Below are 114697 nucleotides of genomic sequence, written 5' to 3' on the forward strand. Positions count from 1 at the left end.
AAAAGGCGAAAATGAACTTGCGTTAGAAGCCGAAGTGAGCCGTTTAAAAGCAGAGAACCGCAGTTATCGTAAGCGTTTAAGTAATTTGCTACAAAGCGCAGATAACCAAGGTGGCAGCTATTTAAAAGTACATTTTGTTGGGCGCATTTTTGTCCATGCGCTTAAATCAAGCTTTGCCGATTGGCAGCAAACCGAAAAAGGCAAAGCGTTTCAAAATAAAGATTTTTACAGCTTATTTCCACGCGTATTGTATCGCGGATTATTGAAAGAATTAGAGTTGCTTATTGGTCAAAGCGACTATTCTCGGATCAACCAAACTCTTTCTAATTATGTATATCAAACCAAAGGCGTACCTGTAGAAAACTGGCCTGATGAAGACCCAATTTATAACACACGACTCATAAACCAAAAGCAAAATGAACTATTGTTTACGCTTCGCACTCATCACGATAAGCGAAAGAACTTTGCTAATTACCTTGAGAAAAAGCTCGAAAAAACCGGTTTTACCCCAATGCATGGTCGGTTATTGGTTAATTTAATTCAGCATGCCACCGACAAACAGGCACTTGACCAAAGGCAATGATACTCAAAACCAAACGTACACTGATTGACGTGCCAAACAGTGATGATACTGAATCACTGCTCTCGTTTATTACCGAGAACAAAGCACACTTAGCACCGTGGGAGCCAACGCGCGATAAGCACTATTACACTAAAGTGAATGTGCAGAATCTAACTAATGGTTATCAAACGCACCTTAATAATCAAAGTGCGTATCATTTTGCCGCTTTTGATTTTGAGCGCCGCGAAATAATGGCAATGTGTAATTTTACTAATGTGGTGCGTGGGCCATTTCAAGCGTGCTATCTAGGTTATTGTGTTGCTGAAAAATATCAAGGGCAGGGCATTATGACTGAGGTAGTAGAGGCTGGGCTCGATTATGTCTTTAACGAGTTAAAGTTGCACCGTGTGATGGCAAATTATATGCCACATAATACAAAAAGTGCCCAGTTATTAACGCGTTTAGGTTTTGAAAAAGAAGGGCTGGCTAAACGCTATCTAAAAATAAGCGGCACATGGCAAGATCACGTTCTGACCGCCAAAATTAATCCTCACTTTATTGATGACTAAAGTTTACTTCCAAGGTGTTGCGGGGGCTTTTAGGTAATGGGTTATTAAATAACCCCATGGCAGAACGAGTGGTGTAAGAATCACCCCCATAGCACACGCAAGTACAAGCTCTTGTGCGTATTCATCTAGAGAGTGATTTAAATACATAGGTAAGGCATAAACTAAAAGCCAAAATACTTTCCAAACAAGCTCCAGTAAAAGTACTGGTAACATTTTAAGTGGGTACTTTACGCCGATCAGTGAGAGAAGACAAAACCCCATTAATATGGCATTTATAACAGTGTCTGAATCGGCAGATTGACCTGAACCAGAAACTATATCGGGCAAAGTGGTGACACCTAAACCAAACGCAATAAATGCATACATTACCCTTAACAGGAAAATTCTAACTTTACCGACTTCATCCATAATTTTAGTTTCCTAGTTTTTTATGCCGAATTTAGGTTACTTAATATCGTTATCTCAGTTTTATTTGTAACAGATATTTTATAATAGAACCATTACAGTTCTTGTGTAATTGGTTTAATTATAACAACAACGAAAATAGTAAAATTAACGCCTTGTTCCTTAAACTTACAAACCAGATAAAACATTCACCCACCTTAAAGCACTATGATTTTAAAAGTGTTTATGATTAAGATGGGGCAACAATCAAAAAAGGGACAAATCATGTTGAAACAAATTATAGGCGGTACTTTATTGTTATCAGCCGCGCAACTTTGGGCTAACACCTTTACACTTACCAGTAATGATATTGCGAACGGTGAAATGCTTTCAACTAAGCATGTTTTTAATGGCTTTGGTTGTGAAGGGGAAAATATCTCGCCGCATTTAGCGTGGAGCGGTGCACCTAAAGAAACCAAAGCGTTTGCTGTTTTTGCCTATGATCCTGATGCGCCAACTGGCAGCGGCTGGTGGCATTGGCAGGTTACAGATCTACCCGCGAACACTTCTGAACTAGCTGCTGGTGCGGGCAATAGTTCAAGTTCAAAACTGCCAGAAGGTGCAGTACAAATTAATAACGATTTTGGGGTAAATGGCTTTGGTGGCGCGTGTCCACCAAAAGGGCATGGTATTCATCGTTATCAATTTACGGTGTTTGCGTTAGCAAAGCCGCTTGGTTTAAAAGAAAATACCAAAAGCGCGGTGGCAGGGTATATGGTAAATGCCAATACACTAGCAAAAGCAACAATTGAGGCGGTGTATAAACGCGAATAACTTTGTTAAGTTGTTAAGTAAAAAGCCAGCATGTGAATGCTGGCTATTTTTGTTTTGACTGTAAAAAACAAAGATGCTTACGCTGTTTTAGCCGTTTGTTCAGTTGCAAGCTGCTCTGTAATAAATGCTGGGCGTTTTAATTTATCCATAATGAGGTAAAGTAAAAATACCACAACAGCAATGGCGCTACACACTAAAAACAAGGTGCGACCGTCAAACATATCAAGCAGTAAACCACCGCCAATAGGCGCAAAGGCATAGCCTAAATCGTAAAATGCGGTTGCGCCAAAATATGCACCGCGCAGGTTAGTTGGTGCAATGCGGTCAACATGTACGCTCATAGTTGGAAATAAAATGGCCTCAGCAAGGCTCATAATTACTACCGCACCTAACCAACCTGCAAAAAAGGTAAGTGGATTAAAAGCAAACCAGATCTGCGAGATGATAAGTAGTACCAAGCCAAAGCGAATACGTACTAAAATTGGCCGCGACGCCATTAGTTTAAGCAGTAAAAATTGGCAGGTAATGATCACTAACGCGTTGGTAAAGATCATTGATGAAATAAGTTCGAGCAAGTTATTTGCGCCTGCACGGGTGAGGTATTGCACCAGTGAACTATCCATTTGACCATAAATAAAAAAGCACAAAATGTTTGCCAAAATAAGGCACTGTAATAGCTTATCTTGGACTAATACGCTAAAGGTTTGTTTAAAGCCTGTTTTTGTTTCGGGTGATTTAGGCGTTTCGGAGTTTGGCGCACTTTGTGCGTTATCTATATCCACTTTTGATTGGATTTTATCATGATGTTTAAACCCCCAGGTTAGTAACACAAGTAAAAAGGCAAAGGCGTAAACAGTAATAAAAAAGCTCGATTGCTCGCCAGTTAAGCCAAGCCAAACCCCTAGCATTGGGCCTACCGCACAACCAACATTAACTGCAAAATAGAGCGATTGCATCGCAAGTTCGCGAGTTGCTTTTTCTGGAATAATATCGCCGATTAAAGCCGATGCCAGCGGCCGCCAAAGTGAAGTGGCAATAGAGCAGAGCGTTATCACAATGGTAAACATTAAGATTGTGTCGGCGATGGCAAGTAAACTAAACGAGACAATATAAAGCACACCTGTGGCGTACATCATAGGCTTGCGACCAAGTTTATCTGAAAGGGTGCTGCCAACAAAACTGACAAACACCGAAATAACCGCAGCGAGCGACAATACCGAGCCGACTTCGGTTGCTGAAAGGGCAAACTTTTTATACAGAATCACTGCCAAAAATGGCCACACCATATAAAAGCTACCGCGCGTTATAAATGAGCCAAATAACATAATCCACATTAATGGCGGAAACTGCTTTAAGCGAGAAGTTGAAATATCACTGTTCATTATTTTGTTCTTATTGCTGTGAAAAATGGCATGCTAAAACCTCAAGTTTGGTTTAGGTCAAGCCGGTTTTTAATAAACCTTGCATTATTGTGCTGGTTATATTTAACGCGCAGGCTTATTGTTTCGCTCGAGCTCAGTGGATAACGTAAAATTACATGGGCAATGCGCAATACTTAATAATACGTGTTTAGCGGTTGTATCGCATTGGCTTTTTTTGAATAAAAAAACGTCAGCGGGTTAGTAGTAATACGTAGCGTAATTTACTGTGCTTGTTCCTTATTTTCTTGTAAGGTAGAAATTGAAAAATGCTTGTAAAGTGAGCATTTAATCTTGGTTAGTTACAAAAATGGTGTTTATTTTTGGATGTTAAACATCTGCCCATGCTGGCTTTTCGTAATCAAGGTTTGCTGTGTGAGTGCTTTTAAGAAACAAATTCAACTTATACTTCAATAATCTACAAGGAGAAGTAATGAAATTACCATTAGTCAGTGTGTTAGCTGGGCTACTTTCGTTGTCAGCCCATGCGAAAGACCCAAACGTTCTCGCCATTATGGTGGATGATGTGGCGCAGGTTTCTTTAAGTGCCTATTCACATGGCATGACCTACAACACCCCCAATATCGACCGAATTGCCAACGAAGGTGCCTTATTTACCGACCATTATGCCCAGCCAAGTTGTACCGCAGGGCGTGCTGCGTTTTTAATGGGGCAGTTACCAGTGCGCACAGGGCTGACAACTGTGGGTCAGCCCGGCAACCCTTTGGGCATTAAAGAAGCCGACCCAACGATTGCTGAGTTTTTAAAAGACAAAGGCTACATGACAGCGCAATTTGGTAAAAACCATTTAGGCGACCTTGATGAACACTTGCCAACGCGCCATGGTTTTGATGAGTTTTATGGCAATTTGTATCATCTGAATGTGTCAGAAGAGCCAGAGCAGGAAGATTACCCAAAAACTAAAGAGTTTAAGAAAAAATTTGGCCCGCGCGGTGTGATTGAAGCCTATGCAGATGGCCGCATCATTGATACAGGCCCGCTAACGCGTAAACGCATGGAAACATTTGATGAAGAAGTGTTGGCGCGTAGCCTAGATTTTATGGAGCGCGCGGTTAAAGCAGATAAACCTTTCTTTATTTGGCATGCGCCAAGCCGTATGCATGTTTACACCCGCTTGAAACCAGAGAGCCGTCATCTTGCGACTCATATTAGTTCTGAAGAAGATGTCTTTGGTAGTGGTTTATTAGAGCACGATGGTCATGTAGGGCAGCTTCTCGATAAACTCGATGAGCTAAAAATTGCCGACAATACGATTGTAATCTACACCACAGACAATGGACCTGAGCAAAGTTCATGGCCTGATGCGGGTACAACCAAATTCCGCGGCGAAAAAATGACGACATGGGAAGGCGGTGTGCGTGTGCCGTTTATGGTGCGTTGGCCGAAAAAAATTCCAGCAGGGTTAAAGCTGAATGGTATTTCTTCACATGAAGATGTATTTCCAACTATTGCTGCAGCAGTGGGTGAGAAAAACTTACGTAAAGCAATGGAAAAAGAGTTTAAAGTATATATCGATGGTGAAAACAACCTTGATTATTGGCGTGGCAAAAGCAAGAAATCTGCACGTAATCACTTCTTTTATTATTACGAGTCGCAGTTAACTGCAATTCGTGTTGGCCCTTGGAAAATGCACTTTGCATCAAAACCAGGTGGTCGTTATTACCAAGATTTGGTTACCCATACCATGCCTAAATTGTTTAACTTACGTAAAGACCCAATGGAACATTACGATGGCGTAACAGGCTTTCATCAAATCATGAAAAAGAGTTGGGTATTTCAACCTGCAATTGCGATGCTAACGGAGCATATTAAAACATTTGAAAAGTTCCCACCGCGCCAAGAAGCAGCGTCGCTAAATATTAATGAAGCGATTAAAAAAGCAAAATCGGTATCGACAACACGATAATTAAATAAACCCACTTGGCGTTTGCTAAGTGGGTTTACCTTTTCGATATAATCGGAATGCGTAAGTCTAGCGTGCCGTAAAAGTGACGGTTAGCAGTTATTGTTACGCCTTTTCATAACCGGCAATAATTGTGGTATGCGCAACAGAAGAATCAAAATATTCGGCTTTTACCGCTAAGTACGAGTCGTCCGAGAAGAACCTATCAGCGCTTTGTTTTGTTGGAAACACAATGGTAAACACGCGGTTAATCGGCACATCTACTGCGGACTTTAAAACCTCAGATACCACAAAGTCGTAACCAAACCCGCCGCCATACTGCTTAAGTATGGGCGTCATCGCATTTCGATACTGCGTATATATTTGGTTGTTAGTTACTTCTAATCCAACTAAATACTCGAACATCTAATAACTCCTTTTGCTATGGGCTGATAAAAAATACGCGAATATCAAAGTTGATGTTGGATAGTTACAATGCGTATGTGTACGGGTTCCATCGCAGGTACTGTGTATTTTTCACGTTTCATTAAGGTAAGTGCACTTTGCCAGTCTGCAATATTATTATTGTGAATACCGCTAATCAGCTTTGCTGTAATTTCTGTTGGTGTTGTGAACGGTGGGTTACTTTCAACTGTGGCAATAAAGCTGTCGAGATCGCTTTTGTCTTGGCTGTTCACCGTAATTTTAATGGCTTTTTCGTCGTTTGATTCGTAATACTCAAACCCCGATTTACTGCGAATAATCACTGCATTGCGATTTTTAATTTTTATCGCACCAATCACATCTTCTGGCATCATAAACGACTTAATTGTCAGTAATGTTGACCATGAAACTTGTTCATTTAAGTTTTTACGTAAGTCCTTTGGAGAGCTAGTGTCATAGTTGCATTTAATGCTTTCTGGTGACAAATCGAGCGATTCTTTTAACACAGTCACTATATCTGGCTGTTTAGTCACGTCGGTATGTTGTTGGTGGGTTTTGTGGGCGTATAGGTCGACTTTTTGCCATGTGTTTGCTTTTTCTTCCTCAGCGTAGTTGAACACTAACAATGGATGCACCCCCAATAGGTCAACGGTAACTTGTTTATCATTTTTAAGCACAACGGGCGCGCCAAAACCGTTTGCGTTTATTTGCTTAAAGGGAGTTGCCGAGCCAGCTGAGTAGTTTTGCCACGTTGTTGCAGTGTGAGGTTGCTTGTTGAAGATTTCTTTCACTTTTAAGCATTTGGTGGTTAAATCAAAGGCTAAGCTAGTGTGAGTAGTCGTCAATAACGCTAGTGCTAAGATGTAATTTCGTTTCATAAGATCCCTCTTTTGTTTGAAATGTAAGGTGATACGGCACATTTATATGTGCCGTACTAGAATTGTTTTATTTAATACGAATGTCGTTACAGACACGTGGCAAAATGTCTTCTGTTAACCCTGCAGGCAACTGCTTCAACTTGGCTTCTGAAAGCGCGTCTATATTCGTACCATTTATAATCTTGTTTATCCAAGGCGCAAAAAATGATGTTCGGCTGTAAACCTCGCTAACACCGTATTTGCCAATATTTCCGCCCTCGACGCGTGAACTAATACCATAAATAACGCCTGTATTATTCTGAAATGTGTATGCGGGGCCGCCGCTGTCACCACCACCGGATACGCCCTCAAGGGGCAGTGCGTTATCGCCTTTATCGAAGGTGAATTTTAACAGCGGACCTTGTGCCAATGTCACTGTGTTTTGTGCTTTGCGCATTTGACCTTTGTTTTCAAAATTATCAACTGTTTGACCCGTTAGCCCATTTCCTGTGCCACCGATACCAATAAACCACAGGTTTTTGTTTAACTCGTCAGATTTTGTGTTGAATGAGAAAGGCGTTACGCCTAAAACGGGTTGTTGTAATTCAATTAAGGCAATATCGTGGCTTCGCCCAGGAGTGTAATCTTTATGAACATAAACACGTTTAACCGTGTGGTTTTTTCCATTAAGGCGTATTGAGGAGTTAGGCTTCACGCAAAATGTAGCATGGGCTGCTGTTAATACCCAAGTTGGCGCTATAAGCGTGCCGTGAGCGCCGTCAAAATAAAATGTTGCTAATTGAGGTAACTCAGTGCTTGGTACTTTGTATTGTGCATCAGCAACATCGTGCCTAATGATTATTGCTTGAGCGGAAACGGATATGCTTAAAAGTAAGGTTAACAGGTATTTCATTCGCGCTCCTTGCAAGTATTGCGTTACAAACAATGATTCAAATGCCATTGTGCTTTTTACATTGTGTAAATTGCAGCAATCCCTGTGAAATTAGCTAGCTTTAATAATTTATAGTTGTACCAGATATTACAACGTACTGCTACCGCTCAACTTTATCGCTTTTGTAAGAGATTGTAAGGGTGCGTTAAAGAGCATTTTATACTTAGCAAATTCTTGCATTCGTTTACCCCTAGGGGTCTATTAAATTAAAGGCTAAGTGTTTAATTTCGGTACTTTGTTTACTGTGTTTTTATTGATCTAGAATAATCACGTAAATGTGCTCAACGGTTAAACTTGCTTCGAATTGATGATTATTGCGTCAACATTATTTGGCGTTGTAATAGACGTAAGTGAGACTAAGTATGAAGCCAACCGCACTAAGCGAGCCGTATAGTGACAAAAAAGAGCCCTTATCTAAGTTTAAATCGTTAAAATTCAAAACCTACCTTCGTTTAGAAAACAATCCTCTCGTCGAGCTTATTTCATCGCATTCCCATTCAACTGATTTTACGCATAAACGGTCGGATTATATTCGTAGACGTTTATGGATTATGTGTTTGTTTTTCGCGTTTTCGGTGCCCTTATTTGGCTTTTTTGATTTTCTAACACTCCCGCAAGCACATGCACAAACCTTACTTGTGGCGCGTATTTCGCTCTCGGTGGCACTGTTTATTATGGCTTATCGCGTAAAACGCTCGTCTTCGGTGAGTTTAATAAAACATGTGATTGCACTGTCGTTTTTGTGTCCGTCGTTGTTTTATTTGTACATTATGCTGACGTTTAACAGCCTTGATAGTGTGCCGTTAATTTTTACCATGATGCCGTATTTAACATTGGCAATGATCGGGTTATTTCCACTGACTATTCGCGGTGGTGTGATTTTAATTAGCCTGATTTTTATTCCATTTATGCTCGTACAAGCGCACTTTTTTAACGGTGATTATTGGCATTTGTTTAATGGCGTTTGGCTATTTGGTTTGTTTGCCGGTATTAGCCTGTGGCTGCAAATTGCACAGCTTTCAATGTTGATGAATTTGTATCGTGAATCAACGGTTGATCCGCTAACAAAACTGATTAATCGGCGTGTCATGTTGCGTCGTATTGAACAACTTAAACAACAAAATATCGGCTTTAGTGTGGTGATGTTTGACCTCGATCGCTTTAAACGAATTAACGATACCTATGGGCATCTTGCAGGCGATAATGTGTTAAAGGTGGCGTCGCACATTATTAAAAGCAAATTAACACGTAATGATATTGTTGCACGTTATGGCGGCGAAGAGTTTGTAGCAATTTTACCGAATACACAAACCACACAAGCAATTAGATGTGCTGAGCAAATTGCATTGGCGCTAAAAGCAGAGCCGATAAAAATGAGTGATGAAAACAGCATTACAATCACATCGAGTATTGGTGTTACCCAATACCAACGTGGTGAAGCAATTGAAATGATGTTTAAACGTGTTGACGATTTGCTTTACGACGCCAAAGAACTTGGACGTGACAGAGTAGTATCGGACATAACGTAACCCCAATTTTAATTGAGGGGTTACGTTACTAAGCAATTTAAGCATGTTGCGCTTTAATTACTTTGGCAAGGCTCAATAAATCGAACCCTTTACCTATATCTAGCTGCATAAACGCCAATATTGCATGCATCACAACTAATATTTGTTGGTTTGCTTTTGGGTTATTTTCGATATCTGCTTTTGCTGCGGCTAAGCCATTTTGTTGATAGGTTTTTAACAGCCTAGTTCAGCAACAGTAATGACAGCTATTGTAATGACTAATTTTTTAATCATAGTTTCAGTTCGTGTTGCGTTGTTTGTCGTTACACTAACGTGCCAGATGTGAAAAAAGCGTGAAGGAAGATCGATTCAGAATTTTAAATTCTCTATACTGGCGGCAGTTTAAAGCCAAATAAGCAAGAACTATGTATACAATTGAAATTGGGCAACTTGAGCAAATGGTGCAAATCGAGCAGGCGATTCCTGAATTTTCATCGCCAAAAAAACTCGCCGATATTAAATTACGCCTTGCTGATAAACGCCATTTATTGCTTATCGCCTATCACAATAGCGAACCGATAGGTTATAAACTCGGTTATGCATTAAACGATACAACGTTTTACAGCTGGTTAGGTGCTGTGGTGCCAAATCATCGCGGTCAAGGTCTTGCTCAAAAAATGCTATTGCAGCAAGAGAGTTGGCTACAACAACATGGGTTTACTGCTGTTCAGGTAAAAACCATGAATCGTTTTCGTGCGATGCTGGCAATGCTTGTCAAAAACAATTATGTAATAATTGATCTTGAAAAAGCGCCAAGTTTTCAAGATCATAAAATTCGATTTGAAAAATCACTTGGCTAAATAAAAAATATGCACGGAGGCAAAGATGTATAAAATCGTAATCGGGTTGGTAATAGCGCTTTCTTTAGTAGTTGGGGTGATTGCTGCAGCGGCGTTTACGCCAGCGCTTGGTTTTACCTTTTTGTTTTTGATATTTGCCGGTGTAATTGGCTATCAAGGCTATTTGCTCTCAGCGTTGATGTTAGTATTTATTAACACATTAGCCATTTTGGCAAGTCCGGGCATCGCTAACGCCACGCTATCGTCGTTGGCAATGCTGGCAGGCATTTTTAGCGTGGCATTTGGTGGTGTGATGCTAGGTGTTAAAAAGCAGTTAGCACTTGGTTCATCGTAACTAAAATACGACTTGGTAAATGACTTGTGGAATGCGCAAACGATCAATTTCGCGTTCTAAATCACGAATATCATGGCGAATTTCGCGCTTAATATCATCGTTTGTTTCATTGCGATATTGCTCTTTGAGGCGGTATAAGCGGTCTTCTAGCTGTTTGATTTCCTCGTCGATATCATATTGTCGTTTACCTTTGTTGTAGTTTTTAACGAACGACTCGCTTAAACACACTCCGTTGTATGTTTGTCCGGCGCGACCAATGCGATAACCGTTTTCTGGCGTGCAGTACACTTGGTTGCCTTGTTCGTACCCTTGTTGCCATTTTTTGGTATTTACATCTATGTTTACTTCCGCGCAGGCTTGGCGGTATTCATTGACCCGGCTGCGCTTATAGCCGCTCTGACCGTCACTGTACCCGAGGTTATACCAATCAGCGGTTTTACATTTTTCTGGTGAAATAGCTGCGCAAGCGCTAAGTGATAAATAAATAACGGCGAGACTCGCTGTTTTATAAAGTGTTGATAAGGTCATAATCTTTCACAGTTTTGGGTAATTGTTTCAAACATAGAAAATACGCCATGAATATTAACTGAATACGCTGTCACGCGTACGACATATTTTGCAATACTTTATGGCTTTCACTTAGGTACGTTGCGGCGTAACATAAAGATATTGTGTCAGGTTATAATGACCTGAATGCCTGATGATACCCATTTTTATTGATTATGCGGCTCTGATAGCCAACCTAATAACCACGATAAAAATTTATGTATTCAGCTCTTTATAACTTTTAAAGGGCACAATTATGATTAACACACATCCTAATATCGTTATTATTGGCGGTGGCGCAGGCGGTCTTGAGCTTGCAAGTAAGTTAGGACAAAAATTAGGAAAGTCACAACGCGCAAACATTACGTTAATTGATAAAAACCGCACACACATATGGAAACCCTTGCTACACGAAGTAGCAACAGGCTCGCTCGACACCAGTTTAGATGGCGTGTCGTATTCAGCTCACGCAGCAACTCATGGTTTTCAATTCATTTTGGGCGAGTTTATAAAACTCGATACCAACGACCAAGCTATCAGTTTAAAACAACACAATGATGATAACGGCAAAGTATTATTGCCTGAACGCGCACTTCACTACGATAAACTCATTATTGCAATTGGCAGCATTAGTAATGATTTTAATACCCCAGGTGTTGCCGAACATTGCTACTTTCTGGACTCTCAACAGCAAGCAGAACGTTTTCAGCATGCGCTGCTAAATAGCTTTACGCGCGTTCATCAAAACTCAAGTGGTGAACAAAGCTCCCAGTCAAACTCACTTTCAATTGCTATTGTCGGTGGTGGCGCAACTGGAGTTGAGTTGAGCGCTGAACTTATTCATGTTTCTGGTTTGTTAAAGCACTATGGCTTAAGCGAATTTAAAAGTACGCAGTTACGCATTCATCTAATCGAAGCTGGGCCAACTATTTTACCCGCGCTGCCAAAACGCATCAGTGATGCAGCGAGGCGTGAACTACTCAATTTAGGCATTCAGGTGCTTGAAAATACACGTATTAGCGAAGCCAATCAGCATGGTTTTGTCACCGCTGAGGGCGAGGAGATTGCGGCTGATCTAATGCTGTGGGCAGCGGGTGTAAAAGTGGCTGATTTTATAAAAAGCATCGACGGACTAGAATTTAATCGCAGCAACCAAGTGCTGGTTGACCCGTATTTGCAAGCCAAAGGAGTAGAGCATGTTTATGTACTTGGGGATGCGTCGGCATGTGAGCAATCTGATGGTAGTTTTGTGCCGCCGCGTGCACAAGCAGCACATCAAATGGCAAGTAATTTAGCGGTTAATATTCTTGCAGAGCTTAATGGCAAAGCCAAAACACCGTTTAAGTACAAAGATCATGGCTCGCTAGTGAATTTATCGCGCTTTAGTGCGGTAGGCAGTTTAATGGGTAATTTAACCAATAACAGTATGTTTATTGAGGGCAAATTAGCACGCTTAATGTACGTGTCTTTGTATCGCATGCATCAAAATGCCATTCACGGACCTTTAAAAACTATGGCGCTTTGGCTGTGTGAAAAGCTAATGCGTAGCGTCAGGCCAAAAATGAAACTACATTAGAACAACAGCGCCGAGTCTATTAGATTTTTAGCTTGGTGATTAACAGCATGTTAATCACCTGCTACACTGCAACACAAATAATGTTATTCAAGGTAGTAGAATGAATCCAATTATTGCACTGTTAAAAGAAAACAACATTAGCGATGAGCGTATTAATGAAATTTTTCAGGTGCTTACTGAAAACCCAATGGCTGCAATGCTAACCATTAGTCAACTAGGCTTACCGCAAGATAAACTGCAACTAGTGATGGGGCAGGTGATGCAAAACCCTGCACTTATTAAAGAAGCGGTCGCAGAACTAGGCCTTGATTTTTCAAAGGTTGAAGCCGCAAAAGCGCAGCTTAACAAGTAACAGAACAGTACTTATCAGTGGTTTCATCGCTGAGTTAATAGCTATGCCCAATAGCAAACGAATAAAAGGCCAGAGTAATCTGGCCTTTTTAATTTATCTTGTATTTTGCTAAGACAAACTCAGTTTGAGAGTTGATGATTCTGGCGAATTAAATACCCAGTTAATGGGAATAATATTTATTATTTTAGAACAACACGTTAAAAAGTATTTCTTGGCAATGCTTAATATATCTAGCACTATGATTGCCAATAGACTGATTAAAATTGGGATTGTTTGATGGCGACCAGTTGGTTGTTGTTAAACGTAAATGTCGCAAACTCAGTGGTAATGGTATTGTCACTTTCGCTAATCAACATATTGGACTCGGCTTGCCTGAGCAAATGAAGTATATCGCTTTTACTGTATTGCGCGCTGCCTTTCACGATTAACTTGCTTAAGTGGTCAATAGTGTGGTTTGCATCTTGATATGATTGACTTAAATAGGTGTAGCTTACACCTTGATCAATCACCACATAGAGCCAAAACAGGTTGCTTGTAAATAGCACGAACAAGGTTGTAAAAAACAGCACTTTCCATTTTTTCATAAACACGTCCTTATGGTGAAGTTTGTGGTTTATTGTGAGTTGGGTTTTACGGCCTCTGCATACCAAGTGAACTGGGTTGAATGCGTGATCACTTTACCGACCAGCCGATCATTGATGAGCTTTACCTTGTGCACTGGCATCCAAGAGTTGGCATGTTTAGTTACACCACAACCAATTAATAACAGCTCATTCCCAGCATTGATTAATTCGATTAAGGAAAAGTCGCACTCATAGCCATATTGGTCGTGATATTGCCCGCTAAGTTGTCCGTTTTGCTGAGTTAACTCAAAGTGTTTAGGGTATTTAATTTCACCAAAGTAAGTGTTTGGTGTTTCAACTTTAGTAACATGCCATTTGCCTATAAATGGGTTTGCATAAAGAGGGCTTGCAGCGAGTAATAGTGATGTAACGAGAAAGAAAAAACGCATGATTGTCCTTATTCAGCATTGTTTGTAATACAAAAACCTCACCTAAGTGAAGTTTTTGTATGTTACATCAATATGATGCGGCGTTATAGCAATAAGCCACACGGCCTTTAAAAACGCGTCGTTGGCTTTGATTATTGTGCGTGTTTTTGTAACACCAGTTCATTTAAGCAATGTACCACATTGCCACTTGCAACTTCCGCTTGCTCGAAATGATGTATGATGCCGTCAAAAATACCATCGTCTCTAAGCCAGTCTTGCTGCACCAGTTCTATCGCTTGGCGTACATGCTGATGCACTGTTTTATGGTGTTTATCAAGCGCTTTAAATGAAGCTAGACGCGAGAATACAGCGTTGCCTTCTCCGTGATGATACCACTGACCAAGACGGCACTCAGTGTGAGATTCTTGCACGGCATCAGATTCTGCACCAAGCCCGCCTTTTTCGGCGCCAATGTAGCCATTTTGCATGTAGATGATGTGATCAATTTTAACCAGTGAGGCGAATGCACGATCTTTGGTTTGGCCCACAACATTGATAGTGCGCTCGGCCGATGTGGCTATAGTGTCAAATTCGGCCGAGAAGATCGTCATTTCATCGCCAATTTGTTTCGCGCTGTTGCTCACTTCATAGGTCTGTTGCACCATGCTTTCTACGCGTGACGTTAGCCCTGAAATAATTGCTGTAATTTCGTCGGTTGATTCACGTGTTTTTACCGCTAAATGACGCACTTCGTCGGCAACTACGGCAAACCCGCGGCCTGATTCACCAGCACGTGCGGCTTCAATTGCTGCGTTTAACGCCAATAAGTTGGTTTGTTCAGAAATATCGCTAATTAATCGTATGGTTTGCTCGATACGGTTACTGTCGTTCGCTAATACATTGGCGGTTTCTTCTACCGTATGCATGCGCTCGTTAACTTGCTCAATGGCATGCTTTAATTCGGCTACGGTTTTATGGCTAAAATCAGCGCCTTGCTTACTTTCCATAGCCATCGCCGCAACATCGTCCATATCGGTTGATAATGCCGCCATTTGGTGTTGCGTATCTTTTAAGTTATCAAGTAAATTGCTGGTGTTAAGGTGGTGCATTTCGCTTAGCAGGCGATTTTGTCGAGCAAAGTTATCGGCTTGTTCCATTGCTTCAATCGCCACATTAACGTTATTCATGATGTAAGCGAATTCTCCGGGCAAGCCTTGCACTAATCCCTTGCGATGAAATTCGCGTTTTCCGGCGCGCGAAAAACTGTTCGAAAACTCTTTAAAATTGGTCTCTACGATATCGAGAAAATCATTTAGCTGCCATGCAACTTGACCAATTTCACCAAGCCCTTTGGTGCGGGTTACTCGCACATGTGTTTTGCCTGCAATTGCTTCAGTGAGAGTAAGGTGTATTGCTTTTAGCGCGTTAAGTGGGCGTTTTTGGTCTTGGTAAGCAAAAAAGGCAAACACCATGGCCAGTAGCGGCGATAAGATATTTATTAAGCTGATGCCACTGGTGACTATGCTATTAATGGCAACCAGTAAATTTAAGGCGACAAAGGTTACGCAGGCAATAAATAGTTTTTGGCTTAAAAAAGGGATGTTTTTGCTTACATTGCTTGTATGATTTGGCATAAAAATCTCCTTATTCTGCAGCGTAAAGATCTAATACAAAGGCTTCATAACTGGTGTTGTGATGGGTTTGCAAATACTCATTTAACCAACACCATGCGCCGTTTGCCCCATCACGTTTGCCGTGTTGTGCTTCTACTTGCTGCATTTTTTGATACACCTCGCTAATTGTTTTTATTGCGGCGTCAGGCGGAGAACGCCTTACAGAAAAGAAGCCTTGTATTTCGCCGTTAACCAGATCAGGTGTGACATTTGCAAATACCCAATAATAATCGCCATCGGCGGTGAGGTTTTTAACAAAACCAAAGAACTCTTGCTTGGCTTTTAGGGTTTTCCACATGCCGTAATACACACCTCTTGGCATATGTGGGTGACGAATAATGTTATGTGGTTGGCCAATGAGTTTTGATTCAGGAAAGTTACTTACCCGCATAAAGGTGCGATTGGCGTAAGTAATATTTCCACGTATATCGGTTTTGCTAATGATAAGTTCGTCTTCAGCAAAATGAATTTGCTGTGAAGCGCTTGCTAATTTGGTCACGACGGATGTTCCAACAAATTGATTTAATGACAATATTTTATGTTTTTTGGCAGGCGCTAAAACTGCACTAAATCAAAAAATCAGTGCATTTATAAAACTTTGATGGTGAAAAGCGTATTTTTTATGTGTTCGATCAAGTTATTCCCACATAATTATTTTAACTATATGTCTAAATGAGAATTATTCTTCTAAATTGGATTGGTATTAGCTAAAAAAAACTTAAATGTTAATTAAAAGCCCCTCGCTTAATAGGGTTAAATCAATTAAAATATTGCAAATTTTTTCGCTGTAGTGAGTTGTTATGTCGTTACCTCCATGTCCTAGTTGTAAATCAGAATATGTATATCAAGATCAAGATAATCTTGTTTGTCCAGAATGCGCGTTTGAGTGGAACCCTGAGGAGCAAGCAAAAGAGGATCTTATCGAGGTAAAAGATGCGAACGGCGCATTATTGGTTGAAGGTGATAAAGTTACCGTAATTAAAGACCTAAAAATCAAAGGTAGTTCGCAAGTGATTAAAATTGGCACCAAAGCGCAAGTTCGTCGCGTGTTTGATAAAAAGGATCACGAGCTTGACTGTAAAGTTGATGGTGTTGGCGAAATGATGGTAACCGCGAAGTTCGTTAAAAAAGCATAATCGCGTTTCACAATATTCATAAAAAACGGCAGGCGTAACAGCTTGCCGTTTTTTATAGCGTTTCAATTCAGTTTGAGCAATTTTTCTCTAGCCTCTTAAACGGTACTCTTCCATTCGCCTTTGCTTGAGCTCAAAAGTTAATTAACTCCTTGCATCATTCTTAGCTGATTAACCATTTGCGCTATTTGCCGGTCGTTCGGCAATAAACGCGCAAGATTTTCGGCATAAAATAACGCTTGCTTAAACTGGTTTAATGCAATGTAACTTTGCGTCAGGCTATAACTAATATCCGGATTTGTCGGGGTAATCGCATAGGCCTTTTCAAAATAACGAATTGCTTGGTGAATATTCTTTTGGTCTTGTAGCAATAACGCGTAAGTGTATAAGTAACTTGCATTTTCAGGAGCAAACAGAGTGGCATTTTCTAGGCTTTTGAGTGCATTTTGCTTTTTGCTACTACGTATTTGGCTCATTGCTAATGCGTAGTACACATCGCTTGCCTCATGATTGACACTGAGTGCCTGCTTAAGAATATTTTGCGCTTTTGATTCATCACCTTGCTGGCGATATAAATCCGCAAGGTTAACATACGCTGGCATAAAAATAGGCTCAATTTTTATCGCATCGACATAGTGCATTTCTGCGGCTTTAGGCTCGGCCATCTCAAGCGCTAGCAAAGCTAGGTTAGTGTGTGAAAATCCACGTTCCGCGTTAAATTCTTGGCTCTTTTTGTAATCGTTTAGTGCTGCGTGTAAACGTGTCTTATCTTGCTTTGACAACTCATTTGGAAAGGGCGCGTTCAACATGCCGGCTAGTGAGCGAGCAGCCTCAATTCGCACACTATGGTGAGTTGAATCTAATAAAACATTAAAAAGACGCCAGCGGTCGGTCACTGGATAGGGCGTCGCAGCATTAATTGCGGCGATGTGTTTGAGTGGCGATGGGTCTTTTATTGCCCGCGCAATCGCAACTAACGCGTTATTGCCGGGGGTATTGCGCATACGTGCAAGTGCTGAAGCACTGACGATAGTCGAATACTGTTTATCTTGCGCGATACGGGTCAGTAATTCAGCTGCGTTTGGCGCACGCTCATCGGCGCGGTGAAAGCTGGTGGCAAAGTGTGCTTTGCCAATATGTTTACTATTTGGGTGCCACGTTTTAATTTGCGAAACCGCCCAGCTTGCCGTTTGATCTTGGTGACATTGGTTACACGCATTACTGACACCCGTTTTAATCGTTAAATCGGGTCTTGGCACTTTAAAACTATGGTCGCGACGGGCATCAACTTGCATGTAAGTTGTGGTGGGCATATGGCAATCTACACATTGGCTGCCAATTTCATTTGTTGTGTGGCCATGATGTTTTGGTGTATCAAAAGTGGTGTTTGCATGGCATTGGGTACAGGTTAAATTACCTTGCAGTTTTAACTTACCACTGTGCGGGTTATGACAGTTCGCGCAGGTGACACCTGCTTGGTACATTTTACTTTGCACAAATGAGCCCCAAACATAATTTTCATCCCATACTTGACCATCTACTTGATAGAGTTCAGGGGTTAATAATGCAGGTTGAAATGCATTGAAAAAGTCATGAGGTCCTTGACGGTCAGCCAAATTTGAACGTCGGCCGTGGCAGGTGGCACACATAGTAACTTGTTTGGATTCTTTTAAAGGCGACACGCTTTTCATCGTACCATCAGCCTGGCTTTGAAATAGCGGTGTTTTTTGCCCAATAGCATGGGTAAAGCCTTTGTTTTTGATTTTGTTATTACCACTCGCCCACTTTAAGTGTTGCTCACTGTCGCCGTGACATGCGTTGCAGCTAACATTAATAGCGGAAAACGTTGAGTTAAAGGTGTTACTTTTAAAATCGAAGTTCTTTTGAAAGTCAGTGGAGTGACAATCGGCGCACATATGGTTCCAATTTTGCCCTTTTTGGCTCCAGTGAAAGGCGTCGGTTTTAGTTTGCTCTGGGTGAAGCACAAACCAGCGTTGACCCCCTTGTTGTTTATTTCGGCTGTCCCACGCAAATGGAAAAAACTGGTAATGACCGTTACCAAAATCAAACATATATTGTTGCAAAGGGTGATAGCCAAAGGTATATGCCACGGCGTAAGTTGTTAATTCGCCAGTAAGGTTTGGCATTTCAATATAAAAACCACTGTCTTTTTTGAAAAAGCGCGCTGTTTGGTTTTGATACGCTAAGCTTGCGTTGTCAAAGTTACCTAAAATTGACGAGTCGTTGGCGACTTCCATGGCGTGAAAGTGGTGTGAAGTCTGCCAATCTGCAACTTGGCTTTGGTGGCACGTTGCACATACCTGTTCGGGCTTTTGCGTTGGTAACGCATGAGTAAAGGTACAAAATACGCTGTAACTTAGAATAAAAAAAGCGAGCCAAGCCTTAGACATAATCCATTATCTTTTTATTGTTTTTCAACCTTATAACAAGTTGTAGGTTTAAACGCAAAGGCTTAGGCTGCTGTGAGCAGCTGGTTTTTAGAACAATTTAACCTGCACCCGGGTTAAGGTGTTACGCCCACAGGCACCTATGAGCTATGTTGTTTTATAGCTCTCGCTTGATAGTTTTTATTAGCAAAAGGCAAATTTGTGCGTCAAAAGCGAGTCTATTGCATCAAGTTTAATGCAGTAATATGTAAAAAGTGCTGCTAGAGAGTAATTTGTGATTTCGAGCTTAGGACTTAATGTTTCAAACAACATTGTTTGCTTTTAAAGCGTGAGAGTAATGGAGCAAGTGTGAATTTAAGTGTTGTTTTTTTTAATAGCGATTGTTTGCGTCGCGCGGCGTAAAAGTCGACTACTTTACTATCAAAGTAAATCGCTAAAACCAGTGCAACTATCGTTAAAAAGGGGGCATACACAAGTGATGCAATCACATCACCTTTAATGGTTAAGTTGATCATTAATGGCGTTAAAACGACCAATGTAGCAAGTAAACGATAGAAAATTAGAAATATTTGAAACATGGTAATGGCTCTGTGTATAGCTGTTTGCGTAATTGCTACTTTAGAGCCAAAAAATGGTCATGACAAAAGGATAATATTCACTCTATAGGTGAATACCATTCATCTATTTTCGGCGTAGAGCTCAGGTGATGTAGTTAGCCAATTTATAAAGCACTGAATATCATGACGACCTTCGTCTTCTTCTCGGTACACGGCGTAAAGACCACGTTCAAAAGGAACAAATTCATTAAACGGTGCAATCAATGATTGGTTTTCCAGTCGTTGATTTTCAAGTGGGAAAATCGCCAACGCCATACCTAATCCCTGAGTTGCCGCATTAATTGAAGAGTCGTAATCATTAAAGGTAAGCACGCGTTTTGTGTTGGATAAAGTAACGCCTACAGCGCGAGACCATTGCTGCCATACATCGTCCATGTAGGCTAAATCAATTAACGGCAACTGGTTAACATGCGCTAATTTATTGATTTTATGTTGAGCAAAAAATGGCGCCGAGCAAACCGCAGATACTGATAGGTCAAGTAGCTTCTGGTGTGTGGTGTTGGGCCAATTACCTTGGCCAATGCGAATTGCTAAATCAATATCGTCGTAGCGTAAATCAGCGACGTGGTTACCGGTTTCTATTCTCAGTTCAATGTCTGGGTGTTTTGCTTGAAATGCGCCTAATTTTGGAATAATGATGCTACTTGCTAGGGTTGTAAAACACGAGATTTTTAATGCTTGCGATGAAAACCGGTTGCGGGTTTTACGCGTACCAAGTTCAAAGCAATCAAGCCCTTGTTGCACATAATTTAAGTACATTTCTCCTGCAGCGTTTAATTCAACACCACGGCTTTTACGTTGAAATAAACTAAACCCTAATTGCTGCTCAAGCGCTTTTATTTGATGACTTACTGCAGAGGGCGTAATGCAAAGCTCATTACTGGCCGCTTTAAAGTTTTGGTGACGTGCCGCTGCTTCAAAAATACTCAGTAGATGAAGCGGCGGGTATTTATGTTTCATCGAAAACACCATGTGAACGTATTGATTAGCACAATTAATTTACGCTTAAGGTGAATTGTATTCAACCTTTTAATTACAGTCTCTATTTCTTGCCTGAGCAAAGTCATGGCTTTAGTTTAAAAACTCGGTACAATAAAAACATGATAAATTTTAATGAGTTGTAAAATGAGCGCTGTGAGAAAAATAATAAGTAAGGTGGCGTTTGAGTTAATTGTGATCACCTTAGGTGTATTGGTCGCACTTGGCATTAACGCTTGGTACAACACTTATCAACAACGACAACAAGCTGAAGTGTTATTGGGTAAAATTGCTTATGAACTAACGCAAAACATAGAGCGACTAGAAAGTGCAGCAAGTGCTTATAACGATAACATTATTAAGTCGCAGCGTTATGTCGCTGAGCTCGAAGAAACTGGTGAATCGCCAAGGTTTGAGTTTGTATTAAAAATGCTCAACGTTGATCAAGGGGCATGGCGTTTTTCACAAAGTCGTGAGGAGTTAAATACCTTACCTGTTGAGCTGTTAATCGCACTTGATCTTGCCAATCGTAGTAATACCGAAGCTAAACATATGGTGAACACCTTTATTTTTGAAGGCCATGACGATTTGAGTGAATTCTCAGATAGCGATTTAAATGAACGTTACTTAGACGGTGTGGAGCGCGAATTTAAACAAATTAAGTTTTATGTGGATTATGCGTTAATGAGTTCACAGCAAGCGCTTTCACGTTTAAAAGAATACCGCGCTACTGGCAAATTAGTCGCTCGTAAAGAGAATGTAACCCTCTCGACAGAATTGTAATACGTGAAAGTACTTTTCGATATTGATAAGGATATCACTTTGAAAAATTGGGTATGTGCATTGGCTGTCACTATGTTAGCTGGATGTGGTTATTTCGGAGCACCCGTGCACGAATTTGATTCTACGGTTAAACAACTTAATTTAGCCAATGTCGTTGAAGGGTCGTGGCAGCGGGTTTGTTTTATTACGCCATACACTGATAATCAACGAGCTCGCAAGGTGTTAGGGTTTAGGTTTGATGTTGAAAAACGAACCCGTATCAAAACTAATGACGGCGTGACACTGTTAGTTTTTATTAAGGACAACCAAGTAGAACACTATTTTGAAACACCACGCGGCAATATTGATTTTACGAGCGTTATGCCTACCTGTATTGATCGTGAAAATGCCTATTTAAAATTAGAAAGTAACAGCAACTGGACTCGAGCGGTTCATAGCGGCAAAAGAGAGTAAAGCCCAATGGTTTCAATCGAAACGTTAAATCAAACCCATCTTAATCGACTTGCTAACGTAACATTGGCAAGTGAGCAATTAAAGTTTGCTTGCAGTGCTAAGGAGTTTATTCAAGAAGTAGACCCAGCGGTGCATTTACATGTAATTAAACAAGATGATGAGATCATTGGCTTTTTTAAACTCGATACCCATTACGGTAAGCATTACGATTTTTGCCCAACTGACGGTTTAGGGCTGCGATCGTTTGTAATAGATGAAAAGCAACAAGGAAATGGCTTAGGTAAGCAGGCGATTGCTGCATTACTTAAATATTTAACACAGTACTATGGCGATTATAATTGGCTTTACCTAACCGTTAATTGTAAAAATGCCATTGCACAACGTTGCTATCAAAAAAGCGGTTTTACTGAGGCTGAATCCCTTTATTTAGGTGGTCCTGCTGGCCCGCAACACATTATGTATAAAGCGCTATAAGCAACCAAAAATCAGTTTCACGTTAACGCATTACAATAATTTTTACAGATTAATCTGTAAAAATCGCTTTCTATTTTAACTGGTCAGATATACAGTGAAAAATAAAAGGAATGTGATTATGAAATATACAGGTAGTTGTCACTGCAAAGCGGTGCAATTTGAATTTGAAAGTCCACCTATTACAGATGCGTTGCAATGCAATTGCTCAATTTGCATTCGTAAAAATGCGATAATGTCTAAACATTGCGTTAGCGCGCAGCAGTTTACATTGATTTCTGGCAAGGATGATTTGAACACCTATCATTGGGGTGATCACGATGTAAATCATCATTTTTGTAAACACTGCGGCATTTATCCGTTCCACGACACCCTATACCAACCGGGCGAGTATCGTTTGAACTTGGGTTGTGTTGATAATCTTGAACCGCGTGAATTAACAATTACCTATTTTGATGGTCGCAATGAATTGTAGCGAGACGGGTTGTTGAGTTTTATTTTTGATTGATAAAAGTGAACGTAAAGTTCGTATTAATTAATTTTATTGCTAGCGGCGAATTGCTCATAATAGCCTTGTTACTTAGATAACAGTGGAGAACAAAATGAGTACATTAATCAATTCGTTAAAACAAGCACTGACGCAACCAGCGACGGCACCAAAGCAGGTATGCAATTACCCGAACAATTACTATGGCGACCAATGTTGTAAATAATCGCTTAACTGAAAATTGCGACAATATAATGCACTGCTTACTCTGGCAGCCAGCTGCAAAGCAGTGTATTTTACCCTTTTATTCTAGATCGTTAGGGATGTTGTCATTGTGACGCAAAAAAATTTATTAAAAGCTGAACGTGTCGCGTTTATTTTAGATGAACTTGAAAAGCGTTACCCAAATCCTCCCATCCCACTTGATCACAGCGATCCTTATACCTTATTAGTTGCAGTTCTTTTGTCGGCACAATGTACTGATGAACGAGTTAATCAAGTTACGCCAAAACTATGGCAACTAGCCGATAACCCGTTTGATATGGCAATGCAAACGGTTGAGGATATTCAAGCAATTATAAGGCCTTGTGGGCTATCGCCGCAAAAGTCCAAAGCCATTAAAGTGCTGTCTGAAATGCTTGTCGCAAATCATAATGGGCAAGTGCCACAAGATATGGCTATTTTAGAAACGCTGCCAGGTGTGGGCCATAAAACAGCGGGGGTTGTAATGGCGCAGGCGTTTGGTGTTCCATCGTTTCCAGTCGACACACATATTCACCGCCTTGCACAACGTTGGGGGCTAACCAATGGTAAAAATGTGGCGCAAACCGAAAAAGATTTAAAACGACTTTTCCCGAAAGAGCGCTGGAACGATTTGCATCTGCAAATTATTTATTATGGACGTGAGTTTTGCACAGCCCGTGGGTGCCACGGTTTAGTATGCCCGATCTGCACAACTTGTTATCCTAATCGAAAGCACGCGAAAGCGATTAAAAAACCTTAAGGTCTGTTTAATAGTGTAGCTTTACCCCCATGGGCAATGGTGACTTCCTCCGTTGCCTGTATTGGAATTTCATTGATTTGGAGCAGCAAACCATACTCATTCTATTTTGTTAATGAAATAAATCATCAATGCTTAAAATATCAATAAAGATAAGCAGTTCCCCAGTACTTCATATCAATTCGTTTGCTGCATTGCTAATACATAAATCGTAATGCAATCGTTTGCTCTAATATTTATTTATTGAATGTTATGTTCAGGTGTAAATATCGTTAACATTTTGAGTGTTAATACCGATACCAAATAGGTATATTAAATTTGTAACCTGTTATACAAAACAATAATAAAGGCAGTATTATGAAAATGCGCACCAAGTTAATTGCGGGATTTGCCATCACCGTAATTGTGCCTATTCTGGCAATCGCTATGCTTGCACTCTCGCAGGCGAAAAGTGATGGTTTCACTCGGTTTTTAGCAACCACCCATGCAGAGATCCGTCAAGTAGAAAAAGGCTTTAATCTATTTTTTCAACAAGTTAAACATAATGCTGACTTTTTAGCGCAGGCCAATGTTGTAAAAAATGTGCCAACAGATGTCACCACATATATGGGCGCTGAAAAGTCGATGGATCCGCTGGCAGCGGTGGCCGGCGAGGCGGATATTTTTACTCTGTATGAAACCTTTGGCAAAACCCATCAAGAGTTGCTGTTTGTTTATTTGGGCACAGAGCAAGGCGGGTTTATTCAATACCCAGCAGAGCCACTTGGAAATTACGATCCGCGCCAGCGCCCGTGGTATAAATTAGCGCAAAGTGCCAGAGGCAAAACCGTTATTACCGAACCTTATCAAGGTGTAACAGGGCAAGCCATGGTGTCAGTAGCTAAAGCGATTAGTAACGACAATGGACAATTTGTTGGTGTGCAATCCCTTGATGTGACCTTAGCCACACTGACCGATATTGTATCGAGTATTAATATTGGGGAAACAGGCTATTTAATTTTGGTTGATGGCTCGGGCACTGTGCTTGCTGATCCTAAAAATGCTGATAACAACTTTAAAGCCATTTCTGAACTATCGTCACCGATTTATACATCGCTCGCGGATAACCTATCAAGCAAATCATTTACCATCGAAACTAGTAATAACACGTTAGAAGCAACCACTTATTTTTCAGATGATCTAAATTGGCGTTTTGTGGCTGTCATAGAGCAAGATGAAATTCTGCAATCTGCATCAGAAATGAAAGTATTTATTGGCATTATTGCATTGATAATGATTGCACTATTTGTGGTGGTTGGCGTTATTTTAGCTAATCGCATTGTTTACCCAATCGAAAAAGTATCCGAAGGTCTTAAAGAAATAGCGCAAGGTGAAGGGGATTTATCGAAACGCCTTGATGTGATTGGCAATGATGAAATTAGCCAGTTAGCAAAGTGGTTTAATCAATTCCTATCTACAATTAACGATCTTGTTAAAGATATAAATCATAAATCACAAATTCTAAATGATGCGGCCACTGTGTCGGGCGCAAAAGTCACGGAGATTATGAACGCAAGTCACGAACAAGAAGGCAGCAGTGAAGAAGCTGCAAAAGGCACGGCGACACTTGCTGACGTAGCAAAACAAGTCTCTGATGATTGCACTATTGCTATGAGTGATATTGTGCAAGCAGAAAACTTTGCTGATGAAGGTAATAATGATGTTAGGCTCGCGGTGAATGAAGTCACTAGTTTAAACGACTCGTTAAGCGAATCATCACAGGCCATGACCCAGCTTGAAAAAGAAAGTGAAAACATCACCAAGATACTTGATGTGATCCGAGGAATTGCAGAACAAACCAACTTGTTGGCACTGAATGCGGCGATTGAAGCGGCGCGTGCAGGTGAACAAGGCCGTGGCTTTGCGGTGGTCGCTGATGAAGTCCGTACACTGGCAAAACGTTCACACGAATCAACCGAAGAAATCGATAAAGTTCTCAACAGCTTAATTGAGCAAACCCGCTTGATGTCAGATAAAATGGCAAGCAGTGTTACGCGCTCACAAGACGCAATCGAAAAGGCAGAAAAAGCACATAATTCGTTTGATGACATTAGTAGTGCGGTGAGCAAAGTTAAGCAATTGATTTCACAAATTTCAGATGCTGCGCAGTCTCAATATGATGCCGCCGATGAGATTAACCGAGACATCACGGGCATTAGCGATTCGGTAAAATACACCGCAGGCTCTGCCGATGAATTAGCGGAAGGCTCTCAGCAACTCGTTGCATTGTCGGAAGATTTACGCAGCCTAGTAAATCGCTTTCATGTGAAGTAATACGGCTATTGGGCTTGGCAAATACACAGTTGCCAAGCCTTTATCTCCCTTTTAAAAAACCGTCAATCTACCTCTATACTTTACTTTTGTGCACATCATAGGGCGAAAAAGTGGTCTACACTTTAGATGAATCAGCCGTAGGTTAATGCTATGTCACGTTGTGTATTAGGGTTTTTTGTTATGTGTTGCTTAGCGTTTTTTGTGCATGCCAACGAGGTTTCGCTGCCAAAAAATAACGCTGATATTTCTGAAGTGATCCATTTTCTTAAAAAGAATTCCATCAACAGTCCCAAAATCGTCATAAGTTATATAGAAGACAACAAGCTAACGCAAAAAGCGCTTAGCCATGAAGAGAAAGTTAAAGTATTAAGCTATTACGCTCAGGCGAATCAATTTATAGGCGAAATTGAAAAAGCCAATGCCCTGCTAGCAGAAGCATTTACCATAATCAGTAATGGCTCAGTGTCAGCTGACACACAGGCAATTGCCTTGTTTGTGCGCGCTGTTATTAGCAGTGAAACGACACAATACACACAAGCTCTCAATGATTTAAATGCAGTTATTGCACTTTATCCCAAAGACAGTAATAACAAAAATATTGGTAAGGCTTATCAAACCCTCGCAGATACGTATCTACTGATAAATGACTACAAAAATACCTTTGATGCGCTATACAAAAGTCAATTTGTTTTTAAGGCAATGAAAGATCAAACCATGCTCGCTGTGAGCTATGGTCGCCTTGGTTCGGTGTATCGTTCAATTGGGGATTTCGATAAAGCCCTTGAAAATATGCTTAAATCACTTAAAGCATTAGAGGGTACTCAGGCTGAAAGACGAGTTGCAATTACCTATAACAATACCGCAATTATCTATAAAGACTTAGGCCGCTATGATGAAGCGATTAACTTACACAAACGATCGCTCAATCTTAAAGAAAAAATTGGATATCAGCGTGGCATGGTGTATTCCTACAACAACTTGGGCGAAACGTATCGACTAAAAGGCGATAAAGTACAAGCGCAGCGCTACTTAGATGAAGCACAAGCCCTTGCGGTAAAGCTTAATAATACCATGTTACTTGGTTCTACTTATTTATATCGAGCACGCATAGCTAAACAAAACAACCAGTTAGAGCAAGCGTTAACGCATCTAGACAATGCCATGACGATTTACCAAAAACGAAATTCAAAAGCACGTATATCGGAAGCATGGGTTGAATATGGCGATATTTACTTCGCGCAAGGTGATTTTGTAAAAGCTGAAAATAGTTATCAACACGCAATTGAACTGAGTCAGGCTGTGCAAAAAAATGTCGTGACCTTTGCTGCCTATGAAGGCTTAGTGAACGCGTTAAAACAACAGCAAAATTACCAAAAAGCACTTAATGCATTAATCGTCTATCAAGGGTTGAAATCGGCCTTATTTGATAAACAAAGCCAACAGCGACTTGAATCATTAATTGTAGAAAATCAATTGTTTAATGCGCAACAAAAATTAAAATTGGCTCAGCAAGAGTCGAAGCTAAAGCAGGCCGAGTTAGAGCGGGTAGAAACGCACCGAAACTGGAGCGCTTTTACCCTAGTTGTTATTTTTATTATTAGCTGGTTAATTTATCGAAAAGTGCAGCAGCATAATCGTATAAAAGTAGAGATCAAAGCGCGTAAAGCATTAGAAGAAAGCGAGCGAAGACTCAACCTCGCTCTTTGGGGCAGCGGCGATACGCTCTGGGACTGGGACTTAACTAGTGGCGAAATTACGCGCGAAAATTTACCGACACACTCGCGCTTTTCATCAAATGCATCCGGGCTTGATGCAAAAGCACTGAAAGAGTTTGTGCACCCCGACGACTATTCATCACTTACCGATGCGTTTGACGCCCATATTCGCAATAAAACGCCGTTTTTTGAAGCGAGTTATCGGGTGCTAGACAAACAAGGTGAATGGTGCTGGTTGCTTGATAGGGGCAAAGTAGTTGATACCGATGAGCATGGTAAAGCATTGCGCATTACCGGAACGCAACGAGATATTACCAAACTAAAGCAACAAGAAGTTGCGCTATTAGAGTTAAACAGTGAGCTTGAGCAGCGCGTTGCACAAAGAACGACTGAACTTGCAACAATGAACCAGCAACTGATGCATACAATTGAAAAATTAGAAGTTGCTCAAGAGTATATTATTGAAGCCGAAAAACACGCAGCGTTAGGCAGCATGGTTGCGGGGCTTGCCCATGAAATAAATACCCCGCTCGGCACTGCGATCACTGCCGTAAGCCATCTTAAAATGCAAACAGTGACTACAGAGTCGCAATTTAAAAGTAAAACCTTATCAAGCCAAGCGTTTGAGAGTTTCTTAAATGATGTAAATAATAGTAGCGAATTGATTGAAAGTGGGGTTGGTAAGGCGGGTGAACTGGTAGAGCGCTTTAAACTACTTGCCGGTAAAAATAGCGCACAAAAGCCGACTGTGATAAACCTTGCGACCCTATTATTAGAAAGCTTTAAAGTGGCGTTAAACACGCTGCAACGTGACCCCGAAACCGCCAACTTAACCATCAGTGGTGATGCGGAGTTAGTTAGCTTTGCGGCAACATTAGCACAGGTATTTAATATTCTTGTAGAAAATGCGTTACTGCATGCCGATGTACCGTATGTAGAAATAACCTGTGAACTATCTAAAGTAGGCTCAGGTGCTGAAATAAATTTTTATGATAACGGTAAAAACATTCAGGTTGGCGATGAAAAACGGATATTTGAACCTTTCTATACACGAAAACGGCAGCGCGGATATGCAGGGCTTGGTTTGCACATTGCGTATAATAACGTAACCCAAGACCTTAATGGCAGTATTGAGTGTTACCGCGATGCAAGTAAAGGGCTCGGTTATAAAATAAAGTTACCCTCTATTGAAAGTTAAAAATTTAGCTGGCCAGATGTTAAGAATTAATGATATCTAGACGTCTTGATTGCCTGCCTCAAGTACAAAATAAAACGCGAGAATACAAGTAACCTAAACAAAGAGTAAATAGTTAAGTTCTAATTTATCAAATGCTTACACCAAAGTTAACGAGGTGCTTTTATCATTTTTAAGCGTGATTAAATACGTTTAAATATCGACAATTTACAACTAACGTTTAATTGCGTTTTATGCCTTACGCTTTTCTAGTATAAAGTTGTTAATTTACTTCAATATGAAAAGAATTTTAGTACCCGTTTTAATTACATATTGTTATAACTTATTGTTTTACTTGCTGTGTAAAATCACATAATCTGGATATGGCATTCTTATGACAATTAACTAAAGGACGTTATAAGTGACAAGGACGAAATCTCAAGTTTACTTACAAGTTGCCGCTAATGCGCAACAACAAAACACAACGGAAATTCTACTTAAAGTACTCGAAACATTGTGCTTAAACGTAAAGGTAGAGTCGCTGTTCCCAGCATCAATCGATTCATCGGACAGTGCAGAACTGTATTTAATTTGCGCTAAAGATGCGCCGTGGAATGATATGTTGCCCAGCGCGCTTATTAATCTGGCGCGTCATCATAAAGTAGTGATTTATGACGCGCATAAAGATAATATTTGCGAGCAATTACTGCTGCTAGCTAATGTTAAAGGTGTTTTTTACCAAAACGATACACCTGATGTATTGTTTAAAGGCATACAAAAAGTACTGAATAGCGAGTTGTGGTTTCAACGTGGTGCAATTTGTGATGCATTTTCAAATCTATTGGCGCTACAGTTGCAACGGCAAGATAGTAGCGGGCACAACGAAGCGTTAGATAAGCTTACTAACCGCGAACGCACAATTATTCGCTTGGTGTCGCAAGGCGCACAAAATAAAGACGTTGCTGAGCAGCTGCATATTAGTGATCATACGGTCAAAACCCACCTTTACAGTGCGTTTCGCAAAACTAAAGCGCGAAACCGCATTGAATTGGTTAACTGGGCACAGCAGTTTTTGCCTTCGCTGGTTAAAAGCGGCATTGATATTAGTCACCAAAGTTAAATCCAAGAAATAGCGCTTTTGGATAGTTATGGCAATCGCTTAAGTGATTGACATTTAGCATAAAACGAGCAAAATCCGATGAACTAACAGCATCGGATTTTTTATGCATATTTCTAGGGCAATACACCAACTTTATGATGTTAAGATTATTACTTGGAAACAAAAAAGGTGTTTAACGGGGGGGGGATGAGGTTATTTACACTCGCGATGACCGTTACAGGTGTTTTGGTACTGTCATCTATGCTTTTTTACAATAAGCATGGGATTGCATGCGAGGCCGTGCCGCTGCTTGGATTTGAGCAAATTGATGCGGAAATTTATGTTGATGCAACAGTAAGTCAAACAGAACGAGACGCCCTGATAACCTTTGTTGATAAAGCGAAAGAAAGAGTGAGTGCAGCTTTTGGTGATATGAGTTCAACACCTCGTTATATAGTGACAAAAAAGAGTGCTCAATTTGGCTTTAACCCAACAGGCATGGCCAGAAGCTCATTAACACGAGAGTGTGTTTTTATTGGACCTAAAGGCCTCAATGTCGATGTTATTGCCCACGAAACGTCTCATGCAGAAGTGTTTTATCGCGCAAATTTTATAACTCAAACCTTCAAAATAAAACCATGGTTGTTGGAAGGGGCTGGCACATACGTTGATTACAGAGCCGCCCTAAAATTAGAAAATATTGCGCTTGATAATACGATAGTAGAAAAAGTAACAATGTTATCCGATTTTTCGCCAAGTGACACAAGGGCTTATCAAGCATCACGAGTTGCATTTGAGAGCATAGACCCTAAAACGTTTTATAAAGGCATCGAGCGGTTAAACGAAGGTGAAAGTTTCGAATCGGTTTTTGGTTATTCCAACTAGCGCGTATTTAGGTTAAGTCAAAAAGTAATCATGCCAACTTTTTACCGTGTTTAAGTCGGCATGATGCGTGTTAATTTTCACCTCGCGTAATTAGCTTGACTTTAAATTGATAATCACACGTCTGTCGAAAAACAAGCCTTCGTTATCTGCTGTGTCGTAATGCGCATCATCATCACCACGGGCCATAATGCTTACGCGCTCTTTGGCTATGCCGTTAGTAATGAGGTAGTTGGCGATGGCATTTGAGCGAGCAAGCGAGAGCGCATGATTGCTTTGGTCGTCACCACGTTTGTCGGCGTAACCAAACAATTCAACGTGAGCTGATTTTTGCTGTGATAATAACGCTAATACCTGTTCTAATTGGGTATTATACAGCGGCTCGATTTCAGCGGTTGCCGTTCTAAATTGCACCATAAATGAAATGCTTGGTGCGACGTTACGTTTTACACTTTGTGCTTTTTGCTGTTTTGCTTTTAACGCAGCAAGTTGCAGCTGTTTTTGCTGACGGGCTTTAGCAAGTGCAATGCTTTGCTGTTTAGTTGTCCACACCCCTTTATCAATACCTTTATGCACCAATTCAGAGAGTGCTTTTTCAATCGCCTGTTTGACACAAATATGCATTGGCTCGTTTTCACTAAAGCCAGCCTCCGCTTCGGCTAAACGCTTGTAGCTTACATAACGGAAAAAGCCTGCACGCATTTCTACGCTGAGTACTTTTTTGGTGGTCGCAACGGAAAGCAACACTTGCCCGGTACGTACATCAACTGCGCGCAGGTAAATTGAAATAATGTCTTCGCGGTATAACTCAGATGCACCAATACCAAAATATTCGGCACCTAAACCACCGGTTTTTACGTTTGAGTCATAGCTAATCACACCGCCTTCAAGAATAATTTTTGCTGTGGTAAGTGGCGGTAATTGTGCTGCTTCATCTTCTTTGTTTGATAGCGCTGCACGCACAATTTTTCGTTCGGTGAGAATGTTTTGCAGGCCCTCACGCTCAACCGGAATAAACCAGTCTGACTCATGCAGTGCTTGCACTAAAATCGAGTTCGCCCCTTGCGTTACTGCAGTAGAAAATGAACTGACATTGGTTTGCGGTTTGTATTGTCCGGTTTGGTCGCGAAAAGAATAAACCGATACGGGAATGCTGCCCGCAGGCGCGGGAAGACCGCTTAGATCACTGAAAGTTTTTGTTTGAGCAAGCTGCTGTGCCACCTCAAGCTCGGGTGGTAAAGTTTTTTTGATGGTGCTGCAACCTGCTAATAACACCAACGCAATACTAATAAATACACGCCAAATCATTCGCCAAACCTCGGTACTTCAACAATCACAACTTCGCCCGTAACCATATTGGTAATTTGCACCGTGATGGTGTCGCTACCACTGGTTAAGATTTGAATTTCATAGTCACCGCTGGTGAAAATGGAGTCTTGATTGAACATGCTGTCTTCTACACCTTCACCAAACGCGAGATCGGTGATTTCACGTACCATGCGGTTAATATAAGAACGCTCTAATGATTCTTGAAATTTTTCGGCGTAGGTTTTTTCGTTGATGGGCGCACGGTGTTTGTTTTGTGATTGTGCTTTATTTAGCAGCATTGCGCCATTGAGCGGACTGCCACCAAAACTTGGATTAACCGGCGTATACACCAACTCGGTGCTGACAGCACAGCTTGAAAATACCAATAAAACGCTGCTTACTATTATTTTATTTATCATTTTTATGGTTACCATCCACTGCTTGCTAAGTCTTCACTTTGCTCAGAAAACTTAGATTTAGCGATTGCGTCAATTGTCGCGAAAATCGCTTGTTCTACTTTATCTTTAACTGGCTCGATACGACGACCCATGTAAGTGGCATAAATTGCTTTGCTATTAACTTCAACAAACAATTTAGTACCAGCTCGCGGTACAACCGCTTCTTTTATTACGACATTAATGCCAGTGGTGCTTGGCATGTCTTGCCATAACAAACTGTACGAGTGGTAAAACTCTTTACCCGAGCGACTTAATGTTCTGTCGAGTAACAGGCCACTAATTTCAATATCTTCGCCATTTGCTTGCGGGCTAAAAGAGGCGCCTAAAAGCGTTAGCGTTATGATTAGTTTTATAATTGAATGCATTAGAAAAGGGCCGCGAACGGCCCTACCATTTTGTTACTGCTGAATAATCGTTGCAGTGTTGTAATCACCCGTTTGCGTTACAGTTACGCTACCTGATGCACTGTAAATACCACCATCCACTAAGTTGCCGTCGCCAACTTGTGAAATTGATAGTTCAACATCAGAGCCTTGCACTACAAATCCGCCAGTACCCATACCGCCAATCATGTTGTAGTTACCTGTTTGCGCGATATTAAGCGTGTTGCCACTGCCTTCAATTAGTAGATCAAGCGAGTTGATTTCGCCGTTTTGGGCAATATCAAGCGTGTTGTCATTGCTGTCTACCGCTGTGCTAAATGTCACTGCTGATTCGTTTTGATTACCTAGCTGCTGCACGTTAATGTCGTTGTTGTAGCTAGTAAGTGATTGATCAGGGTAAGACGATTGAACATAGCTGCTATTTTCGTTACCCACTTGCGTGATGTTAACGTCGTTATCGCTACCATTGAAATGTGCTAGATGACTTGCGTTAGCGTCACCGTCTTGGTGTACGATTAGTTCGTTGTTATCGCCAATTGCGCCAACATACGAGCTATTGTCATTGCCAAGTTGTGTTACTTGGAAATCATTGTTGTCACCAACAATATCACTGCTTGATTCGTTGCCGTCACCATTTTGTTCAATGATTAATTCGTTATCAGAACCAATAATGTAAGTGCTATCAAACTTGTTGCCTGTGCCTTCTTGGTCGATTGAAACAGTGTTATCTGAACCTTCAACAATGGCTGCTGTGAAATCATTCTCAGCACCTTCTTGTACAATGCTGATGTCGTTATCGTCGCCAGTAACTGAACCAATTACAACGCGCTGAACATCGCCTTGTTGATTTACGCTTAGCTCGTTATTGTGGCCAACCAATTCTTGAACGCCAAGCACGTTCCAAAAACCAGACTGTTCAACTTCAATATCGTTTACATCGCCTTGCACGCTCTCTAGATTTGTTTCATTCCAAACGCCCGACTGATTAATGTAAACCGTATTGTCGTTGCCTTCCATTGCTTGGTTATAAGCCCAATGACCGCCGTCACCTTGCTCAATTGTGATATCGTTATTATCGCCTGTCACAACGTTTACCGCTTCATTAGAAATACCAAAAAAGCCTGCGCCAGACTGATTTACCGTAATTTGGTTTGCGTCGCCTGTTAGCTCAGTTAGCGCAATGTGTGATGAACCATTTTGGTCGTACGATTCAAGGTTGTCGTTACCTTGTGTGTTTAACAGCAAGATATTAGAAGTGCCCACTTGCGTGGTTTGCGTGCTGTTCGCGCTACCTTGCGTTTCAGTTTTAAGGTAGTTTAAATCGCCTTCTTGCAGTGCAACTAAATCGTTACCAAAAGCAGCACCGGTTTCAGATGTTTGGCTTACAACCATAGTGTTTGCGACATTTTGCACAGTGTTATTTGCTTTAACCGATTTACTGTCGTCTTTTGTACTTGCCATTGCCGAAGTAGAGCCAACAGCCAGTGCTACAGCTAAGGCTAGTAAAGATTTATTCTTATTCACGGAGTTTCTCCTGTAAAATTATTGCTTGTAAAACGTCACATTCACTTCAATACCGTTACCTATTTGCTGAACTGTAAAGGTTTGTTCGCCAGCTTGAGAGATATTGGCGGTATTGCCGTCGCCTTGTTGCAGTATGTGTGCTTGGTTGTTATTTCCTTGTTGTAAAAGGTTTACAACGTTATTTGCGCCATACTGAAACAACGCAGCTTCGTTGTTAGTACCGTATTGGGTAACATGCGCTTGATTGGACGTTTCGTTTATTTGATTAACTGTTGCTTTGTTTAAAATCCCGTACTGAGTGATAACCACTTGATGCTGTTGCGCACCTACTCGGTATTGCAGGGAAGTATTTAGACTGAGAGAAAGAGGAGATTCTTGTAGGTCCTTCGCTAATGCTAAGTGAGAATTACTAAGCGCCGCTAAGTAAAATACAGAGGTGCGCAAAATCGTACCTAACGATTTGCATATACCAGATTGAGTTTTACAGAGTTTTGCTTTCATCACAGAATTTTAGAGTAAGAACACGACAGCGATTAAATTACTATTTTTACGAAAGCGAGCGCTATCAGCCAAATTTGTGCTTCTTGAATTTAAGCTAATAAACAATAGCTTATGTTGTTTTTTACGGTGGCGTTAAATATTTGTGAAAGGCCAGCTACCAAAAAAGTGCTAGTCATAAAACAGTCATATTTAATTGATCAAAAACACCCAAATGAAATTAATTCCAATAAAAATCAGCTTGTTAAAGGTTTTGTTAATTTTTATTTATATTAACGCTTGCGCCTTTGTTGGGAACTGTGTTTGATAAAAAGGTTGCTTAAAAATTTAGATTGAAGAGTTGTTGAGATAGGTGCTCGATTGTCGAGCGTACATTTTATAAAAAATGGAATTTCAATAATGAAAGCGAAACTTTCTGCAATTTCACTTGCTTTGCTTCCTTTGGTGGCAAGCGCATCAGCAACAGCGACACCAGCGGTTAAAAGCGCTGACGGTTACAAAAATAACTCAGTTATTGTTGTGTACAAACAACATGCTCGCGCAGCAGATAAAGCAGCTGCACGTAAGCTTGTAGCTGCGACTATTTCAGATGCAAACCTTGATGAAATAGATGATCGTTATAACCACATTCTTAAAGGTCGTATGGCGCAATACACGTTGAACGATAACGATGTAAAAGGCGCAATATCAAAACTGCAAAATCACCCAGCAGTAGAATATGTAGAGCCTGATCATATTGTGTCGATTAATGCACAACCTGATGATCCACAGTTCAGTGATTTATGGGGCCTTCACAACACAGGTCAAACCGGTGGCACCAATGATGCCGATATTGATGCGCCAGAAGCGTGGGATATCTCAACCGGTAGTCGCGACGTTGTCGTAGGTATTATCGATACGGGTGTTGACCATACACACGAAGACATTCAAGCCAATGCGTGGGTTAACCCAAATGAAATCGCAGGCGATGGCATCGATAACGATGGCAATGGCTACATTGACGATATTCACGGTATAAATGCAATTACCGATGTGGGCGACCCAATGGATGACCAAGGTCACGGTACCCACGTTGCGGGCACAATTGGTGCAACGGGTAACAATAGCCAAGGTGTAGTGGGTGTTAACCACTCTGTATCTATGGTTGGTTGTAAGTTCTTATCAGCACAAGGCACGGGTTCAACTTCAGATGCAATTAAATGTATCAACTACATGGTTGGCTTAAAAAATGCTGGTGTCGATATCAAGGTACTAAACAACAGCTGGGGTGGCGGTGGCTTTAGCCAAGCGCTATCTGACGCGATCACTGCATCTGAACAAGCTGATATCTTATTTGTTGCCGCGGCAGGTAACGACGCGGTAGATAACGACGCAAACCCTCATTACCCTTCAAGTTACGAGCATGACAGCGTATTAGCTGTAGCAAGTACTGATCACACAGATAATATGTCGAGTTTCTCACAATGGGGTTTAGCAAGCGTTGATATGGGCGCACCAGGTTCAAGTATTTTGTCTACTGTGCCAGGTAATGGCTATGCAACTTACTCCGGTACGTCAATGGCAACACCACATGTTGCAGGTGCTGCAGCATTAGTATTATCGTTAAACCCAACGCTTAGTGCATTAGAGTTAAAAGAGTTATTAATGAACTCAGGTGATGCAAACGCGGCACTGCAAGGTAAAACGGTTGCTGGTACACGACTAAACGTATACAGCGCACTTGAACAGTCTAATCCAGAGCCTGGATTTAGATTGATCACAAGCCCAACATCACAAACAGTAACAGCAGGTCAAACAGCAACGTATGAGTTTGAAATTGCGTCTGTTGCGAATTGGGATGACGTAGTAACACTTACTTTAGACTCATCAATTGCTGATGCTGCACTGTCAACTAACACTGCTACACCGGGTCAGATTGTTACGCTAACTGTGCCTACTGCCGCTGATACGCAGTGGGGTGATTATAGTTTCACGGTAACAGGTCAAAGTGGCGCGTTAGAGAAATCAAGTACTGTTGGATTATATGTTAACCCACAAGGGCTCGCTGATTTCACTTACGACAATAACGACGCAGTATCAATTCCAGACAATGACCCAGCGGGTGCATCGTCTGTCATTACTGTGCCAGATGAAATCACTATCTTTAACACACTCGCGACGGTTAATATTACTCACACCTACATTGGTGATTTAATTGTTACCCTTACTTCACCGACAGGCACTGTGACAACACTGCACAATAAATCGGGCGGTTCGAGTGACAATATTAACCAAACGTATGAAGCAGTTATTTTCAATGGTGAAAATGCAGCTGGCGATTGGACCTTACATGTTGAAGATACCTACAGCGCAGACACAGGCTCATTAGACAGCTGGTCATTAACCTTCAGTGCAATTGGCGATGTTGCGCCAGTAGCACCGGTTGCTGATTTTACCTTTGAGCGTGATGGCTACAATGTGATGTTCACTAACGCAAGTAGTGATCGCAACAATGATATTGTGTCGTATCTGTGGGACTTCGGTGATGGCAATACATCAACTGAAGCAAACCCAGTTCATGCGTATGCGGCGGCGGGCAATTACAGCGTGTCGTTAACCACAACTGATGCAGAAGGGTTAAGTGATACTGCGAGTAAAGATGTTCAGATCTCAGATGCCAACATTGTAGTTGATGTGAAACGTGCAAACTTATCGCGCACAGGCTTTATGCGTGTTGAGTTATTAATCGATGGCGCAACAGAAGGTACTGTTGATGTTTACCGTAATGGTGAATTGTATGAAACAGTAGAAAATGTGGGTGTTTATCGTGACTTCAGCCGTGGCGTAACTGAAACAAACTTTACCTATAAAGTTTGTCAGGCTGGCGATGTTTGCTCAAATGAAGTAACGGTTAATTTCAATTAATCAATTGTGATTTAATAACCTAACCGATAAGAGTTATCGTACGCTTTATGTTAAAACAAGTGCGGTAACTCTTTTTTATTTGAAGTTTAGGGTCTTATTAAAAGTTAATGCGTTTTGCCTGCCAAAAAGCGCTTCGCCAATAGCTATTTTTTAACGACGACACAATAACGCCTTGACTGGTCGAGGCATGTAAAAACTGATTATCTTCAATGTAAATACCAACATGATAAGTACGAAAACCTGTTTTAAAAAACACTAAATCGCCCGCTTGTAAGCCTGTTTTACTCACTTTGTTGCCAAATTCAGCTTGTTTGAGGGTAGTGCGCGGTAATAAAAAGCCAAAATGGTCAATATAGGTGGTTTGCACGAACGCCGAACAATCAATGCCTTTTTTTGATGTACCACCCAGTTTGTATGGCACGCCCCGCCAAGCATCTAGCTGTTGATAAAGCGCATTCGCCACAGAGTTATTACTTGATACGTTTACTTTGTTATTAGGCACAGGTGTTGTAGCGTTTGAGGGGGATTTTGCACAGGCAGCGAGTCCTAAACAAAGTGTTAGGTAAAGTAATGGGGCGGTATTTTGGCGTAACAGCATACTGATGCAATATCCTTTTGTAATGCGCTGATTTACTCTAATTGCTTTGGCTTTATGTTGTTACATGATTTACGTTGATAATCAATAGCGCGACCAAAAGTATCAAATTCGAAATGGCAACATTCGTCAAACAGTTCTCTAAGGGCTTTTCGACTTGTTTGTACACGCGATTTTAACGTGGAGTAGTGAATCCCCATATGTTCAGCTAATACTTTTTGTTGGGCATTTTCTAAATCAACCGCGATTAGCAACGCGCGCTGTGGTTCAGGTAAGTGTTGAATAAATGGCGTTAAACAATCGATTAAATCTTGCTGTACAGACTCTTCGTTATCAGAGGTAATAAGCGATTCTGGTATTTCATGTTGTTTTCCACGGGCACGATAAAAATCAATAATCGTGTTGTTAGCGATTTGAAAAAGCCACGACTTGAGTTTGCTAATATCATTTAGCAAATGCAGGTTTTTATGGGTTTTAATAAAAATTTCTTGCATTAAATCTTCTACATCAGCGCTGTTCGCCACCTTCTTTTTTAAAAAGCGCGTTAATGCGTGCTGATATTCAAGCCATACTTCTTCAATATTCACGACAGTTACTACCATTTTTATCATTACTACAAAGTGTGACAAATAAGACGTTATTTTTCATATAAAGACGAAGTTTATTTCGTCTTTTTTAACAGCCAAGCGTCTTACTGTGTGTAAATTAATTGAATTAGGTAGTAATTATGTCTTTTTTACAAAACGAAACATTCACCTTTACACCTGAAAATAAAGAGATGAGCAGACATAAACCAAAGGTTTTAATGCTTTACGGTTCGTTAAGAGAAAATTCGTACAGTAAGTTCGCTACACTAGAAGCGGCTCGTATACTTGAATATATGGGGGCTGATGTCAGAGTGTTTGACCCCGCCGGCTTACCGGTATTTGATAACAACGCGTCGGCCGAACATGCGAAAGTGCAAGAACTGCGAGAACTCGCATTATGGTCTGAAGCTCAGGTTTGGTGTTCTCCAGAAATTCACGGCAATATGTCTGCGGTATTTAAAAACCAGATTGATTGGTTACCTTTGTCATCTGGTGCACGTAGGCCAACACAGGGAAAAACACTTGCACTAATGCAAGTGACAGGCGGTTCGCAAAGCTTTAATGCCCTCAATAATATGCGCGTGTTAGGGCGCTGGATGCGCATGTTTACAATAGCTAATCAATCGTCGATTGCAAAAGCTTACCAAGAATTTGATAGTCATGGCGTGATGAACGCCTCAAGCTTTCGCGACCGCATTGTTGATGTAATGGAAGAGCTAATGCGATTTACATTTTTACTGCGTGACCATGATGGATTATTGCTAGACCGTTACAGTGAACGAAAGGCGAGCCAACAAAATATCGATGAGTTAAATCAACAACTAAAAACGCATATTCTCTCACCAAGGTGATAGGGCGTTCGGTAACTATTCATTCGATCAGTGCAAAGCTCACAACATAGTGAGCTTTGCATTTATTGTTTAGAAAAAATTTAATGAAATTTTCAATAAAATTAACCACTTTATATTGGTTTAACCTATTGACTCTAAAAGTGCCGCTTTTAGAATGCTCGCAGCTTAATAATATGGAAAAATTTGATGAAAAAATTCGCATGGTTTTTCGCACTCGTTGCGTTAATGTTTTCTTTTTCGTTTGATGCTGAAGCACGTAAAAAGTTTGGCAGCAAAAGCAAAGGTAAAACGAAACAAACCACAACAACACAACAAAAACAGCAAGTTGATACAAATAACCCAACGCTTCCGGCAAAAAAGTCTTCTAAAAAAGGCTTAATGGGTGGCATTTTAGGTGGTTTACTTGCCGGTGGGTTAATTGCAGCAATGCTAGGTGGCGATTTTGAAGGTTTCCAATTTATGGACTTCATTATTATTGCGCTGGTTGCGTTTGTATTATTTAAGTTGTTTAAAACATTTATGATGAAAAAGGCGCAAAGCCAACCGCAGTTTGCAGGCGTACCGCCAATGCAACAAGCTCCTTCGTCACAGACTGCGCCGCAACATTTTAGCAATCAAGGCTTTGCACAACAAAGCCAATCGGTACCTATGAATTTACCGATTAATTTTGACTTAAACGGCTTCTTGCAAGGAGCTCGTGAGCACTACCATACGTTACAAAAAGCATGGAATGATAACGACTTTACGGTGATTTCTGAGTACGTAAGTGAGCAACTGTTAGCTGAACTAAAACAAGAGCGAGCAGAGGTTGAAGAGGTAGCGACTGAAGTTATGTTTATCGATGCAGAACTGGCACGTGCTGATACATCACCTATGTTATGGGAAATCAGTGTACGTTTTCGTGGTAAATACCGCGATTTAGGCGATAAGCAAGAAGAGCCAATTGATGAAATTTGGCACCTAGAGCGCAGCTTGTCACAGCAAGATGCACCTTGGGTTATCGTAGGCATTGAAGATAACGCCGCGTAATTTGCTGAACAATTTAAGACCAAAAAGCAGCCAAATGGCTGCTTTTTTACGTTTATTAAGACTGATTTTTTAACAGTATAGATAAATGTTGTTGTAGCTCTGTTGGGCTATCTGGGGTATGTAAAAACCCACCTAACTTTGCGCCAGATAATTCTTGCCTAATATCGTATTTTAGCGCGTTTAAGCGAGGCACCACGTTGTCGCCTTCGACAAAGTACATGTCCAAATCCATTAAAAATGGTACGCGTAGCGACATAGTAATGCGCGCCATTAAATTGGGGTAAAGTGCCATTAAATCCGAAAAGGTGAGTTGAATTTTCTGTTTACCGATTATTTTAAAGCCCGCGGCTTTAATTTTATTGCGAATAAAGTGGTGTTTACCAAACAGGTAGGTTTCGGGTTTTAGTAAGTAAAACGAGACACATTTATTCTTAATGAGTTTTCTCATACGCACACTCCCTTACTTCAAATTATTGGCCACGTCGAGGTTTTAAATTATTTGGCCAATATGCTTACTATAGAAGCAAAAGCACATTGCTAACAAATTGTTTTGTGTAAATGATTATTACCGCACCGCTTTTTTAATTCTCGATTAATTTAGTGCTTTGCTATTGAGCGTATACGGTCAATTTTCTACAATGGCGAAAATTAAATACGTAATAAAGAAATAATTATGAACGATAAAACAGATTTACCAGCATTACCGGATCGTCTTTCAATTAACCCGCGCAGCAAATTCTACTCTGAAGAAGTGTTAAAGCTGGATATTGGTATTCGTTTCAACGGTAAAGAGCGCTCTGACGTTGAAGAGTATTGTATCAGTGAAGGTTGGATTAAAACTGCTGCGCCAAAAGCGTTAGATCGTTACGGCCAACCTATGCTTATTAAATCAAAAGGCACGGTTGAAGCGTTCTACCGTTAAGCTAAAAAGTGCACCTTTTTAGGTGCACTTTTTCAGCAGCTATCTATCGCTCAGTGATTTTGATTTATTGGGCTGTTCAACAAAGCTTAAACTCAGGTTGTTTAGTAAGCGCAATGCTTACAGCCATTACCACAGCAATAACCGCGTTTTAAATGCGCCCATTTTGTCATCACACGATAACCGTCTTCATTTAAATAATAATCTAACTTTTCAACGGGAAACTGGTTTTGATATTGCGCAGCAAGCGTAACTAATTCGCTATTTGATTTCGTTTCGTAAAGACGTGCTAGTTCATCGTTAATTTTATCAATTAAACATGCTTTACATAAACAATTGGCGTCTTTAGTGACTGGTAAAATATTGGGAAGCGAAAAACACCAACAACTGCCTTGTTGGCTTTCGCATTTGAATGGGGCTTGGCAAGAAATACAGTTCATAATTTGGCGCAAAAAAGCGTTAGCATAAGTAAAATACTACACTAACGCAAATTTCAATTAGCGGCGTTTGCACCGTTTACTTTGCTAAATAGTGCTTAACGCTAATCCGCCTAGCATAAAGCTAACAACTAACCAGATAATGGGTAGTTTTAATTGCTTCATAATAAAAAAGCCAATCAATACAAGAGCAATATCTTTTGGCGCAGTTACCGCACTTGTGAAAATCGGCGTATAAAGCGCCGCTATCAGCAACCCTACAACCGCGGCGTTAACGCCTGCAAGCGCACCACTTACGCTTGGTTTGTTAGCAAGTACTTGCCAGTCTTTTAGCACCGTTAATAACAGTAAAAAGCCTGGTAAAAATACCGCTAAAGTAGCGATTAGCGCACCAATAACTGGCGCATTATCAAATAGTTCATAGCCAATATAGGTGGCAAAGGTAAACATAGGGCCAGGTACCGCTTGCGCCGCCGCATAGCCTGTTATAAAAGCGTCTTGTGATAATTGATCGCCAACAATATTTTGCAGTAAAGGCAGTACCACATGACCACCGCCAAATACCAAACTACCGGCCTGATAAAAGTCATTAAATAGGCTTATTTCAGGTGCAAAAGGTGCAGTTAAAGGCAGCCCAAGCAACAAGGTTATAAACAACAGCAATGGTATTAGGCTAGGTTTAAATGTGTGCTGATGTGTCGTCGGTATTTTACCTTTTAATGCAACCGCGCCAATAAGTGCCGCGCCAATTAACACGGCAAATTGCGCGCTAAGGGTAGGGCTTACAAGCAATACGCACGCTGTGGCGATACACAAAAATACGGTTTTAGTGTCTTTACAGAAGTTTTTAAACATACCCCATGTGGCGTCGGCCACTACTAAAACGGCGAGTAGCTTTAACCCGTGAACAATGCTTTCAAAAATACTGTTATTAACCAGTGCACTTGAGGTGATAGCAAGCGCCAGCATAATAATCACTGATGGCAGAGTAAAGCCAACAAATGCCGCGATCGCACCTTGTAAACCGGCACGTTTGTACCCTAGTGCAAATCCTACTTGGCTCGAACCAGGGCCGGGTAAAAACTGACTAAGCGCAATCAGTTGACCGTACTCTTCATCACTTAACCACTTATATTTAGTGACGAAGGTTTGGCGAAAGTAGCCAATATGGGCCGCAGGCCCACCAAAACTGACCCAGCCGAGTAAAAAGAACGTTTTAAAAATACTGAACATACGCGCATAAATATCTGTGTTATCAAACCTGCGCAAAGCTTAAAAAAAGCGATACAATTAATCCAATTAATATTATTTGTAATAAATATGAATTAAATAGGATTGGTTAATGGTTTCGATTGAAGAAACGAAATGGCGCAATGTCGATTTAAACCTGCTGGTGGCTTTTTCGTATTTGTATCGCTTTGAAAGCGTTAGCTTAGCGGCAGAAAAGAACTTTGTTAGTCAATCGGCAATGAGTCACAGTTTATCGCGCTTACGGATATTACTTGATGACGAACTGTTTGTGCGAGAGGGCCATAAGATGGTGGCAACAGACTTTGCTCATGCGGTTTATCCGAGTATTGAGTCGATGCTGCAATTAGTGCAACAGCAGGTATTAAAGCGTGACACTTTCAATGCCAACACCTATCAAGGGGTTTGTCGAATCGGCTTAACCGATTACGCAGAGTATATTTTTGCGCCGGCTATTTTCGATTTAATTAGAACGCAAGCGCCTAATGCGCAAATTAGTTTCGTTAACGTAAATAGGGTGAATTACCGTGAGCTTAGTGAGCAAGAATCACTTGATTTGGTGGTTGGCAGCATTCCTAACTTACATAATGCGTTTGAAAGCGAGTTACTGTATTGCGAGCAACACATGTGTTTGCTAAATAAAGAGTTTGCCAAACGCATTATGCCAATCACAAAGCATACTCTTGCTAATATTGAACATGCGATTGTTAGCCCTGACGGTAGTTTAACCACTCAAGTAGATAATTTGCTGAGTGAAGATGGTTTAACACGCAGGGTGACTGTGGCTAGTCGTAACTTTTTAACCGTACAACGTTTGCTGTTGGAGCGAGAGCTTATCGCGATTGTGCCAAAGCGAATGGCCGAAATCTCATTACCTAACGATGCGCTACAAAGCGTCTCGCCGCCTATTAAGGTACCTGATTTTGATATCTCTATGTTGTGGTTAAAACGTTCACGGGCCAATGAAAAGCACATTTGGCTGCGTTCAATTATGAAACAAGTCGTAAGTTAGCGCCCGTTGACGGTTGAAGTTCGTTTTTGCAGTAATTTGATTTGGTTTTATACAAGGAAAGGCTAGGTGGAAACGCTACTTTATGTGATTTTTCCGATAACGTCTTTGGGCCCAGCAAAGTCACTTTCCTACATCAATGTGGGGCAACACAATAGGAAATTAATTAGGCGCCATAGTTAAATTTTACTCAAATAGCACAAAAATAAAACAGCGGCTGAATATTAAGCTTGGATTAAGGGAAATAATTGAACAATACACACTCCACAGAAGGAAAAAGTTATGAGCAATTTAATTTTTCAAAATAAGCTATCTTTTACATTAACACTGTTAGCCGCTATTGGGCTTGGCGTATTTTTATTGCCTGTAGTGTTATTTTTATGGCTAACCATGATGATGTTTATTGGCCTTAACGTGTTAATTGCAAAATTACGTGGCGGTACGCTAACGGGGAAAGGCTTTAAAAAGCCAAAATACGCATTTTATAAAGGCAAAATCGAAAAAGTGATTAACTAGTTTTAATTGTTTAGTTAACCCGAATCCACATAAACCTTAATCGCCTGCTAAAAAGGGCGATGTTTGTATTGATTTAACGTGCTGCTTTTTTGCGTAACATGCCATTTGTGCAGCACAGTTATATACGCGCTCAGTTACAAAGATAATTAAACATGTAAAAGGAGAGAGAATATGGGAAAGTTTCTTACACCAATACTGTCACTACTACTTGTTAGCATCAGTGCGTTTGCCAGTGCCGATGAATATCAAACTACGTTACAAAATTTTAAACAATCTCACGAAACCAAGCGCTTTTTTAATAGTGCCTATGGCTATGTGGTATTTCCAACCATTGGTAAAGGTGGCTTAGGGTTAGGCGCGGCCTTTGGTAAAGGTCAGGTTTACAAGCAAGGCAAAGCGGTGGGTAAAACAAGTGTTAGTCAATTATCGGTTGGCTTTCAAGCAGGCGGGCAAGCCTACAGCCAAATCATTTTCTTAAAAGACAAACGCGCGTTTGATGAATTTACTTCGGGTAATTTTGAATTTGGTGCAGGGGCGTCAGCGGTTGCTATTACCGCCGCGGTACAAGCGCAGGCAGGCTCTACGGGCGTAAGTTCAAGTGTCGGCACCGATGCAAATTCCACTAAGCAAAATAAAGCAAAATACCGTAAAGGCATGGCGGTGATGACGTTGGCAAAAGGCGGCTTTATGTACGAAGCCGCACTTGCTGGGCAAAAATATAATTACACGCCGTATAAGCAATAACACTCAAAAAAACCAGAGGCGACTCTGGTTTTTTAGTTGATGCTCTAGCTAATCAGCTTGGCTTAGTTGATGATGAATACTGTTAACTAAGTCGCGAGGTAAACACAGTTGATTAGCTAATGTTTGTAAATATTGCTGTGATGCACTCTGGTTTAAATCAATTGCGCTGGCGCTTGCTGCATACACTTCAATGCCCGTTTGTGCGTTAGGCACGGTTGCAACTAGCTCACTTAAGCTCATTGGCGCGCGTAATTCATCAAACAACATGGCTTTTTCTTGTGTTGTTAGTGCCATTTGCTCTACTTGAGCGAAAATAGTTTGGCGCTCATTTTCATCAATATGGCCATCGGCATACGCGGCGGCGATCATGGCGCGCATTAAAATTAACTGGCCGTTACCCGTTTCGTCTTCAACAACGGCATCAAAGCTTTGTTCTTGCATATGCGTCGGTTCAACGCGGTATTGGCTACTACGATTTTGCATTGCGTTATCAAACGCTTGTCTATCAGCGGCTTGCTGAGTTTGGCTACTTTTTTCGCTGTATTGTTGATACGCTTTCCAAGCGAGTCCGCCAACGGCTGCCAGTGCGCCATACTTTACCGCTTTCTTACCCACTTTTTTTGACTTCTTACCTGATAGCAAGCTGGTTAAGCCGCCACCTGCTACACCACCTAAAAAGCCACTTAGTGCACCTGATTTATTTAGGCTGCCAACTAATTTTTGTAGATCTTTCATTGCTTTCTCCTAAATTGATAACTTTCATTAGAGTAAAAAAAATGATGCAATAAAGGAACTGCAGAACTGTTACAAAGTGATTCAAACATTTTGTGATAATCGGCAATTAAAATGTGTGAGTTACATTTCTATGCGATAAATTTGTCACATAAAAGGTATAATCTCACACACATAACACAGACAGTAGGAGATGCTATGAGTGATACCAACCAACGCGAAATCTTAGCGGAATTTTTAGCGCAAAGTAAAACAAGCCAATCAGTGTGGGCACTGCAAGATAAAGAAAGTGAAGATTGGGTTGTATTAGATTCTCCTAATTTTGAAAATGCAGAAGTGATGCCGGTTTGGTCAAGCAAGTCGCTGGCCGAAACACACTGTGTACAGGAATGGCAAGCATTTACGCCAAGCGAAATTTCAATTAACGACTGGTTAGATTATTGGCTAGAAGATTTAAAAGATGATGACATTGTTGTGGGTGTAAACTGGGCTGAAGAAGGCGATATTGTTGAGCTTGAAGTGACTGACTTTAGCCAAGCGCTTGCCAGCATTCAACCAGTTAAATCATAACTTTATAGCCATTTTAAAGCAGCATTCACAGGCTAAGTGAATTGCTTTAATAAGTCGGCGTAGTTTACGCCGACTTTTAATTTTAAGTGCGTTAATCGTTAACGCCGTCAATATCGCCACGCCTTACCGGATAGCCTTGATTCATCCACCCAAAAATACCTTCCCACAAGACAGCTGTGCGGGTGTAACCACGTTGCCTTAGACGATTAATCGTGTGATCGGCGGCCGCACGCGGACATGAACAATAGGCAACAATTTGCACGTCTTTTGGAATGCCAGCCACAGTTTCATCTAAATCTGCGTAGTAGGGGAAAGGAATCGCCCCTTCAATGTGTGCGGTTTGCCAAACCGATGTAACTCGCGTATCGAGCAGTACCATGCGTTTTTTGGCTTGAAGCGCTTTGTTTAAGTCTTTCGACAGCACATACATACCATCTTTTAAATCAAAATTTGGATCGTCGCCGTTTTTGTTTACGATGTAATTTTCTGGTGTAGGCAGTGCTTTGAGTACTGGCGTTTCATCTTTCCAACCGAGCGACTTACTGCGCAAAAACGCGGTAATATTGTCAATATCAGTACTTGAAAGTTTGTCTTTAAACGCTTGCATCGGCGTATCTTGCCTTCCATTTTCAATGGCATAGCGAATAAACTCATCGGTATTATGAGCCAGCGCTGATTGGTTCATAATGGCAGGGCCGGTGATCCCTTGGCCTTTATCGCCATGACAGCTAGCGCATTCTTTTTGGTAGACTTGCTCACCTCGCGTAATATCACCGTGAACAGGGTTAGTGGTAAACTTTAAGCGATCGTAACCCGCCTGTTCAAATAGCCAATAGGTGAGATCCCAGGTTTCATCCAGTGTCATTGGGCCGCCAACTTCATCTAAATAACCGCCCATTGCTGTACCTACACGTCCGTACTGCATTGGTCGTAAAATTTGATGGGCAATACCTGATTCCATTAAGCTTTTACTGCGAAGTGACGGTGCGTGATCGTTTTTATGACCTTCGCGGTTTTCACCGTGGCAAAGAGCACAGTATTTTTGATAATTAGCTGCAGCGACTTTGGCTTGTTGTGTGGTTAATTTGCGTGGAGGTGAACGCAGTTCGCGCTCAGCTGAAGTACTGTTAAATGACACAAATGCCAGCATTGCTGAACATGCAATGGTGATTTTTTGAGTAAAGGTTAGCATGGAATTCCTTGTAATTTGCCCCAAAATCCAGAATATCAGCCAGTGGCTTTATTACTAGTGAAAAACAAATTTAGTAACAATTACGTGAAAGTATTTACGTTTATTGTGTATGGCTAAAAGTATGACTATTTATCTACAGGCGTTTTGATTAAAATAGTCTTGATGACCTTATTTACTCCCCTTATCTATAGTTTATTTTTGCTCGGCAGTGTTAGCTGTTACGTGCTGCATTCCTCTTTTGCGGTACCAATTGTGTTAGCGGCGACGTTTCCTGCACTTATTGGCAGCTTTATCCCGTTTAAAACTGAGTTTAAACATCACCCTTATGCAGCAATTTATTCAGGCTGCTTTGCCGGAATGTGCTCTACTGCAGCCATTACTTCATTGTGGGAACTAATATTTGTCGCCTTGATTGGCACATTTCTGTATATAAAAAGCATTAGTTTATTTGAAGGGTTTGGCGGCAGATTAGGTGGAATCGCGTTTACCTGTAGCGCTTTGTTTGTATTGATTAAAGGTGTGTTATGAGCCTAGATTTAATGCTTATTTCACTGTTTGGCGCACTTGCTACCTATTTACTTGCCAAGCGCAATCGGTTTGATGGCATAAGAGCATCCACTTCGCTTTCGATTATTGCTTATTTGTTTTTTTACACCTTGCAATGGGATGTTGCGCTTTATAGTTTAGTGTTTTTTGGCAGCACCTTTGTTGGCATGAGCGCTCCTAAACGCTTTGGGATTTATACTCAGGTGATTGCGGCGGTACTGTTTTCAGTATTGTTTGAAAACTTGGTGCCGTTTATTAAAGATTATGGCGGTGCCCTTGGTTTAAGCGCATTTTTCTCGGTGTGTGTGTGCCATTTAGGCATTTTACTTGGCGCACCGCGCAGCATTAAAGTGGATAAATAACGCTAAAAGTGAACTAACAGACTTAGCTGCACGTAAAACTAACTACATCAACACAGTTTAAGAGGTGTGTATGAAGTGGTTAATACTTGGCGCACTACTTTTCTTGCAAGGATGCAGCAGTAACTATTTTTTATATAGCCCTAATGACAAAATTGTCTTTTCAAAAGACGATTTTTCACACCCAGTGAAAGACAGTTTTATTCGTTCTCGCTCTGGCAACACTTTACATTTACAACACCATTTAAGCGATAACCCTCAAGGGCTCGTTATCCACTTCCATGGTAATCGTGGTAATTTGTCGCAAACCGTTGAGAAAGTAGTATGGCTGGTTGATGAAGGTTACGATGTGATGCTGGTTGATTATTCCGGTTACGGCTTATCAAGCGGCAAAGCGACCCGTGAAAACCTAGCATTAGACGCACAGACTGTATTTGAAATCAGTCACGGACTAGCCCATCAGCATAAAGTGATTGTCGCCACGTCTATGGGCGGCGCAATTGCCCTTGATGGTTTGGCTAAAAGCAAACTTGAGCGTTATTTCGACCTGTTAGTAATAGATTCAAGCTTTGAAAGTTATCAAAACCTTGCGCGAGATGTCGTAGCAAATGTACCAATTGCAAAGTGGTTTAGTAGCCGTATTCCTGCGCTTGTGAGTGATGAACGCTCACCTGCCAGTAACATCAAGCAAATTGTGAATATTGACACCATTATTGCCCATTGTAATGATGATAGATTGATCCCCATTACTCGTGGCAAGGCGCTCTTTCAAGTAGCTGGTGACAACAGCCAATTTTGGCAATTTAACGGATGCCGCCACGCGCGCACTTTTACCGATGAGTTTCCAAATAATCAGCAGCGATTATTAGCGCATATCAGAAAGAATCGTGGCGCAAGTTTAGTTGCAAGTAATACGTTAACCAGTCCTTAATTGGCTTGAAGGTGCCTTTGTTATACAGTGTTAAGTGCATAGAAAGGCACGCCTAGGCGACTCGATAACATTAGTGCGAGTTATATAAAATACCACCCGGTTAGTTCTAGCCCAAGTATTAATGCAAACACTGCGCTTAATGGTTGCTTGTTTGGAATAACCGGCACTAACGCGTAAAAAGGCTTTCTTTCAAACAGCACACTCAATAAACACGCAAGCACAGTAACTAACCCGCAAAGCAGTACAAGCGCGTTTGAAAAACCATTTTCTAGTGTTAACGCAATGACACTTAAAGCGATTAAAAGCCACGCGCCGAGGCGGAACCAGGTGCTTTGTTGAGACGATGGTTTGAACTCACGGCCGAGCGCTTTGGTGTATTTGGGCATCGCCAACATAAATAAGCAAAGCGCTTGATAAATTAATAGGCTTGAAACTAATAAAATCATGCTGCTACCTCGCGGCGTTGCTTTTCTTTTGGTGCTGTTTCAGCTTTTACTAAACGGTGTTTTTTCACAAGCATTGCAATACAGATACAAAGCACAGAAGCGGCAAGATTAACTAAATCAAAACCAGCAAATACCCAATCATTTTGCTTGATACTAATAATTAAACCACGCTCGGTGGTTAGGCCGTTGGTGATTGGTACCAGCGCAAATAAAACGGCAGCCATAAGCCATTGCTGGTACCAGGCAACTGAGCCGCGGTTTTGCCAAGAATGTTTGCACGCATGCAGCAAAAACACTAACCACGTTATAAACAAACAGTGCATTTCCCAGTTTGCACGCGCTGCCATTTCTACAGGCAACAAACGGTTAGCAATAAAATAAACGGCAATGGCAGCGGGTAACCCAACCACTGTACCTATATTTAACCCTTCGGTTAATTTAAAACTAAATGGCAAACCAGCAGGGTTTGAGAGCGCCTTTTGGCGGCGTTTTGTCGTCCACAGTATCATGCCCGAGGCAATCATGGCGCAGCCTGTTAACCCCGTTAAAAAGTACAACCAACGTACGGGTAAACTCGCGAAAACCCCTTCATGCAACTCTAAAAAGATAGATTGCACATGACGCGTGCCTTCAAATTGCGGTGTATATGCGTACGGTGCGCCGTTAGTGGCGTGCAAAATAAGTTTTGCACCGTCATCACTTGGTGAGGCTTGCTCAAGTGAAAACACCGCTAAGCTGTTGAGATCGTTAGGGTGATATATGCGCATCGCGTAACTTTGGCGTGTATCATTATGCTGCGTTAATACGTCTTGCGCTTTTTGATAAAGCACAGGCAGTGGTAATTGGGCGGCAGGTATTCCAGCTGCATCATTTGGTGCACCGCGTTGATAATACTCATCAAAAAAACGTTTTTTACTTTCTTCTTCAAAGCCATAACTGGCGTTCATAACAAACGGCACGTAGGTGAACATAAACATGATTAAGCCAGAGTAAGTAATCATTAAATGAAATGGCAAGCTTAGAACACTCATTAAGTTATGCCCGTCTAACCAAGATGTAGCACCCTTGTTTGAGCGAAACGTAAAAAACTCTTTAAAGATTTTTTTATGTACCACAATGCCAGTAACTAAGCCAAGCAACATAAACATGGTGAAAATACCCACTAAATAATAAGCGAAGCGGGTAGGCAAATAATGCAATCGATAATGCATGCGATATAAGGCTTGCCCGCCACCCGATTTACGGTGCTCAAGTACTTCGCCTGTTTCGCCATTTAGAGTTTTACTAACGCGTGTTAGTTTATCCTCGTCATTTTTTTGTTGATAGTTTAACCATAAATGCGGTTCGCTACGAGTGAGGGGTAAATAAATACGCCACTCTTTGGCATCTTGCCCGTATCGCTGCAAATGGGTTTGCGCGGTTGTTAACGACGTTTCAATATTGGCGGTGTTCTTTGGTAATTCAGGTGCCATCCACGCATCAATTTCACTGTCGAAATAACCTACGGTACCGGTTACAAAAATAAAATAGAGTAGCCAGCTAACTAAAATGCCTGTCCAGGTATGAAGCCACGCCATAGACTGGCGAAATCCACTTTTCATATTAACCTCTCAGCCAAAACATAAGCGCATTTACCAGCGCGCTAATAGTAAGCACCAACAAGCTATAAATGAACACACTGCGATAACTTTTGGCTGAAAATACGTACATGATGTAACCCGTATAAAGGGCAAAACTCAACATTGAGCTCGCAGCAACAGCGTCTTTTTGTGAGAGAGGCAATAGAAAAGAAATTAATACACTGACCGAGATAGTTAGTGCATAGCCTAAAAATGCGGAAATTAAAATACGGTAGCAGATTTCCTTTTTAAAACTGCTTTTTGACGAAACATGTTCCATAAATAAACGAGAAATAAAATCAAAGACAGCAAATGATAACAGTTATTGTTTTTATTATAAATATGGGGGAGGTGTTTGATGCGATAAGAGTGTAATTATTTGTTGTTGTGTGTGGTGTTTGGTTTGAAGTTTATTGAATACGTTAATGTTGAGTATAAAACTTCAGGTCTTATGATGTTAGTTTTGGTTAACTCAAAGTAAAAAATATTTGACATGTTAAGGTGCTGGTTTATATTTGTTCATGTCAAATATTTTTAACTTCATGTAAGGAATAACAAACATGACTAAAAATGAGTTACGGGATTTTCTTAATTCGATTAGCTTTCGTGAGTTGACGCTGACGGTAGATTTAGTGGCAACACTTGGCATTTTATATTTCTATTTAACGCGTTTGATTGCTGCGACGTCTGAAATGCAAGCTGATGCTAGTTTTGTTTCTAGCTTATTGCTTAAGGCAATTGTATTTTCGATTGTGGTTGCTATTGCGAGCAGAATATTACTGCAAGTGGTTAGCGACGGAGAGTTAGAGCAACCCCTTGATGAACGAGAAAAATTAATTGATTTATTTGGTAATAAACATGCCTTGTGGGTGCTGCAAGCCGGTGTATGCATTGCTATTTTTCAGTACACTGCTGAGGCGCAAAATTGGCTGCCAGCTAAAGGGGAACAACTGCCATTTTTAGCGCTGCATATTATGGTTGTGTCGTTTATTGTGTCGGAGGCGGTTAACTATATAATGCAGCTTGTTAAAGGCCGAATGAGTGCAGTATATGGCTGATCTTCAAATTACTAATCAAATTAAAATGCTGCGTTTTATGAATGGTGAAATGACGCAAAAAGAATTAGCCGAACGCGTAGGCGTTACGCGCCAAACCATTATGGCAATTGAAGCTGCCAAGTATTCCCCCTCGCTTGAGGTCGCGTTTAAAATTGCTGCTGTGTTTAATTTGCCTTTAGAAAGCGTATTTCAGTATCAGTAACAAGCGACTAGGTTGCGCATTAAATATGCAAATTAGTCATAATAAACACTGACATAAATTACGTTTTAGATTAGGATAAAAATAAAAAATAAAAAATAAAGGCTAATCAAGCAATGGATTTCTTGTTTAATGGCAAATTCTGGCTAAGTGCCGTGTTTATTGCGGTACTTTTGGGTTTTGCATCACAATTACGCGCCGATGACCGACCTTGGTTAAGTTACCTTATTAATCCATCGTTTTGGTTCTCTGGTGCAGTCGACGAAGACAAATCTGATTCTTATTATTATTCATACGATAAACAGCAAATTCGTTATTCGCCCATGGGGAATTGGTTTGAACTTGGCAACACCCTAATTGAAGGGGCCGATGTTGAGACATTTGAAGTACTCGCGCGCGATTTCGCTAAAGACAAAAACAATATTTATTACCAATCAGATGTGATCACCCGTTCAGTTGATTACATGACTTTTTCACTTGTTAATGAGCTAATTGCGCGCGATAAAGATCACGTTTATGTGCCATCGCGATTTGTTGCTGAAAGTGCCTTAGCTGAACAATCAGACTCCCCGTTGCATATCATTAGTGATGCAAATCCAGCTAGTTTTGAAATAATAAATGAGGCTTGGACGAGAGATGATAAGCAGGCTTATTATTATTTTGTACCGCAAGCGGTTGATGTTGCATCTTTAGCGCTTTTAAATGAATACATAGTTAAAGATGCGCATTCGGTATTTATTAAACACGAAGATCGTTTTATTAAAACCCAAGTTGCGGGCCTACATGTTAACGCGCTAAATGAACAGTTTATTTATGACGAGCATATGCTGTATTGGTTTGAAGCAAGTTATCAGCAAAACGATAATGGCGATTCGCAATCTAGTGTCTGGTTGGAGTCGGTTGCTTATCAAAATATCGATTCTTTTAAGCGCTTTAATGATGACTATTTTACCCTCGATGATAGCGTCTATTTTGGCAAAAATCGTGTTGAACACGCTGATGCAAAAACCTTTCAGATTATTAATAATGCCGGCTTTGCCAAAGATGCAAGTCAGGTGTTTTATCAACAACACCGCTTATCGAATGCCGATGCGCACAGTTATGCTTTATTGCTAGAGCATGGCAGCTATGGCCGCGATAATTCGCGCATTTATTACAAAAACCAATTACTTGGTGAAAAACAAACACCGTTAAAAGTGCTCAGTAATGATGATTATTTAGTAAGTGGTGGCAAGGTATTTTTCCAAGGTAAAGTAATAGACGGTGCCAATGCTGACTATTTCACTTTGTTGGAACGCTTTGCAAGTTACGCAAGTGATGGTAATGCGGTTTATTTTCAAGATAAAAAAATTGAAGGCGTTGATTTAAATACTGTGGTTGTGATTAATCGTGATATGGCAATTCGCGACGCGAATCATGTTTATTGGCATGGGTCACGAGTTGAAGGTGCAGATGTGAACACCTTTATGCGAAGCCATCGCAATTACGAAAAATACGATGCAGAAGATAAACGCTATTTTTATAAAAATGGCATTCGCGTTGCGACAAGGAATGATTAGTTGTGCCTAGTGGGTTTACAACAGTAGAGTTTAACAGCCACTAAGCTACTAACTAAACACATGAAGATGTTGAACTTTTCATATTGGTGATGCTCTTATATTAAAATAATAATAAGGATATAAATATGAAACGCCTGGTCTTTTTCGCATCTGCATTAGCGCTTACCGGCTGTACTGCGACTATTAAAGAGTCACGCTTTATTGCACAAGATGATGAAAAAACGCTTTATAGCGATACCTTTATCAACACCTTGAATGCACAAACACCGCGCCATAATGTCAACGTGATCTCAATCCCGTCAGAAGATAAAACCACTACCTTGTACGGCATTTTCTTAGATAATGAGAAAACACAAAACACAGTTTTGTATATTCCCGGCAATGGCATGAGCGTTGAAAAAGCGGCCACCAACGCCTTGCTTGAGCTTGCCGAATACGATTACGACATCGTGATATTTGACCGTCGCGGCTTAGGTGCGAGCGAAGGCACTGCCACAATCGCTAATTTAATCAGCGATGCTAATGTTACCTTCGACTATACCAAGCAATCCCTTAAAGCCGACAAAGTGATTGTGCATGGTTATTCACTTGGCAGCTTTATTGCTGCGCAACTTGCCAAAAATAAAGCGGTCGATGGGCTAGTAATGCAAGGCTCGGCGACTAACGTAGATGATTGGGTAGATGAAGCGATGCCTTGGTATTCTAAAGTATTTGTTGATGTGCAAATTGATGATGCGTTTTACTCGGTTGATAATAAACAAGTACTTAGTGAAAACTATGTAGGGCCACTGCTTGTGATAGGTGGCGCTGATGATAAACAAACGCCTGCAATTTTGTCAGAGAAACTATTTAGCGCAAGTACAAGTACTGAAAAGCAGCTGGTAATTGCAGAAAATGCCGGTCACGGCGAAATGTTCAAAAGTAAAAATGTGCAAGTTGCTTATCAAACCTTTCTTGCAAAATTTTAACCTGTAACTTTTAACCTGTAACTTTTAACCTGTAACTTTTAACCTGTAACTTTTAACCTGTAACTTTTAACCTGTAACTAAGCCCACTCAATAGCGAACGCAAAGTGGGCTTATATTCGTTAACAGCGAATTGACCACCCCAATTTATGACTATACTGAGTGAACGATTATTTTCTCAGGACTTGTTATGAACCATCTTAAATTCGACGCGTCTAGCGTTACCCTTGCGCTAAGTTGCAGTTTTGCCATTGTATTGTTAACTGGCTGTTCAAAAGCCGACCCCGTTCCCGTAACTGAATGTAAAGCTGTGGTAAGCCATGCAAAGCGTGTTTTAGGTGATAAAGCGCCGAGTAGTTCACAAATGTTGAAACAGTGTAAAGCATCGAGCGATGAGGCAAGAGGATGTGTGATGGCGGCAGATAAGCCAATGAAATTATTAGATTGCGACTTTTAAGTGATCGCCACACTGTGTTGTTCAGTACTCACTTAAGCAAATGTAAAAACTAAGGGAAACCAATCATGATTACAGCTTACGCAGCAAAAGTGCCCGGTGGCATGCTAGAAAAACATACGATTGAAGTAGGTGAATTAGGCGATCACGAGGTAGAAATTGAAGTTGAATATTGTGGCATTTGTCACTCTGATATTTCAATGATCGATAACGAATGGGGGTTTTCACAATACCCGCTTGTGGCGGGTCATGAAGTTGTTGGTCGTATTGTAGAAACTGGCAGTCACGTAAATAGTTTACAACAAGGACAGTTAGTTGGTTTAGGCTGGCATTCAGACTATTGCCAAACCTGTTATTCGTGCAATACCGGTGATGAAAACTTATGCGCAGCGGCAACGCCTACAATAATAAGCCATGGCGGGTTTGCAAATAAAGTGCGAGCTAATGAAAAGGCTGTTGTTGCGTTACCGGATGGCATGGATGCGCAATCTGCGGGGCCGTTATTTTGTGGCGGTATTACCGTATTTAACCCACTGGTGCAATTTGATGTAAAACCAACCGATAAAGTTGCGGTAATTGGCATTGGCGGCCTTGGGCATTTAGCGCTGCAATTTTTAAATGCATGGGGGTGTGAAGTGACCGCATTTACATCATCTGAGGCAAAATCAGACGAAGCAAAAAGCCTTGGAGCACACCATACGCTGAACTCGCGAGATAGCAGTGAAATTGAGGCTGCGGCAAATCAATTCGACTTCATCATTTCAACGGTTAATGTAAAGCTGGATTGGAATTTATACCTTTCAACATTAAAACCAAAAGGGCGCTTACACTTTGTGGGAGCTACGCTAGAGCCACTTGATTTAGGTGCGTTTGGTTTAATTGGCGGGCAAAAACAAGTATCAGGTTCACCTGTGGGCAGTCCGGCTACAATAGCCCAAATGCTGGAATTTGCTGTACAGCATAATATTAAACCACACATTGAAACCTTTAAAATGAGTGATGTGAACAATGCGTTGGCGCATTTAAAGTCGGGCAAAGCGCGTTATCGTATTGTGCTTGAAAAAGATTAATAGGCTAGTAGGGTGTAAATACTTATTTAGCACGCAATACGTTTAAAAGTGATATGGCACTGCCATATCATTTTTAGTTTCTGACACCGTTTTAATTTCAAGCACCGTTTTAATTAATCAGTTTAATACCAGCCCGAAAACGCGTCTTTAATACCATTGTGATGGGGAATTGGTTACACTCTTTGGAATAACATAGCTTTATTAACCATCCATATTTATTCATGAATTACTTAATCTCAGTCACTATTTTATGGGCATTTTCATTTAGCTTAATTGGTGTGTACTTGGCAGGACAAGTCGACGCTTGGTTTAGTGTGCTAATGCGTGTAGCGCTTGCCGCAGTAGTGTTTTTACCGTTTTTAAACATTACCCGTATTGCCAAACCGCTTGCGCTTAAATTAATTGCTATCGGGGCGATTCAATTAGGCGCTATGTATGGCTTTTACTACCACAGTTTTTTGTATTTAAGTGTGCCTGAAGTACTGTTGTTTACTGTAATGACACCGCTTTATATCACGTTATTAAACGATGTTTTAGAAAGGCGCTTTAACGCCCAGTTTCTACTGGTAGCCATTATTGCCATTATTGGCGCGGTGGCAATTCGCTATCAGGGCATTGATGGCGATTTTGTGTTTGGCTTATGCTTAGTACAGGGCGCCAATATGTGCTTTGCCAGCGGACAAGTATTTTATAAGCGTGTAATGAGCGAACAATCGCTTGATCATAAAACTGCATTTGCCTGGTTTTTTGTGGGTGCTTTAATTGTTGCGGCAACGTGCTTTGCCTTATTTGGCAATATCAATAAATTACCAACAACTGTTACGCAATGGGGTGTTTTAACTTACTTAGGATTAATCGCCTCGGGTTTTGGTTACTTTGCATGGAACAAAGGCGCAGTAGCGGTTGATGTAGGCACACTTGCGGTAATGAATAATGTGCTTATTCCGGCGGGCATTGTTGTAAATTTAGTGATTTGGAATCGCGATGCAGATTTACTTCGTTTATCGCTTGGCGGGGCAATTATGCTCTTGGCACTTTGGCTAAATCGGGTTTTTACAAAACGTTTAGCACATTCACAATAATGGTATTTTAAGTACATAAAAAAGGCGCTTATTGGCGCCTTTTTTAATGTAATTAATGATTAAAACAGGTAGTTAATACCTAAATTAACCGTAGCGCCTTTGCCTTTCACATTGTAGCCACTGCCTGTGTAAGACTGAGAACGAGCAGGATAATAATCGTTATTAAGTAAGTTTTCTACACCGCCATATACTTTGAGACCTTGGCTGATTTGGTATGAAGTACTTAAGTTAACAACATTGTAGCTACTTACCGGACCATTGGTGCCTGTGTATACGTTTCCTACTTTTTCAAAACGGTCACGGCTGCCAACATGCATCATGGTAAGTGATGCGTGCCAGTCATTTGTGATGGTGACATCGGCATAAGCTGCAAACTTAGGTGGGTTAATTGTACTGCCGTTAAGGTATTCATCGGTATCGGTGTTTTTACCTTCTAGCCAGCTGTAGTTAACACCTAGTGTAAGGGTATCGCTTGGTTTTGCTTCAAGTGCGGCTTCAAAACCGTAGATTTCTTGCGGCGAGCGCACGCTTTCGTACTTACCTGTTGCTGCATCTTCTACAAGGCTGGTACCAATATTTGATTTACTGATGAAAGTGGCAAACTGATAGTTGAAAATACCGTAGTAGCCGTCAAAACCAATTTCATAGTTTTTAATGATTGACGCATCTGTATCAATTTTGTTGATGCTTGGCGCAGATGCGGTGCGTAAGGTACGTCCTAAATCTGTCACATCAAAGCCTTCAGAATAACTTACAAATGGCATAAAGGTGTCAAACGCGTTGTAACGTAAACCAAGGTTGTAGGTTGTTGCGCTGTATTCAATATCGCCGCCAGCGACATTGACTACGTCGCTACAAGTTTTGCGACACACCATAAGAGTTTGAAAATCATTCACCGATACATCAATTTCTTCATGGCGAAGACCCGCTTTTACTACCCAATCATCATTAATTACGAACTTTGATTGAAAATAAAGCGCGGCGTTATCCATGTCCATTTCAGGCGTCCAATCACGACCATCTACCATGGTTTGTGCTGTCACGTCGTTGAGTAAATCGATACCGTAAGTGAAGCTTGCCGCAGTGTTATCAAAATCAACTGTAGTATTAAAGTTTGCACGAATACCGGTTTTTTCAGACTCAATCATAGACTGGCCGCCCGCTAAACCTAGCTCAGGATCACGGAATTTAGTGCTGTAGAAAAACACATTTTCAAGTTTCTGCCAGTAAACATCACCGGTAAACAAGGTATCGGTAAAGATTTCAGCGTGCTCGTATTGTAACTTTAAGTTGTGGTTACCACGCGGCCCTTGCGGATCGCCCGGCGCTTTAATCCCGCTGGTGTTTTTCTCAGCGTAGCTTTTTTCGCCGTCGTTAACGGTTTTGTTGATGCTGATATAGTCGGTTTCTTGCTGACCTTCAAAATAGTTGTAAGTAAGCGACAGTGCACTTTGGTCGGTTAGGTCGTAGCCGATTTTAGTAAATGCATTTTTTGATTCAAAGCCAGACATACCATAAAGCAAACCAAGCGGGTCGCCGTCGGCATCTTTAATAATGCCGTTATCTTCATAAGCGACATTGGCAACAAAACTTAACTTATCGTTACGACCATCCAGTGTTACATCGGCACGTTTGCCTAAGCTGTCGTCGAAATCGGTTACTGAAAAATTAGTCGCAAGATTAAGTTTACCGTTAAAGCCGTCTTTGCTGTCGGCATTTTTAGTAATGTAGTTGATGATACCGCCCGCAGCACCGTTACCATAAATTGAGGTAGCACCTTTAATCACTTCAACGCGTTCAATAACACTAGGATCAAGAGAGCGAATTGCTAAACGACCATTTCTAAGGGGAGTAGATTGCGGTAAACCATCAATTAATACAAGCGCACTACGGCCACGTAAGTTTTGACCTGAACTACTGTTAGTGCCCGTGTTTGGCCCCATACCTGGTACCTGAATGGCTAAAATGCTTTGCAATTCATTAGTTACTTCCATATTTCTTAGTAGTGCTTGCTGATCAACGATCACTACCGATGCTGTTACTTCATCTAAACGCTCTTCAACACGGCTGCCCGTTACGATAATGCGTTCCATATCTTTGGCTTGCTGTTCGGCGATGGGTGCGTCGGCAAATACGGCACTAGAAACAAAGAGTGCGGTTAGGCTGAGGGAGGTTTTTAACATGGTTGATCCGATACTTGAGTAAAAAATTAGTGCGGATGTTAATGATATTGATTATTAATTGCAATAAATAAGAGGTCTGTTGAGTTTTATTTATTTACTATTTTAATGATATGTATCAAAGAGCTAGTTACAGTTTTACTGAATGACTCACCCAGAGAAGCAGTGTATTACTTGTTTTAGTACGGTTTAACTAGATTGTAATTGCGGGACCTTGATTCAAGTTGATAACAAGACATAATTTAAGTTAGCGAGTGTTTACTCGGGGTTTTAGTTGCGTCTAATAATCTAGAAAACTCATTACTCGAGCCGAGCAGTGATTTTTTAATATCGCGCCATTCGTGGCGATGATGACCAAATTGGTCTTGCCATAAGGCAATCGTTGGTTGATCTGGTTTAAACACAGTGCAGCCGCGCTTTATAAACTCCTGTTCACAGTTTGATTCGATATGACTGACATTACTTAGTTGAGATAAAAAGGTTTTTTCAGCGGCATCGTTCACAGCTAAACGCAGCGTTCGCGGTAAGGTGTTAAGCCATTTTTGACTGACTACGTTGACCCAGGTATCAGGCACAGAATTAAGCTGCGTAATGGTGGCGATTTCGTCACGTAAATTATTTGGACCTGCATACAGGCCTACTATACCGGGATCGAGCACGTGAAACTTGCCGACGCGTGCCATTGCTGCAACGTTTGCCCATTTTACTTCAACAACATGCGCATCTGTCATGCTATAAAAGTGTTTAAGCACTTTACTTGCAGGTATGCGTAGCACTTTATTTTTGAGATCGGTAGGGACCTTAATAACTGTGTTTGAGCGTTTTGTAGTACTGAGTGTACGCGAGCCCGTAATGTAGTGATATAAAATAGCCAACTTGCCTTGCTTTGCTATTTTTTCAATTACGTTTTGTTGCCAGTAGGGCGAGCTGATGAGGTTTAGCAAGGCTTGATCGTCACCTGCCCAAAACGGAATGTTTAAGATATCTAGAAGTGGTAACGCACGCGATAAATTAGCAACCGAAATAAGTGCTGCATCAACGCGTCCCCGCGATACCGCAGCCATAAGGTCGGTACCAATGCCCATTGCGCCTTGTCCTTGAATATCAACATATATCTTGCCTTGTGACAGGGATTGAATATTGCGTTTAAACTCGATATGTAAATGTGGAACGAATGAGGCATCTGAGGTGTGATAGGGCGATGCGAATACTAAGCTATGTTCACTACGCTGTTTAATTGCGTCGTCTTGTTCCAAATCATCGGCATTTGGTAGGGTTGTTGCTGCGTTTAAATAGCCAACCTGAAAAAGCGAGCTTGCAACAAGCGCGCTCGACGATTTGATAAAATAACGACGTGATATTGGCATATTTTAAGTTTAGCCAAATTCAGAATGCTTTCAATGCGCGCTAGGGCTGTTTTCTTTGCTAGTCAGATACATCTTTAATCGTAAACGATTCAAAAATCTCCTCTTCTTGCTCTAGTTTTTCTGCCCACGCGGTTACGCCGTCAAGTGATAGATTAGGTCCTGCCACATAACGTGACACGCTGTCATCTTCACTGATTGCAAATTCAATTAGGTATCGTTTAGTTGTCATCATATTGCCACCGATGATTTATATGCTCATCTTTTGGTTTACCCGTTTTTGATTACAAATTAATGACACAGTTTGAAGAAATTTCAAACAACTATTTTTACCTTCTGTTTACATTTGTTATCGAAACTGCAAACCCCTTGCTCTGTATGGCCTACAGCAGGCTCAATCAAGATTTAAATAGAGTTTTGACTCTAAATGTAAGGAAATTGTAAAAATAATGCTTTAAAGTAGCGCGGCAATAATTTCAAAAAGTTGCACAGGAAGTAGTATGCAAAGGATGGTGTTGATTTGAATTTTTAATAAAAACAAATGGATAACCATGAATCTCTCACGCTTAAAAATCGTAACATCAATTATTGTTGCAAGTTGTGCAACAAAATCGCTGGCAGCAGCACCTGAAAATTACTATCAATCGGCTGATCAATCTTCGCCAACTAACCTAAAACAAAGCCTACATAACATCATTAAAGGGCATACTAAAATTCCGTATACTTCATCAAGCACCGACACTTGGGATGTACTGGAAATTGCGGATCAAGATCCGGCAAATAGTAATAACGTGATTGATGTGTATAAAAACGCGAGCTATGCAAAAGTTGGCGGCGGCAACACTCAGTATAATCGCGAGCACAGTTGGCCAAAATCGTACGGCTTTCCAAGTGACGGCAGCAATAATTACCCTTACACAGATTTGCACCATTTGTTTATTGCTGATAGCAGTTATAACTCAAGCCGCAGTAATAAACCGTATGCAACGTGCAGCGATGCAGCCTGCATTGTAAAAGCAACGGAGCTTAACAATAATCGCGGCGGTGGCTCAGATGATATTAACTTAACGCTTGGTTCGGGTGCGACGGGAGCATGGCAAACGTGGCCTGCACGCCGTGGTGATGTAGCGCGTGCACTTATGTACTTAGCAGTGCGTTATGAAGGTGGTAGTCACTCAGTCACAGGGGTGTTAGAACCTGACCTTATTCTGACCGATGACCGCATGTTAATTGAGGGCTCAAAAACAGGTGGCAATGAAGCGATTGCTTACATGGGATTAAAATCAACCTTGCTAGCATGGCATAAAGCCGATCCCGTAGACAGTTTTGAAACGCGCCGAAACGACGCAATCTTTGAACATCAAGGTAATCGTAATCCATTTATTGACCACCCAGAATTTGTTGCATGTGTATTTGAAAGCAGCTGTTCAGGTGAAGGCCCTGATACTGGCACACCGACCACACCAAGTGACAGCACGCCTTGGATTAACGAGCTTCACTATGACAATGACGGCACCGACATAAACGAAGGTGTTGAAATTGCAGGTGCCGCGGGCATTGATCTCAGCGGTTGGTCGCTAGTGGCATACAATGGTAATGGTGGCAGCGCATATAAAACCGTAAGTTTATCGGGCGTACTTGCAGATCAGCAGGGTGGTTTCGGGACGCAATTTTTTGCGATTGCAGGTTTGCAAAATGGCGCGGCTGATGGCATAGCATTGATAAATTCGAAAAACGAAGTGGTGCAATTTTTAAGTTATGAAGGCAAGCTAACTGCAACTGATGGCCCTGCAAAAGGGTTAACATCAACCGACATTGGCATTGCACAAAGCACAAGTACTCTTGTTGGAACATCATTACAACTTAAAGGTACAGGCAAAGTGTATAGTGACTTTAGTTGGCACTTGGCATCGGCTACATCAAATCAAGTAAATTCAGGTCAAACATTTGAAGGTGGTAGCACAACACCAACTGAGCCTGCGCAGTCAGTATTTACCAATACGACAGCAACGGCAATTCCAGATAACGCGTCAGTAACATCAAACTTAGCGATAACGCGTTTTGGCAGTGCCAACACTATTACGGTTGATGTAGATATAACGCATACCTATCGTGGTGATATTAGTTTGGTGTTAATCGCTCCCGACGGCAGCGAGTTTACGCTTAAAAGTAAAAATGGTTCAGACTCTGCTAATGACGTAAAAGCGCAGTACGCAGTAACAACCTCATCGGTTGCAAACGGCGAGTGGCAGCTACGGGTAGAAGACAACTATCGTAAAGATACGGGCACGCTAAACAGTTGGTCTATTACCTTTAACTAACGGTACTTATAGTTAGGTAAATCAAAATTTTAGAAAAAAGCGCCAATGACATCTGGCGCTTTTTTTGTATTAACTTAATGCATAAGTTTGGTATTTGCGTCACTAATCATGTTATTCAAAAAATCGACCACAGTATAATCAGTACCGCCATTTTTTTTATACAGCGTTAGCGCGTGTGAAAACCCCTCTTTTGCTTTTAAGTATCGCCCTGTTCGCATATAAGCGAAGGCTAAAATCTTTTGGCGAAGCCGAATAGCGGTAAGTATTAGCAAACTTAGTTTAATTAACTTTTATTTTTATTCGTAAAGCTTATCTGTTGCTTGTTTGAGTCCAGAGTGCGGTAAAAACTGATCTGTGATGGTCAAAATGGAGTGAAGATTATTTTTTAGTTTATCAAGTTCGATACTTCCTGGCTTCATAGCTGTTTGTAATAAATGAATAGCCATATCTGCTAACAGAATACGCTGCTTTTCTAGCCACTCTTCATCTCCCTTGGTAGCGGAGTTATTGAGGTAACTATCTTCTACCAAACTATGTAATTGCCAACTTGTTTTTATTAGCTTATTTCTTTCAATATCATTCACTGTTTATCCCTCAAACATATAAAAGTGCACAAATCAGGCTTTACAAAGTTGCTTAGCTTGTACAATACGAAAAAGCAAAATAACAAAATCTTAATCTATTGAAAAATTAATTAAGTTATAAGAAATAAATTGAATGTATGTGAACGAGCGATATTTGCTCATTGTGATTAGATATAAAATAAGTGCTGAAAAGTAGTTTTCAAATATCCGTTCGAAAGGGTCTCCTGTTACAACACTGATAAAAAGAAATTTAGAATAGTTACACAGAACGTCATTCCACATAAGTAACTCTCATCTTTACACGTATCTCAAGTACAATTCTATGTTGTATCTAAGGTTTGCACGTTGAGTTTAATGTGTATGCCTAAATAAAACCTTAATGGGTTCGCTAAGCATGTAACGTAATCAAACCGACTTCTTTTATTAATTATTCAGTAACTTATTTTTCATATTAACGCGACACCATAGGGCGCGAATTTAATTACCGTCACTTATGGAAAATAAAATGGAACATAAAAAAATAAAAATGAGCGCACTTGCGCTGTCAGTATTACTCGCGCTAACGGCTTGTTCAGATGGCGATGATGGCGCACAAGGCTCAACAGGGGCAGCAGGCCAAAATGGTACTGATGGTTTAGATGGCACAAATGGTAGCGATGGTTCAGCTGGTAAACTAACGCGCCTAGCAACAGTGCCAACAGGCGCAGAAGTGACGGGTATCTTTTTATCACAAGAAGGTGATTTATTTTTCAACGCCCAGCACCCATCAGACAGCAACACTGTAACGAATGCTGCAGGTAAAACATTCCACACAGGTACTGTGGGTGTACTTGCTGGTGTTAATTTTAATAACCTACCTGAAACACTGATTGATTCACCAGTACCGGTGAGCGATGCAGAGCGTCAAACAGTTATGAGTGCGTATGGTCAGTATCAAGTGCTAGGTCAAACTGGTGATACTTATGAAGGTAAATTACCAAAAGGACTGGGTCATATTTATTCAATGGTGGGAGATGAGCTGATCCTTGAAAACGATATGCCAGACTTTAACGGCTTTATTCAAACGGGCGCAGGTAAAGGCTATTTATTCACTAACTGGGAAATGTACCCAGGTGGGATGAGCCGTATGGCGCTTGAAAAAGATAATCAAGGCAGCTGGACAGTTACTGATGCCATGATGCTTGATTTTGATGGTGTAAAAGGCACAGCGGCAAACTGTTTTGGTTCAGTAACGCCATGGAATACACCGCTCACATCTGAAGAGTGGATCGTAAACTCTAAAGTAGATACTACTACTCACCCAGATTGGAACAACCCTGCAGTAATGAACACAGATATCATTGGTTACATGTGGCAACTTACAGCACCGGATGCGCCAAACCCGTATCGCTATGGTTATATTGCAGAAGTACAAAACCCAACATCAAATGAACCAATGGTAGTTAAGCACTACGCATTGGGTCGTTTTGAGCATGAAAATGCAACGGTAATGCCAGATGGTAAAACTGTGTATCTATCGCAAGATGATACCGGTGGTGTGTTATTTAAATTTGTTGCCGATACACCTGAAGATTTAAGTGCAGGCACGTTATATGGTGCTAAATTAACCCAAGACGTTGGTCAGAATGACCCTGCGACAACAGGTTTTGATGTAGCTTGGATTGAACTTGGTCACGGCGATAATGCAATGATTGAAGCATGGATTGCGGATTTTGACGGTATTGGCACCGATCAATATGTTGAGGGCGAAACAAGCTACATGACCATGGCTGACGTGGAAGCGTGGGCAAATGGCGCGGCAACTTACCCAACGGTTGCCAATGGCGGCGGTAAAGTGACTGCAGGTGAGCCGATGGATAACCGAGCGGTATTTCTAGAATCACGTCAAGCAGCGCGTTTAAAAGGTGCAACAGCAGAATGGCGTAAGCTTGAAGGTATTTCAATAAATACCAAGCGTGCACAAGAAGCAATTGAAGGCGTAAATACCATTGATGGTGAAGATGTACGTGATGCGTACGTGTACCTTGCAATTGCCGATTTAGATAACACGCTAATTGATAACGAAGGCGATATTCAGCTATCAAGCCGCGTTAAAGATTGTGGTGGTGTTTATCGTGCAAAACTAGAAGAAGGTTATAACATCAGCCGCATCGAACCATTAGTAATGGGTTCAACCTACCGCAGCAGCTTATCAGGAGCAGCACGTTGTGATGTTGACCAACTTTCACAGCCTGACAACGTAATCGTTATGGACGACGGCCGTATCATCATTGGTGAAGACGGTTTCCAAGAAAACAATACGCTTTGGCTTTATGAGCCTGTGAAAAAGTAAGCAATTGTTTTTAAGAGAAGTGAATAATACCAGTTTACTTAAGTAGCGGATCATCCTAGCGGACTAAATATCATGCTAACTGCGTTAGAATTTATCAATGTAGAACAACTACATAAGAACAATTCTGCCTTGTTATCATTTCATTTATCCAGTTCGACTCTTGATCACATACTTAACAGAATTGGTATAAGCACTTCTCATTTAGTTGGAAGAATGAGTATGAAATACCTAAACCTTGTACTTGCTGCGTTTATAACGTTTGCGAGTTTTTGTGTTTTTGCAAACAAACAAAATGCCAGTCATAACGCGCTCGATTACATTAAACACAATGAAATTTATAACCCTGAGGCGGTGATCCCACCGCAGTGTTACACTAAAACCGAAGGCAAAAACAACCCGTGTTATGCCTGTCACCAAACCTATAAGCACAGCGAAAAACGCCCAAATATTATGAATGACGGTGATTTACAGGGCGATTATCAGTTTTCAGATGAAGGCATGAACAACAGTTGGAAAAACCTGTTTATTGATCGCTCCGACTTAATTAAAGGCATCAGTGACGACGCCATTTTGGCTTACGTTAATCAAGATAACTATGGTCAGTTTGCACACACTCACCCTACATCGCCTCAAGCCAATGCAATGTTTATCAATAATTTGGCGTATCCTGCAAAAGCCTTTAATCAGCAAGGGCTTGCAAAAGATAACAGTCATTGGGTTGCATTTAACTACAAGCCGTTTCCAAGTACCTTTTGGCCAACAAATGGCTCAACCGGTGACGCGATGATCCGCTTGCCTAACGCCTTTCGTGAAATTAACGGCGAATTTAATCTTGATGTGTATTTTGCTAACTTAAGCTTGGTAGAAATGGCAATTAAAGAGCTGCCAACAATTTCTACCCCAGAAATTGACGAGCGTATTATTAATGTTGATTTAAATAATGACGGCACGCTTAGTAAAGTCACGCAAATCAATAAACAAAGCCACTACTTGGGTGACGCTAAACAAGTGCCACTTCACAGTATGCTGTATCCGAAAGGCACCGAGTTTTTACACACTGTGCGGTATTTAGGGGTTGATGAAAAAGGCGAAATTTACAATGCCCCGCGCATGAAAGAAGTGCGTTATATGAAAAAGCACGGATTCAAATCAGCCAACAAGCTGCGCGGTGCGTACACGCTTGAGGCAAAAGAAAAAGAGTTTGAGCAATTACCTAAAACCATTTCAATTGGCGAGCGCGGTATTGATAACGGCTTTAGTTGGACCATTAATGGTTATATTGAAGACCAACAAGGCAAACTTCGCCCGCAACATTATCAAGAGCTGATGTTTTGTAACGGTTGTCATAAAACCGTTGGTACGACTATCGACCAAACCTTTTCGTTTCCACGTAAAGTAGAAGGCAAACTCGGTTGGCGTTATATCGACTTAAAAGCGCAAAAAGATGTTCCTACGCTAGGCGAATCGCAAGGGGAATTTTTAACTTATTTACAACGCGTAGGCGGCGGTGATGAGTTTAGGCAAAACCAAGAAATGTTACTGCGCTGGTTCGACAGTGATGGCACAGTAAAACGCGATAAAGTTGCTAACCTTAGCAGCATTTATGAACTAATTATGCCGTCAAAAGAGCGCGCGCTTAAACTCAACAAAGCCTATAAAACCATAGTGCAGGAGCAAAGCTTTTTATTTGGTCGCGATGCCAATATCAGCAAAGCCAAAAATGTAATTGAACAGGTTGATGACAAGCAAGCACCACTTGCGCCTGAGCATCACCATAAGTGGGATATTAGACTTGCATGGTTAATGGGTGAAGACAATGCAGTTCGCCGCTGAATACCTTATTGCCTGTTTACTGATGGGTGCTGCGATTGGCATGGATGTAGCCCTAGTAACAGCGCTCTACAGTACCAAGCTTACGTGCCGTAAAACACGCACGAAATGGATCACCGGCGTGGTTGGCTCACACACACTTTTACCTATGTGTGGCTATTTACTAAGTTTTTACGGTATCAAATGGCTGCCTTGGCTAACGCCGTTGTTGGGTGTTGTCGCAATTGGCTTTATTGCGGTGTATTTGTATCACGAGATATTTGCCGATGATGAAACTGATCCGTTGGTCGCGACCATTTCGTGGTCGTTGATTGTTGCGGTAAGTTGGGATGCGCTTTGGTCGGGGCCTGCAAAGTCGGCGCAAGTAGTAGAGTGGCAAACCGTGTTTGTCTGGACATCATTTCTTATGGTGGGCGCTGTGGTGTATCTATTTACCCTTGCTGGGCTTAAAGTTGGCAAGCGCTTAGCGTGCAGGCAAAATAATACGCCATTTGTTTGGTTGTGGCTGCAATACGCGGCGATTGGTTATTTTGGTTTGCTGGCATTGATGCGCTATACCTTTGCGTTGGATGTACCCGACTGGCAAATTTTTGCGTTAAGCGCGATTATTATTCGCATTGTATTGGTAAAACAACGGCCGTTATTTTCAACTGCCTTATCGTAATTAAAAAAGGGCTCAGGCCCTTTTTAATTTATTAGCAACAACCGCAGCAACAATCGTGCTTGTTAACTTGCGTTAACTAACGCCTCACTCAAATGCATTTGACGAAATTGGTTGGGAGTAACACCTGTTTTGCTTTTAAACGCGCGGCTAAATGGCCCTACAGAAGCAAACCCGCTTTCAAGGCTAACCACTAATACCGACCAATCTTGTTTAGTTGTATCGGCCAATAACTCTTTGGCGTGCTCAATACGCAGCCCATTTATGTATTGATTGAAATTTTTATCACTAATGTGCGTTTTTAACGCACGGCTAACACGGTATTCAGGCACATCTAAGTGACGAGCTACATCTGCGACCTTGAGATTAGCTTGTAAAAATAAGGATTCGTTTTCAATTAATTGGCTAATTTGTGCGGCAAGTAACACGTCATTGTCAGATGGTAAAACACGGGGTTCTGTTGCCGCCACGAAATCTTTAACTGTATTTTCTGTACCAGCGTGTTGTTGCCAGTGGATTTTATTTCGCCAGATAAGCAAAATGTGAGTATTAACAACTACCATTAAAATAATGGCTGTGATCACCCACTGCTTTGCTGCTACATCACCGGCAAAGATGTAGTTGCTCAACTTGCTAATGCCTACCGCTAATGCAAAGGTTGATAAAAACCACACGCGTTGCAGTTGCTCTTTTTTTGTAGCGCTTTTAAAGCCGCGACACCCTTCCCAAAATGATAAAACCAACACGCATGATGACAGCAATATGGTGATTTCAGACAGTGCATGGCGAAATAGCGACTGCTCACTTGCATTAATTAATGCGGTGGAGCTTGCAAACAAATAACCTTGTTTAATGAAAATGAGTAATGAAATGACAAGCGCAAAGGCCAAGTGGTGCCGTTCAATGGCTTTTTCTTGGCGAAAAAAGCTACGCGACAATAGCCAATAGCAATTGCAGGTCGCTACGGTTCCTAAGCCAATTAAATATTTATAAGCGCCAATAGCATCGCCGCTTAGTTTTTGCGTCAGTGTCATGGCGATTGAGCCACAAAATACTGCAAATAAGATGTGCGGTAGTTGCTTTTCACGTACAAACAGTTGCGTAATTAAACCGCCAATGCTGATGCAAAGCACTAAAATATAAAAACTCGAAAGGGTCATAACAATATGTCAAAACCAGAATTAAACTAGCACTAAGTGTAACCAGCCCGCACCTATCAATCAATTTGCTATTTGTAAGTAACTTTTTCGTATTTTTTGTATGCCGAATTTCAAACTCGGCGCGAAATTTAATATTTGGTGTGCCAATTTATTAACTAAATCAATAAATTAAAAATTAGGGGCAGTTATGCAAAGTTTACTAGCAGATGGTGTGAAAAACGGCTTATCACCACAACTAATCTTAGATAAAAGCGTTAAAACCTGGTTTGTTACCGCTCTTTTTGGGCAGTGGATGTTCGCGTTATACATTCTTATTTTATATGTCATGCCCACAATCGCTGGTAACAGCGAGGTGACACATAATTTGTTACCAGGGCAAGGGGTGCAAGATAAACGCGTGTTTGATGGCGTAGTGTTTTTCTCTCATGTGGTACCAGCAATTATCTTAGCACTGTGTGGTATTTCACAGTTGGTACCAACAATTAGAAACAACTATCCGCGTTTTCACCGGATCAATGGTCGCATCTTCTTTATTTTGGGTATTAGTGGTGCGGTAACGGGTTTATACCTTACTTGGGTGACGGGCATGCGCTTTAGCGATATTGGTTCAATGGGCATTACGCTAAACGGTATTCTAATTCCAATTTTTATCTATTTTGCATGGCGTACCGCGTGTAAAAAGCAATTTAACTTGCATCAGCGTTTTGCTGTGCACAGCTTTTTGTTGGTAAATGGAGTTTGGACGTTCCGTTTGTATTTAATGGGCTGGTTTGTTGTAAATCAGGGACCGTTTGGTAATTCACGTAATCTTGATGGGCCTGCGGATATCGCAATGTCTTTTGCTTGTTACTTGTTGCCTATGCTCATTGCAGAACTCGTATTTTGGGCAAAACGTACAAATAACTTTGCAGTAAAATGGCTGGTAGCGTTTGTGTCGCTGTTTGGCGCGGCGATTACATTAATTGGGGTCGGGGCGGCAACGATGATGATGTGGCTGCCACGCATTGACAAGGTTTTTAACGCGCTTTTTTAACAGCTTTTTAGTGAGCAGTGTTAACTCGCTCCACGTAGCATGCATGATTAGCGAAAAGTAAATCTCAGCCACAAAAAAGCGCAACCAAGGGGCGATTCATTAGTTGCGCTTGCTCACATTGAGCAGTGCGAGGGCACGTTAAACGGTTTTAAGCTACTTTGCTTTGTGCAATATTAATCGTGTTACACTGCAAGCGAATTTCGCCGCGGCGTCTAGCAATAATATCAACGTCTAAATGTAGTTTTTTTGCCGCAGTATGCAGCTGCTTTCTAAAACGATAAAACTGCGTATTGATATGGGTTTCTTCCATGCGTGTTTGGCGCATTAATAGGCTTTTATCAAGCCAACCCGCTTCGCTGTCGGGTACGTTGTTTTGTTTGTCTTCCACGTATTTACGCGCAAGTAATAACACCAAGTAGTGGTGTGTTCTGTCTTCTAAATCAATTGATTGGCCATCAATATTTACAAGCACACCAACGTGCTCTTCGTTTTGGCTTACTGTAAAGTTCACATCTACTGTGTGCTCGGCGGTCTGTTCGCACTCTTGTGTCGCGTCAATATCGCTTGGCGCAATTAAAATGTATTGGTTGCTTTGGTAACGTACTAAATCGCCGTTATGAATGGCTTTAACATTACCTTCTTGCTCAAGTAACCATTGGCCCGAGAGCGTTTGGCTGATCATTTGTTCTTGGTCATCGCAATTAAGCATGTTTACGTGGTGGTTAAGGGCAAAGTCACTCACACTTTCATTGGTGCTTTTTAAAAATGGGCATGGCTGCTCTAAACTCGAAACTTGCCATTTTACGCTTTCGCTATCGCCAAACTGCACAACATCATTTATTTTTAAGTCGTGTTTGATGTTTTTAGCAACGCGTTTGCCATTAATGTAAGTACCGTTGGCACTGATGTCTTGTAAAAACCAATTACCTTGTTGCCATTCAATTAAACAATGGCTCCGTGAAACCGCAGTTTCTCTAATTAAGGTGTGTGCTGTTTCTGGGTGACGGCCAATAATGTGGTGGTCTCGCAGCTGAATTGTTTGCTCTGTAACCGAATTAGTAAATGTACCCATTTTTCCCTCATATCAACGCTTGGTATTGGAATCTTTTGCCGTTATTATGTGATGTAACTTTGCTTAATTACAATCAACAATAATAAAAGCTTTGCACTATGAGTAAATTATGCCAGCACTGTGGCAACGCGTTAGATGTTTCAACCGCTACTTGCACTCGTTGTAACGAAATTAACACGGGCGGTGATTTAGAAATAACACAAGTTATTACACCCGCAAGTGATGTAGCAAAAGAAGCTGCTATTGTCACCCAGCGAAACCTCAGTGACTTTGAAGTTTTAGGCACGGTTTCAGGTGGCTTTGCCACAATTTTAAAAGCTAAAGATCCTGTGTTGGATCGTATTGTCGCCCTCAAACTTGTACCAAACACGGATAAGCAAAGCGACTTAGTGCAAGAAGCCAAACTCGCCAGTAAATTAAGCCACCCCAATATTGTTACCATTCATGAAATTATTCAAAATGATGAACAGCTTGCCATAGTGATGGAGTGGGTTGACGGCGATAGCCTAAAAGCAAAAATCGCCACACAGCTACCATTAAAAGAAAAAGCCCATATTGCGCTGCAGCTGTGCAATGCCATTGAATACGCCCATAAAAACGACATTCTGCACTGTGATATCAAGCCTGATAACATTATGTTTGATATACATAATCAGCTTAAAGTACTCGACTTTGGTTTATCCCATGTACTCGGTGGTGAGTCACAGGCAGCAATAATCGGCTCGCCAACTTACTTAGCGCCTGAGCTTTATTTAGGGCAAAACGCAAGCAAACAAAGCGATTTGTATGCCCTTGGCGCCGTGTTATTTGAGTTATTTTCTGGTGAAAAAGCCTTTGATGGAAAATCACTTGAAGTGATAAAAGCACAAATCACAACCGGTGAAGCTAAAAATCTAGCTGATAAAAACACACAATTACCCGAAGCGATAATCACCCTTATTCAAAGCTTGCTGGTGGTTGAGCCATCAAAAAGGCCTGTTCTTTCAGATGTTATTGACGCTTTTACCGATTTAAACGACGCCTTAGTGCAAAAGCCAAACTGGTGGCAACGACGTGCGCCTTGGCAAAAAGTCAGTCTATCAGCGGTGTTTTTAGGTGTAATGGCAGTCCTTTTACAGCCTATTTTATTCCCGCCTAGCAATCAGCAGATACTTGAAAAGCGCATTAGCGAGAATAAACGTATCGCGGTATTGCCATTACAAAATATTAATGACGACCCGCAAGTACAGCTGTTTTGCCAAGGCTTAGCGGTAACGTTAAGCACCGAGCTTGGCAAAGTGGGTAGAGAAAAAACCAATAGCTGGGTTATTCCAAGCGCCGAAGTAGCCAAACTGAAAAATTTAACCGTTGATGACGTACACAAACGCTATGGTGCCGATTTAGTATTAACCGGCAGTATTCAGCATTTAGGCTCTCAGCGCTTAATCAATTTAGAGCTGATAGACGGTGCATCAGGTGTTGCACTAAAGCAGCAGCAATTTAAGGTAAATGCAAAAGACTTATTTGCCTCAAACCAAGCAGTGTTTGATGAAGCTATTACCATGCTTAATTGGCCAAAAAGTAATATGGCAAGTAAAGGTACTGAGTTTGATGGCGCCTATAAACACTATATTGCTGCAATTGGTTATACCTTTCGCTCAGACCAAAAAAATTATATCGATACTGCGATTGACCACTTTAAACAAGCCATTGAATTAGATGCTTTATTCATAAAGCCGTATGAGGGGCTAGCGTTTGCCTACAGGAATAAATTTCACGACACTAAAAATGAGCATTGGTTACTACTTTATGAAAAAACTATCAAGCAGCTTGCTGAACTTGACCAAAACCACGTTCAAGTTGGCTATTTGGCACATTCGCTTGCGCTTAGGCGTGGTAATGCAGAAAAAGCAAGTAATTTACTAAAAGCTCTAGTAATAGAAAACCCAAATGATGAGTACCTTCACTTTGAATTGGCAAGGGCCTATCAACAACTAAAAGAAAATGCATTAGCTGAGCAAAGTTATAAGGCAGCGCTAAAAATTACACCTAATCATTGGAAAGGACTTAATCAGTTAGGGCGCTTGTACTACCGAACTGCGCAATACGATAAGGCTATTGCAACCTATCAGCGATTAGTTTCCTTAACGCCAAAAAATAGCAACGCCTATATTGGTCTTTCGGCAAGTTTCTATGGTAAAGGCGATTTGCAATCGGCATTAAGCTATGCAAAAGAGGGTAATACTTTAAACCCAACCGCAACAGGTCATTCTAATATTGGCGGATTTCACTTTATATTGGGTCAATATTCAGAGGCAATTGCAGCCTATAAAATGTCAATTGCAATAGATAAACAAAATTACGTCAGTTGGGGCAATTTGGCGGATTCGTATTGGTTAACTAAACACCCAGATACAAACTCTACCTACAAACAAGCGGCTGATTTAGCGGAAAAAGTATTTTCAATTAATAAACAAAACAGCCGTGCTAAACTTGCTTGGGCTTATTATAAAGCACGCATCGGTGAAAGCGTGGATGCGTTACAAATACTAGATTCATTATCGCATCGGGAAAATGCCACCGAGTTTTATCTTGCCGCACAGGCCTATGATGCGCTGAATGATGCTAAAAGCGCACTTAAAAAATTAAAGTTGGCGATAGCAAAAGGTTACCCAAAAGAGGAGGCGATAACGTCTCCCCTTTGGAAAAACTGGAATGAACCAGAACTCCGGTCAATTATTGAGGATCAACATCTTTAACTACAATAATCGGATCCCAACCAATCGTAAACTCTTCTGATTGGCCTTGAATATCAAATTGAGCAATGATAGTCATTGTTACATCTACCGGAAATTGTGCATTATCCAGTGCCTGATAACGAGTAGCATTAGACGCGACGCCTAAACGTAATGCTTTAAGCGCTGGGTCATGAAACCACTCAAAATAAACTGGTTGACCATCATTATCCGTTGGGTTAACAACAAAATCGACTGTTGTGCCTGGTTTAATGGTAATTGTTGGCGGATCAAATGAATCGCCGGACGGACCTGAAATATCAATTAAACTATCTGGATCAGACTGCTTATCAACTTCATAGCTAATGAAAGTGTCACCTACCATTGCAAAATTGTCTTTGCAATAAACCACTTTACTTTTAATTGCTGCAAAAATTTCATTTAACTTAACGGTAATAATGACTGTAGGGTTATCATACATTATGTGAATTCCTATTTTATTTTGGGAGAGAATTTTAGTTATATTTTTATAACGCTTCTTATTATCGGCAACTGCCTGACTTTATTTACTTTATTTGTATTTAAAAATCAGATCAGAAGGCACAACAACCTTATGTCGTTTAAACATTTCTGCGAGTGTTTCATCTTGTTTTGGCATGTACTTAGAATGCATTTTCTTTTTTGCAAAAGTGACATGAATAATATTGTTACAAGCAGTATATTGAGTCGTCATAGTCTTTCCTAAATGACGTAGTAGCTTAAACGCACTGCAATGTCATCAATGTTTTCAGCATTCACTTTCTTAATAATGCCTTGGTATGGTGCGCTGGCGTTTTTTAGCCACTCGGAATAAAGCCCTGTTAAAAACGCGTCACCGTATTCTTGGTGTTCGGGTTTTAAAATAGCACAGAGCGGTGAAATGTAATGTTCAATTACTAAGCCATTGTCTTTTTCAAAAATATTGCAGTGACCCCAGCGACGTTCAAACCAAAACTGGTTTATGCGTTCATTGAGTTCTACTAATGTTAGCTCAGGGTGAATGTCTAACGAGCGGCTGGCATGTTTGCCCATTTTAGTTAAAAACGAAACTCGCTCTTGTGCGGGATAAGATGCTTCTAAGGTATCGAATAACGAACTTACAAAAAATTGCCACTGCCCTGAAATATTTTGTTTTACTAATGATTTTAAATGCATAGCGTATTGCAAAGTAACCTACTCACAGACATAAATCTTATGGATTCAAGAATAGGATAAGGTGCGCATTGGGTGTATCACGTTTTATTACACCAAGGTGATTTGTAAACTGCGACATTATGTCGCATCAAAAAGTAGTTACAGATAAATACAATAAGCACTAAAAATTAATAATTAAATTAGTCATATGATTAAATCATTTTTGGTGTGGCATAAGCGATTTGCGTTATTTGCATGTGTGCCATTTATGCTGTGGGCTGCGTCGGGTTTACTACACCCTTTTATGTCTCATTTTACTAAAGCTGAACGCATTGTTCCCCTGCCAGTCACGATCAATTCTGCTGCTATTGCACATTATGTCCCGCTTGACAGAGTGCTAGAAAAACACGCGATTTTTGCATTTAGTCACGCCAGTCTAGTGGATTACCAGAATCGCTATTATTATCAAATTTCGCAAAATGTTAATGGTGAATTGCACACCAAGTACTTTGATATTGAGACAGCAAAGTTATCGCATGACTTAAGCGATGCTGTTTATGCAGAGTATTTGGCAACAAAATGGTCAGGTAAAGCAACCCGTTCGATTCATAAGCTAACTACGTTTACTTTTGGTTATAGTAAAATAAACCGTATTTTGCCTGTCTATAAAATAGAGTTAGCGGATGAGAACTTAATTTACATAGATACTTTGGGTAAACGTATCGCTGCACATAATACGCCATTAAGGGAGTCTGTGTCGTATTGGTTTGGTCAACTACATACGTTCAGTTTTTTGGGGAATACCCATGATTTAACACGTATTTTACCCATGCTTATTATCAGTGTGTCGTTGTTTTTGATGGCGTTAAGTGGCGTAGTTGCGTACTCCTTACTGTGGCGTAAAATCAAAGACACCCGCTATTCAAAACAACGTTTACATCGTTTATTTGGCGTTTCACTCAGTGTGTGCTTGTTGGGCTTTTCAACCAGTAGTATGCATATTCTAATTGATAAGCTATATCCAGAAACATTTAGGCAAATTGTTCCTAGTAACACGCTTTCTAGTAAGCAGTTAAAACATGATCCTATTAATAGCTTAATAAAATCCGATGGCCACAATTTCCAGTTGGTTAATATTCATGGCGAAATGATTAGCCAAATTGTTCATTTTCAAAAGCGAAGCCGCTCATTTAGCTATTGGCAGCAATCGCAACTTAAGTTGAATGATCTTGCTTTAGCAGAAACAATTTTGGCGCAGCAATTAAATCTTTCAGCGCCGATCGAAACGTGGCAAAAAGTCGATAAATTTGGTCCAAGCTATGCCTTTATCAACAAGCGGCTACCTGTTGTTCAAGTCACTTTTGATAATGATCCCACCATTTATAGTGTTGAGGTCCACACTGGTTACATTGCAGCAATTGACACGCCTTGGCAGCAAGCTCGCAGTTGGCATTTTGGTTATCTGCATAAATACCACTTTTTGAATCCAATTGGTAAAGGATTACGAGATAGCATCATAACGCTGATAATTATCGCATTACTTAGCACAACAATACTTGGTTTGTTGCTTTATATCTCTCGATACAAACGCAGAGCAACATTAACTAAGCGCCGCATTACATTTAATCAAATTAATAATTAATCGAAATAAGGAATTTTATTCATGACTGTTTGTTTCAAGCGCTCATTACTTGCGCTCGCAGTTTGTTCGCAGTTTAACGTGCTGGCTGATGAAGCGATGAATGAAGACATTGAAAAAATTACGGTTACAGCAAATCGCTTAGGGAAAGCTAATACTGAACAAGCATTAAGTATTGGCAGTGTTAGCAGTGAGGTGATTGAAAAAGACAATGCACAACATTTATCGGAGTCGCTGCAAACGATTTCGGGTGTGTTGATTAACCAGCTCTCCGGTGGGCAAGGGCATAATGCTGCTATTCGCATGCCAATCAATTACGGCGGTTACACGCTTTATTTGCAAGATAATATTCCGCTGCAATCAGCGGCGTTTTATAACCATAACGCGCTTTGGTGGGCGAGCAGTAATTCGTCATTATCGCGTTTAGAGGTAATGAAAGGCGCAGGTACTAGCTTGTATGGTTCCGGTGCGGTTGCAGCAACTGTAAATGTGATTTCTGCACCAGTTAGTGCCAATAAAAATGAATTATCAGCAACAATAGGTGAGCATAATTATCAACGTTACAACGGAAGTTATACACATTTAATGGGAGAGGATAATGGTGTTCGCATATCTGCTGGCTATCTAAACAATGATGGTTGGCGTGACAACAGTCACCTTGAAAAATTTGAGTTTAATACATTACATGAATTGCATATTGATGCGCAGCAAAGTATCAAAACCAGCTTTATTGCATCAACATTAGATCAGCAAATGCAAAGTTCGCTTAATGATGAACAGTTTGCCGATGACCCAACGCAATCTGGCTTACCAGAGGAAGTTGAGATATTAGATCCAAGGCGTAAAACCGATTACATGCGCCTAAGTTCTGAATATCAATATCAAGGTGATGACGTGTTTGCCTCTGTTATTCCATACGCACGATTTAGAGACAATAACTATGTCGCGACTTGGCAGCCTAATATGCCGCAAGTTGAATCGAGTGTGACCACTTTTGGCTTACTTGCGTTAAGTAACTTTGTGCATACAAACGACTTTGAAACTACCGTGGGTGTTGACTTTGAATATTCAGAAGGTGATGCTTATTCGTATCAACCCACTACGCGTATCACAACGGGCTGGGGAGCGGCGACCTATCCAGAAGGGCATGTTTTTTATGATGATAAGACCAGCTTTACTGGCATATCGCCTTACATTCAACACATTGGTTATCTAACCGATGCACTGAGCTACAGTTTAGGACTACGTTACGATAATAACCGTTATGAGTTTGATAATAACCTGCCTGTTTATGACGATGACGGCTTCGGTAATCGTTCAATTGCTAGCCGCAGTGACAGCTACCAACACTTAAGCCCAAAAGTGAGTGTGAATTATTTGCTTGATAAGCAAATGAGTGTTTACGCGCGTTTTGCCAATGCCATTCGTATTCCAACAGCGTCAGAGCTTTATCATTTGAAAACTAAAGAAACCAGCGCACAACTTGGCTCGTTGGATGAAGAAACGTCCGACACCTATGAAGTGGGTTATAAAGCAAACTTAGATAAGTTTAGTGTTGAATTGGCATATTATTTTATGGATGTAGACGATGCCATTGTGACTGCCTATGATGACTTTGGCGCTAGCTACCGTGTTAATGCTGCAAGTGTTAATCACCAAGGGTTTGAGCTTGGTGTGGATTATCGGATCAATCCTATTTGGTCTTTGGCTTTAGCTTATTCGCAATCTAATCATGAATTTGATCATTACATTCAAGATCAAGGGCGTGTTGATTACCGCACTAAACAATCAAGTGAAGTCGATTTATCGGGCAACAGCTTACCTATGGCACCTGATTATGTTGCCAACGTTCGCTTAAACTATAAGAGCAAAGCTATATCTGGCCTTCATATAATTGCTGAAATGCAAAGTATTGGAGACTACTGGATGGACAGTGAAAATACCCGTGAATATTCAGGTTATACAATCGGTAATTTAAAGGCAAATTATGCAATAAACGATGTATTTGAAGTGCATGCGCGAATTTCAAATATCACAGATAAGCAATATGCGTTACAAGCTGAAATTCGCTACGGGAAAACACAAATTCAGCCAGGCATGCCACGTACTGTTTATGTGGGTTTAAAATACCGCTTCTAAACGCTTAGCAATACCGTGTTTTCCTAATTGAAATCAAATTAAAAAAGCCAAGCACAATGCTTGGCTTTGAGGCACATTGGGGGAATGTGTTAATTGGTTGGAAACGGTGTTTTGGTAAATTCTAATACATCAAAACACGCGCCGAGCGTGTGATAGTCGCACTTAGCGCCTGCTTCGCTTTTTTTATCACTGTATTTTTGATTGTTTTCTTTTAATACGCGATACCACGCACCATGGTCATGGTCGACAAAATACTGCCAGCAATACTGCCAAAGGGCGTTGTAATGGTTTAAATAAGCGTCATTTTGAGTTGCATCAAAAAGTAACGCAGCGGCAGCAAAGCTTTCGGCTTGCACCCAAAAATATTTGTCGCTATCGAAGGTGGTATAGTGCGTATCAAAGCCATACACTAAACCGCCATGGGTGTTATCCCATGCGTTGGTAAAGGCAACATCAAACAAGTGCTGCGCCTTTTCAACAAACTGTGGTTTTGCTTCAAAATAGTTAATTTGCAGTAATAATTTCGCCCATTCTGTTTGGTGACCTGGTTGAAATCCCCAGGGGCGATAGAGGTTTTTAGCGTCGTCTTTGTTGTAATCAAAATCAGGCAAAAGTTCAGGGGTAAAGTGCTCGTACACTAAGCCATTGCTATGCGCTGATAATTCAAAACAAAAACGCTCGGCAAGGTGCTCTGCTCGTTTTAAATAACGGCGCTCATTGGTTGCACTGTAGGCACTAATAAGCGCTTCGCAAATATGCATATTGGCATTTTGGCCGCGGTATTCACATAGCTCGCCGTTTGCGTACATGGTATCGGCGTAAATGCCTTCATTGGCTTGCCAAAAACGCGATTCGAGCAGTTCAAAGGTTTCATTAATCTTTCTATCAGATGAAATCACGCCCGCTTTGTAACAGTGGGCGTAGCAAAGTAAAACAAAGGCATAACCATAGGCTTGCTGGGTCATATCCTGTGGTTGGTTATCGTCAAGCGTCCACGCGTATTGTTTGGTCTTTGCAATCCAATGATGGGTTTCAATGTAATCGAGGCCATGCCTTGCAAGGTTTAGATATTCGTTGTTTTTAAACTGCTTAGCTGCGCGGCAAAAGTTGATTACCATGCGTGTGCTGCTTACTAATTGACGAAATCCTGTGTTAAACAAGGTGCCGTCGTCTAAATAGTTTTGGCAATAGCCGCCAAGGACGTTATCGACAGCGCGCTCGGTATAAAAGTTAACAATCGACTGGCTGTGATGTGTTAAAAAATCAGCGTTATAAAAGTTCACGTGTGTTCTCTAAAAAAATGCGCCCGTGAGGGCGCCAAATTGCTGGTTAAAAAGGGTATCTACCTCGTTTAACGAGGGCAGTGCAGGGAATGCGCCTTGACGACTCACGGCGAGCGCACCGGCACAACTGGCAAATGCAATGGCGCTTTTAAGTGCGTTTTCATTGTTTAAAAGTGCGTCTAAGGTGATGCGTTCACTTAATAAATACAAAATTGCACCGATGAATCCATCACCACCTGCGGTGGTATCAAGCACCTTTGTTTTAGCTGGGCTAATACTGCCTCGGCAATATTTGGTTATGTATTCAATGTCATCACCACCACCCGTGATAAGTAGCAACTCACAATTGCCGTTAAAGCAGCGGTTTATATAATCTTCAGGTTCATTTTGACAAAGCAGATCGAACTCTTCGCGGGCAAATTTAACGACATCTGCTTTTTCAACAAATTCATTAATAAGTGCGATGTTAAGTGCTGAATTTGGCCATAAATTAGCGCGTAAATTGACATCAAAACAGATGGTTAAGTTATTATCGCTTGCGTATTCCAGTACTGCTTGTGTGGTGTCTACAGCGCCTTTCTCGGTGAGCGTATTACTGCAAAAATGAATTAGCGAAGCGTCTGTAAACCACTGTGATTTGATTTCTTCTGGGCGCAGTTTTAAATCAGCGCTGTCTTTTCGCATAAAGGTAAAACTGCGTTCACCGTGCTCATCTAAATGCACAAACGCAAGTGGTGTTGGGGCACTTTTATGAATAAGCGCACAGTCAGTATTTACGCCATAATGACGAAGGCTGTTTATTAAAAAATGGCCAAATTGATCATCACCTACTTGCCCTACAAAATGCGCTTTACCATCGAGTTTGGCAAGGGCAACCGCTGCGTTTGCCGGAGCACCGCCTGGAAACTGGCGGTAATCCGATAAATTAATGCCATCTTGTGATTGTTGATGTATTTGTAGAAAATCAATCAAGGCTTCACCGTAACAGATCACCTTGCTCATGCTGGTAACTCCTTTTGAGTGTTAACCCGGTGCTGGCTAATGGCAAAAAACACAATATACAGATACGCAAGTACGGGCACTAAAAAGCTAAGCTGCACTGACAATGCATCGGCAACAACCGCTTGGATTAGTGGGAACACCGCACCACCGACAATCGCTTGGCACAGTAACCCCGAACCTTTTGCTGTAAGCTGCCCTAAACCGCGAATAGCTAAACTAAAGGTGGTTGGGAACATAATCGAGTTAAAAAAGCCAACAGCCAGTACGCTCCACATCGCGATTTTGCCGCTGCTAAATACCGTAACAATTAACAGCACAACCGCCATAATGGCATTAAAGGCGAGTACATAACTTGGCGAAAATTGACGCATTAACGCAGAGCCAATAAAGCGACCAATCATCGCACCACCCCAATAGTAGGCCACCATATGACCAGCCTGTGCGGTGGTTAAGCCGCCAATTTCAGGTGATTCAAAATAGTTTACTAAAAAGCCGCCAATCGACACTTCAGCACCTACATACAAAAAGATGCCAAGTGCGCCTAAAACAAGGTGCTTATGCTGCCAAATCGAATCTTTAGCTTGAGCAGAAGTTTGCTCTTCAAAATCAAGTTTTGGTAATTCAATAAACTTAAAGGAGCAGGCTATGGTTATCGCAGCAAGGGCGATTAAAAAATACGGTAGTTGTACTTGTTCGGCACCTGCATTTTGTGATGTTGCCGACAAAATAAAGTAAGTACCAAACAATGGCCCTGCAGTATGACCAAGGGAGTTAATTGCTTGTGCCAGATTTAAGCGACTTGCAGCATGTTTTTCCTCACCCAAACAGTTCACATACGGGTTTGCCGAGACTTGCAGCACGGTAATACCGCCTGCAAGTACAAACAATGCCGCTAAAAATAGCGCATATTCTTTAATGCTGGCTGCCGGAATAAACAGCAGACAGCCAAGAGCAAGGGTGGATAACCCAATAAATACACCATTGCGATAGCCAAACTTTGCAACCACTCGCCCAGCCAGCGGTGACACTAAAAAGTAAGCACCAAAGAAGCAAAACTGCACCAACATGGCTTGAGTATAACTAAGCGAAAACTCAGCTTTTAAAAACGGGATTAAAATATCGTTAAGTGCGGTAATAAAACCCCAGATAAAAAACAAGCTGGTCATGGCGTAAAACGCCATGGTTTGATTAATTTGCTTGGCCATTAGGGTTTATCTCCAACAAGCTTAGTTGCAACTGTTGATGATGTTGAAAACGACGGCGGACGATGCACTTCAGCTTGGCCAAACGCTTTATTTGGCGTTGTGCTCAAGTTAAATTCAAGGTGCTGTGGCGCGTTTACATGGTTTTCGTTAATCCAGCTTTGCATTGATGGTTGGCCGTTCACTTTTAGCGTATCAATGTAAATGTGATCCTCGCTTGCGTTTGGTGCGCTAATGCTAATATTGCCAATTTTTGCTTTTTCAAACGCTGGGCTTGAAAGCACCATATCGGCGCGACCTGGATAAAACGGATACATGCCAAGGGCTGAGAACACATACCATGACGACATTTGCCCTAAATCGTCTTGCCCTGGAATGCCAGATACCGTGTTATGCCAAAGTTGCTTCATAGTTTCGCGCACAGTTTGCTGCGTTTTATAGGCTTTACCGGTATATAAATACATCCATGGAGTGGCAATTGATGGCTGGTTTGAGACATCGGCAAATCCGGCTGAATCGCGATACAGCACCCAGCTACCATCGGGCTTACGGAAGTGATTATCTAAACGTGATGCCATTACGTCATCGCCACCCAACAATTCGTTTAAGCCTTGGCCGTCAAAAGGCAACATCCATAAATATTGCGCTGGGCTGCCTTCAACAAACAGGTGGCCGCTAAATGGGTCAAATTTGTCTTTCCAGCTGCCGTCTTGGTTGCGCCCTTGAATATAACCTAACTGCTTTGTGGCTTTAGGGTTATAAAGGTTTTTCCAGTAACCTGAACGCATAAGTAAGGCTTGGCTATGTTTCGTTTTGCCAAGGCGCGCTGCAAGCTGCGAAAGCGCAAAGTCAGCAGAAACTTGCTCTAGTGTTTCGCTGGCACCTTCCCACGAATTAGATTGATCTGATAAGTAATTAAGGCTTAACCATTCATCGAGCGATGGTTTTTGACCGCGACAAAATACCGGGCAGCCAACGTTTGATAAATCATATTCAGTTGGCTCTGTGGCTGCTTTATAAAGCGATTGATAAGCACCTGCGACATCAAATTTATCAGCGCCAAAGGCTTTAAAATTGGCAATTGTAATAGTTGATGGATCACCGCTCATTACCCCTGTTGGTCCATTGTTGTGCGTCCATCTATCCCAAATGCCGTTAAACTGATTGGCTTGATTAAACAGCGATTGGGCAATATCACTTGCCACATTTGGGTGGGTTAAGCTAATTAACTGCAACTGTGAGCGATAGACATCCCAGCCAGAAAAATTGGCATATTGCGCTGTTTGGTTAGCGCTCACAGTATGCACTTGTTGGTCAAAACCGCGGTACTCACCGTTTACATCACTAAAGATATTAGGATGAAATTGGCTGTGAAACAGCGCCGTATAAAAGGTGGTTAACAAATCGCTATCGTTTGATTTTACCTTTACGCGGCCAAGGGCATCATTCCATGCGGCATAGGCGTTGCCTTTTACTTGTGCAAAGCTTTGGCTTGCTTGCTCTTTTTCTAGGTTTTCACGGGCATTTTCAAGACTCACGTAAGAAATACCCACACGCATGGTAACAGGCTGGTTAGCGTTTACGTCTAAATCTACCCAAAGGCCAGAGCCTTTACCCCATTCAGGCACGCCCGTATCGCCATAACCCATACCGCCTTTACTCGAGGTCGCATTAGGCGAAACTGTGTCGTCGACATACGCGCCACTGCCGGTAATGGGCGCATCAATTTTGGCAACAAAATGCAGTGTGTAGTAATCGCGGCGGTTGTATTCGCCAAGGTAGCCACAGAAGTTACCACTTGTGACATAACCTGACACTTCGCCTTTGGCAACATCGACTTTGGTAAACGCATCGCCACTGCCCAGTTGCGAGTAAGCCGTTCTAAAAATGAGTTTTGCCTGCTCTTTTGACGCAAACGTAAATTCAGCAATACCGGTGCGGTCGGTAGCCGCTAAACGCACATCAATACCTGAATCGAGTCCCACTTGGTAATAACCAGGAATAGCCGTTTCATCGTCGTGGCTAAAATTAGCGCCATAGTAGGCATTAATTTTATCGCTGGCAGGGGAGTGTTTAATCGCTTGATTAAAAGGCAGTACTGGCACATCACCTGATGCACCTAAACAGCCTGTGCCCGATAAACGGGTAAATGAAAAGCCTTTTAAGCGCGTTGCTTGCCAGTTATAGCCACCGGGCGAAACGGGAATGCGCACATTGTCTTCGTTGATACGTTTACTAATGCCTTCACTTTCTGCCATCAGCTCTTTGGTATACGCGTGCTCAGGGCCAAAGTTAAACATACCAAACGGTTTTACAGCACCCGGTACCACGTTTGCGGCTTGGCGATGGTTAAATGGGCCTTTGGTGCCAATAAACGGGTTCACAAATTGCGCTGGGTTTTGCACATAATCGGTTTGTGTTGTGGTGCTTTTTTCACTTTTGTTGGTATCAGCGTGATGCGTGCCACAGGCGCTTAGCGCCAGCAGCGGGGTTAATAGCATCAATGAACGAGAGAAAATCTGTTTCATAGTTGTTTCTTATTAAAATTTTAATGCAATGTATTTGGGTTTTTCGGATTACTCAGTGACGGTGGACGCGACGATAACGCATTACCAAAGGATTTATTTGGTTTTGCAGACATGGTGAATTCAAGGGTGCCACCTGAGATAATATCGTCGTGCGTAATGTAACTGCGATTTAATGGTTTGCCATTAAGTGATACTTGGCTGACAAATTTGTTATCTGCTGATAGGTGCTTTGCAAGCACAGTAAATTGCTTTTTATTGGCAAGTTTTAAGGTGATTTTTGGTAGTTGTGGTGCACCGAGTGCATAACTTAAATCACCTGGAGCAACAGGGTAAAAACCCATCGCCGAGAAGATATACCATGCCGACATTTGCCCAACGTCGTCATTCCCTGCAAGGCCGTCAGGTTTGTCTGATGATAGGGTATCCATAATTTGGCGAATGCGTGCCTGTGTACGCCATGGCTCACCCGCGTAATTGTATAAATAGGCAATATGATGACTTGGCTCGTTACCGTGAGCGTATTGGCCAATTAAACCCGCAATGTCTTCATGCTCTTTAATCTTTTCATAGGCAAGTTCAGTCTCAAAAAGCTCATCAAGGCGTGCAATAAAGGCTTTGTCGCCACCTTTTAAGTTAATTAAACCGTGCACATCTTGTGGCACATAAAAGCTGTATTGGTAGCTGTTACCTTCGGTAAATGCGCCCATGTATTTCGCTTCTTGCGGGTCGAAGTCTGGGTTCCAAGAACCATCTTTCATGCGCCCGCGCATAAATTTAACGCTTGGGTCGAAGACATTTTGATAATACGTGGCACGTTCATAGTACTCAGTAGCAAGTTCATTCTCGCCAAGAGCTGTTAAAAACTGGCCAATGGCATAATCGTCGTAAGCGTATTCAAGGGTGATCGAGGTTGATTCTGGCAGTACATCAAGTGGCACATAACCATAGTGTTTGTATTCAGGAATCGCATCGTAATGCGGGTGGTTTGCGGTTGCTAATATCGCTTCTTTGGCAAGGGCAACATCAAAATCTCGAATCCCTTTTAGGTAGGCGTCGGCAATAACCGACACCGCATGATAGCCTATCATGGTCCAAGTTTCGTGGCCGTGGAATGACCAAATAGGTAGCATTTTGTCATAGCTTTGCTGGTAATGATCAAGCATTGAGGCAATCATGTCAGATACTTTGTCTGGCTCGACATACGTTAGTAGCGGGTGTAGTGCTCGGTAGGTATCCCAAAGTGAAAACAAGGTGTAATGGGTGTGATCTTTTGCTTGGTGGATTTCACCATCAACACCACGGTATTGGCCGTTGACGTCTTGATATACGCTTGGTGCTTGCAGCGCATGATAAACCGAGGTGAAAAACTGACGTTTTTGTGAAAGTGAGCCTTCAATGTCAAATTTATCGAGGGATTTATGCCAAACATCGTCAGCTTGCTTTACCACTTTATCGAAATTCCAATGGGGAATCTCACTGTTTAAATTTTCAAGGGCATTGGACTTGCTCACCGCAGAAATACCCACCTTAACTAATAGCGGGTTGCCTTTTAAATTATCAAAATCAGCAACGACTTTAAGGGCTTTACCTGCGGCTTCCGGAATTTTGTAATTAACAATGGTTGATGGCTTTTTACCGCTGCCTTCACTTAAACACCCATTACAGCGATAACGGCTGTTATCGAGGTTAATCAGTTCAATGTCTTTAAAAGGCTTTGAAAACTCGATGGCAAAGTACATTTGACGATTGTTCGCCCAGCCGTTAGTTGCGCGGTACGCCAAAATAGTGCGGTCGTTGATAACGCGCACATCACTCCAAATTACTTTGTTTTTAAAGTTATAAATGCCATGGGTTAAATCGAGCAGTACGCTGCCTTTATCATGCTCTTTAAAGGTGTATTTATGCATGCCAACACGGGTGGTGGCGGTTAGTTCAGCATTAATCTTGTAGTCTTCAAGCAATACTTGGTAATAGCCAGGTTTGGCACTTTCGTTTTGATGGCTAAAGCGCGAGCGGTATCCTGCATCGGGGTTTTTGGCCGTGCCCGCGTCTAATTTGACCTCTCCCGTAATAGGCATCATCAGTAAATCACCTAAATCAGAATGCCCTGTGCCACTAAAATGAGTGTGAGAGAAGCCTACAATGGTGGTGTCATCATAGTGATAACCTGCACAGCGTTTATAAATTTCGGGCTGCGGGTCGATACCGCGAAACACCGAATCGGTATCAGGACTTAACTGCACCATACCAAATGGTACAACGGCTCCTGGAAATGTATGGCCGTCACCACCCGTGCCAATAAAGGGGTCTACATATTGGGTATTTGCCGATACAACAGGGATTGTCAGCATCATTGCACCGCTTGCAAACAGGGAAAAAGCGGTGTTTTTTGTACGTTGCCAGTGCTGGCTTATTGTTTTCATTGTGTGCCTCATGCCGAAATAAAACAAAAGTGGAACGTTCCAATTTTGATTTGAATATACTGATCAGTTTGTTAGAATACAAGCCATAATAACCAAATTTATAGCTGGTAAGCTGAGTGGTAAATCACACCTCCTCATTTAATAAATCACTAAAAGCGTCCCCTCAACAGGATAAAAAATCCGTTACAGTTCATGATGTTGCCCGCGTTGCTGGGGTGTCTAAATCAACTGTATCGTTAGTTTTACGCGGCAGTGAAAAAGCAAGTGCGAAAGCAAAAGACAAAGTGCTAAAGGCGATTGAAGAAACCGGTTATGTGTATAACCGGGACGCGGCCGCCATGCGCAGTAAATCATCGGATTTAGTGGCCATTGTTATAAACGATTTAACCAACCCCTATTCGGCGAAATTGGCGGTGGCGCTTGAAAAACATGTGCGTCAGCTCGGGCTAATGGCAACGCTGGTTAACACCAGTGAAGATGTCGAAACGCAAACGCAAATTGTTGCTAAGTTAAAAGAATATCGCGTTAAAGCCTTTATTATCTGTCCTGCACCGAATACTGAAGCACAGTGGCTTGAAGAGCTGCAAACTATGCAAACCCAAGTGGTGAGTATTATGCGTCAAGTAAGCGGTAGCACCATACCTTGCGTACTTCCTGACAATGAAAAGGGGGTTTACACCGCCACTAAAGCACTAATAAAACGCGGCCATAAGCAAATTGCGTTTATTGGAGGTGATGATGCGATTTCGGATTATCATCAACGATTATTAGGTTTTAACAACGCTATTAATGAACACAAAGATGTTAACTCTTGGGTGTTTAATAGTGCGACTAACCGCCAAGGCGGACGATTGGCGATGTCGATGTGCTTAGAAAAAGTACCTTCAATTGAATCGGTGATGTGCTTTAACGATATTGTGGCTTATGGTGTGATGGAATATTTAGCTGAGCAAAGTATTAAACCGGGACATGATATTGGCGTGATTGGTTTTGATGATTTAGACGACTCAAAACTAATGAGTGTGCCACTTAGTACAGTAAAAATTGACGCAGACGATATAGCTAAAGCGGTGTGCGAAATTTTAAAAGGTGATAAGCCGGAAAGTTTAAAACAAGTGCCTGTTAGCCTAATTGAGCGTAGCTCTTAAGTTTTAACTTTGTAAGCATCAGCCGAGAGCGTCACGGCTGATGCTTAATGCATATTAGTTGTTATTAAGCAGTTTGTTTAGTTGTAACGCATTATGTGAACTCAGCTCAATACGGGTGCTAATCGATTTTCGTGTTGCAACGGCTTGTCGACTAACAAAGTAGTCATAGCTTTGCCCGTCATTGGTTGAGACAAAGTTAAAGGCTAACTGTTGATCATTTAGTTTTAACGCAAACATATTGGCAGAGATAGGTGTAAGTGTTTCACTGTAACTTACCCCTTGTGCGTCAAGTTCTGGCATCGATACTTGTAGTTTGCCCGAAACATTTGAAATGGTTAAATCCAGACCATAAATGGTGTATTCACCAGCAAATTTATCAAATAGCTCAGTATTAACGGCTGGTAATTCAAATGACTCTGCTTCTGGCAGCGCATTTACATGTTTAAGCGCTGCAATCAATGTACCTGATAAATTATCTGACTCACCGCTGCTGAGTACTGAAATGGCTAAATCATGATCTGGGAATACATAAAACAAGCTGGTGTAGGCATTCGCATTGCCACCGTGTTCAAAGTGTCTGATTGGGTACCATTTGTTGTCATACATAAAACCATCGCTGACAAACATGCCATAGCCATAGTGAACAGGCAGCGGATTGGGTATTAATACGTGTTTGCCGCTAAGTGTTTGCGAGGATGCCTGTGTTAGTACATTTTCATTACCTTGAAGTAAGAGCTTTGCCAAATTAAGCATCTCTGTTGGTGTTGACCAGGTATTGCCACCTGCAGGTAATACCACTTCTGAGCTAAGTAATTCATCAATACTGGTATGCTTTTTAATTTGATCATTAGCGTCATTAATACTAAGCGCAAAATTACCATCGGCTTTTACTTTTTCATTTGAAAATGTTGAACGTGTCATAGCGAGGGGGGTAAGCACTTCTTGCTCAACATAGCTTGCATAATCAAGCCCACTTTCTAACGCGATAACGGCACCTAAATATGAATAGTTAGGGTTTGAGTAGTTGTAGAAAAGACCAGGTTGGTTAAGCACACCATTATCAATGGTGTATTCATCGCGCATAAACGAAATTAAATCTGAATCTGAGCTAATACCTTCATAGTCATCTTCAAATGCACCCTTGTGAGTCATTAACCATTCAAGCTCAATTGCTTGCCAAAAATCGGTGTGTTCAATAGGGAAGTTTATATTGGGCAGGTGATCAACTAGTTTATCGTCTAGTGCTAAACGATTTTGTTCAACAAGTTGAAGTGTGGCGATATTGGTAAGTACTTTGGTGGTAGACCCGATTTGAAAAAGGGTATTTTTATCCGCTTTTTCGGTACTATTTGGCTGCTTATTGCCAACCGCATCAGCAAATACAACCTCGCCTTTGTGGTAAATGGCAACTGAGATTGCGCCCGCATTATTGCTAATACGATCTTGTTCTGCTTGTTGCATTAATGCTGATGGAGGGGTCACTACAACAACATCATCATCGTCTTTTTTTGACGAGCCGCCGCAGCCAGTAACTAACAGTGCAAATGTGATTAAAGATAGCGTGTGTTTCATTCTATATTCCTTGATAAAAAGTAACAGCAAACAGACTATAAAATGCACAGGATTGGTTTTCTGTAAGTGTTAGTGAGGCTTTGTGAGAAACTGTTGCTTTGTGTAAGTATATTGTTGCGATTTTTAGGCTGAACACACAATCTATATTGATAACAAATTTAGAGATGTTATATTGTTGCATTATTTATTATGAGAATCCGTTTGTGCAACAACGTTTAGATAAATTAGCCATTAGTATTTCTTCATTGTGCATTATGCACTGCTTATTATTGCCAATTGGGATTGTGCTGATCCCTTCAATTGGTTTACAAACGCTTGCTGACGAAGCGTTTCACCAAATGCTGGTTGTTGCAGTGTTATTAACCAGTTGCAGTGCATTATTTATGGGCTGTAGACGACATAAAGCATGGCGTGTCTTAGGCTGGGGCTTAAGCGGGTTATTACTCTTAATTACTGCGGTGTTATTTGGCCATGATTTTGGTGAGCTCTTTGAAAAAGGATTAACCTTGATTGGCTCGCTTTTTGTAATTATTGGACATGTTCAAAATTATCGTTTGTGTAAACAGCTTGAATGTAGCCATCAAACCTGTCCTGAATAAATTCTCGCTTTAAAGCACGGTATGCGTGTTAAGTATCTAAAATATTTAAATGCTTAACACGTAGCGATTACAGAAAAAGTTACACCAACGTTGCTTCTTTTCGTGCCAAATGTGGGTTAATAAACTGACTTAATATCAGTGAACAAAACGCAAGCACAGCACCAAAATAAAATACTAATGAATTATCGTAAAGCCACACTAAACCAAAACTTGCTGGAATAATTACTGCAGCGATATGGTTGATAGTGAAACTTACGCCAGCCGTTGCCGCAATGTCTTCAGGGCGAGCGATTTTCTGGAAGTATGTTTTTATAGCAATTGCCATCGCAAAAAAGATATGGTCAATCACATATAACACGGCAGCACCGGTTGCACTTTCGACAATAGCATAACCAATAAACACAAAGATTAGGCCAATATATTCAATCGATAAGGCACGCTGCTCGCCAATCTTACCGATCATTTTGCCAATTTTTGGTGCAATAAAAATATTTAGTAAGTGATTGAGCATATAAAGCGCTGAAATTTCAGCAACGCCATAACCAAACTTTTCGACCATTAGAAAACCAGCAAACACCATAAAGATTTGACGCCTTGCACCTGAGAAAAAAGTAAGTAAATAGAAGAGGGTGTATTCTTTTCTTAAAATCAGTTTTTTATGCTGTGAAGTGTGTTGTTGAAACGCTGGGTGAGATAACCAAAGCCAAAGAGTAGCAAGTAAGCCAATGCCGCCAACAAACAAATAAACAAATTGATATGAGGTTGCCATAAAGGTAAATAAGAACCAAACAATGGCAAATGCACACAGTGATGCAATTGATTTGATAGACAGTAACTTACCAAGCTTTTCAGGCGCTTCGTCTTTACTAAACCATTGCAAGCTTAGTGATTGATTAATCGTTTCATAATAATGGAATCCAATCGACATAAGCACTGTGGTTGCGTACAAACCGTAAACAGTAGGGAATAGTCCAGTCAACGCAACTCCAATTACCAAAAGTGCGAGTGAGATAAGTGCAAAGGTTTGCTCTTTTAATACCAGTAATACAAACACTGCAGTAAAGGCAAGAAACCCCGGTATTTCTCGAAGTGACTGCAACATGCCTATGTTCGCGCCGTTAAAATTAGCAGCTTCTATTGCAAAGTTATTTAACAGCGCATTCCACGTTGAAAAGGTAAATGCCATTACCGCACCGGCAATAGCTAAAAAGCTAAAGGGACTGGCTTTATAAGATTTGATAGCGTTAAGCAAGGTGACGCTCCTGTCGGTTTTGAATAAGAACGCTAAAAGTGTAAAGCAGTAAAGCTTTGTCATGTTATCGAATATATGACATTCTATTTATAAAATCAGACAAGATTGTAATGCTCGTTAATGAACCAATGGCGCTCAACTCCTTCTCGCTTTAAAAAGAAAACCCTTGGTAGGCCAGTGTTGCCAAGAGCCACCAATATGCCGCCGTGGGAGCATGTAAAAACCCATAAACATACGTGGGGGCAGCTTGCTTATACCAGTAATGGTGTACTCACGCTTTTTACCCCCGAGGGCAAATTTATTATTCCGCCCCAACAAGCACTTTGGTTACCACCAGGGCTTGAGCATGAGAGTTTTTGTCGCTACGGCGGCAAATTTCGTAGTGTTTATATTGATGAAAAGTATACCGAGCGCTTAGGCACATCTGCCAAATCAATTGAAGTCGATAGTGTACTCCGTGCACTTATTTTAGAGATCTGCACGTGGCAAGATGACTATCCATTAGATGATAAAACTCAGCGTTTTATTGATGTGTTTATTGACCGTATTGAACTTGCCAAAGAAACTAACTTTGTGATGCCACTAAGTGAGGATGTACGTTTAATGCCAATTATTAGTGAGCTTTTAGCTAACCCTGGGAATAAACTCACCATTGAACAGTGGGGTGAAAAAGTAGGTGCATCAAGCCGTACGCTCAGTCGCTTGTTCAATAAGCAAATGAATATGGGCTTTTCACAGTGGAAACAAAAGCTTAAAGCATTTAAAGCAGTAGAGTTATTAGAAGCAGGGTATCGTCAGCAAGATATTGCACATCAACTCGGCTTTGAATCGGTGTCGGCATTTAATACCGCATTTAAACATTATTTTGGCGTCGCCCCAAATGTCTATGTAAAATCACATCACGTAAATAGAAGCTGATTTAGGTTTTCGGTTTTTGTGATTACTTAGCACCGTATTTAGCCAAGATAGCGTCAATTTTACCGCTTTTTTGCAGCACCAAAAACGCGTGTTTTAGTTTGCTAACAAGCGCAGGTGAAACGCTCTGCTTGCTGAACGCAAAATAAACCGCTGCCTTGTTTACAATAAGCGGATGAATTTTCAAGTTTGGCATTGCCGTGCCTTGTTGTTGTTCAAACATGATATTGAGTTTGGCTTCAAGGTATCCTGAAATACGCTGCGATTTTAATAAAATGGCTTTGGTTTGATTATTTGTCACCCAAACAATTTTATCTTTATTCCGCTCAGACTGTGCCAAGGTGTTCATAAAGGCTTCACCGTAGAACGACCCTGTTTGAATAGCAACGGGGTTATTTAGCGAAAAAAGCTGTGTTACTTGAGTGATTTCTTCACTCATGGGTGGGCTAACAAACACTAAGGTTTCAAAACGTTGCGGACCAACAAAGTAGGCAAACTGCTCGCGTTCGTCGGTTTTAGTTACCGACATCATCAAATCAATTTCACCATTTTCGAGCAACTTAAGCGAGCGCGCCCAAGGTAAATCGACAAAATCGAATTCACAGTGTGCTTCATTTAGTAATAGCTCGGCGAGTTCAACATCGAGCCCTTGCCAGCGGCCCGTAACTTTCTGTGATTGTGCAGAATATTGCTCAACTCGCACGGTAATGTCACATGAAAACAAATCACATGCAAAAAGAACCAGTGCTAAACAAACATACTTGAGCATAAGGGCGGTCACAACAACTAAACGTAAAGTAATAGCCTACCTTAAGCATGGGTTGCTTTAAATCAAAAATGACTACTTTTTTGCGTTGCATCACAAGAGTGGAAATAACTGTTTGAAGCAAAAGATTACATGTGTAATTATTAGGGTTAAGATTACATTTGTAATTAAAAGGATGTATATGAAATATTTAACGCTCTTATTGTGTTTATTTTTAACTGCGTGTGCCAATACACAATTGCACCTAGTGACAAAGGGCTACTCTAAAAATGAAGTTGCTGCCTTAAAAAGTAGCCTGAGCGAGCAACTCGTAAAGCAAAAAATAGATGTGGTGTTAAGCGATATTCCACTGCCTGCGATGTTTCCTGATGCATCGCTTGCTTTAAACCCAACCTACAATCAGCCAGATGTGATTGCGCTGCTTGATAATTGGCTTTTGGCGAACGGCCATAAAACATCGCGCGAATTTCGCTTTAGCGAAGGCAATCATTATTATTCCAAAGCACATTTAGGGCTTTATTTGCGAAAACCAGGTAGTAAAGAGCAAGTTGATTTACCGCCTTATTTACGCACGCAATATTGTGATGTTGCCGACGGCACACTCGCGCTTAACAAAGGCGGACAAGCGGTTTTAGAATACGAATTATTAGGCGATGGCAGCGATAAAATCGACACACTTAAGGGCCAATGGTTTTTTGCAGATAAGCATCTTACAGTCGATTTTAAAGAAATAAGCCAAACGTTTAAGTTGGCAAAGGAAGAAAAACAAACGCATTTAGGCCCGCGCCCCGCTGATGTGTATAAACCTATAAAACAATTATCAAAAAAACATATTCTAAACTGTGAATTCTTGATTATTTATATTAACTAGCACTTTTAAACTGCTAATTTCCGCTTATAACGCAGCCAATTTTCGGCTTTTACGGGTGGGAAAATCATTTATTTGATTTTTCCCCCTGTTAATTCTTATTTTTCCCCTACTTGTTGTTTTTGCATTAAAACGCGAAGTTTTTGTGGTTAGTCTAGACCCTATCAGCTCATAACGACGAACAACGAGATAACAACATGAATAACAACAACGTAGAAAAACAATTTACTGTACAAAAACGTATTAACGCAGCACTTAGCATTGGTTTAGTGTCACTGGCGGGCTATGTTGGCCTTGCTAAGCCAACGGTAGCTGAATTTGAAGAAATTAGTGTCGAGCGCTTAAACATTGTAGAGAAAAATGGTTATAACCGCATGGTACTCGCTAACTCAGATAAATCGCCAGGTGCCATTAAGCAAGGTAAAGAAGTGTTTAAACACAATTCACCGCGCCCAGGTATGATTTTCTACAACGATGAAGGTACAGAAAACGGTGGCTTTGTGTTTCGCGGCGAAAAGGTAAACGACAAAGTAAATCACGGTTTGCACATGTCATTTGACCGTTACAACCAAGATCAAACTTTAATGATGCAACATATCGAAATGGATGATTACATGATCACTGGTTTAACCGTGATGGATAGACCTGACAGCGCAATGGACTTTGACATGACCAACCGCTTTATGGAAGCGCAAAAAGCGGGCGATACAAAAACCATGAATGAAATTGAAAACTATATGGTTGAGAATAAATTACTCGGTGCACGCCGCGCATTTTACGGCACGTTAAATGGTGATTCTCGCCTGCAATTAAATGATGCAGATGGTAAAAAACGTATTCAAATGGTTGTAACGAAAGACGGTGAAGCCAAACTAGAGTTTTTAGATGCCAATGGAAAGGTTATTATGCGCCTTCCAGAGACCGCTGAACAATAATAATAGGAATTAGCACGTGCCAAAGGCAATTAATTATCTGGTTCTATTTGTATTTTCATTGTTAATAGTGCTTTACGCAGCACTATTAACAACGCCGAACGGGCAAAGCCTTAATATTCATTTAGATGCTCCGTTTTGGATATTTTTGCAGTGCGTAATTGCCCAGTGGCTAACGCTTAAAGTCTATCGCTTTGTAAAACAAGGTAACAGCTCAATAACGGCGCACATTACTAAAGTGTTTTTTGTCAGTAACTTAGTGTTTAGTACGTTAGTGACTTCGCTTGTTATAGCACTTGAAACTGCTATTGGCATTCAGCAAGTCGATAGCATGCACATGGTTGCAACGCTTGGTATGAATGCCTTGTTACATGCATTAGTAGGCGCTTATTCGCTGGCCTTTGAGTTGGTAACACGACTACAAAGGCAGCAATTAGTTTTGGCGAAAAAAGACAAAGCCTTGCTCGATAGCCAAGTAAAAACCCTGCAACAGCATATCGACCCGCATTTTTTATTTAATAACTTAAATGTATTGTCGGCCTTAATTGTGAAAGATCCCGATGAGGCAGAAGAATATTTAGCCCAGTTCAGCGATATTTATCGTTATATTCTTGAACATAAGTCAAAAAATTTAGTGCCACTTAGCCATGAATTGGCGTTTGCTAACCATTATATGGCACTTATCAATACACGCTTTAATGGTGCCTACACGCTCAATGTGACACAAGGCGAGGAGACTAATACATCAGAAATTATCCCGTGTGCGCTGCAACTTGCCATTGAAAATGTGGTAAAACATAACGCAGCAAGTAACGATAACCCGCTTGAGATCACGATAGATATTCAAAGCGATTGCATCGTAATTAGAAACCCGCTTCGCTTAAAAGAATTTAAAGCACCCTCGAGCAAAATAGGTTTGACGCATTTAAATGCCCAGTGCCAAGCCATTTTTAACCAACCTATTTTAGTAGATGAAAGCGACAGCCATTTTACACTCACATTGCCTCTTGGAGTTTAAGTAGCATGAATATTGTCATTATTGAAGATGAGCCGCTGGCGGCGGAAAAACTGGTTAATTACATCACGCGCTTTGATGCTAATGCCAATGTGCTAAAAATATGCGACAAGGTCGCCGATGTCATTGCGTTTTTTCAAACTGAACCTGAAGTTGACCTGATTTTTTCTGATATTGAATTGCTCGATGGCCAAGTATTTAACGCCTTTGAAGAGATTGATTTACCGTGCCCCGTTATTTTTACGACCTCGTATAACGCATTTTGGACCGAGGCTTTTGATAACCAAGGCATCGCCTATTTATTAAAGCCCTTTACCTATAAGCGCTTTACAAATGCGATGACAAATTATGAGTCGTTAAAAGCAAATTTAACTCAAACCAAGCAATTAATTCAAAATCAAAATACAAAGCGCTATAAATCACGTTTTTTACTAAAACACGCCAATGCCGTGAGCATTTTAAATGTAGAAGATGTGGTATGTATTCGCGCCGCGTCGGGCGTACTTTCGGCGTACGATAGTGCGGGCAATCACCATTTGTTATCGGGCAATTCGATGACCGAGCTTGAAGCCGAACTTAACCCCGAGCATTTTTTCAGACTGAATCGCAGCGATATTGTGAATATTCACTTTGTTACGTCATTTGAAAATTACGGTAAAGAAACGCTGGCGGTAAACGTAAGTCACATTAACGAACCCCTGATCACCAGTAAAACACGCACCAGCGAGTTTAAAAAGTGGCTAGCGAGTTAACGGCAAACAGATTGGATTTCACGTACCAGCTGGGTTGTCGTTACAGGTTGAATTCATTTCACTTTTTAGCCACGCTGTAAAAGCAGCAAGTCGTTGATTACTTTTAAGCGCTGTAGGGTAAACAAAATAGCGCTTTACTGTGTTTGGGTGCGCAATATTAAGCGGCACACATAATTTGTTCTGTGCAATTAGTTCTTTGCATAAGTACTCCGCTGCTAAGGTAAACCCATGACCGTTTAGCACAGCGTTGATTGCCATATCGGTACTTGGCACATAGGTCCATTTATTATGAGTTTGATAGTCTAGGTTTCCCTGTGATTCAAACCACTTTGCCCAATCATAAGGGTTGGGTTTATCTAAACTTACAAGCCAAGTGCTCAATAGGTCGTTTGCTTTACTAAACCTGTGTTGTTGCTGAAGCGACACAGCACACACTGGCAGCACCTTATCTTCACCAAACTGTTCGCATTGATAATTTTTAGGCGTATGCTGCTCTACTGTTTGCCCAAATCGAATTGCTAAATCAATATCGCTGTTAGCTAAGTCTTCGAAATTAGGCGATGGCACCACGTTTATTTGAATATTGGGATATAAATTTGCAAATTTACTAAGCCTAGGCATTAGCCATAAGTTAGTAAATGCCACAGTGGAGGTAATGGTTAAACTACCAAACAGGTCGTTTTCGCGAAGTGTATTAAGTGCCGTTTGTACCGTATTGAGTGCGTTAAATGTGGCCGTGTAGAAGCGCTTACCGTGTTTAGTCAGTACCATGTTTTTGTTTTGCCTGTTAAACAATGTAATACCTATAGCTTGCTCTAACATTCGCATTTGTTGGCTAACTGCGGCTTGTGAAATACATAACTCTTGCGCCGCCAAGCCATAACTTTGGTGGCGTGCAGCTGCTTCAAACGTACGTAATAACTTTAGGTTAGGTAGATTTTTAAACATGACTTTAGGTTGTCGTTTTTTAGTATTATAAGTTTATCTTATAATACAAGTCGATTTATATCGTTGGTTTAGTAACACTCCATTACGCACACTACGCCTAACATTTATTTAGTTAGGAAAACATAATGACTTATACACACTTCAATCAACTCCATTTTGGTCAAACAGCAGTATTAATAGCTAACGTGTGGGATGTACCTAGCGCGCTCGCAGCAAAACACGCTGGCTTTAATGCTATTGGTACATCAAGTGCTGCGGTTGCCGCTCAATTTGGCTATGAAGACGGCGAAAGCATGCCGTTTGAAACGTTACTAATGGTTGTTGAACGGATTTTAGTAAATACCGATTTACCACTGACGGTCGATTTGGAATCTGGTTATAGCGATGATCCAGAAGTGGTTGCAACCAATATTATGCGACTTGTAAACCTCGGTGTCGTAGGTATAAATATTGAAGACAGCAAGGTGAATAATGGTACCCGAGTGCTCAAAAATGCAGATGAGTTCGCCAGTTTTCTTTCGCACATTCAACAGGTATTAAAACAACATAACTGTGATGTGTTTATAAATGTGCGCACTGATACCTATATTTTAGAGTGCGACGATAAACTACAAGAAACCATTAAACGTGGGCAGCTCTATCAGGCAGTTGGCGCAACGGGGCTGTTTGTTCCGTGCATTACTGACCTTAACGAGATTTCAAAAGTACGTGAATGTGTATCACTGCCGTTAAATGTGATGTGTATGCCAGATCTAGCTGATTTCGATACGTTAGCGAAGCTAGGAGTAAATCGTGTTAGTATGGGAAATTTTGTGTTTGAGAAGCATCAAACTAATTTATCGACACTTTTATCAACAATAAACAAACAAAAACGCTTTACAGCACTTTTCGATTAATTTAGTAGTTTGGGTAATATTTGCTGTGTGAAACAAGGCTAACCATATGGTTAGCCTTTTAATTTTATAGTGCGCTGCTCAGTGATACCGGTGCTGAGGTATACCCTTTAATTTCATTTAACAAATGTACCAAGGTGTTATGTGTGCTTTCTTTATCTGCAGTAACTGAAATCGCTGTAATCTCGCCATTGGCATCAAGGCGAGCCAAATTTATGATAATTGATTGTGAGTCAATTACCTTATTATTTAGCAGTACACTATTATCTTTGGTGATATGAAATTGCGGTGTAATTGTTTGCGTAAGTGCTGGTTTGTTTTCTGTAGCTCGGTTTAAATCAAGCGCAGTTGGCCGATTAAAGCTGGTGGTTACAATAAAAAAGATAAGCAGGATAAACACAATATCCAGCATTGGGTTCATATCTACTTCTGCGTTATGCGTATTTACTTTGTGTTTGGTCATGTTAGACTCCTCGTTGATTGTTATTTTTCCATCAACTTAAGCCTAGGCAAGAGTTGTAACCTGCTATTTAACCCATTGTTAACATTTATGTTTGGTTACATTTTAGTTGTACTGATTAGTTACACGTTAGTAAGCGGGAAAGGTGTTGGATATTTAGAAAATGGCTAGAAAAACTGATACGCGGTGAGATTTATTAACGTTGCGAAACTGATAGTGCCGTGTCTTATGGGCTAAACCCTAACAGTTTCGCTTGTAAAATTCGCAAGCCTTACACAATTACTTTTGCATAGCTAGCGCGGTCAATATCTTGCACTTCAACTGAGATTGAGCAGTTTGTAAGTGAAAGACCGCTTAATTTATCTAAAACGGTATTAGATAGCATCGTTTTTTGTTCAACCGTGCGCCCTGAGAGTATTTTAAGTGTGACATGCACAAATTTAAGGTCAACAACGCCAGTTTTGTACTCTGAAAATGAAGTTGCTCTGACTTTAATATCGCTGCCCGTCGGTTCAAATAATTCAGACGCTAACGCCCCTTTATGAACAGCTTCAATTAGTATTTTTCCATTAATGTTATCTGAATGCTCAATTACACAATGTGGCATTAGATTCTCCTGTATGTATTTTGTAAAATGCCCAGCTATCGGGCCAGTATTGGTTTGTTAAAAAGGGTGAGTTTCGACTCAAACACAGCCATTTCGAGTAGCACTTATAAATAGCTTAAACTCTTGTTTTTTTGAAACGTTCGGACTACTCGGAACTTCCTTTACATCTAACTTCCAGCATTGATTACCGCTCGACTTTTGCTTGTTAATCTTTTTATTCTATGTTGTAGGGGCCTAACACTAAGCTAAACTTTATTTCGCCATCGGTTTGGCTTTTATGTGCTTCACATACACCTGTAATTTTTCCGTCCTTTATCTCTAGAGAGCTTTGGTGAAAGGATACAGTTGGAGATGGGCAGAGCTGGCGAACGCCTACCAACCTGTATTTTGGTTTCCCAAATTGTTGAAAAGGCGGCTGATCAGCAGTTTTGAACTCGGGCTTATAGACGGCAACATACTGTTGAAAGTTATTGCCCCCAAGAAAGCCTTCGAGTGAAAAAGTTGCAACAATGAAACTATTTTCTTCACTCTCTTTTAGATAAACCGATTTTTTTACCAACTCTGCGTTTTGATCTGATAGTAGTTTTGATAGTACTTGTATTTCCTTCTCAATACTGCCACCTGCGTATACAGCTAAAGAAAAAAATATCAAGATACTAAAAATCAAGAATTTCAACATGCTATTGAATCTGCCTGTGACTACTTGTTATGAATCATTTTCAATTTCATGAAGATGACGCAATCCTTCTTTTCGTAAAAAGTACGCAGGTATAAACATAAGATTACCTGCAGAAAATGTTACAAGTAATTGTTCATGATTAACCAAAAAATAACTGGAACCCATGATAAGCACTTTGGAATAAACCAATTATCGTTAATACGACACCTATTAAAATTAAAAGTTTTTCGAAAACTGAGGAAAAGATCATCGAACTATTAAGAACTATATTCTTCTATACCAGCTTCATTTCGTCGAAGAAAAGCTCTTTTATTAATATACAAAAATATGGCAGCCGCTGAAATTAAAAAAGCGACCCCAAGAGGTAGCCCAATCCAATTTGGTAAACTTAGCATGATTCATTCCTTGAATTACGAACACATTATTAATGCAAATCTTTGTTATATTAATTATGAAAAAAACAAAATTTTTGAACTAACAAATTATTATATAAAACCTTCTTAAGGTTATCAGTACTTTTTATTGCAAACAACGTAAAAGTGTTTTAGAAAACAAGGGTGTGCTAAACAAAAAGGCTAACACACAGGTTAGCCTTTTTTAGTTTGATGATATTAAGCGGTTCCTAGCGCTAATTTAGCTTTGCGCACGCGATAGTTTTGCCAGCGGCGCCACGATAACATAATGCCTGTATAAACGAGCAAGCACGCTAATAATGAGGCAAATCCTGCGATGGTTTGGCCGATAATGCCGTATGCTTCGCCTGTGTGTAAAAAGCGAATGTAACTGCGTGCTTTTCGATATGTTGATAAATCATCAAAGGTGAGCGTTTGTAATACAGCGCCAGTTTGTGTATCTACCGTTACCGTTAAGCGTTTTTGTGGCTCGCCCCCTGTGCCGGTATCAAGACTAAACGCTATTTTATCCATAGGTTTAGTAGTAAGTGTAAACTGTGCACGTTGCCACTCTGGTGTTTGGTTAATTGCATTTTCAAATAGTACATTAAGCGATTTTGGCGTGCCATTATTTAATGGCGACGCTTTTAGCTGCTCAACTTTCGCATCGTTAGATACCATTTCTTTTAAGGTATTACCCGGCCATTTAAAAGAGAAAAAGAAAGCCGTTGCAATGAGTACCGCAAGTACCGGCGCTAAATAAATACCGTACACATTATGCCATTGGTAATCGCGCGCATTGGTGTTTGGGTAAGACTTACCAAAAGTAAGCTTTTGTTTAAACGCGCGTTTATTAAAGCGTTTTGGTAACCACAAATAAAGACCCGAAAGCACTAACACAAAGAAAATAACATTAGCGATGCCATTAACCCAGCGACCTGTCTCACTAAACTTACCGTCAAGGGTTAGCCAGCGATGAAAAGCGCGCAATTTACGCATGAATGTTTTAGTTGCAAGCCCAGGTTCGTTAATTTGTTCGCCGTTGTATGGGTTTAAATAGGCAAAGGTTTTGCGGCCTTCTTTAATTTGAATAAAGGCGTTTTGTTCGTTTCTAATCGCAATACTTAACGGCTTTTTATGCTCTAGGGTACTGGCAATAGTATTTATTTGTTCAAGCGTAAGTTTTTGCGTGTTTGCAGAAGGTGCTTGGGGATAATCTTGTTGCTCTGCGCTGTGAATAATTTGGCGTTCATAGGTAAGTAGTGCACCGGTGACCGACATTAAAAAAATAAATAGGGCAGCGATGCAACCAATAATTAGGTGAAGCCAAAAAAAGGCTTTTCTTATACTCATATTTTATTGCTCATTATAACGGTAAAAGCGAGCTAAACACTGTTTAGCTCGCTTTTGATATGTATTAAGTTGACGGATTAATACGTTGTAAAGGTATGTCTATAGTGACACTCGTACCTCAAAGCGTGCTGTGCGCGCATCACCAATGGTGACATTATTTACACCGCCACCTGCAAGGTAGTCTTCATCTAAGGCGTTTTCGATATTAAATCGGAAATCAGTATCTTGTCCTGCAATTTGTGTGCTGAATGTAGCACCTAGGTCAAGACGGTAATATGCGTCTTTTGTGATGGTATTATTAGCGTCTGCAAAGCGCTCGCCCTGATAAATTAGGCCGGCATTTAATGCAAGATTTTCTGTCATTTCGTAGCGAGACCAAAGCGATGCAGACCACTTAGGTGCATCAACAGGTGTTTTACCTTCGTAGTTACTATCGCGTTCGTACTGAGCATCTAAGTACATTGTTGATGCCATTAAGAAAAGGGTATCCGTAACTGCACCTTGCGCGGACGCTTCAAAACCTTTATGGCGCTGCAGACCTGCTTGGGTTGTTATAGTGTCAAAGTTAGGGTCGTCAACCAGTGACTCACTGACTAAAACGCCACTTTTTTCTATATCAAACACAGCTGTATCTAGCATTAAACGGTCAGATACTTGCCATTTTAAACCAAGCTCTATTTGCTCTGATGTCACTGCATCAAGTTTCATGCCGTGGTTTTTGTCGGTTTCGTCATTTAATGTTTCGCTACGTTGAGGTTCAAACCCTTCTGCATAGCTTAAGTAAATTGTTGCATCTGAAATAGGGTGGAATAGTACGCCAAATTTCGGCACAAATGACTCGCTGTCAGCACCTTCTTTATTTTGTTTATCAAAACGACCACCAACAGATACTTGCCATTTATCGTTGAAGGTAATTAAATCTTGTAAATAAATGCCGTAGAAATCGTACTCGCTAGTGTACAGCGTATCGTCTGTTTTATAACTTATATCAGGGCGACTAGGCTCTGTGCCACCTGGTATGTAATCAACACTTGCTGCTTTTACACGTAACTGACCATAGTAATAATCTAGGCTATTTACACCTACAAGTAGATTATGATGGATGCCACCGGTATTAAATTCACCTTTTACATCGAAATACATTGTTTGGAATTGCCAATCATCAAAGCGATCATATGGGCGTGATTGATAGCTATCGCCAACAACATAATCTGAAGGTTTACGCGGTGCAGACTCAAAGCGTTGGCGCTCAAAGGTTTGCTCGTTGTAACCAAAGGTCATTTGCCAGTCATTTGTTAGGTGATAATCGATTTTTGTGCCAAAGTTGTTTACGCGAATATCAGTAAATGCCCATGAAAAATCATAAATGTAGTCTTTGTCACCAATTACTTCACCATTGCTGTTTAACCAAGCACCTGTATCAAGACCCGCTTTGTCGTCTGTTTGGTCATAGTACACATTCACAATGAGGTCTTCAGTGATTGCATAATCCAAAGCAAGGTAACCTAAAAAGCGGTCTCGCTCACGGTTGTCGCCATTCGCATACTCTCGTTCAAATACCACATCTTGTTTAACTAAAACACCACGATAGTTTAGGTTTTCTACTATGTTACCACCGGCATCAAGCATAAAACGCGTTGAACCGTTTTGGTCTGCATCAGCGCTGATGTCTAATAATGATGAGGAAGTTGGCTTTTTAGTTACCATATTAACTAAACCACCCGGAGCAGATTGACCATAAAGCACACTTGAAGGCCCTTTGACTACTTCTACTCGCGAAAGTGTTTCGATAGGTTGTTGGTAGTGCGACCAGTGTTGATGTCCATCACGTAAATAGCCGTTTGATGAACTAAGAGTAAAGCCTCGTGCGTTAAATACTTCACGGTTACGTTGTTTTGAACCTGGAGAAAGGCTGGCGTCGTTAATTAATACTTCACCTAAGGTTGTTGCTAGCTGCTCGTCGATAATTGTTTCTGGAATAACGGTTACTGATTGCGCTGTTTCGAGTAGCGATGTGTTTGTACGCATTGCGCCAGAGGCGTCATCAACTTTGTAATCGTTAAAGTAAGTACCTTTAACTTCAATAACTTCTATTTTTTTTTCATCTGCTACAACAGTTGCTGAAAGCGATAAAAGTGAAAGTGTAATTGCTTTGGTAATGTGATTTAACTTCATACTAAACCTAAATATCCCTGAAAAAGTGCGGGCATTCTATGTAAATCACAATAAAATTGGAATAGGTAATGATAATAATTTTTATTTATGAGTGTGTTTTATACATTATGTTTCTGTTATAGGTTTAATATTGGTGATTTATACACAAGTTAACAGTGTGTGTTTAAAGCTCTTTATTATCAATAGATTTTGGCAGTTAAGATATAAAAAGAGCTTAGAACTGTTGCTGAGATTTGATACGAATACACTGTAAGCACTTGTTTTACTCTGTATTCGCATTGTGATTTAGTTAAACGTATCTGAACGCTCAATTACTTCAATCGCGTAACCGTCTGGATCGTTGATGAAAAAGAATTTTGCAACGAGTGAATCACCGTTATAAAACTCTTTTACGTCTTTTGGTTGATAACCAAGATAGATTGCTTTTTGATGCAGTGCTTCTATATTTTCTGCGCTTACTGCCAGGTGGCCGTATCCGTTACCCAAATCATACTGTGCTTTTTGTTCAAAATTTACAGTCAGTTCAAGTTCAAAATCGGACTCTTCATTACCTAAGTAAATTAAGCAAAAGCTATCGAAAGTAATCCGGCGTTTTTCTGTTAAGTTGAGTATGTTTTGATAGAATTGCAGTGATTTTGATTCGTCTACTACGCGGATCATACTGTGAATCATTTTTGCCATTGTTAGGAATACCTTATGTGTGAATTATATGCTCAAGAGCCGCAAACATCTTACGATAGCACCAAGCGTTCAATACGCATTCAGGGGGTGGTGACAAGTATTTCGCTAGAAAATAAAATCTGGCAAATTCTCGAGCGTATAGCAGCCGATGAAAAAGTAACAGTGCCGGAGTTTATTTCCACCTTGTATCAAGAAGTAATTGAACGCCATGGCAGTGTTAAAAATCTCGCATCAATGCTGCGTGTAACGTGTTTAACCTATGCGCTAAATAGTAAACTACTTGGCTAATTAACGGGTAGTATCTAGGTACTACATTGGGTGTTAACCATTAATCACCGCATTTTGCCGCTTAGCATTTTTTGCCAAGTTATTTCTCATAGCCAAGTAGTCTGGCCCCAGTTACTTTCATTGAGAATACGATTATGGAAACACTTACTTTTTTTGAAGATCTTTTTGCCAACGCAGATCCGGTGTTTATTTTAGCAGTTGCATTAGCAAGCTTAGTTTTATGGTTTTTACCGGCAATTCTGGCGTTTTTCTTTAATCGCAAACATGCAAAATTAATCGCAGCGGCATGTGTGCCAGCGGGTTTTTCACTTATTGCGTGGTCAGGCCTGATGATTTGGGCTGTAACCGGTAAAAGTGTTGAAAAAGCGGTGACTAAATCGCGCAAACCTGCGTCATCAAGCGAAGCAAGCTAATATAAAACGCCCTTTTTACAGCATTAGCAGTAAAAAGGGCGAAAATATTAAAAATCATCAGCGGCCGTTAGCGCTGATTTTATTGATTAAAAGGTGTATTGCACCGAAAGACTTGCGTAGTCGACTTCACCATTAAATTTATCTACATTTGAAAAAATGCCAATCTCATCATCTTCAAATTCAAAGTCGTAGCGGGTGTAATCTAGATTAAGTTGCCAGTTTTTTGAAATAGCAAATGATGCACCAGCGCCGTAAAATAGCTCATTGCCATCAAGTGATAGCGTATTATCAAAGCCGCTTAAATCGGCATCCCACCAATAATTACCGCCTTTTACAAACAGCGTTATGCGGTCACTTACCGGCAGGCCAAGCTTAAGCCCTAACGTATAACCGTCTAGTTTGGTGTTAAAGGTATCGTTGCCAAACTTACCAAAATCCAAATAGCCCGCTTCTAAACTGATCATTTGATTAAACTGGGTGCCAATAAACACATTATACGCGTCGTCGTCATCATCAAAATCATCGTCACCACTGGCACTTATTAATCCATAACCGCCACCCACATAAACACCGCGATGATCTACTTGCTTGTTATCTTTCGCTAGTAACGGCTGTGCAAAAATAGCTGAGGATAAGAATAATGTTGTAAGTAGTTTACTTTTCATAAAAATTCCTTGTGTTTATTTGCGTTAAATACAGCCAAAGCGTTGCAAAGCCTAGACCAAATTTAAAATTGCAAATAAAACAATAGGTTAATGCTTTTCATGAGTGTTTTGAGTATTTGATGAATGTAAAAAACACATTAATTATGAAAGATTTACATTAACACCGTGAAGTATGAACACACAGTGCTAAAACGAAAAAAGTAGTTAGGGTAGGCAACTGATAAATAGCCTTTTATACCGACTATTTTGTATTTTTAACGGCTTAAACCAAAGCTAAAAGAGTATGTGCTAAACAAGCTTCGTTTACTTACTACTATTTTAGAGAAGTGCTTTTGTACTGTTACTCGCATGTAAGGCGATTTGTTAACGCTAATTTAGCCCATGTGTAAAAAGTAAATTGTGTTATGCAAAAGCTACAATAAAAGGTGTAATTTTTTCATGGTTGTTATGACTGACTACAAAGTAAACTTTGTTATTTTACTGATTTTATTGGTTATTTTTTTTGGAATCATAGTTGCTTGAGTATTAGCAAGTTTAAGAAATATGAGAAACAAATTTTTAACCAGGAAAAGGAACCTTGAAATGGCTACATCAAATCAAAACACCACAAATGGTAAAGCAAAGCAAAATTCAACTCAGGCGCACCCAGTTGCCGATAAGCTCAACGAATCACTTCATGAATCAGTCGATACCATCACTGAAAAAGTTGGTACAGCGGAAGAAACATTGCGTGAAACTGCACATTCAAGCTCTGAAAGCTTGGCGCAAAAGCAGCAAGAAATGAAAGCTAAGTGGGAAAAGTCAGCCGTTAAAAAATACGCAGTAGAAAACCCAGTAGCAACAGCAGGGATTGCATTTTCACTCGGTATGTTGGTGTCTGCAATTATTAAACGTAAATAATATAGGTTTAAGACGATGGACAACATAGGTCCCGAGCACGGCGGTTTTAACAATCAAAGCGAGCCAAATCAGCAGCCTGAAAACGAGGCGAAGCTGACGCAAACATTCGAAAGCGTAACAACATTGCTTGAAAGTAAAATTGCCAAGCTCATTACGTCAAAAAACCTAGTAGCGGCTGAGGCTAAAGTTAGCCTCAGCGCTGCGTTACTCTCATTCGCGATTTGTTTAACACTGGTCGTGATTGTGAGTGTAATTTGGCTCTTGCTTAATGCAGTGGTTGGGCTAACTCTGTATAAAATGTATCCCAGTTTAGCCTTGGTAATTGGAAGTTTGTTACTTCTTAACAGTGCATTAGCTGTATGGCTATTTATTCAGCTTAAGCGTATATGGCATCGCGTGGGGTTTAAAGCGAGTATGTCTTTACTTTTAAACGGAGACTAACATGGAGTTTTTACTTAAAGATGATCTACACCAACTTGAAAAAGCCAAAGCCGAATACCTCGCGGTAAAGGTGTTTGATGACTACAACACACAAGTTGCAAAAACGAATGTGAAATCGATTTTATCGTCAAAAGAAGGGCTTATGGCATCTTTTGGGGTAGGGTTTGTAAAAGGATTAATGGATAATCCTGACAACCAAAAATGCGGATCATCCCATTCCGAGCTAATTAAAATTATCAGTTTATTAATAAAATAACGCGCTATTGTTATTTGGCGTTTTGTTTAGGCTTGAGTACTTCAGAAAATTGAAAGATTAAAAACCCAATAAACGACAGTACAATACTAATTTCATAGCGACTGTATGCTACCGATACACCAATTGCACCTGTATTCCAAAGTCCGGCTGCGGTAGCTGTGCCTTTTACGCTGTCTTTATCTCTGAAAATAGCACCGCCACCAATAAATCCCATACCTGTGATAATGCCATACATTACCCTTGCTTCGGCGTCAGAACCTTCAAACACATTAATACCAACCAGCATAAAAGCGCACGAGGCAATGGTTACGAGTGGAAATGTTCGAAGACCAGCGCCGTTTTCTCTTGATTCACGGTTTAATGCAATCGGTAACGACAGCAAAAATGCGATACCAAGTTGTTTAAAGTGAAACATTATTAAGGTGAAATCTAAATCTATCTCGAACATCCGTTTCTCATCTTTATAATTGGTTTAATACACAGTGTGCGCAGGCAAACTGATCGTATCGTTAAAAAACAGTGTATTGGATAAGGTCTGTAATAAAACCAAACACTTATATAAATACGCAGCGTGTCGATTAGGCCACTCGTCTTAACCAGTGTAACGTAATTAATTAACCAAAGTCGATTGGCAACGACGTGATTGGTTTAACCAGATGAGTTATTACTGTTACCCAAAAGTAGCCTAGACTGTAAAGTTCAACACGCTCTAGTATTTGGCTAGCCAAGTACGAATAATGGCTGTTAATTGAAGTGTTCATAATTAAGGATAGTGTATGAGTAATTCTGTATTGGTAAGTGCAATTGAGCGCTTGCAACGAATTGGAGAGCAAGCAAATACCTCCAAGCAAGTGATTGAAGCACTGAGTCATCCACATGCCACATTAGCGTGTAATTTACCCGTACGTTTAGACAGTGGCCGTTTAGCTTATTTTAAAGGCTATCGTTGCCGTTATAACGATATTTTAGGACCATGCAAAGGCGGTATTCGCTTTCACCAAGCGGTGAATCAAGACGAAGTAGAAGCCCTCGCGTTTTGGATGACACTAAAATGCGCAGTGGTGGGGTTACCACTGGGTGGTGGTAAGGGCGGAGTTACGGTGAACCCGAAAACGTTATCGCCAATGGAGCTTGAACGATTATCGCGTGCGTATGTGCGTGCGATGGCCGATTTTATTGGCCCAGATACCGATATTCCAGCACCCGATGTTTACACCAACGCGCGCATTATGGGTTGGATGATGGACGAATACGAAAAAATAACGCGCAGTAAAGCCCCTGCGGTGATCACCGGAAAACCGATATCGTTAGGCGGTAGTTTAGGACGCGAAAGTGCAACAGGTCGCGGGGCGTTTATTTGTACGCAAATGTTGGTGAAAAAATTGGGCTTAAACCCACAAGAGCTCACAGTGGCGATACAAGGTTTTGGTAACGGTGGTTACCACTGCGCTAAATTGCTGCAGCAAGCAGGCTTTAATATCGTTGCTATAAGCGATTCGCAAGGGGGCATTTATCGAGAACAAGGACTGGATGTCGATAGTATTTTCCAAGAGAAGCAGCGCAGCAAAAAACTCTCTGCGGTGTACTGCGAGCAATCGGTTTGCGAAGTGCAAGAGTTTAAACACATTAGCAATCAAGAACTGCTTACTTTAGATGTTGATATTTTAATCCCTGCAGCGCTCGATAGTGTGATCACCCGTGATAATGCCAATGATGTGCGCGCTAAGAACATTGTTGAAATTGCTAATGGTCCCGTTGAAAGCGAGGCAGATAGTGTTTTGCAGCAAAATAACGTAACAGTGGTGCCGGATATTTTGGCAAATGCTGGTGGTGTTATCGTAAGTTATTTTGAATGGCTGCAAAACAGACAAGGCGAGCAATGGTCACTCGATAAAGTAGAAGAAAAGCTGCATCAAAAGCTTGAAAAAGCGTTTGAAAATGCTTGGCAAATCTATCAAGAAAAAGACATTACACTACGCGACAGTGTATATAACGTAGCGTTGCGTGCTTTAACCGAAGCTATTGAAGCGCACGGCACAACTGATTACTTTAATGCGCAATCGAATCGTTAAAGAAAGTAGATTTGGATAAAAAGAGCAGCTTAAGCTGCTCTTTATGTATTACGTTTTTAATAAATTATTGTTTGCTTTTGACATAGTCATCAACAATCCGCGCTAAGATATCTAGAGGCACGGCGCCGTTTTTAAGCACCACATCATGAAACTCAGCTAAATCGAACTTATCACCTAGCGTTTGTTTGGCGTTTTCACGAATTTCTAAGATTTTCATCATACCGACTTTATAGGCGGTTGCTTGGCCTGGCATCACAATATAACGCTCAATTTCAGAGGTAACATCGGACTCTGCCATGCCGGTATTTTTAAGCATATAGTCAATAGCTACTTCACGTGTCCAACGTTTATGGTGAATACCTGTATCGACTACTAAGCGTACTGCTCTGAAAAGCTCTGCTTGTAAGCGGCCAATATTATCGTAAGGGTCGTTTTGAAAGCCTAACTCCCACGCAACTTGTTCCGCATAAAGTGCCCAGCCTTCAGTGTAAGCAGTAAATGGCGACATGCGTCTAAAAAGCGGCAAGCCTTCAGCTTCCATTCCAATGGCAATTTGAAAATGGTGGCCAGGAATACCTTCGTGATAGGCGAGGGTGCGCATTGAGTATTTCGGGGTGGCTTTAATATCGTATAAATTGGCAAAAAATAACCCAGGGCGTGAACCATCAATAGAGGGCTGTTGATAATAGGCACCCGGTGCGGTTTTTTCTTTAAATTCAGGAATGCGACGCACTTTCATACCTGCATTTGGTCGAATATTAAACGCGCCATCAAGTCCTTGGTCAATCTCATCTAGGATGGTTTGATAGTCCGCTAAAATTTGTTCGCGACCTTCATCGGTATCAGGATAATAAAAACGCTCATCGGCTTTTAACGCTTCAATAGCCGTGCTAAAGCCAAGGCTGGTATCAAATCCTTCGCTATTTAAAATTGTGAGAATTTCTCCCTGAATTCGCGCGACTTCACTTAACCCTGTTTGATGAATAAAGTCGGCAGTGTAGTTGGTGGTAGTGAAAAATTTAAGTGAGCTGGCATAAGCTTTATCACCATTTGGTAACTTCCAAAAGCCATCATCCGTATTGGCTTTATCGCGAAGTGCGCTAAAGTAATCGATAAACAGCTGATAAGCAGGATGCACTGATTCTGTCATTGCAATCTCAACGTCAGCAAGGATCTTCGTTTGAGTTTGGTCGTCAAAAACCGCACTACCACTTTCTCCTGCTTTAATCATTTTATCTTGCAATGAGGTGTAAAGAATATTCTCGTTGATTGGGGTTGCAACAAAGGTGGTCATTTCGTCAAGTACGCGGTCAATTACAAAACGCGGTGGAATAATGTTTTTTTCTTCACGTAATTTTAGCCCCTCTAAGCTTTGACTAAACTTGCGTTTAACTTGGTTTAAACGGCTGATGTAGTTATTTGCATCTTCAACCGAATTAACTTGGTGCTGCGCATCCATAAAACTTGGGAAGCCGTTTTGAATGCCAAATAATTGGTTTACCGGATAACTGTGGTAGCGAAACTCGGTGGCATCAACAGCAAAATCAAGTAAATAGAGTGCAATCTCTTTCGACATTTGATCAGATTTGTCGAGTTCGCTGTCGTCATATTGCAGTACACCTTGTCTAATTTCAGGTAACAGGGCGAACATTTCGTCGTCTTTAGCAAGGCTTGCATCATCAAGCTCTGCATTGTGGCTGTTAAAGCCTAAACTTTCTAAAAAGCCAAGTGAGGTCAGTGTTTCTGGGCTGTCAAAGGCCATTTTTACCATAGTACGGTCAACGTACGATTTAAATCGCAATGGTTTTTTGGCGTACCATTCATGGGCAACAAATGCCCCTGCTAAAAATGCCAGTAATAAAATACTCAGCACTAGCCACTTTATTATTTTTCTAATCATTGGGCTTCCATATAAGTTGTTGTTTGCATCCCTTGCTATGATACCGA

General features: G+C 40.9%; 113 protein-coding genes and 2 pseudogenes. 59 read left to right on the forward strand and 56 right to left on the reverse strand.

The features are described 5' to 3' along the window. Positions 1-583 (forward strand): annotated as a pseudogene (locus tag ACHSBP_RS08345) (hypothetical protein); the annotation flags it as partial. After that, a complete protein-coding gene (rimJ, locus tag ACHSBP_RS08350) occupies positions 580-1131 on the forward strand; it encodes a ribosomal protein S5-alanine N-acetyltransferase (protein ID WP_010559544.1) in 552 nt (183 codons plus the stop codon). The pseudogene ACHSBP_RS08345 and the gene rimJ, both read left to right, overlap by 4 nt. Positions 1132-1134: 3 nt before the next feature. On the opposite strand, the gene ACHSBP_RS08355 is transcribed toward rimJ, so the two are convergent. Beyond that, positions 1135-1539: a hypothetical protein gene (locus ACHSBP_RS08355; protein WP_010559543.1), complete on the reverse strand. Its 405-nt coding sequence runs from the start codon at positions 1537-1539 to the stop codon at positions 1135-1137. A 261-nt stretch (positions 1540-1800) separates the two neighbouring features. Here ACHSBP_RS08355 and ACHSBP_RS08360 point away from each other — a divergent pair, with 261 nt between their 5' ends. Further along, positions 1801-2349: a YbhB/YbcL family Raf kinase inhibitor-like protein gene (locus ACHSBP_RS08360; RefSeq protein WP_395388532.1), complete on the forward strand. Its 549-nt coding sequence runs from the start codon at positions 1801-1803 to the stop codon at positions 2347-2349. 77 nt (positions 2350-2426) lie between these two features. Here ACHSBP_RS08360 and ACHSBP_RS08365 read toward each other — a convergent pair whose 3' ends face one another. Then, positions 2427-3731, reverse strand: coding sequence for an MDR family MFS transporter (locus tag ACHSBP_RS08365; protein ID WP_395388533.1), 1305 nt, complete (start codon positions 3729-3731; stop codon positions 2427-2429). Positions 3732-4200: 469 nt separating this feature from the next. On the opposite strand from ACHSBP_RS08365, the gene ACHSBP_RS08370 reads away from it, so the two are divergent. Continuing rightward, complete coding sequence (locus ACHSBP_RS08370; protein ID WP_395388535.1) at positions 4201-5694, forward strand: arylsulfatase; 1494 nt, start codon at positions 4201-4203, stop codon at positions 5692-5694. Positions 5695-5796: 102 nt separating this feature from the next. Here ACHSBP_RS08370 and ACHSBP_RS08375 read toward each other — a convergent pair whose 3' ends face one another. The 3 genes from ACHSBP_RS08375 to ACHSBP_RS08385 form a co-directional block, all read right to left on the reverse strand. Beyond that, complete coding sequence (locus ACHSBP_RS08375; protein WP_395388537.1) at positions 5797-6096, reverse strand: DUF1330 domain-containing protein; 300 nt, start codon at positions 6094-6096, stop codon at positions 5797-5799. Positions 6097-6140: 44 nt separating this feature from the next. Beyond that, positions 6141-6992, reverse strand: coding sequence for a hypothetical protein (locus tag ACHSBP_RS08380; protein ID WP_395388538.1), 852 nt, complete (start codon positions 6990-6992; stop codon positions 6141-6143). 67 nt (positions 6993-7059) lie between these two features. Beyond that, positions 7060-7884, reverse strand: a complete 825-nt coding sequence (locus ACHSBP_RS08385) for a trypsin-like serine protease (RefSeq protein ID WP_395388539.1) — start codon at positions 7882-7884, stop codon at positions 7060-7062. A gap of 401 nt (positions 7885-8285) precedes the next feature. Here ACHSBP_RS08385 and ACHSBP_RS08390 point away from each other — a divergent pair, with 401 nt between their 5' ends. The 3 genes from ACHSBP_RS08390 to ACHSBP_RS08400 all read left to right on the forward strand — a co-directional run bounded on the left by ACHSBP_RS08390 (position 8286) and on the right by ACHSBP_RS08400 (position 10625). Next, positions 8286-9452 (forward strand): GGDEF domain-containing protein, encoded by a 1167-nt coding sequence (locus tag ACHSBP_RS08390; RefSeq protein WP_395388540.1) that lies wholly within the window; start codon positions 8286-8288, stop codon positions 9450-9452. A 404-nt stretch (positions 9453-9856) separates the two neighbouring features. Beyond that, positions 9857-10291 (forward strand): GNAT family N-acetyltransferase, encoded by a 435-nt coding sequence (locus ACHSBP_RS08395; protein ID WP_395388542.1) that lies wholly within the window; start codon positions 9857-9859, stop codon positions 10289-10291. Positions 10292-10316: 25 nt separating this feature from the next. Then, entirely contained in the window at positions 10317-10625 is a 309-nt protein-coding gene (locus ACHSBP_RS08400; protein WP_100914863.1) for a DUF6419 family natural product biosynthesis protein, read from the forward strand. Here ACHSBP_RS08400 and ACHSBP_RS08405 read toward each other — a convergent pair whose 3' ends face one another. Then, positions 10626-11153, reverse strand: coding sequence for a DUF2799 domain-containing protein (locus ACHSBP_RS08405; RefSeq protein ID WP_395388543.1), 528 nt, complete (start codon positions 11151-11153; stop codon positions 10626-10628). 274 nt (positions 11154-11427) lie between these two features. Here ACHSBP_RS08405 and ACHSBP_RS08410 point away from each other — a divergent pair, with 274 nt between their 5' ends. Beyond that, positions 11428-12747 carry an NAD(P)/FAD-dependent oxidoreductase gene (locus ACHSBP_RS08410; protein WP_010559532.1) on the forward strand — a complete coding sequence of 440 codons (1320 nt, stop codon included), beginning with the start codon at positions 11428-11430 and terminating at the stop codon, positions 12745-12747. A 100-nt stretch (positions 12748-12847) separates the two neighbouring features. Beyond that, the gene (locus ACHSBP_RS08415) at positions 12848-13099 is read left to right on the forward strand and encodes a DUF2999 family protein (protein WP_010559531.1); all 252 of its coding nucleotides are present in this window, start codon (positions 12848-12850) and stop codon (positions 13097-13099) included. A 257-nt stretch (positions 13100-13356) separates the two neighbouring features. On the opposite strand, the gene ACHSBP_RS08420 is transcribed toward ACHSBP_RS08415, so the two are convergent. The 4 genes from ACHSBP_RS08420 to ACHSBP_RS08435 form a co-directional block, all read right to left on the reverse strand. Next, positions 13357-13683 (reverse strand): Imm58 family immunity protein, encoded by a 327-nt coding sequence (locus ACHSBP_RS08420; RefSeq protein WP_395388545.1) that lies wholly within the window; start codon positions 13681-13683, stop codon positions 13357-13359. Between the two features lie 29 nt (positions 13684-13712). After that, positions 13713-14111, reverse strand: coding sequence for a hypothetical protein (locus tag ACHSBP_RS08425; RefSeq protein WP_010559529.1), 399 nt, complete (start codon positions 14109-14111; stop codon positions 13713-13715). A gap of 131 nt (positions 14112-14242) precedes the next feature. Further along, the gene (locus ACHSBP_RS08430; RefSeq protein ID WP_010559528.1) at positions 14243-15724 is read right to left on the reverse strand and encodes a methyl-accepting chemotaxis protein; all 1482 of its coding nucleotides are present in this window, start codon (positions 15722-15724) and stop codon (positions 14243-14245) included. Positions 15725-15734: 10 nt separating this feature from the next. Next, complete coding sequence (locus ACHSBP_RS08435; protein WP_395388546.1) at positions 15735-16262, reverse strand: PAS domain-containing protein; 528 nt, start codon at positions 16260-16262, stop codon at positions 15735-15737. A 301-nt stretch (positions 16263-16563) separates the two neighbouring features. Between ACHSBP_RS08435 and ACHSBP_RS08440 the strand changes: the two genes are divergently transcribed. After that, a complete protein-coding gene (locus ACHSBP_RS08440; RefSeq protein ID WP_010559526.1) occupies positions 16564-16899 on the forward strand; it encodes a zinc ribbon domain-containing protein YjdM in 336 nt (111 codons plus the stop codon). Between the two features lie 137 nt (positions 16900-17036). On the opposite strand, the gene ACHSBP_RS08445 is transcribed toward ACHSBP_RS08440, so the two are convergent. From ACHSBP_RS08445 to ACHSBP_RS08455, 3 genes are all read right to left on the reverse strand, one after another. Beyond that, positions 17037-19307, reverse strand: a complete 2271-nt coding sequence (locus ACHSBP_RS08445) for a tetratricopeptide repeat protein (RefSeq protein ID WP_395388547.1) — start codon at positions 19305-19307, stop codon at positions 17037-17039. A gap of 290 nt (positions 19308-19597) precedes the next feature. Beyond that, entirely contained in the window at positions 19598-19882 is a 285-nt protein-coding gene (locus ACHSBP_RS08450; protein ID WP_395388549.1) for a hypothetical protein, read from the reverse strand. A 99-nt stretch (positions 19883-19981) separates the two neighbouring features. Next, positions 19982-20881: a LysR substrate-binding domain-containing protein gene (locus ACHSBP_RS08455; RefSeq protein WP_395388550.1), complete on the reverse strand. Its 900-nt coding sequence runs from the start codon at positions 20879-20881 to the stop codon at positions 19982-19984. Between the two features lie 174 nt (positions 20882-21055). On the opposite strand from ACHSBP_RS08455, the gene ACHSBP_RS08460 reads away from it, so the two are divergent. The 9 genes from ACHSBP_RS08460 (at position 21056) to ACHSBP_RS08500 (ending at position 31279) form a co-directional block, all read left to right on the forward strand. Beyond that, positions 21056-21682 carry a hypothetical protein gene (locus ACHSBP_RS08460; protein WP_138628310.1) on the forward strand — a complete coding sequence of 209 codons (627 nt, stop codon included), beginning with the start codon at positions 21056-21058 and terminating at the stop codon, positions 21680-21682. Between the two features lie 39 nt (positions 21683-21721). After that, positions 21722-22135: a hypothetical protein gene (locus ACHSBP_RS08465; protein ID WP_395388551.1), complete on the forward strand. Its 414-nt coding sequence runs from the start codon at positions 21722-21724 to the stop codon at positions 22133-22135. Between the two features lie 6 nt (positions 22136-22141). Further along, the gene (locus tag ACHSBP_RS08470) at positions 22142-22609 is read left to right on the forward strand and encodes a GNAT family N-acetyltransferase (protein ID WP_395388552.1); all 468 of its coding nucleotides are present in this window, start codon (positions 22142-22144) and stop codon (positions 22607-22609) included. A gap of 118 nt (positions 22610-22727) precedes the next feature. Beyond that, positions 22728-23081: a GFA family protein gene (locus tag ACHSBP_RS08475; RefSeq protein WP_138628313.1), complete on the forward strand. Its 354-nt coding sequence runs from the start codon at positions 22728-22730 to the stop codon at positions 23079-23081. A gap of 346 nt (positions 23082-23427) precedes the next feature. Beyond that, positions 23428-24096 carry an endonuclease III gene (nth, locus tag ACHSBP_RS08480; RefSeq protein WP_395388553.1) on the forward strand — a complete coding sequence of 223 codons (669 nt, stop codon included), beginning with the start codon at positions 23428-23430 and terminating at the stop codon, positions 24094-24096. A 354-nt stretch (positions 24097-24450) separates the two neighbouring features. After that, on the forward strand, positions 24451-26406 hold the full coding sequence (locus ACHSBP_RS08485; protein ID WP_395388554.1) for a methyl-accepting chemotaxis protein: 1956 nt from the start codon (positions 24451-24453) through the stop codon (positions 26404-26406). 150 nt (positions 26407-26556) lie between these two features. Next, complete coding sequence (locus tag ACHSBP_RS08490; RefSeq protein ID WP_395388555.1) at positions 26557-29319, forward strand: tetratricopeptide repeat protein; 2763 nt, start codon at positions 26557-26559, stop codon at positions 29317-29319. Between the two features lie 397 nt (positions 29320-29716). After that, positions 29717-30415, forward strand: a complete 699-nt coding sequence (locus ACHSBP_RS08495; protein ID WP_010559515.1) for a helix-turn-helix transcriptional regulator — start codon at positions 29717-29719, stop codon at positions 30413-30415. Positions 30416-30568: 153 nt separating this feature from the next. Beyond that, complete coding sequence (locus tag ACHSBP_RS08500; protein WP_395388556.1) at positions 30569-31279, forward strand: hypothetical protein; 711 nt, start codon at positions 30569-30571, stop codon at positions 31277-31279. A gap of 90 nt (positions 31280-31369) precedes the next feature. Here ACHSBP_RS08500 and ACHSBP_RS08505 read toward each other — a convergent pair whose 3' ends face one another. The 6 genes and pseudogenes from ACHSBP_RS08505 to ACHSBP_RS08530 all read right to left on the reverse strand — a co-directional run bounded on the left by ACHSBP_RS08505 (position 31370) and on the right by ACHSBP_RS08530 (position 35393). After that, positions 31370-31693: an OmpA family protein gene (locus ACHSBP_RS08505; RefSeq protein ID WP_233430577.1), complete on the reverse strand. Its 324-nt coding sequence runs from the start codon at positions 31691-31693 to the stop codon at positions 31370-31372. A 120-nt stretch (positions 31694-31813) separates the two neighbouring features. Further along, a pseudogene (locus ACHSBP_RS08510) lies at positions 31814-32584 on the reverse strand (CsgG/HfaB family protein); the annotation flags it as partial. After that, on the reverse strand, positions 32581-33003 hold the full coding sequence (locus ACHSBP_RS08515; RefSeq protein WP_395388557.1) for a curli assembly protein CsgF: 423 nt from the start codon (positions 33001-33003) through the stop codon (positions 32581-32583). The pseudogene ACHSBP_RS08510 and the gene ACHSBP_RS08515, both read right to left, overlap by 4 nt. An 8-nt stretch (positions 33004-33011) precedes the next feature. Then, complete coding sequence (locus ACHSBP_RS08520; RefSeq protein ID WP_010559511.1) at positions 33012-33407, reverse strand: CsgE family curli-type amyloid fiber assembly protein; 396 nt, start codon at positions 33405-33407, stop codon at positions 33012-33014. 33 nt (positions 33408-33440) lie between these two features. Beyond that, a complete protein-coding gene (locus ACHSBP_RS08525) occupies positions 33441-34949 on the reverse strand; it encodes a curlin (RefSeq protein WP_395388558.1) in 1509 nt (502 codons plus the stop codon). Positions 34950-34967: 18 nt separating this feature from the next. Further along, the gene (locus ACHSBP_RS08530; RefSeq protein WP_233430573.1) at positions 34968-35393 is read right to left on the reverse strand and encodes a curlin subunit CsgB; all 426 of its coding nucleotides are present in this window, start codon (positions 35391-35393) and stop codon (positions 34968-34970) included. Between the two features lie 453 nt (positions 35394-35846). On the opposite strand from ACHSBP_RS08530, the gene ACHSBP_RS08535 reads away from it, so the two are divergent. After that, a complete protein-coding gene (locus tag ACHSBP_RS08535) occupies positions 35847-38351 on the forward strand; it encodes a S8 family serine peptidase (protein ID WP_395388560.1) in 2505 nt (834 codons plus the stop codon). A gap of 97 nt (positions 38352-38448) precedes the next feature. Here ACHSBP_RS08535 and ACHSBP_RS08540 read toward each other — a convergent pair whose 3' ends face one another. Further along, complete coding sequence (locus tag ACHSBP_RS08540; protein ID WP_395388562.1) at positions 38449-38949, reverse strand: NlpC/P60 family protein; 501 nt, start codon at positions 38947-38949, stop codon at positions 38449-38451. Between the two features lie 32 nt (positions 38950-38981). Continuing rightward, positions 38982-39548: an RNA polymerase sigma factor SigZ gene (gene sigZ, locus ACHSBP_RS08545; RefSeq protein ID WP_395388563.1), complete on the reverse strand. Its 567-nt coding sequence runs from the start codon at positions 39546-39548 to the stop codon at positions 38982-38984. A 125-nt stretch (positions 39549-39673) separates the two neighbouring features. Here sigZ and arsH point away from each other — a divergent pair, with 125 nt between their 5' ends. Continuing rightward, on the forward strand, positions 39674-40384 hold the full coding sequence (gene arsH, locus ACHSBP_RS08550; protein ID WP_395388565.1) for an arsenical resistance protein ArsH: 711 nt from the start codon (positions 39674-39676) through the stop codon (positions 40382-40384). Between the two features lie 186 nt (positions 40385-40570). Next, a complete protein-coding gene (locus ACHSBP_RS08555; protein ID WP_395388566.1) occupies positions 40571-41413 on the forward strand; it encodes a Tim44 domain-containing protein in 843 nt (280 codons plus the stop codon). Between the two features lie 55 nt (positions 41414-41468). Here the strand turns inward: ACHSBP_RS08555 and ACHSBP_RS08560 are convergent, their stop codons facing one another. Then, the gene (locus ACHSBP_RS08560) at positions 41469-41861 is read right to left on the reverse strand and encodes a hypothetical protein (RefSeq protein WP_100914889.1); all 393 of its coding nucleotides are present in this window, start codon (positions 41859-41861) and stop codon (positions 41469-41471) included. Positions 41862-42086: 225 nt separating this feature from the next. Here ACHSBP_RS08560 and ACHSBP_RS08565 point away from each other — a divergent pair, with 225 nt between their 5' ends. Beyond that, positions 42087-42335 (forward strand): DUF3297 family protein, encoded by a 249-nt coding sequence (locus ACHSBP_RS08565; RefSeq protein WP_010559502.1) that lies wholly within the window; start codon positions 42087-42089, stop codon positions 42333-42335. Positions 42336-42436: 101 nt separating this feature from the next. Here ACHSBP_RS08565 and ACHSBP_RS08570 read toward each other — a convergent pair whose 3' ends face one another. Continuing rightward, positions 42437-42772 (reverse strand): DUF5522 domain-containing protein, encoded by a 336-nt coding sequence (locus ACHSBP_RS08570; protein ID WP_336436680.1) that lies wholly within the window; start codon positions 42770-42772, stop codon positions 42437-42439. An 84-nt stretch (positions 42773-42856) separates the two neighbouring features. After that, positions 42857-44002: a chromate efflux transporter gene (gene chrA, locus ACHSBP_RS08575; protein ID WP_395388568.1), complete on the reverse strand. Its 1146-nt coding sequence runs from the start codon at positions 44000-44002 to the stop codon at positions 42857-42859. A 109-nt stretch (positions 44003-44111) separates the two neighbouring features. Here chrA and ACHSBP_RS08580 point away from each other — a divergent pair, with 109 nt between their 5' ends. From ACHSBP_RS08580 to ACHSBP_RS08590, 3 genes are all read left to right on the forward strand, one after another. After that, positions 44112-45029 carry a LysR family transcriptional regulator gene (locus ACHSBP_RS08580; RefSeq protein ID WP_395388569.1) on the forward strand — a complete coding sequence of 306 codons (918 nt, stop codon included), beginning with the start codon at positions 44112-44114 and terminating at the stop codon, positions 45027-45029. Positions 45030-45308: 279 nt separating this feature from the next. Further along, positions 45309-45542 (forward strand): hypothetical protein, encoded by a 234-nt coding sequence (locus ACHSBP_RS08585; protein ID WP_395388570.1) that lies wholly within the window; start codon positions 45309-45311, stop codon positions 45540-45542. Positions 45543-45713: 171 nt separating this feature from the next. Further along, complete coding sequence (locus ACHSBP_RS08590) at positions 45714-46286, forward strand: YSC84-related protein (RefSeq protein ID WP_105172008.1); 573 nt, start codon at positions 45714-45716, stop codon at positions 46284-46286. A gap of 48 nt (positions 46287-46334) precedes the next feature. Here the strand turns inward: ACHSBP_RS08590 and ACHSBP_RS08595 are convergent, their stop codons facing one another. Continuing rightward, positions 46335-47021, reverse strand: coding sequence for a tellurite resistance TerB family protein (locus ACHSBP_RS08595; protein ID WP_395388572.1), 687 nt, complete (start codon positions 47019-47021; stop codon positions 46335-46337). Positions 47022-47216: 195 nt separating this feature from the next. On the opposite strand from ACHSBP_RS08595, the gene ACHSBP_RS08600 reads away from it, so the two are divergent. Further along, complete coding sequence (locus ACHSBP_RS08600; protein WP_010559495.1) at positions 47217-47588, forward strand: DUF2750 domain-containing protein; 372 nt, start codon at positions 47217-47219, stop codon at positions 47586-47588. A gap of 91 nt (positions 47589-47679) precedes the next feature. On the opposite strand, the gene ACHSBP_RS08605 is transcribed toward ACHSBP_RS08600, so the two are convergent. Further along, positions 47680-48780 carry a c-type cytochrome gene (locus tag ACHSBP_RS08605; protein WP_395388573.1) on the reverse strand — a complete coding sequence of 367 codons (1101 nt, stop codon included), beginning with the start codon at positions 48778-48780 and terminating at the stop codon, positions 47680-47682. 222 nt (positions 48781-49002) lie between these two features. On the opposite strand from ACHSBP_RS08605, the gene ACHSBP_RS08610 reads away from it, so the two are divergent. From ACHSBP_RS08610 to ACHSBP_RS08620, 3 genes are all read left to right on the forward strand, one after another. Next, a complete protein-coding gene (locus ACHSBP_RS08610; RefSeq protein WP_395388574.1) occupies positions 49003-49308 on the forward strand; it encodes a hypothetical protein in 306 nt (101 codons plus the stop codon). Continuing rightward, the gene (locus ACHSBP_RS08615; RefSeq protein ID WP_010559492.1) at positions 49305-49688 is read left to right on the forward strand and encodes a hypothetical protein; all 384 of its coding nucleotides are present in this window, start codon (positions 49305-49307) and stop codon (positions 49686-49688) included. The genes ACHSBP_RS08610 and ACHSBP_RS08615 overlap by 4 nt, the downstream gene beginning before the upstream one ends. 70 nt (positions 49689-49758) lie before the next feature. Beyond that, a complete protein-coding gene (locus ACHSBP_RS08620; RefSeq protein WP_395388576.1) occupies positions 49759-50616 on the forward strand; it encodes an alpha/beta hydrolase in 858 nt (285 codons plus the stop codon). 80 nt (positions 50617-50696) lie between these two features. Here ACHSBP_RS08620 and ACHSBP_RS08625 read toward each other — a convergent pair whose 3' ends face one another. Genes ACHSBP_RS08625 through ACHSBP_RS08635 form a run of 3 tightly spaced genes read right to left on the reverse strand, consistent with a single transcriptional unit; the run spans position 50697 to position 52961 of the window. Then, positions 50697-51062, reverse strand: a complete 366-nt coding sequence (locus tag ACHSBP_RS08625; RefSeq protein ID WP_395388577.1) for a DUF3325 family protein — start codon at positions 51060-51062, stop codon at positions 50697-50699. After that, the gene (locus ACHSBP_RS08630; RefSeq protein WP_395388578.1) at positions 51059-52663 is read right to left on the reverse strand and encodes a PepSY-associated TM helix domain-containing protein; all 1605 of its coding nucleotides are present in this window, start codon (positions 52661-52663) and stop codon (positions 51059-51061) included. Before ACHSBP_RS08630 ends, ACHSBP_RS08625 begins: the two co-directional genes overlap by 4 nt. A 1-nt stretch (position 52664) precedes the next feature. Further along, positions 52665-52961 (reverse strand): hypothetical protein, encoded by a 297-nt coding sequence (locus tag ACHSBP_RS08635; protein ID WP_010559488.1) that lies wholly within the window; start codon positions 52959-52961, stop codon positions 52665-52667. Between the two features lie 280 nt (positions 52962-53241). Between ACHSBP_RS08635 and ACHSBP_RS08640 the strand changes: the two genes are divergently transcribed. The 7 genes from ACHSBP_RS08640 to ACHSBP_RS08670 all read left to right on the forward strand — a co-directional run bounded on the left by ACHSBP_RS08640 (position 53242) and on the right by ACHSBP_RS08670 (position 59068). Next, positions 53242-53739, forward strand: a complete 498-nt coding sequence (locus ACHSBP_RS08640; protein ID WP_395388579.1) for a hypothetical protein — start codon at positions 53242-53244, stop codon at positions 53737-53739. Further along, positions 53732-53941, forward strand: a complete 210-nt coding sequence (locus ACHSBP_RS08645; RefSeq protein ID WP_010559486.1) for a helix-turn-helix transcriptional regulator — start codon at positions 53732-53734, stop codon at positions 53939-53941. The genes ACHSBP_RS08640 and ACHSBP_RS08645 overlap by 8 nt, the downstream gene beginning before the upstream one ends. A 113-nt stretch (positions 53942-54054) precedes the next feature. After that, entirely contained in the window at positions 54055-55497 is a 1443-nt protein-coding gene (locus ACHSBP_RS08650) for a DKNYY domain-containing protein (protein WP_395388580.1), read from the forward strand. 125 nt (positions 55498-55622) lie between these two features. Next, entirely contained in the window at positions 55623-56465 is an 843-nt protein-coding gene (locus tag ACHSBP_RS08655) for an alpha/beta hydrolase (RefSeq protein WP_395388581.1), read from the forward strand. Positions 56466-56652: 187 nt separating this feature from the next. Next, positions 56653-56919, forward strand: a complete 267-nt coding sequence (locus ACHSBP_RS08660) for a hypothetical protein (protein WP_395388582.1) — start codon at positions 56653-56655, stop codon at positions 56917-56919. A gap of 65 nt (positions 56920-56984) precedes the next feature. Beyond that, a complete protein-coding gene (locus tag ACHSBP_RS08665) occupies positions 56985-57986 on the forward strand; it encodes an NAD(P)-dependent alcohol dehydrogenase (protein WP_395388583.1) in 1002 nt (333 codons plus the stop codon). Positions 57987-58207: 221 nt separating this feature from the next. Then, a complete protein-coding gene (locus tag ACHSBP_RS08670; protein ID WP_395388584.1) occupies positions 58208-59068 on the forward strand; it encodes an EamA family transporter in 861 nt (286 codons plus the stop codon). A 59-nt stretch (positions 59069-59127) separates the two neighbouring features. Here the strand turns inward: ACHSBP_RS08670 and ACHSBP_RS08675 are convergent, their stop codons facing one another. The 3 genes from ACHSBP_RS08675 to ACHSBP_RS08685 form a co-directional block, all read right to left on the reverse strand. After that, positions 59128-61251: a TonB-dependent receptor gene (locus ACHSBP_RS08675; protein WP_395388585.1), complete on the reverse strand. Its 2124-nt coding sequence runs from the start codon at positions 61249-61251 to the stop codon at positions 59128-59130. Between the two features lie 239 nt (positions 61252-61490). Next, positions 61491-62615 (reverse strand): TRAP transporter substrate-binding protein, encoded by a 1125-nt coding sequence (locus ACHSBP_RS08680; protein ID WP_395388587.1) that lies wholly within the window; start codon positions 62613-62615, stop codon positions 61491-61493. Between the two features lie 58 nt (positions 62616-62673). Further along, positions 62674-62847 carry a hypothetical protein gene (locus ACHSBP_RS08685; protein ID WP_158683439.1) on the reverse strand — a complete coding sequence of 58 codons (174 nt, stop codon included), beginning with the start codon at positions 62845-62847 and terminating at the stop codon, positions 62674-62676. Between the two features lie 316 nt (positions 62848-63163). Here ACHSBP_RS08685 and ACHSBP_RS08690 point away from each other — a divergent pair, with 316 nt between their 5' ends. Continuing rightward, positions 63164-64933 (forward strand): endonuclease, encoded by a 1770-nt coding sequence (locus ACHSBP_RS08690; protein ID WP_395388588.1) that lies wholly within the window; start codon positions 63164-63166, stop codon positions 64931-64933. A gap of 296 nt (positions 64934-65229) precedes the next feature. Here the strand turns inward: ACHSBP_RS08690 and ACHSBP_RS08695 are convergent, their stop codons facing one another. After that, a complete protein-coding gene (locus tag ACHSBP_RS08695; RefSeq protein WP_010559477.1) occupies positions 65230-65517 on the reverse strand; it encodes a hypothetical protein in 288 nt (95 codons plus the stop codon). 505 nt (positions 65518-66022) lie between these two features. On the opposite strand from ACHSBP_RS08695, the gene ACHSBP_RS08700 reads away from it, so the two are divergent. From ACHSBP_RS08700 to ACHSBP_RS08710, 3 genes are all read left to right on the forward strand, one after another. Continuing rightward, positions 66023-67849 (forward strand): alkaline phosphatase PhoX, encoded by a 1827-nt coding sequence (locus ACHSBP_RS08700; protein WP_395388589.1) that lies wholly within the window; start codon positions 66023-66025, stop codon positions 67847-67849. A 219-nt stretch (positions 67850-68068) separates the two neighbouring features. Continuing rightward, entirely contained in the window at positions 68069-69682 is a 1614-nt protein-coding gene (locus ACHSBP_RS08705) for a hypothetical protein (RefSeq protein ID WP_395388590.1), read from the forward strand. After that, positions 69666-70343 carry a manganese efflux pump gene (locus tag ACHSBP_RS08710; protein WP_395388592.1) on the forward strand — a complete coding sequence of 226 codons (678 nt, stop codon included), beginning with the start codon at positions 69666-69668 and terminating at the stop codon, positions 70341-70343. The genes ACHSBP_RS08705 and ACHSBP_RS08710 overlap by 17 nt, the downstream gene beginning before the upstream one ends. A gap of 62 nt (positions 70344-70405) precedes the next feature. On the opposite strand, the gene ACHSBP_RS08715 is transcribed toward ACHSBP_RS08710, so the two are convergent. Next, on the reverse strand, positions 70406-71500 hold the full coding sequence (locus tag ACHSBP_RS08715) for a helix-turn-helix domain-containing protein (protein WP_395388594.1): 1095 nt from the start codon (positions 71498-71500) through the stop codon (positions 70406-70408). A 187-nt stretch (positions 71501-71687) separates the two neighbouring features. Here ACHSBP_RS08715 and ACHSBP_RS08720 point away from each other — a divergent pair, with 187 nt between their 5' ends. Then, positions 71688-72533: a DUF2306 domain-containing protein gene (locus ACHSBP_RS08720; RefSeq protein ID WP_395388596.1), complete on the forward strand. Its 846-nt coding sequence runs from the start codon at positions 71688-71690 to the stop codon at positions 72531-72533. Positions 72534-72681: 148 nt separating this feature from the next. On the opposite strand, the gene ACHSBP_RS08725 is transcribed toward ACHSBP_RS08720, so the two are convergent. Continuing rightward, positions 72682-73605: an FHA domain-containing protein gene (locus tag ACHSBP_RS08725; protein ID WP_395388597.1), complete on the reverse strand. Its 924-nt coding sequence runs from the start codon at positions 73603-73605 to the stop codon at positions 72682-72684. Between the two features lie 98 nt (positions 73606-73703). Here ACHSBP_RS08725 and ACHSBP_RS08730 point away from each other — a divergent pair, with 98 nt between their 5' ends. Beyond that, positions 73704-76343, forward strand: a complete 2640-nt coding sequence (locus tag ACHSBP_RS08730) for a protein kinase (RefSeq protein ID WP_395388598.1) — start codon at positions 73704-73706, stop codon at positions 76341-76343. Here ACHSBP_RS08730 and ACHSBP_RS08735 read toward each other — a convergent pair. The 3 genes from ACHSBP_RS08735 to bcsD form a co-directional block, all read right to left on the reverse strand. Then, complete coding sequence (locus ACHSBP_RS08735) at positions 76321-76800, reverse strand: hypothetical protein (RefSeq protein ID WP_010559469.1); 480 nt, start codon at positions 76798-76800, stop codon at positions 76321-76323. The two genes, ACHSBP_RS08730 and ACHSBP_RS08735, sit on opposite strands and share 23 nt — an antisense overlap. Positions 76801-76890: 90 nt before the next feature. Further along, on the reverse strand, positions 76891-77052 hold the full coding sequence (locus ACHSBP_RS08740; RefSeq protein WP_395388599.1) for a hypothetical protein: 162 nt from the start codon (positions 77050-77052) through the stop codon (positions 76891-76893). 8 nt (positions 77053-77060) lie between these two features. Further along, entirely contained in the window at positions 77061-77513 is a 453-nt protein-coding gene (gene bcsD, locus ACHSBP_RS08745) for a cellulose biosynthesis protein BcsD (RefSeq protein WP_395388600.1), read from the reverse strand. Positions 77514-77700: 187 nt separating this feature from the next. Here bcsD and ACHSBP_RS08750 point away from each other — a divergent pair, with 187 nt between their 5' ends. Both ACHSBP_RS08750 and ACHSBP_RS08755 read left to right on the forward strand, forming a co-directional pair. Continuing rightward, positions 77701-79134, forward strand: a complete 1434-nt coding sequence (locus tag ACHSBP_RS08750) for a PepSY domain-containing protein (RefSeq protein WP_395388601.1) — start codon at positions 77701-77703, stop codon at positions 79132-79134. Between the two features lie 21 nt (positions 79135-79155). Then, positions 79156-81270: a TonB-dependent receptor gene (locus ACHSBP_RS08755; protein ID WP_395388602.1), complete on the forward strand. Its 2115-nt coding sequence runs from the start codon at positions 79156-79158 to the stop codon at positions 81268-81270. An 89-nt stretch (positions 81271-81359) separates the two neighbouring features. Here the strand turns inward: ACHSBP_RS08755 and ACHSBP_RS08760 are convergent, their stop codons facing one another. Genes ACHSBP_RS08760 through ACHSBP_RS08780 form a run of 5 tightly spaced genes read right to left on the reverse strand, consistent with a single transcriptional unit; the run spans position 81360 to position 89639 of the window. Beyond that, positions 81360-82553: an AGE family epimerase/isomerase gene (locus ACHSBP_RS08760; RefSeq protein ID WP_395388603.1), complete on the reverse strand. Its 1194-nt coding sequence runs from the start codon at positions 82551-82553 to the stop codon at positions 81360-81362. 9 nt (positions 82554-82562) lie between these two features. Continuing rightward, positions 82563-83555 carry a carbohydrate kinase gene (locus ACHSBP_RS08765; protein ID WP_395388604.1) on the reverse strand — a complete coding sequence of 331 codons (993 nt, stop codon included), beginning with the start codon at positions 83553-83555 and terminating at the stop codon, positions 82563-82565. Continuing rightward, entirely contained in the window at positions 83552-84760 is a 1209-nt protein-coding gene (locus ACHSBP_RS08770; protein WP_395388605.1) for a sugar MFS transporter, read from the reverse strand. Before ACHSBP_RS08770 ends, ACHSBP_RS08765 begins: the two co-directional genes overlap by 4 nt. Continuing rightward, positions 84760-87285 (reverse strand): GH92 family glycosyl hydrolase, encoded by a 2526-nt coding sequence (locus ACHSBP_RS08775; RefSeq protein ID WP_395388606.1) that lies wholly within the window; start codon positions 87283-87285, stop codon positions 84760-84762. Before ACHSBP_RS08775 ends, ACHSBP_RS08770 begins: the two co-directional genes overlap by 1 nt. Before the next feature lie 20 nt (positions 87286-87305). Beyond that, the gene (locus ACHSBP_RS08780) at positions 87306-89639 is read right to left on the reverse strand and encodes a GH92 family glycosyl hydrolase (protein ID WP_395388667.1); all 2334 of its coding nucleotides are present in this window, start codon (positions 89637-89639) and stop codon (positions 87306-87308) included. 185 nt (positions 89640-89824) lie between these two features. Between ACHSBP_RS08780 and ACHSBP_RS08785 the strand changes: the two genes are divergently transcribed. Further along, the gene (locus ACHSBP_RS08785) at positions 89825-90856 is read left to right on the forward strand and encodes a LacI family DNA-binding transcriptional regulator (protein ID WP_395388607.1); all 1032 of its coding nucleotides are present in this window, start codon (positions 89825-89827) and stop codon (positions 90854-90856) included. A 54-nt stretch (positions 90857-90910) separates the two neighbouring features. Here the strand turns inward: ACHSBP_RS08785 and ACHSBP_RS08790 are convergent, their stop codons facing one another. Then, positions 90911-92428 carry a serine hydrolase domain-containing protein gene (locus ACHSBP_RS08790; RefSeq protein ID WP_395388608.1) on the reverse strand — a complete coding sequence of 506 codons (1518 nt, stop codon included), beginning with the start codon at positions 92426-92428 and terminating at the stop codon, positions 90911-90913. 203 nt (positions 92429-92631) lie between these two features. Here ACHSBP_RS08790 and ACHSBP_RS08795 point away from each other — a divergent pair, with 203 nt between their 5' ends. Beyond that, on the forward strand, positions 92632-93027 hold the full coding sequence (locus ACHSBP_RS08795; RefSeq protein ID WP_395388609.1) for a MerC domain-containing protein: 396 nt from the start codon (positions 92632-92634) through the stop codon (positions 93025-93027). A 79-nt stretch (positions 93028-93106) separates the two neighbouring features. On the opposite strand, the gene ACHSBP_RS08800 is transcribed toward ACHSBP_RS08795, so the two are convergent. Continuing rightward, positions 93107-94279: an MFS transporter gene (locus ACHSBP_RS08800; RefSeq protein WP_395388610.1), complete on the reverse strand. Its 1173-nt coding sequence runs from the start codon at positions 94277-94279 to the stop codon at positions 93107-93109. Between the two features lie 120 nt (positions 94280-94399). Between ACHSBP_RS08800 and ACHSBP_RS08805 the strand changes: the two genes are divergently transcribed. Beyond that, positions 94400-95197 carry an AraC family transcriptional regulator gene (locus ACHSBP_RS08805; RefSeq protein ID WP_395388611.1) on the forward strand — a complete coding sequence of 266 codons (798 nt, stop codon included), beginning with the start codon at positions 94400-94402 and terminating at the stop codon, positions 95195-95197. A gap of 22 nt (positions 95198-95219) precedes the next feature. Here the strand turns inward: ACHSBP_RS08805 and ACHSBP_RS08810 are convergent, their stop codons facing one another. Beyond that, complete coding sequence (locus ACHSBP_RS08810) at positions 95220-95963, reverse strand: ABC transporter substrate-binding protein (protein ID WP_054979329.1); 744 nt, start codon at positions 95961-95963, stop codon at positions 95220-95222. 178 nt (positions 95964-96141) lie between these two features. Here ACHSBP_RS08810 and ACHSBP_RS08815 point away from each other — a divergent pair, with 178 nt between their 5' ends. The 4 genes from ACHSBP_RS08815 to ACHSBP_RS08830 all read left to right on the forward strand — a co-directional run bounded on the left by ACHSBP_RS08815 (position 96142) and on the right by ACHSBP_RS08830 (position 99527). Next, the gene (locus ACHSBP_RS08815) at positions 96142-96831 is read left to right on the forward strand and encodes a hypothetical protein (protein WP_395388612.1); all 690 of its coding nucleotides are present in this window, start codon (positions 96142-96144) and stop codon (positions 96829-96831) included. A gap of 194 nt (positions 96832-97025) precedes the next feature. Next, positions 97026-97763 (forward strand): hypothetical protein, encoded by a 738-nt coding sequence (locus ACHSBP_RS08820; RefSeq protein ID WP_395388613.1) that lies wholly within the window; start codon positions 97026-97028, stop codon positions 97761-97763. A 16-nt stretch (positions 97764-97779) separates the two neighbouring features. Further along, positions 97780-98778 (forward strand): sensor histidine kinase, encoded by a 999-nt coding sequence (locus tag ACHSBP_RS08825; protein ID WP_395388614.1) that lies wholly within the window; start codon positions 97780-97782, stop codon positions 98776-98778. A gap of 5 nt (positions 98779-98783) precedes the next feature. Then, positions 98784-99527, forward strand: coding sequence for a LytR/AlgR family response regulator transcription factor (locus ACHSBP_RS08830; RefSeq protein ID WP_395388615.1), 744 nt, complete (start codon positions 98784-98786; stop codon positions 99525-99527). Positions 99528-99545: 18 nt separating this feature from the next. Here ACHSBP_RS08830 and ACHSBP_RS08835 read toward each other — a convergent pair whose 3' ends face one another. Then, positions 99546-100475: a LysR substrate-binding domain-containing protein gene (locus ACHSBP_RS08835; RefSeq protein WP_395388616.1), complete on the reverse strand. Its 930-nt coding sequence runs from the start codon at positions 100473-100475 to the stop codon at positions 99546-99548. A gap of 125 nt (positions 100476-100600) precedes the next feature. Here ACHSBP_RS08835 and ACHSBP_RS08840 point away from each other — a divergent pair, with 125 nt between their 5' ends. After that, positions 100601-101371: an isocitrate lyase/phosphoenolpyruvate mutase family protein gene (locus ACHSBP_RS08840; protein ID WP_395388618.1), complete on the forward strand. Its 771-nt coding sequence runs from the start codon at positions 100601-100603 to the stop codon at positions 101369-101371. 64 nt (positions 101372-101435) lie between these two features. On the opposite strand, the gene ACHSBP_RS08845 is transcribed toward ACHSBP_RS08840, so the two are convergent. The 6 genes from ACHSBP_RS08845 to ACHSBP_RS08870 form a co-directional block, all read right to left on the reverse strand. Beyond that, positions 101436-101831 carry an ExbD/TolR family protein gene (locus tag ACHSBP_RS08845; RefSeq protein WP_395388619.1) on the reverse strand — a complete coding sequence of 132 codons (396 nt, stop codon included), beginning with the start codon at positions 101829-101831 and terminating at the stop codon, positions 101436-101438. A gap of 268 nt (positions 101832-102099) precedes the next feature. Further along, on the reverse strand, positions 102100-102435 hold the full coding sequence (locus tag ACHSBP_RS08850; protein WP_395388620.1) for a 5-carboxymethyl-2-hydroxymuconate Delta-isomerase: 336 nt from the start codon (positions 102433-102435) through the stop codon (positions 102100-102102). Between the two features lie 214 nt (positions 102436-102649). Then, positions 102650-103114: a hypothetical protein gene (locus tag ACHSBP_RS08855; RefSeq protein ID WP_010559446.1), complete on the reverse strand. Its 465-nt coding sequence runs from the start codon at positions 103112-103114 to the stop codon at positions 102650-102652. A 611-nt stretch (positions 103115-103725) separates the two neighbouring features. Beyond that, positions 103726-104859, reverse strand: coding sequence for a PepSY-associated TM helix domain-containing protein (locus ACHSBP_RS08860; RefSeq protein WP_395388621.1), 1134 nt, complete (start codon positions 104857-104859; stop codon positions 103726-103728). Between the two features lie 99 nt (positions 104860-104958). After that, complete coding sequence (locus tag ACHSBP_RS08865; protein WP_395388623.1) at positions 104959-107034, reverse strand: TonB-dependent receptor; 2076 nt, start codon at positions 107032-107034, stop codon at positions 104959-104961. 285 nt (positions 107035-107319) lie between these two features. Then, on the reverse strand, positions 107320-107715 hold the full coding sequence (locus tag ACHSBP_RS08870; protein WP_395388625.1) for a VOC family protein: 396 nt from the start codon (positions 107713-107715) through the stop codon (positions 107320-107322). A 15-nt stretch (positions 107716-107730) separates the two neighbouring features. Here ACHSBP_RS08870 and ACHSBP_RS08875 point away from each other — a divergent pair, with 15 nt between their 5' ends. Together ACHSBP_RS08875 and ACHSBP_RS08880 are read left to right on the forward strand one after the other, a co-directional pair. Then, entirely contained in the window at positions 107731-108003 is a 273-nt protein-coding gene (locus ACHSBP_RS08875; protein WP_395388627.1) for a ribbon-helix-helix domain-containing protein, read from the forward strand. Positions 108004-108137: 134 nt separating this feature from the next. Then, positions 108138-108416, forward strand: coding sequence for a superinfection immunity protein (locus ACHSBP_RS08880; protein WP_395388629.1), 279 nt, complete (start codon positions 108138-108140; stop codon positions 108414-108416). Between the two features lie 86 nt (positions 108417-108502). Here the strand turns inward: ACHSBP_RS08880 and ACHSBP_RS08885 are convergent, their stop codons facing one another. Then, complete coding sequence (locus ACHSBP_RS08885) at positions 108503-109081, reverse strand: outer membrane beta-barrel protein (RefSeq protein ID WP_138628441.1); 579 nt, start codon at positions 109079-109081, stop codon at positions 108503-108505. Positions 109082-109663: 582 nt separating this feature from the next. Here ACHSBP_RS08885 and ACHSBP_RS08890 point away from each other — a divergent pair. Genes ACHSBP_RS08890 through ACHSBP_RS08900 form a run of 3 tightly spaced genes read left to right on the forward strand, consistent with a single transcriptional unit; the run spans position 109664 to position 110678 of the window. Then, entirely contained in the window at positions 109664-109981 is a 318-nt protein-coding gene (locus ACHSBP_RS08890; protein ID WP_105171952.1) for a DUF883 domain-containing protein, read from the forward strand. 15 nt (positions 109982-109996) lie between these two features. Further along, a complete protein-coding gene (locus tag ACHSBP_RS08895; RefSeq protein WP_395388631.1) occupies positions 109997-110422 on the forward strand; it encodes a hypothetical protein in 426 nt (141 codons plus the stop codon). A gap of 1 nt (position 110423) precedes the next feature. After that, positions 110424-110678 carry a hypothetical protein gene (locus ACHSBP_RS08900; RefSeq protein WP_395388632.1) on the forward strand — a complete coding sequence of 85 codons (255 nt, stop codon included), beginning with the start codon at positions 110424-110426 and terminating at the stop codon, positions 110676-110678. Positions 110679-110688: 10 nt separating this feature from the next. Here ACHSBP_RS08900 and ACHSBP_RS08905 read toward each other — a convergent pair whose 3' ends face one another. Then, the gene (locus ACHSBP_RS08905; protein ID WP_010559434.1) at positions 110689-111126 is read right to left on the reverse strand and encodes an MgtC/SapB family protein; all 438 of its coding nucleotides are present in this window, start codon (positions 111124-111126) and stop codon (positions 110689-110691) included. 328 nt (positions 111127-111454) lie between these two features. Between ACHSBP_RS08905 and ACHSBP_RS08910 the strand changes: the two genes are divergently transcribed. After that, on the forward strand, positions 111455-112750 hold the full coding sequence (locus ACHSBP_RS08910; protein ID WP_010559433.1) for a Glu/Leu/Phe/Val dehydrogenase: 1296 nt from the start codon (positions 111455-111457) through the stop codon (positions 112748-112750). A gap of 64 nt (positions 112751-112814) precedes the next feature. Here ACHSBP_RS08910 and ACHSBP_RS08915 read toward each other — a convergent pair whose 3' ends face one another. Then, entirely contained in the window at positions 112815-114650 is a 1836-nt protein-coding gene (locus tag ACHSBP_RS08915; RefSeq protein ID WP_395388633.1) for a DUF885 domain-containing protein, read from the reverse strand. Positions 114651-114697 lie beyond the last annotated feature (47 nt).

It is taken from the genome of Pseudoalteromonas sp. XMcav1-K (assembly GCF_044005875.1).
GTDB classification, from domain to species: domain Bacteria; phylum Pseudomonadota; class Gammaproteobacteria; order Enterobacterales; family Alteromonadaceae; genus Pseudoalteromonas; species Pseudoalteromonas spongiae.

Bases quoted from the DNA above. Each gene is read 5' to 3' on its own strand.
- rimJ (WP_010559544.1), top strand. From the start codon at position 580: ATGATACTCAAAACCAAACGTACACTGATTGACGTGCCAAACAGTGAT.
- ACHSBP_RS08355 (WP_010559543.1), bottom strand. From the start codon at position 1,539: ATGGATGAAGTCGGTAAAGTTAGAATTTTCCTGTTAAGGGTAATGTAT.
- ACHSBP_RS08360 (WP_395388532.1), top strand. From the start codon at position 1,801: ATGTTGAAACAAATTATAGGCGGTACTTTATTGTTATCAGCCGCGCAA.
- ACHSBP_RS08365 (WP_395388533.1), bottom strand. From the start codon at position 3,731: ATGAACAGTGATATTTCAACTTCTCGCTTAAAGCAGTTTCCGCCATTA.
- ACHSBP_RS08370 (WP_395388535.1), top strand. From the start codon at position 4,201: ATGAAATTACCATTAGTCAGTGTGTTAGCTGGGCTACTTTCGTTGTCA.
- ACHSBP_RS08375 (WP_395388537.1), bottom strand. From the start codon at position 6,096: ATGTTCGAGTATTTAGTTGGATTAGAAGTAACTAACAACCAAATATAT.
- ACHSBP_RS08380 (WP_395388538.1), bottom strand. From the start codon at position 6,992: ATGAAACGAAATTACATCTTAGCACTAGCGTTATTGACGACTACTCAC.
- ACHSBP_RS08385 (WP_395388539.1), bottom strand. From the start codon at position 7,884: ATGAAATACCTGTTAACCTTACTTTTAAGCATATCCGTTTCCGCTCAA.
- ACHSBP_RS08390 (WP_395388540.1), top strand. From the start codon at position 8,286: ATGAAGCCAACCGCACTAAGCGAGCCGTATAGTGACAAAAAAGAGCCC.
- ACHSBP_RS08395 (WP_395388542.1), top strand. From the start codon at position 9,857: ATGTATACAATTGAAATTGGGCAACTTGAGCAAATGGTGCAAATCGAG.
- ACHSBP_RS08400 (WP_100914863.1), top strand. From the start codon at position 10,317: ATGTATAAAATCGTAATCGGGTTGGTAATAGCGCTTTCTTTAGTAGTT.
- ACHSBP_RS08405 (WP_395388543.1), bottom strand. From the start codon at position 11,153: ATGACCTTATCAACACTTTATAAAACAGCGAGTCTCGCCGTTATTTAT.
- ACHSBP_RS08410 (WP_010559532.1), top strand. From the start codon at position 11,428: ATGATTAACACACATCCTAATATCGTTATTATTGGCGGTGGCGCAGGC.
- ACHSBP_RS08415 (WP_010559531.1), top strand. From the start codon at position 12,848: ATGAATCCAATTATTGCACTGTTAAAAGAAAACAACATTAGCGATGAG.
- ACHSBP_RS08420 (WP_395388545.1), bottom strand. From the start codon at position 13,683: ATGAAAAAATGGAAAGTGCTGTTTTTTACAACCTTGTTCGTGCTATTT.
- ACHSBP_RS08425 (WP_010559529.1), bottom strand. From the start codon at position 14,111: ATGCGTTTTTTCTTTCTCGTTACATCACTATTACTCGCTGCAAGCCCT.
- ACHSBP_RS08430 (WP_010559528.1), bottom strand. From the start codon at position 15,724: ATGCCAAATCATACAAGCAATGTAAGCAAAAACATCCCTTTTTTAAGC.
- ACHSBP_RS08440 (WP_010559526.1), top strand. From the start codon at position 16,564: ATGTCGTTACCTCCATGTCCTAGTTGTAAATCAGAATATGTATATCAA.
- ACHSBP_RS08445 (WP_395388547.1), bottom strand. From the start codon at position 19,307: ATGTCTAAGGCTTGGCTCGCTTTTTTTATTCTAAGTTACAGCGTATTT.
- ACHSBP_RS08450 (WP_395388549.1), bottom strand. From the start codon at position 19,882: ATGTTTCAAATATTTCTAATTTTCTATCGTTTACTTGCTACATTGGTC.
- ACHSBP_RS08455 (WP_395388550.1), bottom strand. From the start codon at position 20,881: ATGAAACATAAATACCCGCCGCTTCATCTACTGAGTATTTTTGAAGCA.
- ACHSBP_RS08470 (WP_395388552.1), top strand. From the start codon at position 22,142: ATGGTTTCAATCGAAACGTTAAATCAAACCCATCTTAATCGACTTGCT.
- ACHSBP_RS08475 (WP_138628313.1), top strand. From the start codon at position 22,728: ATGAAATATACAGGTAGTTGTCACTGCAAAGCGGTGCAATTTGAATTT.
- ACHSBP_RS08485 (WP_395388554.1), top strand. From the start codon at position 24,451: ATGAAAATGCGCACCAAGTTAATTGCGGGATTTGCCATCACCGTAATT.
- ACHSBP_RS08490 (WP_395388555.1), top strand. From the start codon at position 26,557: ATGTCACGTTGTGTATTAGGGTTTTTTGTTATGTGTTGCTTAGCGTTT.
- ACHSBP_RS08505 (WP_233430577.1), bottom strand. From the start codon at position 31,693: ATGGTGCAATTTAGAACGGCAACCGCTGAAATCGAGCCGCTGTATAAT.
- ACHSBP_RS08515 (WP_395388557.1), bottom strand. From the start codon at position 33,003: ATGATAAATAAAATAATAGTAAGCAGCGTTTTATTGGTATTTTCAAGC.
- ACHSBP_RS08520 (WP_010559511.1), bottom strand. From the start codon at position 33,407: ATGCATTCAATTATAAAACTAATCATAACGCTAACGCTTTTAGGCGCC.
- ACHSBP_RS08535 (WP_395388560.1), top strand. From the start codon at position 35,847: ATGAAAGCGAAACTTTCTGCAATTTCACTTGCTTTGCTTCCTTTGGTG.
- ACHSBP_RS08540 (WP_395388562.1), bottom strand. From the start codon at position 38,949: ATGCTGTTACGCCAAAATACCGCCCCATTACTTTACCTAACACTTTGT.
- sigZ (WP_395388563.1), bottom strand. From the start codon at position 39,548: ATGGTAGTAACTGTCGTGAATATTGAAGAAGTATGGCTTGAATATCAG.
- arsH (WP_395388565.1), top strand. From the start codon at position 39,674: ATGTCTTTTTTACAAAACGAAACATTCACCTTTACACCTGAAAATAAA.
- ACHSBP_RS08555 (WP_395388566.1), top strand. From the start codon at position 40,571: ATGAAAAAATTCGCATGGTTTTTCGCACTCGTTGCGTTAATGTTTTCT.
- ACHSBP_RS08560 (WP_100914889.1), bottom strand. From the start codon at position 41,861: ATGAGAAAACTCATTAAGAATAAATGTGTCTCGTTTTACTTACTAAAA.
- ACHSBP_RS08565 (WP_010559502.1), top strand. From the start codon at position 42,087: ATGAACGATAAAACAGATTTACCAGCATTACCGGATCGTCTTTCAATT.
- ACHSBP_RS08570 (WP_336436680.1), bottom strand. From the start codon at position 42,772: ATGAACTGTATTTCTTGCCAAGCCCCATTCAAATGCGAAAGCCAACAA.
- chrA (WP_395388568.1), bottom strand. From the start codon at position 44,002: ATGTTCAGTATTTTTAAAACGTTCTTTTTACTCGGCTGGGTCAGTTTT.
- ACHSBP_RS08580 (WP_395388569.1), top strand. From the start codon at position 44,112: ATGGTTTCGATTGAAGAAACGAAATGGCGCAATGTCGATTTAAACCTG.
- ACHSBP_RS08585 (WP_395388570.1), top strand. From the start codon at position 45,309: ATGAGCAATTTAATTTTTCAAAATAAGCTATCTTTTACATTAACACTG.
- ACHSBP_RS08590 (WP_105172008.1), top strand. From the start codon at position 45,714: ATGGGAAAGTTTCTTACACCAATACTGTCACTACTACTTGTTAGCATC.
- ACHSBP_RS08595 (WP_395388572.1), bottom strand. From the start codon at position 47,021: ATGAAAGATCTACAAAAATTAGTTGGCAGCCTAAATAAATCAGGTGCA.
- ACHSBP_RS08600 (WP_010559495.1), top strand. From the start codon at position 47,217: ATGAGTGATACCAACCAACGCGAAATCTTAGCGGAATTTTTAGCGCAA.
- ACHSBP_RS08605 (WP_395388573.1), bottom strand. From the start codon at position 48,780: ATGCTAACCTTTACTCAAAAAATCACCATTGCATGTTCAGCAATGCTG.
- ACHSBP_RS08615 (WP_010559492.1), top strand. From the start codon at position 49,305: ATGAGCCTAGATTTAATGCTTATTTCACTGTTTGGCGCACTTGCTACC.
- ACHSBP_RS08620 (WP_395388576.1), top strand. From the start codon at position 49,759: ATGAAGTGGTTAATACTTGGCGCACTACTTTTCTTGCAAGGATGCAGC.
- ACHSBP_RS08625 (WP_395388577.1), bottom strand. From the start codon at position 51,062: ATGATTTTATTAGTTTCAAGCCTATTAATTTATCAAGCGCTTTGCTTA.
- ACHSBP_RS08630 (WP_395388578.1), bottom strand. From the start codon at position 52,663: ATGAAAAGTGGATTTCGCCAGTCTATGGCGTGGCTTCATACCTGGACA.
- ACHSBP_RS08635 (WP_010559488.1), bottom strand. From the start codon at position 52,961: ATGGAACATGTTTCGTCAAAAAGCAGTTTTAAAAAGGAAATCTGCTAC.
- ACHSBP_RS08640 (WP_395388579.1), top strand. From the start codon at position 53,242: ATGACTAAAAATGAGTTACGGGATTTTCTTAATTCGATTAGCTTTCGT.
- ACHSBP_RS08645 (WP_010559486.1), top strand. From the start codon at position 53,732: ATGGCTGATCTTCAAATTACTAATCAAATTAAAATGCTGCGTTTTATG.
- ACHSBP_RS08650 (WP_395388580.1), top strand. From the start codon at position 54,055: ATGGATTTCTTGTTTAATGGCAAATTCTGGCTAAGTGCCGTGTTTATT.
- ACHSBP_RS08655 (WP_395388581.1), top strand. From the start codon at position 55,623: ATGAAACGCCTGGTCTTTTTCGCATCTGCATTAGCGCTTACCGGCTGT.
- ACHSBP_RS08660 (WP_395388582.1), top strand. From the start codon at position 56,653: ATGAACCATCTTAAATTCGACGCGTCTAGCGTTACCCTTGCGCTAAGT.
- ACHSBP_RS08665 (WP_395388583.1), top strand. From the start codon at position 56,985: ATGATTACAGCTTACGCAGCAAAAGTGCCCGGTGGCATGCTAGAAAAA.
- ACHSBP_RS08670 (WP_395388584.1), top strand. From the start codon at position 58,208: ATGAATTACTTAATCTCAGTCACTATTTTATGGGCATTTTCATTTAGC.
- ACHSBP_RS08675 (WP_395388585.1), bottom strand. From the start codon at position 61,251: ATGTTAAAAACCTCCCTCAGCCTAACCGCACTCTTTGTTTCTAGTGCC.
- ACHSBP_RS08680 (WP_395388587.1), bottom strand. From the start codon at position 62,615: ATGCCAATATCACGTCGTTATTTTATCAAATCGTCGAGCGCGCTTGTT.
- ACHSBP_RS08685 (WP_158683439.1), bottom strand. From the start codon at position 62,847: ATGATGACAACTAAACGATACCTAATTGAATTTGCAATCAGTGAAGAT.
- ACHSBP_RS08690 (WP_395388588.1), top strand. From the start codon at position 63,164: ATGAATCTCTCACGCTTAAAAATCGTAACATCAATTATTGTTGCAAGT.
- ACHSBP_RS08700 (WP_395388589.1), top strand. From the start codon at position 66,023: ATGGAACATAAAAAAATAAAAATGAGCGCACTTGCGCTGTCAGTATTA.
- ACHSBP_RS08705 (WP_395388590.1), top strand. From the start codon at position 68,069: ATGAAATACCTAAACCTTGTACTTGCTGCGTTTATAACGTTTGCGAGT.
- ACHSBP_RS08710 (WP_395388592.1), top strand. From the start codon at position 69,666: ATGCAGTTCGCCGCTGAATACCTTATTGCCTGTTTACTGATGGGTGCT.
- ACHSBP_RS08715 (WP_395388594.1), bottom strand. From the start codon at position 71,500: ATGACCCTTTCGAGTTTTTATATTTTAGTGCTTTGCATCAGCATTGGC.
- ACHSBP_RS08720 (WP_395388596.1), top strand. From the start codon at position 71,688: ATGCAAAGTTTACTAGCAGATGGTGTGAAAAACGGCTTATCACCACAA.
- ACHSBP_RS08725 (WP_395388597.1), bottom strand. From the start codon at position 73,605: ATGGGTACATTTACTAATTCGGTTACAGAGCAAACAATTCAGCTGCGA.
- ACHSBP_RS08730 (WP_395388598.1), top strand. From the start codon at position 73,704: ATGAGTAAATTATGCCAGCACTGTGGCAACGCGTTAGATGTTTCAACC.
- ACHSBP_RS08735 (WP_010559469.1), bottom strand. From the start codon at position 76,800: ATGTATGATAACCCTACAGTCATTATTACCGTTAAGTTAAATGAAATT.
- ACHSBP_RS08740 (WP_395388599.1), bottom strand. From the start codon at position 77,052: ATGACGACTCAATATACTGCTTGTAACAATATTATTCATGTCACTTTT.
- bcsD (WP_395388600.1), bottom strand. From the start codon at position 77,513: ATGCATTTAAAATCATTAGTAAAACAAAATATTTCAGGGCAGTGGCAA.
- ACHSBP_RS08750 (WP_395388601.1), top strand. From the start codon at position 77,701: ATGATTAAATCATTTTTGGTGTGGCATAAGCGATTTGCGTTATTTGCA.
- ACHSBP_RS08755 (WP_395388602.1), top strand. From the start codon at position 79,156: ATGACTGTTTGTTTCAAGCGCTCATTACTTGCGCTCGCAGTTTGTTCG.
- ACHSBP_RS08765 (WP_395388604.1), bottom strand. From the start codon at position 83,555: ATGAGCAAGGTGATCTGTTACGGTGAAGCCTTGATTGATTTTCTACAA.
- ACHSBP_RS08770 (WP_395388605.1), bottom strand. From the start codon at position 84,760: ATGGCCAAGCAAATTAATCAAACCATGGCGTTTTACGCCATGACCAGC.
- ACHSBP_RS08775 (WP_395388606.1), bottom strand. From the start codon at position 87,285: ATGAAACAGATTTTCTCTCGTTCATTGATGCTATTAACCCCGCTGCTG.
- ACHSBP_RS08780 (WP_395388667.1), bottom strand. From the start codon at position 89,639: ATGATGCTGACAATCCCTGTTGTATCGGCAAATACCCAATATGTAGAC.
- ACHSBP_RS08790 (WP_395388608.1), bottom strand. From the start codon at position 92,428: ATGAAACACACGCTATCTTTAATCACATTTGCACTGTTAGTTACTGGC.
- ACHSBP_RS08805 (WP_395388611.1), top strand. From the start codon at position 94,400: ATGAACCAATGGCGCTCAACTCCTTCTCGCTTTAAAAAGAAAACCCTT.
- ACHSBP_RS08810 (WP_054979329.1), bottom strand. From the start codon at position 95,963: ATGCTCAAGTATGTTTGTTTAGCACTGGTTCTTTTTGCATGTGATTTG.
- ACHSBP_RS08815 (WP_395388612.1), top strand. From the start codon at position 96,142: ATGAAATATTTAACGCTCTTATTGTGTTTATTTTTAACTGCGTGTGCC.
- ACHSBP_RS08820 (WP_395388613.1), top strand. From the start codon at position 97,026: ATGAATAACAACAACGTAGAAAAACAATTTACTGTACAAAAACGTATT.
- ACHSBP_RS08830 (WP_395388615.1), top strand. From the start codon at position 98,784: ATGAATATTGTCATTATTGAAGATGAGCCGCTGGCGGCGGAAAAACTG.
- ACHSBP_RS08835 (WP_395388616.1), bottom strand. From the start codon at position 100,475: ATGTTTAAAAATCTACCTAACCTAAAGTTATTACGTACGTTTGAAGCA.
- ACHSBP_RS08840 (WP_395388618.1), top strand. From the start codon at position 100,601: ATGACTTATACACACTTCAATCAACTCCATTTTGGTCAAACAGCAGTA.
- ACHSBP_RS08845 (WP_395388619.1), bottom strand. From the start codon at position 101,831: ATGACCAAACACAAAGTAAATACGCATAACGCAGAAGTAGATATGAAC.
- ACHSBP_RS08850 (WP_395388620.1), bottom strand. From the start codon at position 102,435: ATGCCACATTGTGTAATTGAGCATTCAGATAACATTAATGGAAAAATA.
- ACHSBP_RS08855 (WP_010559446.1), bottom strand. From the start codon at position 103,114: ATGTTGAAATTCTTGATTTTTAGTATCTTGATATTTTTTTCTTTAGCT.
- ACHSBP_RS08860 (WP_395388621.1), bottom strand. From the start codon at position 104,859: ATGAGTATAAGAAAAGCCTTTTTTTGGCTTCACCTAATTATTGGTTGC.
- ACHSBP_RS08865 (WP_395388623.1), bottom strand. From the start codon at position 107,034: ATGAAGTTAAATCACATTACCAAAGCAATTACACTTTCACTTTTATCG.
- ACHSBP_RS08870 (WP_395388625.1), bottom strand. From the start codon at position 107,715: ATGGCAAAAATGATTCACAGTATGATCCGCGTAGTAGACGAATCAAAA.
- ACHSBP_RS08875 (WP_395388627.1), top strand. From the start codon at position 107,731: ATGTGTGAATTATATGCTCAAGAGCCGCAAACATCTTACGATAGCACC.
- ACHSBP_RS08880 (WP_395388629.1), top strand. From the start codon at position 108,138: ATGGAAACACTTACTTTTTTTGAAGATCTTTTTGCCAACGCAGATCCG.
- ACHSBP_RS08885 (WP_138628441.1), bottom strand. From the start codon at position 109,081: ATGAAAAGTAAACTACTTACAACATTATTCTTATCCTCAGCTATTTTT.
- ACHSBP_RS08890 (WP_105171952.1), top strand. From the start codon at position 109,664: ATGGCTACATCAAATCAAAACACCACAAATGGTAAAGCAAAGCAAAAT.
- ACHSBP_RS08895 (WP_395388631.1), top strand. From the start codon at position 109,997: ATGGACAACATAGGTCCCGAGCACGGCGGTTTTAACAATCAAAGCGAG.
- ACHSBP_RS08900 (WP_395388632.1), top strand. From the start codon at position 110,424: ATGGAGTTTTTACTTAAAGATGATCTACACCAACTTGAAAAAGCCAAA.
- ACHSBP_RS08905 (WP_010559434.1), bottom strand. From the start codon at position 111,126: ATGTTCGAGATAGATTTAGATTTCACCTTAATAATGTTTCACTTTAAA.
- ACHSBP_RS08910 (WP_010559433.1), top strand. From the start codon at position 111,455: ATGAGTAATTCTGTATTGGTAAGTGCAATTGAGCGCTTGCAACGAATT.
- ACHSBP_RS08915 (WP_395388633.1), bottom strand. From the start codon at position 114,650: ATGATTAGAAAAATAATAAAGTGGCTAGTGCTGAGTATTTTATTACTG.